This is a genomic window from Streptomyces sp. NPDC090025, from assembly GCF_044748125.1.
Lineage (GTDB): Bacteria > Actinomycetota > Actinomycetes > Streptomycetales > Streptomycetaceae > Streptomyces.
The window spans coordinates 122600-223887 of record NZ_JBIVFL010000014.1 but is presented as its reverse complement, the minus strand read 5'-3'; the positions used below and the strand labels follow the sequence as shown (position 1 = coordinate 223887).

At 72.6% G+C, this 101288-nt stretch carries 88 protein-coding genes and 1 pseudogene (1 of these 89 cut by a window edge); 42 read left to right on the top strand and 47 right to left on the bottom strand.

Features of this window, described 5'->3' with window-relative positions; genetic code table 11:
* Positions 1–178: 178 nt before the first annotated feature.
* The 3 genes from hydA (at position 179) to ACIPXM_RS28210 (ending at position 4459) form a co-directional block, all read left to right on the top strand.
* Entirely contained in the window at positions 179–1582 is a 1404-nt protein-coding gene (gene hydA, locus ACIPXM_RS28220) for a dihydropyrimidinase (protein WP_401660929.1), read from the top strand.
* An 11-nt stretch (positions 1583–1593) separates the two neighbouring features.
* Positions 1594–2610, top strand: coding sequence for a TIGR03842 family LLM class F420-dependent oxidoreductase (locus tag ACIPXM_RS28215; protein ID WP_401660927.1), 1017 nt, complete (start codon positions 1594–1596; stop codon positions 2608–2610).
* 163 nt (positions 2611–2773) lie between these two features.
* The gene (locus ACIPXM_RS28210; RefSeq protein WP_401660925.1) at positions 2774–4459 is read left to right on the top strand and encodes a hypothetical protein; all 1686 of its coding nucleotides are present in this window, start codon (positions 2774–2776) and stop codon (positions 4457–4459) included.
* 26 nt (positions 4460–4485) lie between these two features.
* On the opposite strand, the gene ACIPXM_RS28205 is transcribed toward ACIPXM_RS28210, so the two are convergent.
* Positions 4486–4707 carry a hypothetical protein gene (locus ACIPXM_RS28205; protein ID WP_401660970.1) on the bottom strand — a complete coding sequence of 74 codons (222 nt, stop codon included), beginning with the start codon at positions 4705–4707 and terminating at the stop codon, positions 4486–4488.
* Here ACIPXM_RS28205 and ACIPXM_RS28200 point away from each other — a divergent pair.
* Positions 4648–5034 carry a transposase gene (locus ACIPXM_RS28200; protein WP_401660922.1) on the top strand — a complete coding sequence of 129 codons (387 nt, stop codon included), beginning with the start codon at positions 4648–4650 and terminating at the stop codon, positions 5032–5034. The two genes, ACIPXM_RS28205 and ACIPXM_RS28200, sit on opposite strands and share 60 nt — an antisense overlap.
* A gap of 387 nt (positions 5035–5421) precedes the next feature.
* On the opposite strand, the gene ACIPXM_RS28195 is transcribed toward ACIPXM_RS28200, so the two are convergent.
* From ACIPXM_RS28195 to ACIPXM_RS28160, 8 genes and pseudogenes are all read right to left on the bottom strand, one after another.
* Positions 5422–6114, bottom strand: coding sequence for a hypothetical protein (locus tag ACIPXM_RS28195; protein ID WP_401660919.1), 693 nt, complete (start codon positions 6112–6114; stop codon positions 5422–5424).
* Positions 6111–8195 (bottom strand): hypothetical protein, encoded by a 2085-nt coding sequence (locus ACIPXM_RS28190; RefSeq protein ID WP_401660916.1) that lies wholly within the window; start codon positions 8193–8195, stop codon positions 6111–6113. The genes ACIPXM_RS28195 and ACIPXM_RS28190 overlap by 4 nt, the downstream gene beginning before the upstream one ends.
* 256 nt (positions 8196–8451) lie before the next feature.
* Positions 8452–9237 carry a hypothetical protein gene (locus ACIPXM_RS28185; protein WP_401660913.1) on the bottom strand — a complete coding sequence of 262 codons (786 nt, stop codon included), beginning with the start codon at positions 9235–9237 and terminating at the stop codon, positions 8452–8454.
* A 168-nt stretch (positions 9238–9405) separates the two neighbouring features.
* Positions 9406–10017, bottom strand: coding sequence for a Crp/Fnr family transcriptional regulator (locus ACIPXM_RS28180; RefSeq protein ID WP_401660967.1), 612 nt, complete (start codon positions 10015–10017; stop codon positions 9406–9408).
* 88 nt (positions 10018–10105) lie between these two features.
* On the bottom strand, positions 10106–10549 hold the full coding sequence (locus tag ACIPXM_RS28175) for a hypothetical protein (protein WP_401660910.1): 444 nt from the start codon (positions 10547–10549) through the stop codon (positions 10106–10108).
* Between the two features lie 218 nt (positions 10550–10767).
* Positions 10768–10941, bottom strand: a pseudogene (locus tag ACIPXM_RS28170) (cupin domain-containing protein); the annotation flags it as partial.
* Positions 10942–10954: 13 nt separating this feature from the next.
* Positions 10955–11509, bottom strand: coding sequence for a DUF421 domain-containing protein (locus tag ACIPXM_RS28165; RefSeq protein WP_401660907.1), 555 nt, complete (start codon positions 11507–11509; stop codon positions 10955–10957).
* Between the two features lie 526 nt (positions 11510–12035).
* Positions 12036–13184, bottom strand: coding sequence for a PP2C family protein-serine/threonine phosphatase (locus ACIPXM_RS28160; RefSeq protein WP_401660904.1), 1149 nt, complete (start codon positions 13182–13184; stop codon positions 12036–12038).
* Positions 13185–13349: 165 nt separating this feature from the next.
* On the opposite strand from ACIPXM_RS28160, the gene ACIPXM_RS28155 reads away from it, so the two are divergent.
* On the top strand, positions 13350–14759 hold the full coding sequence (locus ACIPXM_RS28155) for a threonine/serine exporter ThrE family protein (protein WP_401660901.1): 1410 nt from the start codon (positions 13350–13352) through the stop codon (positions 14757–14759).
* Between the two features lie 61 nt (positions 14760–14820).
* On the opposite strand, the gene ACIPXM_RS28150 is transcribed toward ACIPXM_RS28155, so the two are convergent.
* From ACIPXM_RS28150 to ACIPXM_RS28130, 5 genes are all read right to left on the bottom strand, one after another.
* Complete coding sequence (locus ACIPXM_RS28150; RefSeq protein ID WP_401660899.1) at positions 14821–15318, bottom strand: flavin reductase family protein; 498 nt, start codon at positions 15316–15318, stop codon at positions 14821–14823.
* Positions 15315–16772: a catalase gene (locus ACIPXM_RS28145; RefSeq protein ID WP_401660896.1), complete on the bottom strand. Its 1458-nt coding sequence runs from the start codon at positions 16770–16772 to the stop codon at positions 15315–15317. Before ACIPXM_RS28145 ends, ACIPXM_RS28150 begins: the two co-directional genes overlap by 4 nt.
* 268 nt (positions 16773–17040) lie before the next feature.
* On the bottom strand, positions 17041–17577 hold the full coding sequence (locus tag ACIPXM_RS28140; RefSeq protein WP_401660893.1) for a hypothetical protein: 537 nt from the start codon (positions 17575–17577) through the stop codon (positions 17041–17043).
* Positions 17574–19043 carry an ATP-binding protein gene (locus tag ACIPXM_RS28135; protein WP_401660890.1) on the bottom strand — a complete coding sequence of 490 codons (1470 nt, stop codon included), beginning with the start codon at positions 19041–19043 and terminating at the stop codon, positions 17574–17576. Before ACIPXM_RS28135 ends, ACIPXM_RS28140 begins: the two co-directional genes overlap by 4 nt.
* Positions 19044–19186: 143 nt before the next feature.
* A complete protein-coding gene (locus tag ACIPXM_RS28130; RefSeq protein ID WP_401660887.1) occupies positions 19187–19933 on the bottom strand; it encodes a response regulator transcription factor in 747 nt (248 codons plus the stop codon).
* Positions 19934–20067: 134 nt separating this feature from the next.
* Here ACIPXM_RS28130 and ACIPXM_RS28125 point away from each other — a divergent pair, with 134 nt between their 5' ends.
* The 4 genes from ACIPXM_RS28125 to ACIPXM_RS28110 are packed head-to-tail and all read left to right on the top strand — an operon-like array spanning position 20068 to position 23925.
* The gene (locus ACIPXM_RS28125; protein ID WP_401660884.1) at positions 20068–20760 is read left to right on the top strand and encodes a hypothetical protein; all 693 of its coding nucleotides are present in this window, start codon (positions 20068–20070) and stop codon (positions 20758–20760) included.
* Complete coding sequence (locus ACIPXM_RS28120) at positions 20757–21854, top strand: peptidoglycan-binding protein (protein ID WP_401660881.1); 1098 nt, start codon at positions 20757–20759, stop codon at positions 21852–21854. Before ACIPXM_RS28125 ends, ACIPXM_RS28120 begins: the two co-directional genes overlap by 4 nt.
* Positions 21851–22690 (top strand): ABC transporter ATP-binding protein, encoded by an 840-nt coding sequence (locus ACIPXM_RS28115; protein WP_401660878.1) that lies wholly within the window; start codon positions 21851–21853, stop codon positions 22688–22690. The genes ACIPXM_RS28120 and ACIPXM_RS28115 overlap by 4 nt, the downstream gene beginning before the upstream one ends.
* Positions 22687–23925, top strand: a complete 1239-nt coding sequence (locus tag ACIPXM_RS28110; RefSeq protein ID WP_401660876.1) for an ABC transporter permease — start codon at positions 22687–22689, stop codon at positions 23923–23925. The genes ACIPXM_RS28115 and ACIPXM_RS28110 overlap by 4 nt, the downstream gene beginning before the upstream one ends.
* Positions 23926–23978: 53 nt before the next feature.
* Here ACIPXM_RS28110 and ACIPXM_RS28105 read toward each other — a convergent pair whose 3' ends face one another.
* Entirely contained in the window at positions 23979–24596 is a 618-nt protein-coding gene (locus ACIPXM_RS28105) for a TetR/AcrR family transcriptional regulator (protein WP_401660873.1), read from the bottom strand.
* A 192-nt stretch (positions 24597–24788) separates the two neighbouring features.
* On the opposite strand from ACIPXM_RS28105, the gene ACIPXM_RS28100 reads away from it, so the two are divergent.
* Positions 24789–26525: an amidase gene (locus ACIPXM_RS28100; protein ID WP_401660871.1), complete on the top strand. Its 1737-nt coding sequence runs from the start codon at positions 24789–24791 to the stop codon at positions 26523–26525.
* Between the two features lie 50 nt (positions 26526–26575).
* On the opposite strand, the gene alaS is transcribed toward ACIPXM_RS28100, so the two are convergent.
* A complete protein-coding gene (alaS, locus tag ACIPXM_RS28095) occupies positions 26576–29221 on the bottom strand; it encodes an alanine--tRNA ligase (protein WP_401660868.1) in 2646 nt (881 codons plus the stop codon).
* Positions 29222–29288: 67 nt separating this feature from the next.
* Entirely contained in the window at positions 29289–30359 is a 1071-nt protein-coding gene (gene tsaD, locus ACIPXM_RS28090) for a tRNA (adenosine(37)-N6)-threonylcarbamoyltransferase complex transferase subunit TsaD (RefSeq protein ID WP_401660865.1), read from the bottom strand.
* Between the two features lie 265 nt (positions 30360–30624).
* Between tsaD and ACIPXM_RS28085 the strand changes: the two genes are divergently transcribed.
* Together ACIPXM_RS28085 and ACIPXM_RS28080 are read left to right on the top strand one after the other, a co-directional pair.
* Positions 30625–31389 carry a methylmalonyl-CoA mutase family protein gene (locus ACIPXM_RS28085; protein ID WP_401660862.1) on the top strand — a complete coding sequence of 255 codons (765 nt, stop codon included), beginning with the start codon at positions 30625–30627 and terminating at the stop codon, positions 31387–31389.
* Positions 31390–31611: 222 nt separating this feature from the next.
* Positions 31612–32211 carry a class I SAM-dependent methyltransferase gene (locus tag ACIPXM_RS28080; RefSeq protein ID WP_401660860.1) on the top strand — a complete coding sequence of 200 codons (600 nt, stop codon included), beginning with the start codon at positions 31612–31614 and terminating at the stop codon, positions 32209–32211.
* 54 nt (positions 32212–32265) lie between these two features.
* Here the strand turns inward: ACIPXM_RS28080 and ACIPXM_RS28075 are convergent, their stop codons facing one another.
* Complete coding sequence (locus ACIPXM_RS28075) at positions 32266–33321, bottom strand: biotin/lipoate A/B protein ligase family protein (RefSeq protein WP_401660857.1); 1056 nt, start codon at positions 33319–33321, stop codon at positions 32266–32268.
* Between the two features lie 128 nt (positions 33322–33449).
* On the opposite strand from ACIPXM_RS28075, the gene ACIPXM_RS28070 reads away from it, so the two are divergent.
* Together ACIPXM_RS28070 and ACIPXM_RS28065 are read left to right on the top strand one after the other, a co-directional pair.
* Positions 33450–34325 carry an inositol monophosphatase family protein gene (locus ACIPXM_RS28070; protein ID WP_401660854.1) on the top strand — a complete coding sequence of 292 codons (876 nt, stop codon included), beginning with the start codon at positions 33450–33452 and terminating at the stop codon, positions 34323–34325.
* A 118-nt stretch (positions 34326–34443) separates the two neighbouring features.
* Positions 34444–35865 carry a phytoene desaturase family protein gene (locus ACIPXM_RS28065; RefSeq protein WP_401660851.1) on the top strand — a complete coding sequence of 474 codons (1422 nt, stop codon included), beginning with the start codon at positions 34444–34446 and terminating at the stop codon, positions 35863–35865.
* 36 nt (positions 35866–35901) lie between these two features.
* On the opposite strand, the gene ACIPXM_RS28060 is transcribed toward ACIPXM_RS28065, so the two are convergent.
* Entirely contained in the window at positions 35902–37668 is a 1767-nt protein-coding gene (locus tag ACIPXM_RS28060; RefSeq protein WP_401660848.1) for a tetratricopeptide repeat protein, read from the bottom strand.
* 142 nt (positions 37669–37810) lie between these two features.
* Between ACIPXM_RS28060 and ACIPXM_RS28055 the strand changes: the two genes are divergently transcribed.
* From ACIPXM_RS28055 to ACIPXM_RS28045, 3 genes are all read left to right on the top strand, one after another.
* Positions 37811–38383 carry an O-acetyl-ADP-ribose deacetylase gene (locus ACIPXM_RS28055; protein ID WP_401660845.1) on the top strand — a complete coding sequence of 191 codons (573 nt, stop codon included), beginning with the start codon at positions 37811–37813 and terminating at the stop codon, positions 38381–38383.
* A gap of 75 nt (positions 38384–38458) precedes the next feature.
* Complete coding sequence (locus ACIPXM_RS28050; RefSeq protein ID WP_401660842.1) at positions 38459–40009, top strand: AlkA N-terminal domain-containing protein; 1551 nt, start codon at positions 38459–38461, stop codon at positions 40007–40009.
* Between the two features lie 28 nt (positions 40010–40037).
* A complete protein-coding gene (locus tag ACIPXM_RS28045; RefSeq protein WP_401660840.1) occupies positions 40038–40547 on the top strand; it encodes a methylated-DNA--[protein]-cysteine S-methyltransferase in 510 nt (169 codons plus the stop codon).
* Between the two features lie 13 nt (positions 40548–40560).
* Here ACIPXM_RS28045 and ACIPXM_RS28040 read toward each other — a convergent pair whose 3' ends face one another.
* Complete coding sequence (locus tag ACIPXM_RS28040) at positions 40561–41277, bottom strand: SIR2 family NAD-dependent protein deacylase (protein ID WP_401660837.1); 717 nt, start codon at positions 41275–41277, stop codon at positions 40561–40563.
* 64 nt (positions 41278–41341) lie between these two features.
* On the opposite strand from ACIPXM_RS28040, the gene ACIPXM_RS28035 reads away from it, so the two are divergent.
* A complete protein-coding gene (locus ACIPXM_RS28035) occupies positions 41342–41545 on the top strand; it encodes a type II toxin-antitoxin system VapB family antitoxin (RefSeq protein ID WP_401660834.1) in 204 nt (67 codons plus the stop codon).
* 55 nt (positions 41546–41600) lie between these two features.
* On the opposite strand, the gene ACIPXM_RS28030 is transcribed toward ACIPXM_RS28035, so the two are convergent.
* Together ACIPXM_RS28030 and ACIPXM_RS28025 are read right to left on the bottom strand one after the other, a co-directional pair.
* Complete coding sequence (locus ACIPXM_RS28030; RefSeq protein WP_401660831.1) at positions 41601–42098, bottom strand: NUDIX domain-containing protein; 498 nt, start codon at positions 42096–42098, stop codon at positions 41601–41603.
* A gap of 28 nt (positions 42099–42126) precedes the next feature.
* Entirely contained in the window at positions 42127–43875 is a 1749-nt protein-coding gene (locus tag ACIPXM_RS28025; RefSeq protein WP_401660828.1) for a BCCT family transporter, read from the bottom strand.
* A gap of 112 nt (positions 43876–43987) precedes the next feature.
* On the opposite strand from ACIPXM_RS28025, the gene ACIPXM_RS28020 reads away from it, so the two are divergent.
* A complete protein-coding gene (locus ACIPXM_RS28020) occupies positions 43988–45136 on the top strand; it encodes a glycerate kinase (RefSeq protein ID WP_401660826.1) in 1149 nt (382 codons plus the stop codon).
* Positions 45137–45379: 243 nt separating this feature from the next.
* Here ACIPXM_RS28020 and pssA read toward each other — a convergent pair whose 3' ends face one another.
* The 9 genes from pssA to ACIPXM_RS27975 all read right to left on the bottom strand — a co-directional run bounded on the left by pssA (position 45380) and on the right by ACIPXM_RS27975 (position 56464).
* A complete protein-coding gene (pssA, locus tag ACIPXM_RS28015) occupies positions 45380–46258 on the bottom strand; it encodes a CDP-diacylglycerol--serine O-phosphatidyltransferase (protein ID WP_401660964.1) in 879 nt (292 codons plus the stop codon).
* Positions 46251–46907 carry a phosphatidylserine decarboxylase gene (locus tag ACIPXM_RS28010; protein ID WP_401660823.1) on the bottom strand — a complete coding sequence of 219 codons (657 nt, stop codon included), beginning with the start codon at positions 46905–46907 and terminating at the stop codon, positions 46251–46253. The genes pssA and ACIPXM_RS28010 overlap by 8 nt, the downstream gene beginning before the upstream one ends.
* A gap of 169 nt (positions 46908–47076) precedes the next feature.
* Entirely contained in the window at positions 47077–48282 is a 1206-nt protein-coding gene (locus ACIPXM_RS28005) for an acyl-CoA dehydrogenase family protein (protein ID WP_401660820.1), read from the bottom strand.
* Positions 48283–48285: 3 nt separating this feature from the next.
* Positions 48286–48798, bottom strand: a complete 513-nt coding sequence (locus ACIPXM_RS28000; protein WP_401660817.1) for a MaoC family dehydratase — start codon at positions 48796–48798, stop codon at positions 48286–48288.
* Between the two features lie 5 nt (positions 48799–48803).
* Positions 48804–49778 (bottom strand): HpcH/HpaI aldolase/citrate lyase family protein, encoded by a 975-nt coding sequence (locus ACIPXM_RS27995; RefSeq protein WP_401660815.1) that lies wholly within the window; start codon positions 49776–49778, stop codon positions 48804–48806.
* Entirely contained in the window at positions 49775–51847 is a 2073-nt protein-coding gene (locus tag ACIPXM_RS27990) for a protein meaA (RefSeq protein WP_401660812.1), read from the bottom strand. The genes ACIPXM_RS27995 and ACIPXM_RS27990 overlap by 4 nt, the downstream gene beginning before the upstream one ends.
* A gap of 14 nt (positions 51848–51861) precedes the next feature.
* Positions 51862–53199 carry a crotonyl-CoA carboxylase/reductase gene (gene ccrA / locus ACIPXM_RS27985; RefSeq protein ID WP_401660809.1) on the bottom strand — a complete coding sequence of 446 codons (1338 nt, stop codon included), beginning with the start codon at positions 53197–53199 and terminating at the stop codon, positions 51862–51864.
* A 432-nt stretch (positions 53200–53631) separates the two neighbouring features.
* Positions 53632–54537: a TetR family transcriptional regulator gene (locus ACIPXM_RS27980; protein WP_401660806.1), complete on the bottom strand. Its 906-nt coding sequence runs from the start codon at positions 54535–54537 to the stop codon at positions 53632–53634.
* Between the two features lie 145 nt (positions 54538–54682).
* A complete protein-coding gene (locus tag ACIPXM_RS27975; protein WP_401660804.1) occupies positions 54683–56464 on the bottom strand; it encodes a 3-hydroxyacyl-CoA dehydrogenase family protein in 1782 nt (593 codons plus the stop codon).
* A gap of 334 nt (positions 56465–56798) precedes the next feature.
* Between ACIPXM_RS27975 and ACIPXM_RS27970 the strand changes: the two genes are divergently transcribed.
* Positions 56799–57398 (top strand): HEAT repeat domain-containing protein, encoded by a 600-nt coding sequence (locus ACIPXM_RS27970; RefSeq protein WP_401660801.1) that lies wholly within the window; start codon positions 56799–56801, stop codon positions 57396–57398.
* Positions 57399–57434: 36 nt separating this feature from the next.
* Here ACIPXM_RS27970 and ACIPXM_RS27965 read toward each other — a convergent pair whose 3' ends face one another.
* Both ACIPXM_RS27965 and ACIPXM_RS27960 read right to left on the bottom strand, forming a co-directional pair.
* Entirely contained in the window at positions 57435–59090 is a 1656-nt protein-coding gene (locus ACIPXM_RS27965) for an alpha/beta hydrolase (RefSeq protein ID WP_401660798.1), read from the bottom strand.
* 94 nt (positions 59091–59184) lie between these two features.
* A complete protein-coding gene (locus tag ACIPXM_RS27960) occupies positions 59185–60336 on the bottom strand; it encodes an Rv2578c family radical SAM protein (protein WP_401660796.1) in 1152 nt (383 codons plus the stop codon).
* Between the two features lie 159 nt (positions 60337–60495).
* Here ACIPXM_RS27960 and ACIPXM_RS27955 point away from each other — a divergent pair, with 159 nt between their 5' ends.
* Positions 60496–60939 carry an SRPBCC family protein gene (locus tag ACIPXM_RS27955; protein WP_401660794.1) on the top strand — a complete coding sequence of 148 codons (444 nt, stop codon included), beginning with the start codon at positions 60496–60498 and terminating at the stop codon, positions 60937–60939.
* Positions 60940–61255: 316 nt separating this feature from the next.
* Positions 61256–63751 carry an MFS transporter gene (locus tag ACIPXM_RS27950; RefSeq protein ID WP_401660792.1) on the top strand — a complete coding sequence of 832 codons (2496 nt, stop codon included), beginning with the start codon at positions 61256–61258 and terminating at the stop codon, positions 63749–63751.
* Positions 63752–63766: 15 nt separating this feature from the next.
* On the opposite strand, the gene ACIPXM_RS27945 is transcribed toward ACIPXM_RS27950, so the two are convergent.
* The 8 genes from ACIPXM_RS27945 to ACIPXM_RS27910 all read right to left on the bottom strand — a co-directional run bounded on the left by ACIPXM_RS27945 (position 63767) and on the right by ACIPXM_RS27910 (position 71151).
* Complete coding sequence (locus tag ACIPXM_RS27945) at positions 63767–64093, bottom strand: DUF6422 family protein (RefSeq protein WP_401660789.1); 327 nt, start codon at positions 64091–64093, stop codon at positions 63767–63769.
* A gap of 47 nt (positions 64094–64140) precedes the next feature.
* On the bottom strand, positions 64141–64392 hold the full coding sequence (locus tag ACIPXM_RS27940) for a hypothetical protein (protein WP_401660787.1): 252 nt from the start codon (positions 64390–64392) through the stop codon (positions 64141–64143).
* Between the two features lie 138 nt (positions 64393–64530).
* Complete coding sequence (locus ACIPXM_RS27935) at positions 64531–65667, bottom strand: hypothetical protein (protein ID WP_401660785.1); 1137 nt, start codon at positions 65665–65667, stop codon at positions 64531–64533.
* Positions 65668–65873: 206 nt separating this feature from the next.
* Positions 65874–66413, bottom strand: a complete 540-nt coding sequence (locus ACIPXM_RS27930) for a hypothetical protein (RefSeq protein WP_401660783.1) — start codon at positions 66411–66413, stop codon at positions 65874–65876.
* A gap of 181 nt (positions 66414–66594) precedes the next feature.
* Positions 66595–68157 carry a trypsin-like serine protease gene (locus tag ACIPXM_RS27925; protein ID WP_401660780.1) on the bottom strand — a complete coding sequence of 521 codons (1563 nt, stop codon included), beginning with the start codon at positions 68155–68157 and terminating at the stop codon, positions 66595–66597.
* A 127-nt stretch (positions 68158–68284) separates the two neighbouring features.
* Positions 68285–69949 (bottom strand): S1 family peptidase, encoded by a 1665-nt coding sequence (locus ACIPXM_RS27920; RefSeq protein ID WP_401660778.1) that lies wholly within the window; start codon positions 69947–69949, stop codon positions 68285–68287.
* A gap of 41 nt (positions 69950–69990) precedes the next feature.
* Complete coding sequence (locus tag ACIPXM_RS27915) at positions 69991–70482, bottom strand: hypothetical protein (protein WP_401660775.1); 492 nt, start codon at positions 70480–70482, stop codon at positions 69991–69993.
* A gap of 168 nt (positions 70483–70650) precedes the next feature.
* Positions 70651–71151, bottom strand: a complete 501-nt coding sequence (locus ACIPXM_RS27910; RefSeq protein ID WP_401660772.1) for a hypothetical protein — start codon at positions 71149–71151, stop codon at positions 70651–70653.
* Positions 71152–71472: 321 nt separating this feature from the next.
* On the opposite strand from ACIPXM_RS27910, the gene ACIPXM_RS27905 reads away from it, so the two are divergent.
* The 8 genes from ACIPXM_RS27905 (at position 71473) to ACIPXM_RS27870 (ending at position 83882) form a co-directional block, all read left to right on the top strand.
* A complete protein-coding gene (locus ACIPXM_RS27905) occupies positions 71473–75120 on the top strand; it encodes a hypothetical protein (RefSeq protein WP_401660770.1) in 3648 nt (1215 codons plus the stop codon).
* A gap of 97 nt (positions 75121–75217) precedes the next feature.
* A complete protein-coding gene (locus ACIPXM_RS27900; protein WP_401660768.1) occupies positions 75218–75724 on the top strand; it encodes a hypothetical protein in 507 nt (168 codons plus the stop codon).
* Between the two features lie 150 nt (positions 75725–75874).
* On the top strand, positions 75875–76057 hold the full coding sequence (locus tag ACIPXM_RS27895; protein WP_401660766.1) for a hypothetical protein: 183 nt from the start codon (positions 75875–75877) through the stop codon (positions 76055–76057).
* Positions 76058–76582: 525 nt separating this feature from the next.
* Complete coding sequence (locus ACIPXM_RS27890) at positions 76583–77416, top strand: M55 family metallopeptidase (protein WP_401660764.1); 834 nt, start codon at positions 76583–76585, stop codon at positions 77414–77416.
* Positions 77409–78764 carry a M20/M25/M40 family metallo-hydrolase gene (locus ACIPXM_RS27885; protein WP_401660761.1) on the top strand — a complete coding sequence of 452 codons (1356 nt, stop codon included), beginning with the start codon at positions 77409–77411 and terminating at the stop codon, positions 78762–78764. The genes ACIPXM_RS27890 and ACIPXM_RS27885 overlap by 8 nt, the downstream gene beginning before the upstream one ends.
* 52 nt (positions 78765–78816) lie before the next feature.
* Complete coding sequence (locus ACIPXM_RS27880; protein WP_401660759.1) at positions 78817–80823, top strand: prolyl oligopeptidase family serine peptidase; 2007 nt, start codon at positions 78817–78819, stop codon at positions 80821–80823.
* On the top strand, positions 80820–81791 hold the full coding sequence (locus tag ACIPXM_RS27875) for an LD-carboxypeptidase (RefSeq protein ID WP_401660756.1): 972 nt from the start codon (positions 80820–80822) through the stop codon (positions 81789–81791). Before ACIPXM_RS27880 ends, ACIPXM_RS27875 begins: the two co-directional genes overlap by 4 nt.
* A gap of 285 nt (positions 81792–82076) precedes the next feature.
* On the top strand, positions 82077–83882 hold the full coding sequence (locus tag ACIPXM_RS27870; RefSeq protein ID WP_401660754.1) for a CocE/NonD family hydrolase: 1806 nt from the start codon (positions 82077–82079) through the stop codon (positions 83880–83882).
* 9 nt (positions 83883–83891) lie between these two features.
* Here ACIPXM_RS27870 and ACIPXM_RS27865 read toward each other — a convergent pair whose 3' ends face one another.
* On the bottom strand, positions 83892–85022 hold the full coding sequence (locus ACIPXM_RS27865) for an adenosine deaminase (RefSeq protein ID WP_401660751.1): 1131 nt from the start codon (positions 85020–85022) through the stop codon (positions 83892–83894).
* 134 nt (positions 85023–85156) lie between these two features.
* Positions 85157–85972: a GntR family transcriptional regulator gene (locus tag ACIPXM_RS27860; RefSeq protein ID WP_401660748.1), complete on the bottom strand. Its 816-nt coding sequence runs from the start codon at positions 85970–85972 to the stop codon at positions 85157–85159.
* 176 nt (positions 85973–86148) lie between these two features.
* On the opposite strand from ACIPXM_RS27860, the gene ACIPXM_RS27855 reads away from it, so the two are divergent.
* From ACIPXM_RS27855 to ACIPXM_RS27840, 4 genes are all read left to right on the top strand, one after another.
* Positions 86149–86388 (top strand): lipopolysaccharide assembly protein LapA domain-containing protein, encoded by a 240-nt coding sequence (locus ACIPXM_RS27855; protein WP_401660746.1) that lies wholly within the window; start codon positions 86149–86151, stop codon positions 86386–86388.
* The gene (locus ACIPXM_RS27850) at positions 86385–86768 is read left to right on the top strand and encodes a hypothetical protein (protein ID WP_401660744.1); all 384 of its coding nucleotides are present in this window, start codon (positions 86385–86387) and stop codon (positions 86766–86768) included. The genes ACIPXM_RS27855 and ACIPXM_RS27850 overlap by 4 nt, the downstream gene beginning before the upstream one ends.
* 191 nt (positions 86769–86959) lie before the next feature.
* Positions 86960–87364: a VOC family protein gene (locus tag ACIPXM_RS27845; protein WP_401660742.1), complete on the top strand. Its 405-nt coding sequence runs from the start codon at positions 86960–86962 to the stop codon at positions 87362–87364.
* Between the two features lie 36 nt (positions 87365–87400).
* On the top strand, positions 87401–87964 hold the full coding sequence (locus tag ACIPXM_RS27840) for a GNAT family N-acetyltransferase (RefSeq protein WP_401660739.1): 564 nt from the start codon (positions 87401–87403) through the stop codon (positions 87962–87964).
* A 118-nt stretch (positions 87965–88082) separates the two neighbouring features.
* On the opposite strand, the gene ACIPXM_RS27835 is transcribed toward ACIPXM_RS27840, so the two are convergent.
* Entirely contained in the window at positions 88083–88415 is a 333-nt protein-coding gene (locus tag ACIPXM_RS27835; protein ID WP_401660737.1) for a DUF6204 family protein, read from the bottom strand.
* A 329-nt stretch (positions 88416–88744) separates the two neighbouring features.
* Between ACIPXM_RS27835 and ACIPXM_RS27830 the strand changes: the two genes are divergently transcribed.
* Positions 88745–90754: a DUF5107 domain-containing protein gene (locus tag ACIPXM_RS27830; RefSeq protein ID WP_401660734.1), complete on the top strand. Its 2010-nt coding sequence runs from the start codon at positions 88745–88747 to the stop codon at positions 90752–90754.
* Between the two features lie 100 nt (positions 90755–90854).
* Here the strand turns inward: ACIPXM_RS27830 and ACIPXM_RS27825 are convergent, their stop codons facing one another.
* A complete protein-coding gene (locus tag ACIPXM_RS27825) occupies positions 90855–91697 on the bottom strand; it encodes a methyltransferase domain-containing protein (protein WP_401660731.1) in 843 nt (280 codons plus the stop codon).
* Between the two features lie 317 nt (positions 91698–92014).
* On the opposite strand from ACIPXM_RS27825, the gene ACIPXM_RS27820 reads away from it, so the two are divergent.
* From ACIPXM_RS27820 to ACIPXM_RS27805, 4 genes are all read left to right on the top strand, one after another.
* Complete coding sequence (locus tag ACIPXM_RS27820; RefSeq protein ID WP_401660728.1) at positions 92015–93250, top strand: sulfite oxidase; 1236 nt, start codon at positions 92015–92017, stop codon at positions 93248–93250.
* 104 nt (positions 93251–93354) lie between these two features.
* Positions 93355–94602: an aminotransferase class I/II-fold pyridoxal phosphate-dependent enzyme gene (locus tag ACIPXM_RS27815; protein WP_401660726.1), complete on the top strand. Its 1248-nt coding sequence runs from the start codon at positions 93355–93357 to the stop codon at positions 94600–94602.
* A 118-nt stretch (positions 94603–94720) separates the two neighbouring features.
* The gene (locus ACIPXM_RS27810; RefSeq protein ID WP_401660723.1) at positions 94721–95827 is read left to right on the top strand and encodes an MBL fold metallo-hydrolase; all 1107 of its coding nucleotides are present in this window, start codon (positions 94721–94723) and stop codon (positions 95825–95827) included.
* Positions 95828–95931: 104 nt separating this feature from the next.
* Entirely contained in the window at positions 95932–96720 is a 789-nt protein-coding gene (locus tag ACIPXM_RS27805) for a HEAT repeat domain-containing protein (RefSeq protein ID WP_401660721.1), read from the top strand.
* Positions 96721–96745: 25 nt separating this feature from the next.
* Here the strand turns inward: ACIPXM_RS27805 and ACIPXM_RS27800 are convergent, their stop codons facing one another.
* Positions 96746–97360 (bottom strand): DedA family protein, encoded by a 615-nt coding sequence (locus ACIPXM_RS27800; RefSeq protein ID WP_401660962.1) that lies wholly within the window; start codon positions 97358–97360, stop codon positions 96746–96748.
* 73 nt (positions 97361–97433) lie between these two features.
* The gene (locus ACIPXM_RS27795) at positions 97434–98207 is read right to left on the bottom strand and encodes an MBL fold metallo-hydrolase (RefSeq protein ID WP_401660719.1); all 774 of its coding nucleotides are present in this window, start codon (positions 98205–98207) and stop codon (positions 97434–97436) included.
* Between the two features lie 201 nt (positions 98208–98408).
* On the opposite strand from ACIPXM_RS27795, the gene ACIPXM_RS27790 reads away from it, so the two are divergent.
* The 3 genes from ACIPXM_RS27790 to ACIPXM_RS27780 form a co-directional block, all read left to right on the top strand.
* On the top strand, positions 98409–98813 hold the full coding sequence (locus tag ACIPXM_RS27790) for a hypothetical protein (protein ID WP_401660716.1): 405 nt from the start codon (positions 98409–98411) through the stop codon (positions 98811–98813).
* A gap of 141 nt (positions 98814–98954) precedes the next feature.
* A complete protein-coding gene (locus ACIPXM_RS27785; RefSeq protein WP_401660713.1) occupies positions 98955–101210 on the top strand; it encodes a phage holin family protein in 2256 nt (751 codons plus the stop codon).
* A 66-nt stretch (positions 101211–101276) separates the two neighbouring features.
* On the top strand, positions 101277–101288 hold the start of the coding sequence (locus ACIPXM_RS27780) for an amino acid permease (protein ID WP_401660710.1). 1422 nt of this gene lie beyond the right edge of the window; only the first 12 of its 1434 coding nucleotides appear in the window; its start codon is at positions 101277–101279; its stop codon lies off the right edge, out of view.

Genomic DNA, 101288 nt, shown 5'->3' with positions numbered 1-101288 from the left:
GCCACCCGCTACGACAAGACCGCACAGTCCTACGAAGCAGCCGTCACCCTCGCATCACTCCTGATGTGGGCGTGACATTTGACGACAGAACCTAGTCACCTCCCTCAGGTACCTCCTTTGCCCGACCGCCCGTCCCGCTCGACAGTTCGTCCGTCCGCCTTCGCAGGGGAGACCTCCCGTGAGCACCCGAACCCTGATCCGCGGCGGCCTCGTCGTGACCGCCGCCGACGAGGTGCACGCCGACGTCCTGATCGACGAGGGCCGGGTCGTCGCGCTCGCCGCGCACGGCTCCGACATCGCCGCCGGCTGGACCGCCGACCGTGTCATCGACGCCACCGACCGCTATGTCATCCCGGGCGGCGTCGACGCCCACACTCACATGGAGCTGCCGTTCGGCGGCACCTTCGCCTCCGACACCTTCGAGACCGGCACCCGGGCCGCGGCCTGGGGCGGCACCACCACCATCGTGGACTTCGCGGTGCAGAGCGTCGGCCACGGGCTGCGCGAGGGCCTGGACGCCTGGTACGCCAAGGCCGACGGCAACTGCGCGATCGACTACGGCTTCCACATGATCATGTCGGACGTGAACGAGTCGACGCTGAAGGAGATGGACCGGCTCGTCCAGGAAGGGATCACGTCGTTCAAGCTGTTCATGGCGTATCCGGGGGTCTTCTACTCGGACGACGGACAGATCCTGCGGGCGATGCAGCGCGGCGCCGCCGACGGCGGGCTGATCATGATGCACGCGGAGAACGGCCTCGCGATCGACGTGCTCGTCGAGCAGGCCCTGGCCCGGGGCGAGACCGACCCCCGGTACCACGGGGAGGTCCGCAAGGCGCTGCTCGAGGCGGAGGCCACCCACCGGGCGATCCAGTTGGCGCGGGTCGCGGGCGCGCCGCTGTACGTCGTGCATGTGTCGGCGCAGGAGGCGGTGGCGGAGCTGGCGGCGGCCCGGGACATGGGGCTTCCGGTGTTCGGCGAGACCTGTCCGCAGTATCTGTTCCTGTCGACGGACAATCTGGCCGAGCCGGGCTTCGAGGGCGCCAAGTACGTGTGCAGCACCCCGCTGCGGCCGAAGGAGCATCAGGCGGCGTTGTGGCGGGGGTTGCGGACGAACGACCTCCAGGTGGTGTCGACCGACCACTGCCCGTTCTGCTTCGTGGGGCAGAAGGAGCTGGGCCGGGACGACTTCTCGAAGATCCCCAACGGCCTTCCGGGGGTGGAGAACCGCATGGACCTCCTCCACCAGGCCGTCGTCGACGGCCACATCTCGCGCCGCCGCTGGATCGAGATCGCCTGCGCGACCCCGGCCCGGATGTTCGGCCTCTATCCGCAGAAGGGCACCATCGCGCCGGGCGCGGACGCCGACATCGTCGTCTACGACCCGCACGCCACCCAGGTGCTGTCCGCCGAGACCCATCACATGAACGTCGACTACTCGGCGTACGAGGGGAAGACCGTCACCGGTCAGGTGGAGACCGTGCTGTCCCGCGGCGACCTCGTCATCGACCACCGCACGTACGTCGGCCGTGCCGGGCACGGCAGCTTCGTGCCCCGTTCCACCTGCCAGTACCTCAACTAGGAGACGCAGCCTTGGACTTCGGACTCGTCCTGCAGACCGACCCGCCCGCCTCGCAGGTCGTCGGCCTGATGCGCCGGGCGGAGCGCAACGGCTTCCGCTACGGCTGGACCTTCGACTCCGCCGTGCTGTGGCAGGAACCCTTCGTGATCTACAGCCAGATCCTGGCCAACACCACGAAGCTGCACGTCGGCCCGATGGTCACCAACCCGGGCACCCGCACCTGGGAGGTCACCGCCTCCACCTTCGCCACCCTGAACGACATGTACGGCAACCGGACCGTCTGCGGCATCGGCCGCGGCGACTCCGCGATGCGCGTCGCGGGCCGCAGGCCCAACACCCTGGCCCGGCTCGGCGAGGCCATCGACGTCATCCGCGACCTCGCGGAGGGCCGCGAGGCCGAGGTCGACGGCAACCCGATCCGCATCCCCTGGGTGCGCGACGGCAAGCTCCCGGTGTGGATGGCGGCGTACGGGCCGAGGGCCCTCGCGCTCGCCGGGCAGAAGGCCGACGGCTTCATCCTCCAGCTCGCCGACCCCTTCCTCACCGAATGGATGGTCAAGGCGGTCCGCCGGGCCGCCACGGACGCGGGCCGCGACCCCGCCTCGGTCACCATCTGCGTCGCCGCCCCCGCCTACGTCACCGCCGACGACTCGCCCGAGGCCCTGGCCCACGCCCGCGACCAGTGCCGCTGGTTCGGCGGCATGGTCGGCAACCACGTCGCCGACCTGGTCGCCAAGTACGGCGAGCACTCCGCGATGGTCCCGGACGAGCTCACCGCGTACATCAAGGACCGGCAGGGCTACGACTACTCCCACCACGGCCGCGCCGACAACCCGGACACCGTCTTCGTCCCCGACGAGATCGTCGACCGCTTCTGCCTCCTCGGCCCGCCGCAGGCGCACATCGAGAAGCTGCGCCACTTGAAGGCGCTGGGCGTCGACCAGTTCGCGGTCTACGACATGCACGACAACCGGGAGGGCACGATCGACGCGTACGGCTCCGAGATCATCCCCGCGATCAACGCCTGACCCGGGTCCATCGAATCTCCGAACGCCAGGCACGACGTTGTGCCGGTCCACCGATGAGAGAGCAGCGGTCACCACCCTTCCCTATGACGGGCTCGTTCTGCACGGCTGTCAGTGGCAAGTGTCATGCTGCGTGGGAGGGGTCCGCCGTGAAGTGAGGAGTGCTGTGGCGTTCGAGTGGGATCGGATCGGCCAGCCGCATTTTGACCGAGTCGTCGAGGCGTTGGTCCACCGGCTCTACAGCGAGACGGCGGAGGTCCGGGCCGTCAACGGGCGCGGCGGTGACGGCGGCCGCGACATCGACGTGGTGCAAGGCGGCCGCCTGCGGATCTACCAGCTCAAGTACTTCCCCGACGGGCTGCAGGGGCGTGGGCGCAGACCGAGTATCAAGAAGTCGTTCAAGCGGGCTATGGAACACGACCCCTATGAGTGGGTCCTCGTGGTTCCTTGCACGCTTACCCCGGGCGAACGGGCGTTCATCACGGGTCTGGGTGAAGGCCGGGACGTGAAGGTCACCGTGATGGACCGGACCGTCTTGGACGATCGCCTCGCCGCGCACAGTGATATCGAGCGCAGTCTCAGCCGCACCAGTGGCGATGTGGGGCTGCTGGAGTACGCGAAGATCATGAACCGGGAGCAGGACATCCTGGCGGGTGGCGCGGTCGACCTGGGTGCTCGAGTGCAGGCTCTGGGGCGCGTGGTCGACGACCTCGACCCGAACTGGACCGTGGACTTCGCCCGCGAAGGCGACAAGGTCATCCAAACCCTGCGGACGAAGCATCCCAGGGCCCACGAGGTAAGCCCCATCACCATGACCATCGCCGGAACGGCCATGGACGCCGATCTGTCAGCCGCCGTTACGCGCTCCCTGGGATTCGGAGTCGCCGAGGCAGTCGAGCTCCCGCCCGACGTGGTGGAGAGCCTGACGATCAGCGGACCGGAGTGGATCGCGCAGACATTCACCAACACCACAGTTCTGTGGAGGCCGATTTCACCTGTGTCAGGCGCCGATGCCGCAGTCTCCGTAGCCTTCCTCGGCGCGGACGACAGCGTGCAGGCGTCGTACGCGGGTCGACTGAAGGCGCGAGGTTCCGGCTCCCTGGGGAACTCGATCGAGGTGGATCTACCTGGTGCGGTGCTTCGGGTGCTGCGTCCGTTCGATGAATCGGCTCCCGCGAAGCTCGCGTATCAATTCGATCTTGCCGGGCTCAGTCCCGCGGAGGCGCTAAAGGTGCTGCGGCTACGCCGGCGCCTTTCGCTCGGCGGCGACTTCCGGGTGATGATTGACGGCCAACTCGCGGGTGCGGGGCGCCTCCCGAAGAGCGGCACTGCAGATGATCTGCGCCGCTGGGAACAGCTGCAGCTGTTCCTGGAGGACCTCGAAGTGGTCCAGCGACATTGTGAACAGGACTTCCCCATCCCGGCCGACATGTCGATGACCGACCGGATTGCTCTGCGGATGGCTCGCCTCTTGGTGGAGGGCCGCTGCGTAGCGTCACCGTTCAGTCGCGAGCTGACGATCACACTCACCTGGATCGATGACGAGAACACGAGGGAGCTGCTTAGCGGCCGGCCGCAGTCGCTACGCATCACAAGCTCTGAATACGGGATCACGATCGCAGGACACCTTCTCAACCTCGGCTCGGTCTGCATCTTCCACACGGAAGTCACGGCCGACGGCGGGCCCACCGTCCTCGAGTTGCTCCGCAGCGGTCTCGCACCGGAGGCGACCCTCGTGCTGCGCCCTGCGCGAGGCGAGCACTACCGTATGTTTCTGACCGACTCGCCCGACGACGGTATGCCGCTCAGCCCCTGCCCTTTTGGCCTCGACGGCTTTCCCGACCCTCTCTAGTGCGGTATCAGGCAGCACTGCCACGTCTACCAGAGACTGCTCTGGGTGCCGAGGAGCGAGATCGTCGAGCGCCGCGGCGGGACCGTAACGCCGGCCAGGGCCGTGTCAGCAGGCGTGCCGGTCGTGCCGCCCCCGACCTTGTCGAGCTGTAGCACCTGCTCGACGTCGAGGTTCGCACCGTAACGGACGTGCCTGGCGTCGCGGTACGGGGCGCGGGATGCCCGTTCGAAGCGTGGTTCGACGAGCATCACCGTGCTGTGCCGCCGCCACTGACGGATGAGCAGTGGGCCGAGCCGGCCTCATGCCTTCCCCCACCGCGGAAGAAGTCGCGTGTGGTGCCCCCGCGAGTGGCCTTCGAGGCGTCGCTGTACAAAGTGCGCCACGGCATTCAGTGGAAGACTCTCCCCGAGCGGGTGCTGAAAGGGCAACGCGCGCAGAGCGTCCACCAGCGTGCCCTCGGCTACTTTCACCGCGGGCATTGGCAGCGCGCGGTGTGCGTGCTGGGGGACTATCAGGACACCGCGGCGCCGCCGAGGTACGTGTTGCCGGATATCGACATCACGTGCACCCTTTGATCCGGATCTCATGACCGTCTCCGACGACGTGTTGATCGGATGAGGGCTTGCTGTGCAGGGCGCGGCGCAGTGCTCCGCTGCCCTCGCTGGGCACGTAGACGATCAGCGTTGCTGCACCATACGTTCGATCCTTGGGGGGCAACGGCGTCGTCCCGCAAGGATCGTGAGCTCATTTGTCTTCCTCTGCTGGCAGGTCGCTGTCGCATGCGAGTGGGGTCCCGGCATGACCGTGCAGTCGATAGACCATCTCGTCGGGCGCCGACAGCATGCGTGCGCTGCGCCAGGCTGTGTCGAACGGCGTTCCCGGCTGGGCACGTTGCATCTGTCGCGCCCGCCAGCAGGTCACGGGGTCGAGAACGAGGCGCCAAAGTGTCAACTGCACTCCGCTCACCCCGTGCTGCGTAAATGAGCCCGTGCGGACGGCGCGGCCGTGTCGCTAACATCCGCCATCCCGCGGGTGAGGGCCGCGAGTGCGTCGTGCAACACGAGGATCGCCCGGTTCTGCATCTCGACGTCTGTGAAACCGCGACCCACGAGTTCCCATTGCTCGAGCAGCGGGCGCCACCATTCCTCGGATGCGGCGACTGACCGGGCCACGCGCTGCCAGTCGGCGACCTGCTGCGGATCCAGTGAGGCGGGGTGCCGCTCGATACGGTCCAGAAGCAGCAGCGCAGGGTGCTCGTACAGGTTCTCCTTGAGGAAGCGCAGCCGGCGCACGCGCTCCTCGTCGACGCTGCGCTGCGCCAGGACCTTCTGGGAAGCCTCTGTGAGCCGAAGGTCTGCGCGCACGCGCAGGAGGCGGTAGTGCGTCGTGCGGCAACGCTTCGGCTCGCCGAGCATGGCATTCACCGTGTCCTGGGCAGTCTGGAGGGCGGCGGCCGGCAGGCGCAGCAGGACGTTCGCAGCATCGGTGGCGATGCGTTCCCGTACGAGGTCCTCGAGGTTCGGTCTGCGTCGCCACGTTGGACGCCAGGTGATGGTGAAGGTGGCCTCGAAGGGCACCCCTTCGGTGGCACTGGGCAGCTGCCGTGGCGTAGGGCACTGTGTGGTTCGTGTGCCTCGGAGCCAGAACTGGCTCATGCCGGGGCTCCCGTTCCCTCGATAGTGATCAGGGGATGGACCCGCTTGTCCACGAGGTGCTGGTAGAAGTCCGCAGCGGCGTTGTCACCGGTGGCCGTACGAACATCTGTCAGTGCCTGCATCAGGCCCATGGCGGCCTTGAACATGCGTTGTCCCTGCAACACGGGAACGAGTCGGGCGAGCAGCTCGCCGTAGGCACTCTCGTCGGAGGCGCATGCCGCGATCCATACCGTGAGGCGAGAGATGACGTCCGGCGCGGTGCTCATGTCGCCGAGGAGGTCCCGCAGAGCACGGTCCACGTTGATGTCCAGCGCCTCCTCGTCTGTCAGCAGAAGGGGAAGCCTCTCGTGATGGGCCGACATCAGGGACAGGAAGGCAAGGCCGCCGGCGCGGCTGCTCGCCTTCGCGTCCTGCCAGGCCTGCACCTCCTCGGCCAACCGTGTGACACCGCCCGGCTGTGCGGACAGCTCGGTGAATAGTTCCAGCACCGTGTTCTGGGTGTCCTGCGCACTCGATGTGTGAACGACACGGCGCAGTCGAACCATGGCCATCTTCGCCATCGAAGCGCTGGTCTCCGGGTCGCTCAGCACACGGCGGCAGATGGCGACGACCGAGTTGGCGTACTCCTGACTGCCTGCCCACCGGTACAAGGTGCCCCAAGCTCGTCGGCCGACGTGCTCGTCGTGCACGGCCCGGAGCATGACGGCCGGCAGCAGGTCGTTCTTCGCCCCGCGGGCGATGCTGCCGAGCAGGCTGAGATGCTCGGACGACCCGTGGCGGAGAATCAGTGCGGACAGGGCGTCGACGGCATGTTCCGCCACCCCAGAGGTTCCACCGTCCTTGACCAGCCACTGCAGCAGCGGTCGGCGCATGACTTCGTAGTTGTCCCATACGTAGGCGAGGACCGCTTTGCCGTAGCCGGGCCGGTCGAAGGTGACGGCGTCGTGGGAGTCGACGGATCCGCCCACGTCGATGACGCGGCGGCGCAGTCCTCGACCGGCGAATGCGGCTTGGGCGCCGGTGCCGAGAGCGGTCCGCCCGGGATCTGCTGAGCTGATGCTGTCCTGCAGTGAGCGGGCGGTGCGCGCTACGTCCGGGAGGGGCGAGGATTGACGGACGGCGAGAGCAAGCAGCAGACAGCGATCGTCGAAGGTGAGCGACGAGTCCCTCCCTGCGTGGACGTTCGCCGTCTCCCCGAAGAGGTTGTCGAGCTTGTCGCGCCAGTCGGACAGTGCATCCGCCAACCGTTCCGCAAGCTCGCTGTCGGATGACACGGCGTGCGGGTCGGTGACCGGGACGGTCGTGCGGGTGGTGCGCTCATGCTCTTGCCATGCGGTGATGACGGTGTCGGCGGCCCGCACTGACTCGACCGCGTCGAGCCCGTCGAGCGACACCCTCGCCGGATCCAGGACGTCCAGGTAGGGGATCAGTCCCGGACAATTGTGTGCGCGCAGATGGGCCTCGACGACCTGGCGCGCGGGCGGCGGGGTGCGCAGGCGCACGACCTGCACGCCCGATTCAGGCAGAAGGATCCCATGGTCGTAGAGCCCCTCCGCCACAGTGACGACGAGGTAGGAGTCGCGGGACTCAAGGTCCTTGGCGTGCGCTTCGAGAGCGGAGACGAAGTCGGCCGACGGACGGTCGCGGTCGGGGTCCTTGAGATCGAGCTGGTAGGCACGCCGTTCGGAGAGCGGCAGCCTTCCGACCCTCGGGGTCGTCCAGTCCGCATCCAGTTTGAACAGATCAGTGGCGGTGTCGGTGTGGCGTGCCAAGAGCTGGAACGCGAACGTGGTGGAGCCGTACGAGCCCGGTGCGACGATCAGGAGAACTCGCCGAACGGGGCGCGAGGTCTCTGGGTCGATGGCCTTGCCCCAGACGCTGCTCCATTCGTTGTCGCGCACGAACGGCCTTCGGCGGATTTCGTCCCGGTCGAGGACGACACCGTCCAGAACGTCACGCATTCGCTTCTCGATGTGCAGGTTGCCGACGGTGTTCGCTACGACGTCTGCCTGATGGACCGCCACCGACGCGGTCGGAGGCGGCAGCACCAGGTCCGGTGACAGCCGCTCGGACCGCGACACGGTTGTCGGGTCCGGGGGCGGAGGCGGAGGCGGAGGCGTGGTTTCGGCCGGGCTAGAGAGGCCGGCAGAAGAATTCGGCGGCGTACTGTCTCGCCTGAGGAAGCTGGACCACGGGCGGCTTTCGCTGTGAAGCGCCGGGGTCGAGGTATCAGATGTGCCGAGCTCGTCCGGGTCGGGAGCAGAACGCATGGGGGCGTCGGACATACGTGCGGGTCCTTGTCTCTTGAGGGCCTGATCCGGGTACTGACGGGCGAGGTCAGCGGCCCCGCCGGTCGATGCGCAGGACCCGGATGTCCTGTGCGACCGTCGTGTCCCGCATCTCCCCGTTGAACTGGAACACCGGAGCGGGATCGCTGGAGGGCCGAGCCGCGGCGCCCTCCGAGGGAGACGATTGAGAGGAAGCTGGCGTGGAGGCCGTGCCGGGCTCTGCGGCCTGCGCTCCTGCTGGCGAGGCGATGGCGGAGAGGTAGGGCGCCAGCAGCTGCGGCACCAGGCGCGGCACGTACAGGTGGCACGGCTCAGCGAAGTCCGGCTTGCCCACGACAAGAGCGGTGGTCGACAGGAACTGTCCTTCCGCCAGCTCTGGTGTCCGACCGGCCCGCACCGTCCGTCGAAAGACGGGGTCTGACACGGCGGCTGCGAGGAAGCCATCGTGCTCGCGGGCGGCGGACAGGGCGGAGCGCAGGGCAGTGCTGTCCAGCAGACGGCACACCTCGTTGATCGCGGCGCCGCGGTGATCGGGCACGGACAGGGGACCGACGTGGACTGCGACCCGCAACCTCATCGGTGGAGAGGCCGCGAGGCGTTCCCGGTCGTATCTGGTGAGAGCCGAGTGGAGATGGCCCAGCAGCGGGTCGACCAGCCGGGCCACGTTTCCTGCCGGCAGGACGAAGATGGCACCGTCCCCGGTGTCTTTGAAGGCTTGGTCCTCAAGGCAAGGAGGTTCGAGCCCGCTCTGCGCGAGGACGGTGGTGAGCACGAGGTCCAGGTCGGAGCGCACCGAAGCCATCCGGGCTTCCGGGATCTGGCTGTAGCCCTGCATGTCTACCGCCAGCAGCGCGTGCTCCGGCGGGACATCAGACGGTGGAGTGACAGGAGAGAACAAGGGCGGACCTGCCTTTCAGACGGGGGCGTCGATCGGAAGGCCCCATGCTGATCCGGCGATGCTCGTGGCGGTGCCCAGCAGTTGGCACCAGAGCCGTAAGCTCGATCACGTCGTCCGGCGGGCATCCTCTTCGATGGCCTGCATGTCATGGATCAACAGGCCTCCGCCGGACTCCGTTTCCAGCCATCCTCGCTCTCTCCATGGCTTGATGGCCGAGACCACGGCGTTGCGCGACGCACCGATCATTTGGGAGAGCTCCGCCTGCGTGAGCCGGACACTCAGCCCGCCAGGTGACTGCACCCCCGCCCGTACCAACCTGGCGAGGGCGCCGGCGAGACGAAGCGGGACACCAGCGGTGGCGAACTCCAGCCGCACGGCCTCCGATTCCCTCACGCGGGCGATCGCATGGCGTAGTAAGGGGGCGAGTAGACCATGCTGTTCGACGAAGACGAGGAAGTCGGATGCTGGAATGAGGTGAACACGGCAGCCTTCGGCGGCGATCACCGAGGCGGACCGGGGCTTCGCGTCCAGCACAGCCAGCTCACCCAGCAGTTCACCCCGTCCCCGGACCGCGAGCAACGTGCGTTCACCGCCCGCGCCCGTCAGGGTTACGAGAGTCGATCCGGAGTCCAGCAGGATCACGTGGGTGGCTGGATCCCCTTGACGCAGGAGAACACTGCGAGCGGGGCGGAGATGTGAGGGAGCGAGCTCCAGCATCTGCGCCCAGAGCCGTTCTCCGATAAGTGCACGGTGCGGTTGGTACATGTCTCCCCAAGGTGGCATGACTGACAGTCACGCAAAAGTCTCAGAGAGTGAGAGGCGTGATCAATAGAGTCGATCCAGCCACACCATGAGCCGCCATGATGAGACCCACGGCCAGCCTGATCAGCCGGAACTTGCGTCGAGCCAGGCTCCGGAGCATGACCAAACGCTCAGCCTCGGCGTGAAGTTGGTGCAGCTCGTCCAAAGATCGGATCCACTCGAGGACAACAGACGTGGTGTCGATGTCCTCCTCCCTCCGAGCGTATGGGTCACATCGCCAGCCGAGTGCCGGGCGTAGGGCCGTCAGTAGCGCAAGGACCGAGGCCATCAGTAACAGGAACGTGACCCCCAAGGGGGCGAGGAGCGGCCAGCCGGCCCGGTACGCGTTGTTCGACAGTGCGCAGGCCACCGCGGCCGCGAAGAGACCACCGGCCACTCCAAAGAGCGCTGCCGCTTTGGTGTCCGCCCGCTGTACCTCGACGAACATCTCTGCCGAGCGGAGCCTGAGGGTGTCCAGGGAGCCTGCGGGCGCTTGCCCGTGAACGTGCTGACTCGAATGCACAATGCCTCCAGCGACGGACGTAGTGGTGATGCAGTCACTGTCCCGCCACTACCGAGCCGACGGTGCCCAACGCCTGGCCGTGAGCGTGCGTACCGGGTCACACCGGAAGAACCGAAGGCGTAGCAGGGCGGTCGCGACACGCTTCAGCAGCAACGGCTCTGTGGCTTCTTCTCGCGACGGTCCCAACAGCGGTGCCGGACACCGCCGGAGAGCAGCAGCGTGTCCCCGCGCCCCAGCCGGTGACCCTGGCCGTCGGCCTCCACCTCCACCGCGCCGTCCGCCATATGCATGAGCTCGTCGTCGCGGTGTCGGAACGGCGCCGCCGCCCGCTCAGCGCCGCAGCTCCGCGCGGATCTCGCTCAGCTGCCGCCGCAGGGCGACCATGTCCTTCTTGTCCGCTACCTGGTCGCCCGGCTTGAGCCGGACCACGAGCGCCCCGCTGGGTTCGAGGACGATCATCGCCGTCTCGTCGATCCCGTCACCGCCCTGGGTCCGCACGGCGGTGTCCACGTCACCACGCCGCACACCCTCGCGGCGGGCCGCGCGCTCGTCGTACACGCCGTCCTTCGCGAGCACGGTGGGACTGCCCTCGGTCAGCCGGTAGAACCAGTCGAACCGCGCGGCCCACCGCACCAGCACCCAGTCCAGGGACATCAGCACCACGGCGCCGAACAGGGCGCCGCTGACGGAGTTGTCGTCACCGATGATGGCGTTCTGCACCACGTTCGAAAGCAGCAGCATGACGACCAGGTCGAAGGTGTTGAGCTGGGCAAGACCCCGCTTGCCGACGAGCCGCAGCAGGATCAGCAGGGCGACGTACACGAGGATCGTACGGGCCGCCTTCTCGGCGTACGGGACGCCGACCGTCATCATGTCGTGCCACATCGGGCCACCGTAAGCGGCGCACCGACGGGGGGCCGGGACGACGCTCCGGTGCGGGTCAGCCGGAGGACCAGGGCCAGCCGCGCGCCCAGCCACGGCTTCCGGTTCCCTCCGGTGTCCGGGAGGATGCCGTGCCCGTGGTCGCCCCCGTGGTCGTCCGGCCCGGGGCGGGCGCGGGGGAGTCCGTCGGGCCGGGCGACGGGCCCGCGGCGACGGTGCGCCGGAAGTCGTCGCTGTGCGTCGCGCCGGTCACGTCGTCGGTGACGGTGACGGTGACGGTGGACCGGCCGCCGGCGAGCGTCTCACCGGGGCGCGCCGAGGCCGGGACCCGCAGGGTGAAGGCGACCTGCCAGACCGTGGCGTCGGCCGACAGGCCCCGTGCGCCGTCCGGGAGCTCGTCGCCGGGCAGCAGCCCCGGAAGATCATCCTTTGATGGGACACGCTGGCGTTCATCCCGAGGGGCGCGAGCTGACGGGAGGAGCGGGGCGAGGGGGCGACAGGGCGAGGGGCGGTGGGGCGGGCCGACAGGTCAGCATGCCTGTACGGCGAAAATGGTGAGGTCGTCGGTGAGCCGGCCCTGACAGTGGGCGAGCACGCCTCCTTCGACCAAGGGGACCAGACGGTCGGGAGCGACGGCGGCCGGGTCGCGGGTGACGGCGCGGGTGACGAAGTCGCGCAGCGGGAAGAAGTGGAGACTGTCCGGCGGGCGGGCCTCCGTGACGCCGTCGGTGGTGAGGAGCAGCGTGTCACCGGGGGCGAGGCGCACCCTGGTCGCCGGGGGCGGCCCGCCCGCCAGGTCGTTGAGCCCCAGGGGGAGTCCGGGATCGAGGACCTCCGGCTCGCGGACGGTGCCGTCCGGCGACACGATCAGTGGTGCCTCGTGGCCGAGCAGGACGAGATCGGCGTAGCCCGCCGTCCGGTCCGGCGGGAAGTCGACGAGCACGGACGTGGCGAAGCGGTCCGCGTCACCGGTGCCCGCCCGGCTCGCGTACTCGTGGTGGCGGTGCATCCGGGTCTCCAGATGCCGGGCCAGGGTGTCCAGGTCCTTCGTGTGGTAGCCGGTCTCGCGGAAGGTGCCGAGGAGGGAGGCCGCCGTCGCGACCGCGCCGAGCCCCTTGCCCTGGACGTCACCGACCATGACCCGGACGCCACCGTCGGCGGTCGGCTGGAGATCGTAGAAGTCGCCGCCGACCAGACCGTCGACACCGGCGGGAAGATACACGGAGGCGTTGCGCAGGAAGCCCACGACCGGGGGAAGCGGCCGCAGCACGGCGTCGCGGGTGGTCGTGGCGACGGCGCTGACACTGGTCAGCGTCGCCTTCTCGCGCCTGCGGTACCAGGTGATGACGACGGAGCACGCCGCCGCGGCCCCGTAGGCGATCAGCTGGGTGGCGAGGTACTGCCGCCCCGGGCCGTGGAGCAGTCCGTCGAAGGGGGCGAGCGCGAGGACGGCGGCGCCGCCCGTGAGGGCGACGAGGAGCGTCCCCCGCCAGTCGCAGCTCGCGACGGCCAGGGCGGGGGCGATGACCATGGCACCGGTGATCACCACACCGCTGCCGGTGGTGATGTCGAAGAACGTGACCAGCGCGACGGCCAGCAGGGGCAGCCCGGTCCCCCGGAACACCGCGCCGGACCACTCCCGGTACCGGAGGCGGTGGCCGTCCCTGGGCTCAGCCATCGGTCTCGCGAGGGCCCCCGGGGCACGGCACGGATCGGAGAGGTGACATTCGTCCCTGGATTCCATTCGCGAGCGCGATCTACGGTCGATATCTACCGGAATTCAACATTCGTCCCTCAAGGATGCGCTCGGTACGACCCCACACCTCCCGTACAGGACGTCGACATGCCCCGTCACCCCGCCGACCCCCCACGCGAACGGGCCGTGCCCAGCCGCCCCTGGCTGGAGCAGGCGCTCCCGCGGCTGCGGGGCGTGCAGCGCGCCAGTGCCTACGGGCACGCGGGCGAACTGCTCCAGGACGACGGCAGCCAGGGCCCCTGCGCCACCGGTGTGCGGGCGGTGGACCTCGCGCTGCGGCTGGGGGAAGGGCTGCTGGTCCACGGTGCGACGGCCGACGAGGCGGTCGCGGCGATGACGGTCACCGCCGAGGTCTACGGGCTCAGCTACTGCGAGCCCGTCGTCACCGTCGCCGCGATGAGCCTGTCGGGATATCCACCGGGCGAGGTGCGCCCGGTGTGCGCCTCCCGCCTCGTCCGCCGCCAGCTCATCGACTTCCGCAGACTGGAGGAGATCGAGCGCGTCGTCGACCGGATCAGTGCGCGCGAGCTCTCCCTCGAGGAGGCCAGGGAGCGGGCGGCGCGCGTGCTCGACGCACCCGAACCCTCGGACCTCCGGGCCCGCTGGCGCCTCCCCCTGCAGAGCGCGGCGGTGGCCGGGGCGGCCTGCCTCACCTACGGAGGCGGCCTGCTCGCCGTGGTCTGCGCGGCCCTCGCCGGGCTTCTCGGCAGCCACTGGTCCTGCTGGCTCGGCCGGTACGGCGTACCGGTGTTCTACCGGACGGCCGTGGCCGCGGCCCCCGCCGCCGTGGCCGCCCTCGCGGTCAGCCGCATCGCCACGCCGACGACCTGCCAGGCGGTCCTGGTCGCCGGCGTCCTCGGACTGCTGCCCAGTGTCGTCTTCGTCCGGGCCGTGCGCGACGCCCTGACCGGGCACCATCTGACCGCGCTCGGCCGGTTCAGCGAGGCGTTCCTCGGTTTCGCCGCCGTGGTGGCGGGGGTGCTCCTGGTGCTCGGCGCCGGGCGCGCGGCCGGGCTGACGGTCCCGGTGTCGGTGGCGCCCCCGACAGCACACCAGCTGGGCTGGACCGCCGTCGGCGCCGTGGTCTTCGGCCTCGCGGTCTGTGTCCGGGTGCGTGTGCCGTACCGTCATCTGCCGGTCGTGGGGCTGCTCTCGCTCGCGGGTTTCGTCCTCCTCGCCGAGCTGCGGCACCTGGGCGTGTCCACCCTGACGGCCACGGGCCTCGTCGCCGTCGCCATCGGTGCCGCAGCCCAACTGGCCGTGCGGTGGACAGGCGTCGGTGCCAACGCGGTCATCGCGCCCGGCATCGCCCCCTTGCTGCCGGGAGCGGCGCTGTACACCGCTCTCACCGCGCTCGCCGCCGGGCGGACGACCACCGGCATGGCGGGTCTCGCCCAGGCGGCGGCGGTGACGATCGCCCTGGCCGTCGGCACCGGTCTGGCCGCTGAGTGCGCGCGACTGGTCCGGCGACTGGCCGACCAGCGACGGGGCCGGTAGCGCGGCACGGCGGCGACGCGGCCTGCGCCCGGACCGGGTGCCCGGTCCCCCGGCCGGCGCCTCAGGCCGGGTGTCCGGCGTCGAGGTCCCGTACGTCCTCGTAGCGCAGCGGCGGGGGCGCCGGGGAGAGCGGGGGACGGCCCGTCGTCAGCGGGGCGAGCAGGAAGCCCACGTGGTCGCCGCCCTCCACCTGTGCCTCGATCCGGCCGGTGAACCAGGTGGGCAGCTCCGTCAGGACCGGGCTGCCGCCCTCCCCGGCGCGCCAGGCGACCCGGGCGAACTTGTCCACCCGGTCGCCCGTCTCACCGCCGAACAGCTCGGCCGTCGCCCGGTCCCCGCGGCGCAGCAGATGCACGGTGAGGTGTTCGGCCGTGCGGGCGAGGCGGTAGGTGTGGTTGGCGGTCGACAGCCACACCACGAACCGGGGCGGGTCGATCGAGCACTGCGAGGCGAAGCCGACCAGACAGCCCGCCCGCCGCCCGCCTGACGCGGCCGTGACCACGTACATCGGGACGTCGAGCGCGTCGGAGAAGGCGGAGAAGGCGGCGGACTCCGTCATGCCTTCGCCGCGCGGACGCCCTCTGCGATGCGCTCGCCGACACCCTTGTCGATGTTGCTCCAGTAGGCGAAGGCGCGCTCCAGGACCGGGTCGCTCACGCCGTCCAGGAGATGGCCCACCACATTGCCCACCAGCCGGTCGCGGGCCGCGTCGTCGAGAACCTCGCGGACCAGGGTGCCGGGCTGCCCCCAGTCGTCGTCCTGCGGGTGCGAGACGTACGCCGCCCGGGTGATCTCGCCGTCGGCGGTCCAGCTCGGCGGCACCCCGAACCGTTCGGGATCGGCGGCCGGTCCGCCCTTGGAGTTCGGCGCGTACACCGGATCAGCGGTCTTCCGGTACGCCATCGCCCCGTCCTTCGAGTACGTGTGGACGTCGACGACCGGCGCGTTCACCGGCAGCTGCTGGTAGTTGGTGCCGATCCGGGCCCGGTGGGCGTCCGCGTACGAGAACAGCCGGCCGAGCAGCATCCGGTCCGGGCTCGGACCGATGCCGGGGACGAAGTTGTTCGGCTGGAACGCCGCCTGCTCGATCTCGGCGTGGTTGTCGGTGGGGTTGCGGTCCAGCGTCATCCGCCCCACCGGGATGAGCGGGTAGTCGCCGTGCGGCCACACCTTCGTCAGGTCGAACGGATTGAACCGGTATCCGGCCGCCTCCTCGTACGGCATGACCTGCACATGCAGCGTCCAGGAGGGGAAGTCGCCGTCCCGGATGTGTTCGAACAGATCCCGCACGTGGTAGTCGGCATCGGTCCCGGCAAGATGGTCGGCCTCCGCCTGGGTGAGGAATTCGATGCCCTGGTCGGTCTTGAAGTGGTACTTCACCCAGAACCGCGCACCGGAGGCGTTGATCCACATGTACGTGTGCGAGGTGTAGCCGTTCATATGGCGCCAGGTCCTGGGGATGCCCCGGTCGCCCATCAGCCAGGTGACCTGGTGCGCGGACTCGGGGGAGAGGGTCCAGAAATCCCACTGCATGTCGTGGTCGCGCAGATTGCTGTCGGCCCGGCGCTTCTGGGAGCGGATGAAATGCTGGAATTTCATCGGGTCCTTGATGAAGAACACCGGGGTGTTGTTGCCGACCATGTCGTAATTGCCTTCGGACGTGTAGAACTTCACCGCGAAGCCGCGCGGGTCGCGCCAGGTGTCCGGGCTGCCGCGCTCGCCCGCGACGGTCGAGAACCGGGCGACGAGATCCGTCCGGGTCCCCGGCTGGAACAGCGCGGCCCTGGTGTAGGCGCTCACGTCATGGGTGACCTCGAAGCGGCCGAACGCCCCGCTGCCCTTGGCGTGCGGCTGGCGCTCCGGGATGCGCTCCCGGTTGAACTGCGCCATCTGTTCGATCAGATACGCGTCCTGGAGCAGGATCGGGCCGCCGGGCCCCACGGTCAGCGCATGCTCGTCGCTCTCGACCGGGGCGCCGGAGTCGGTCGTCGTCGCGGGTCGGCTCTCGGTCATCACTCCGCCTTTCGTCGTCGGCGCGCTGGGTCGTCATCGCGCGCGGTCATCCCAGCCTCGGCCCGCGCGGCGGAAGCCGCTACCGGAGGACCGGGGAGGGAGGGGAGCGACGGAAGGGAACGACATCCCCGCCCTCGCCCGGCATGCGGGCGGCTACCCCGCTTCGGGGCGGGCACTCGCCCGCATCGTGGGATCGCGGCGGGGGCACCCGCCCACGGGCAGCCTCCGCCGCCTCCACCGCCACGCCGACCGCTCCGGGACCGCCCGGTCAGCCGGTCAGGAACTGCGAGCAGCGGTACGGGCCGAGGCGGCCGTCGTCGCCGTCCAGGGTGACCTGGACGTCGTCGGTGCGGATGCCCCGGTCCTGGTGGAGGAAGGACTGGGCGCGGGCAAGGGTGCAGACCAGCTGGCCGTTGGAGAGCCGGGCGCGGTCGGTGCCGAAGGAGCTGCCCCTGGCGCGCAGCGTGACCCGGGTGCCTTCGCCGGTGACCTCGTACGAGCCGATCTCGACGAGGTTCACCAGGCCCCGGTCCGCCTCCGCCCGGGTGGGTCCCGCGGCGAGCAGTTTCATGGCGCCGGCGGCTTCGGTGATCGGGGTGTCCGGCCGGGAGACGCCCTGCAGCCGGGTTCCGTGGACGTAGTAGACGCGCAGCGCGTCGGTGAGCCCGGTGGCCGGTTCGCCGCCCGTCACCACGCCGGTCGGCCGTACCCCGCAGCCCGCCAGGACCACGGTCAGCGCCGAGGTCACGGCGAGGGCGAGAGCGAGGGCGGGCACGGCGGTCGGCTGGTTCGCGCGTCGGCTCATCGGGGGTTCTCCTCGTCGGAGTCGGAGTCGGAGTCGGAGTCGGAGTCGGAGTCGGGGGCGGGGGCGGGGGCCGAGTCGGAGTCGGAGGCGTGGGGGAGGCGGAGGGTGAAGACGGCGCCGGGGCCTTCGGTCCGGTTGGCCGCCCGCAGGGTGCCGCCGTGCAGCCGGGCGTTCTCCAGGGCGATCGCCATGCCGAGGCCGCTGCCCTCGGACCGGCCGCGGGCCGCGTCCGCCTTGTAGAAGCGGTCGAAGACATGGCGCAGCGCGTCGGCGGTGAGCCCGGGACCGGCGTCCGTGACCTCCACCGTGACGTACGGGTCGGCCGCGTCGCCCGGCGTCAGGGTCACCGTCACCGGCGGCGCGCCGTGTCGCAGTGCGTTGCCGACGAGGTTGGCGACGACCACGTCGATCCGGCGCCGGTCCACCGGCAGCCGTACCCCCGGGGCGAGCCGGACCACCACCCGGTCGGTCCAGCCGCGCAGCGCCAGGCCCGCCCGTACCGTCTCGGCCAGATCGGTCTCGGCGAGCGCGAGCCGGGCCGCACCGGCGTCGAATCGGGACATCTCCATCAGGTCGTCGACGAGCCGGACCAGCCGTGCCGTCTCCGCGCCGACCGTACGGGCCGCCTGGGCCGCGTCGTCCGGCAACGCGTCGGCCTCCTCGTCGAGCACGGTGGTCACCATCGTCATCGCCGCGAGCGGGGTGCGCAGTTCATGCGAGACGTCCGCGACGAACCGCCGGGCCTTCGCCTCCTCCTCGCGCAGCTCCGCGACCGACCGTTCGAGCGCGTCGGCGGTGTCGTTGAAGTCCCGTGCCAGACCGGCGAGTTCGTCGTGGCCGGTGACCGCGACCCGACTGCCGAGATCGCCCTCGGCGAGCCGCCGGGTGGCCCGGCCGAGGTCGCGCACGGGGCGCAGGACGGTACGGGCGGCGAGCAGGGCGAGCACCGCGGCGAGCACGACCACCGGGATGATCCCGTTCCGTACGGCCTGCAACAGGGCGGCGGTGTCGTCCTGTTCGGCGCGCAGCGAGGTCACGGCGTACACCTCCAGGCCGGAGGACCGGCCGTCGGCGAAGGTGACCGGGATGCCGACGGCGAGATACGGCTCACCGCCCTCGGACACCCGCTGGAAGCGGGCGCGCGCCCCGGTCCGTACGGCCGTGCGCAGTTCGGGGGTGATGCGGGGATCGTCGGGGGTCGGCTCGGACGCGGCCTTGAGATCGCGGTAGCGGGTCACGACCAGCGGCCGGCCGCCGAGCCCGGCGGACACCGCGTCGGCGAGCGTCGCGAGGCTCTGCTCGTCCGGCGGCACGTCGACGTCGGGCGCGAGCGCCCCGACCCGGGTGCGCAGATCGGACTCGAAGGCGTCCTGGGCGCGTTTGAGCACCGCCGTGCGCGCCTCCCGGTACGCGAGGGCCGTCGAGGTCACGGCGCTGACCAGGGCCACCAGGACGAAGGTGACCACGAGCCGGGTGCGCAGGCCGCCGCGGTGCGGCAGCGGTCGCGCGCCGGTCCCAGGCCGCCGCGACCCGGATCCAGGCCGCGGCGACCCGGTCCCGGGCTCCGCCGCCCCGGCCCCCGTCGCCCGGCCTCTCTCCGCGCGCCGGGTCACAGCGGCCCGAAGCGGTAGCCGAAGCCGCGCACGGTCTGCACATAGCGCGGCCGGGCGGGCACGTCCTCGATCTTCGCCCGGAGCCGGGCCACCCCGGCGTCGACCAGGCGGGAGTCGCCGAGGAAGTCGTGCTCCCAGACCGACTGGAGCAGTTGCTCGCGGCTGAGCACCCGGCCGGGCGACGCGGACAGCTCCAGGAGCAGCCGCAGTTCGGTCGGCGGCAGGGCGATCGTGACGCCGTGCTTGGTGACGGTGAGCGCGGCCCGGTCGACGAGCAGATCCCCGTACCGGTCCGTGCACGTATCCCCGTACGGGTCCCCGTGCCGGTCCGGGCGCGGGCTCCCGGACCGTCCTTCGGCGGCGCCGGAGGGGTCGGCGCGGCGCAGGGCCGCCTTGATGCGGGCTTCGAGGACGGGCGCGGTGACCGGTTTGACGACGTAGTCGTCGGCCCCCGCCGCCAGGCCCTCGACGATGTCGGAGTCGTCGCCGCGCGCGGTGAGCATGATGACGGGCAGCACGGCGGTCCTGGACCGGATGCGGCGGCAGACCTCGAAGCCGTCGAGGCCGGGCAGCATCAGGTCGAGCACGACGAGTTCGACGGCGGCGCCACCGGGTCCCGCGAGCAGGGCGAGGGCCTCCTCGCCGGTCGCGACCGCGTCCACCCCGTAGCCGTGGCGGCGCAGCACCAGTTCCATTCCGTCGCGTACGGAGTCGTCGTCCTCGATGAGCATCACGTGCGGCATGGCATCGATTATGTGCGGGCGGAGCGGGGTGTCGGTGCACGTCAGGGGGGCTTTTCGGCGGACCGGGCGCATTGTTACGTGCTCATCATGTGGTCATGGACGGACCATCACGTGGCCGGTGGAGCGTGACGGCCATGAGCATCCAGACCCCCTCACGCACCGCTCGCCGCACCGCTCGGCGCACCGCCCGGCGCTTCGCCCGGCCGCGGTTCGCCGCCGTCGTGGCCGTCCCCGTCCTCCTCCTCGTCGCCGCCTGCGGAGGCGGGAGCGACGGCGCGGGCGGCGGCGCGCGGGAGCATGTCGCCTCGGTGCCGGACGCGCCGGACGCGCCGTCGGCGGGCGGCCCGTCGAGCTCGGCCCCCGCCCCCGCCCGGTCCACCGGCTCCGCGGGCAAGAGCGCCTTCTACGACGCCCAGGTGACGTACGTGCGGTGCATGCGGGGCAAGGGCGGGGTCAAGGAGTTCCCCGACCCCAAGCTGAGCGGCTACCTCGACTGGACGAAGATCGACGAACTGTCCGCGCGGTACCCCGAGGTCTCCAAGGGCGGCAAGAACGCGGTCTGCGGCGCGGAGATGTCCGAGGCGATGCGGCAGGAGCCGAAGCGGGACACCCAGGCGCAGTACGAGTCGATGCTCGCGCACGCCACCTGCATGCGGGAGCACGGTGTCTCCCGCTTCCAGAACCCCACCATGTCCGGCGGCCTGGTGCAGCCCGGCGGCGACCCCAACCCGGTGGACCCGTCCTTCGACTCGAAGTCGCCCGCGTACAAGCAGGCCCGTCAGGCGTGCAAGGACAAGCTCCTCGACGGCCTGGACGGTATGCAGTGAGGCGCCGTTCCCTGCTCGTCGCGGGCGGCGCGGTCGTCGTCGCCGCGGCCGTCGGTGCCGGGGTCGTCGCGCTCGGCGGCGACGGCACCGCGGCCGACGGGGGCCGGGACGCCGGCCTGCCGCCCGCCACCGCCGAGATCACCAGGACCGACCTGGTCCGCAGCAAGACCGTCGACGGCCATCTCGACTTCGCCGGGCGCCGTACGGTCAAGTCCGCCGTCGAGGGCACGGTCACCGTCGCCGCGCGGGTGGGCGGCACCGTCACCCAGGGGCAGCTGCTCTACGAGCTGAACGACAAGCCCGTCACCCTGCTCTACGGGCAGGTGCCGATGTTCCGCGAGATGAAGGTCGGCGACCGGGGCTCGGACGTGCTCCAACTGGAGCGCAACCTGCGGGACCTGGGCTTCGGGGCCGGGATGTACGTCGATCCCCGCTTCGACCGGGACACCGAGGCCGCCGTCAAACGCTGGCAGAAGACCCTCAACCGCGAGACGACCGGCCGGGTCGGCAAGGGCGACGTGGTCTTCCAGCCCGGCCGCGTCCGGGTCGTGGCGGCGGACGCCGCGCTCGCCGACCAGGTCGGCCCCGACCGGGCGGTGCTCACCGTCGCCTCCACCGATCCGGTCGTCCGGGCCCAGCTCGACCAGACCGACGCCGCGCTCACCGCGAAGGGCACCAGGGTCCAGGTCGCGCTGCCCAGCGGACGGACCGAGCCCGGCAAGGTCACCGGCACCGTCCGGCCCACCTCGTCCGGCGGCGGGACGGGCGACGGCGGCACCCCGGGCGCGGGCGCCGACAACGGGATCACCGTCGAGGTCACCCTGGACGCGGGCCGTACCGCCGCCCGTGGCGAGGACGGTACGGCGACGGCCAGCGTCACCTTCGTCAGCGAGGCCCGCAAGGGCGTCCTCACCGTCCCGGTCGAGGCGGTCGTCGCGCTGCGCGGCGAGAAGGGCGGCTACGGGCTCCAGTTGGTCCAGGGCGCCACCACCCGGATGGTGCGGATCGACACCGGGATGACCGCCGACGGGAAGATCGAGGTCAGCGGACCCGAGCTGCGCGAGGGCCTGCGGGTGGGGGTGGCGGGCTCATGACCACCATCCGCGAGCCGCTGCGCACCCGGAATCCCGCCCCCGCCCCCGCCCCCGGCCCCGTCGTCGAGCTGATCGGCGCGGGCAAGGTCTACCCCGGTGGCGTACGGGCCCTGCGCGAGGTCGACCTGACCGTCGGCGCGGGTGAACTCCTCGCCATCGTCGGCCCGTCGGGCTCCGGCAAGTCGACCATGCTCAACGTGATCGGCACCCTGGACCGGCCCACCAGCGGCACGGTCCGGGTCGCCGGGCACGACGTCGGCGCGCTCTCCGACGCGCAACTGTCCGCGCTCCGCGCCCGCCACATCGGCTTCGTCTTCCAGCACTTCCATCTTTCCCCCGGCCGGGACGCCGTCGACAACGTGGCCGACGGTCTGCTCTACGCGGGCGTCGGGCGCAAGGAACGCCGGGCCCGGGCGCGCGCCGCCCTGGAGCGGGTGCGGCTCGGGCACCGGCTCGACCACCGGCCGCACGCGCTCTCCGGCGGCGAGAAGCAGCGCGTCGCGATCGCCCGCGCGCTGGTCGGCGAACCGGATCTGCTGCTCGCCGACGAACCCACCGGCGCACTCGACACCGCGTCCGGCGAGATCGTGATGGGCCTGCTCCATGAACTCCACGCCTCCGGCACCACGATCTGTGTCATCACCCACGACAACGAGATCGCGGCCTCACTGCCCCGCCGGGTCCGGTTCCGCGACGGCGCGATCGTCGCCGACTCCGGTTCCGGCTTCGGTTCCGGTTCCGGCTTCTGTTCCGACTCCGGATCCGGTTCCGGTTCCGGTTCCGGCGCGGCCCCCGCGCCAGCCGTGACCCCCGTACCCCCGCAGGTGACGCCATGACCCCGGCCCCCGCCCGCACGACCACCCCCGCCCTCACGACCACCCCCGCCCCGCTCCGCCCGGCCCGCCTCACGCCCCGCGACATCCTCGGCGTCGGCGCGGTCGGCCTGCGCGCCCGCCGCGCCCGGGTGGTGCTCTCGGCGCTCGGCATCGCGATCGGCATCGCCACCATGGTCGCCGTCGTCGGGCTCTCCACCTCCAGCCGCGCCGACCTGATGAGCCGGCTCGACCGGCTCGGCACCAATCTGCTCACCGCCGAGGCGGGCAAGGACAGCCTCGGCCAGGAGGTGAAGCTGCCGAAGAGCGCGGTGGCCATGGTGGAGCGCATCGGGCCGGTCCGGCACGCCACCGCCACCGCGAACGTCGACGCCCGGATCCGCCGCAGCGACGTCGTCCCCGAGGAGCGCACGGCGGGCGTCACCACCCAGGCCGCCCGCCCCGACCTGCTCGCCGCCCTCAACGCCGAAGTGGCGCAGGGGATGTGGCTGGACGGGCCCCGCGAGCGGCTGCCGGTCACGGTGCTCGGCGCCGTCGCCGCCGAACGCCTGGGCATCACCCGCCCCGGCGACAAGATCATGATGAACGACCGGTACGTGGTGGTCGTCGGCATCCTCGAACCGATCGAGCTGGTGCCCACCCTGGACCGGGTGGCGATGGTCGGATTCCCCGCCGCCGAGACGTACTTCGGCTTCGACGGCCATCCCACCACCGTCTTCGAGCGCTCCACCGACGCCTCCGTGGAGGAGGTCCGCGCCGTCCTCGCCCGTACGGTCAATCCGGGCGCGGGGGAGACGGTCAAGGTCTCCCGGCCCTCCGACGCGCTGGCCGCGAAGGCCGCGACCGACGAGGGGCTGACCGCCCTGATGCTCGGGCTCGGCGCCGTCGCGCTGCTCGTCGGCGGGGTCGGGGTCGCCAACACCATGGTCATCTCGGTCCTGGAGCGCCGCCAGGAGATCGGCCTGCGCCGCGCGCTCGGCGCCACCCGGGGCGCCGTCCGGCTGCAGTTCCTCACCGAGTCGCTGCTGCTCTCCGCGCTCGGCGGGCTCGTGGGAGCGGCGCTCGGGGCGGCGGCCACGTACGGCTTCGCGGTCGTCCAGGGCTGGACCCCGGTCGTCCCGCCCTGGTCGCTGGCCGGTGGTCTCGCCGCGACCCTGCTGATCGGGGCGCTCGCCGGTCTCTACCCGGCGGTCCGGGCCGCGCGCCTGGACCCGACCTCCGCCTTGAACACCGCCTGAGCCCCGAACGCCGCTCGGGCCCGGCCCGGTGGCGGCCCGGTCCCGGTGGCGGATCAGGCCCGGCCGGCCGGGCGCAGTTCGCGGGTGAGGGCGGCGAGGGCGAAGGCGTGCGCGGAGGCGTGCTGCCAGCGGGCGCGGCCGAACATCACGTCCTCGGCCAGGCCGCTCAGCATGGCCACCGCCCGGATGGTGAACTCGGGCAGCTCCACGTCCGCGAACTGTCCGAGGTCGCGGCCCTCGCGGAGGATGGCGTCCAGGCGCTCGTCCCAGCCGTCGAGGAGCCCGGTGAGGATGCGCCGCCCCGCCTCGTCGTGGTGCTGCTGGGCCAGGACCTGGGTCCACAGCGCGTAGCGTTCGTCGCCCTGGCCGCTCGGCAGGTAGAAGCGGACGAACACGTCGAGCTTCTCGGCGGGGGAGGCCGCCAGGTCGACGGCCTCCTGGAAACGGGCCCAGAGGTCGGCCTGGCTCCAGGCGAGCACTTCGAGCAGCAGCCGGTCCTTCTTGCCGAAGTGGTAGAGGATGTGCCCGGTGCTCATCCCGGCCCGCTCGGCGATGTCCGACATCCGCAGGCCCGCCGTGCCCTTCTCGGCGATGACGCTGATGGCGGCCCGCATGGCCCGGCCCCGCGCCTCGTCGCCGCTCGGCTGGCGCTTCCGGTCGATGGTCGGCATCGGCTCACTTCCAGGTCCGGAGATCCAGTTCCCCAGTCTAGGTTCCGCGCGCTGCGGGGGGTTCCCAGGATTAGACCTCTACTCTAGACTGAAAATCTAGTTAGGTGATGGGGAGTGTGCCGGCCGGCTGTGCGCGGCCGCCCCGACGGCCAGCGGGCCCGCCTGCCCCACCCACCCACAGGAGGCACCCCCATGACGCGCGCATTCGATGTCGTGGAGACCTGTATCGCCGATCTGCGCGCCGCGCTGGAGAACGGCGGGACGACCGCGGTCGGGCTGCTCGACGCCTACCTCGCCCGGATCGAGGCGTACGACCGGCCCGGCACCGCCACCGCGCTCAACGCGCTGGTCGTGATGAACCCGAAGGCCCGCGCCGAGGCGGCGGCGTCCGACGCCCGCCGGGCCCGCGGCGAGAGCCTCGGACCGCTCGACGGCATCCCGTACACCGCCAAGGACAGCTACCTCGCCGAAGGGCTCACCGCCGCCTCCGGCTCCCCGGCCTTCGAGCACCTCGTCGCCCAGCGCGACGCCTTCGCCATCGAGCGGCTGCGCGCGGCCGGCGCCGTCCTCATCGGCCTCACCAACATGCCGCCGATGGCCAACGGCGGCATGCAGCGCGGGGTGTACGGGCGGGCCGAGAGCCCCTACAACGCCGACTGGCTCACCAGCGCGTACGGCTCGGGCTCCTCCAACGGCTCCGGCACGGCCACCGCCGCCTCCTTCGGCGCGTTCGGCCTCGGCGAGGAGACCTGGTCCTCCGGCCGCGCCCCCGCCTCCAACAACGCGCTGTGCGCCTACACCCCCAGCCGCGGCGTGATCTCGGTGCGCGGCAACTGGCCGCTCGTGCCGACCATGGACGTCGTCGTCCCGCACACCCGCACCATGGCCGACCTGCTCGAACTCCTCGACGTCGTGGTCGCCGACGACCCGGACACCCGCGGCGACCTGTGGCGCGCCCAGCCCTGGCTGGAGCTGCCCGCCGCCTCCCGGGTGCGCCCCGCCTCCTACCCGGCCCTCGCACCCGCCGACGCCGACGCCGCCCGCGCCGCGCTCGCGGGGAAGCGCGTCGGCGTACCCCGGATGTACATCAACGCCGACCCCGAGGCCGGGACGAACCCCGACGGCGGCATCGGCGGCCAGACCGGACAGCGGGTCGACACCCGGCCCTCCGTCATCACCCTGTGGGAGGCCGCGCGCCGCGACCTGGAGGCCGCCGGGGCCGAGGTCGTCGAGGTCGACTTCCCCGTCGTCACCAACTACGAGTCCGACCGGCCCGGCGCGCCCTCGCTCTTCACCCGCGGCCTGGTCGGCCGTGACTTCCTCACCTTCGAGATCGAGGACCTGTCCGCCTGGGCCTGGGACGACTTCCTGCGCGCCAACGGCGACCCGGCGCTCGCGAGCCTCGCCGACGTCGACAGCGGCCGGATCTGGCCCAAGCAGCAGGGCGAGCTGCCCGACCGGTACGAGGGCTTCGACGACACCATCGGCGACTACCCGCGCTTCGTGCGCGAGCGCCCGTACGCCTCCCTCGACGCCATGCCGCTCCTGGAGCAGGGCCTGCGCGGCCTTGAGGAGACCCGCCGGGTCGACCTGGAGCAGTGGATGGACGACCTCGGCCTGGCCGCGGTGGTCTTCCCCGCCGTCGCCGACGTCGGCCCCGCGGACATGGACGTCGACGTGGCCTCCGCCGACCTCGGCTGGCGCAACGGCGTCTGGGTCGCCAACGGCAACCTGGTCCCGCGCCACCTCGGCATCCCGACCGTGACCGTGCCCATGGGCACCATGGCGGACATCGGGATGCCCGTCGGACTGACCTTCGCGGGCCGCGCGTACGACGACAACGCCCTGCTGACCCTCGCGGCCGCCTTCGAGCGCACCGGCGACCGGCGCACCGAGCCGCCGCGCACCCCGCGCCTGCCGCAGGACTGAGCCGACGCGGGTCCTGGGCCGCCGCCCGAACGGGCGGCGGCCCAGGACCGCTAGCGCTCGCCGATCACCCGGGGCAGCTTCGCGAGCGTGCCCTCGACCCGCTCGGCGGCCAGCCCGCCGCCCTGGGCCAGCTCGGCCGAGCCGCCGCCGCGACCGCCGAGCAGCCGCTTGACCAGCGCGGCCGCGTCCAGGCCCACCGCGTGGGCGGCCTTGTTCAGGGCGACGACGACCACACCCGCCGCCGTGCCGACGCCGACCGCGCCGGGCACGCCAGCCGGGAGCCGGTCGCGGACGGCGCCGGCCAGCGCCCGCGCCTCGTCCGCGCCGCCCTCGGCGGTGGCGGTGACGACCTGGACACCGGCCGCGTCGACGGCCCGCCCGGCGAGCTCGGCGGCCCGGGCGGTGGTCGCCCGCTGCCTGAGCCGGGCGTTCTCCCGGTCGGCGGCCTTCAGCCGGTCCAGAAGACCGGTGATCTTCTCGGGGAGTTCGGCGCGCGGCGCGCCGAGCTGCTCGGCGATCCGGGCCACCAGGTCGCGCTCCCGGGCCAGATAGCCGAAGCCCTCGATGCCGACGGCGGCCTCAAGCCGCCGCATCCCGGCGCCGACGGACGACTCCGAGGTCAGGGCCACGGTGCCGATCTGCGAAGCGTGCTCGACATGGGTGCCACCGCACAGCTCGCGCGACCAGGCGCCGCCGATCTCGACGACCCGGACCTTCTCGCCGTACGTCTCGTCGAACAGCGCCAGCGCGCCGAGCTCCTTGGCCTCCGGCAGCGTCATCCAGCGCACCCCGACCGGCAGGTCGCGGCGCAGCGCGCGGTTGGCGGCCTCCTCGACCTCCGAGCGGACCGCCGGGCCGAGCGCGCCGCGCCACGGGAAGTCGAGCCGCAGGTGGCCGGGCCGGTTGTAGGAGCCGGACTGCAGGGCGGTGGGGCCGAGGATCTCGCGGAGCGCGGCGTGCAGGACGTGGGTGCCGGAGTGGGCCTGCCGGGCGCCGAGCCGCCACTCGGCGTCGACGGCCGCGTGGACCGTGTCGTCGGCGGCCAGTTCGCCCGCGGTGATCCGCACCTGGTGGACGACGAGACCGGGCAGCGGCCGCTGCACGTCGATGACCTCGGCCTCCGCCGAGGCGGCGGACAGCAGACCGGCGTCGCTGTCCTGGCCGCCGGACTCGGCGTAGAACGGGGTGCGGTCCAGGACGACGGACACGATGTCGCCGGTCCGCGCCACCGGTACGGGCCCGGCCGCGCCGATCAGGGCGAGGACGCGGGACTCGGTGGTCAGCGTCTCCCAGGCCCGCCAGTCCGTCGGCCCGTGCGCGTCCAGGACGGCGCGCAGCGCGCCGGTGTCGGTGGCACCGCCGGACTTGCGGGCCCTGGCGTCGGTGCGGGCCCGCTCGCGCTGGGCGTTCATCAGCGCGGTGAAGCCGTCCCGGTCGACCTCGACGCCCTGCTCGGCGGCCATCTCCAGGGTGAGGTCGACGGGGAAGCCGTACGTGTCGTGGAGCAGGAACGCCTGCGCGCCCGGCAGCGAACGCCCGCCGTCCGCCTTGACCTTGGCGACGGCCGTGTCGAGGACGGTGGTGCCCTGCTTGAGGGTGGCGCGGAAGGCGTCCTCCTCGCCGTACGCCTGGTCGGAGATCCGGGCGAAGGAGGCGACGACCTCCGGGTAGGACGGGGCCATGCAGTCGCGGGCGGCGGGCAGCAGCTCCGGCAGAGCGCGGTCGTGGAAGCCGAGCTGGCGCATGGCCCGCACCGAGCGGCGCAGGATGCGGCGGAGCACATAGCCGCGGCCCTCGTTGCCGGGGGCGGTGCCGTCGGCGAGGAGCATCAGGGCGGTGCGGACGTGGTCGGCGACGACCCGGAGCCGTACGTCGGCGGTCGCGTCGGCCCCGTACCGTACGCCCGCGAGCTCGGCGGCCCGGTCCAGGACCGGCCGGGTCTCGTCGATCTCGTACAGGTTGTCGACGCCCTGGAGCAGGGTGGCCATCCGCTCCAGACCCATGCCGGTGTCGATGTTGCGGCGGGGCAGCTCGCCGAGGATCGGGTAGCCGGACTTGCCGGTGCCCGCCCCGCGCTCGTACTGCATGAAGACGAGGTTCCAGAACTCCATGTACCGGTCCTCGTCGACGGCGGGACCGCCCTCGCGGCCGAGCGCCGGACCCCGGTCGTAGTACAGCTCCGAGCAGGGGCCGCAGGGTCCTGGCACACCCATGGACCAGAAGTTGTCCTCGTCGCCGCGCTCGACGATCCGGGCGTCGGGCAGCCCGGCGACCTCGCGCCAGATGCCGCGGGCGTCGGTGTCGGAGTGGTGGACGGTCACCCAGATCTTCTCCGGGTCGAGCCCGTAGCCGCCCTCGGCCTGCGGCCTGGTGGACAGGTCCCAGGCGAAGGCGATGGCTTCTTCCTTGAAGTAGTCCCCGAACGAGAAGTTGCCGTTCATCTGGAAGAACGAGCCGTGCCGGGTGGTCCTGCCGACCTCTTCGATGTCCAGGGTCCGCACGCACTTCTGCACGCTGGTCGCCCGCTCCCAGGGCGGTGCGGCCTCGCCGGTGAAGTACGGCTTGAACGGCACCATCCCGGCGTTGACGAACAGCAGCGTCGGGTCGGGGGTGGGCAGCGGCGCGCTGGGGACGACGGTGTGGCCGCGGGCGGCGAAGTGGTCCAGGAAGCGCTGGCGGATCTCGGCGGTACGCAAGGTTCTCAACTCTCCGGTCGGAGGACGCTGGGGGAGACGGGGGCGGATCGGCCCGGTCCTGTGGGCCTCAGGCGGCCCGCACCGGGGGCGCCGCCGCCGGGTTCAGGGAGGCGTACTCCAGCGGCGCGGACGGGTCGATGGAGACGTCGAGCGGCGCGGGCTCGGCCCCGGCGCGTACGAGGAGGTCGCCGACGGCCGCGATCATGGCGCCGTTGTCCGTGCACAGGGTCATCGGCGGCACCCGCAGCTCGACCCCGGCGGCCGCGCACCGCTGCTCGGTCAGGGCGCGGACCCGGGAGTTCGCGGCCACCCCGCCGACCACGATCAGCGTCTTCACGTCGTACGCGGCGCAGGCGGCGAGCGCCTTGCGGCTCAGCACGTCGGCGACGGCCTCCTGGAGCGCGGCGGCGCCGTCCGCCACCGGCACCTCGGCGCCCTGGAGACGGTGCTTCTCGACCCAGCGGGCGGCGGCCGTCTTCAGGCCGGAGAAGGAGAAGGCGTACGGGTCGTCCCCGGGCCGGGTCAGCGGGCGCGGCAGGGCCACGGCGCGCGGGTCGCCGTCCCGGGCCGCCCGGTCGATCGCGGGCCCGCCCGGATAGGGGAGGCCGAGGATCCGGGCGACCTTGTCGAAGCATTCGCCGGCCGCGTCGTCGAGGGTGTCGCCGAGGTGCAGGATCGGCTCGCGCACCAGGTCCCGGACGAGCAGCAGGGAGGTGTGGCCGCCGGAGACGATCAGGACGACGCACGGGGTGGGCAGCGGGCCGTGCTCCAGGGTGTCGGCGGCGACGTGCCCGGCCAGGTGGTGCACCCCGTACAGCGGCACCCCGGCCGCGTACGCGAGGGTCTTCGCCCCGGCCAGCCCGACCTGGAGCGCGCCGGACAGGCCGGGTCCGGTGGTCACGGCGACCGCGTCGATCTGGCCGAGCCGCAGCCCGGCCTGACCGAGTGCCTCGCGGACGACCGGGTTGAAGGACTGGAGGTGCGCGCGGGCGGCGATCTCGGGCACGACGCCGCCGTAGCGTGCGTGCTCGTCCATGCTCGACGCCACGACGTGCGCGAGGCGCTTTCCGTCCCGCACGATCCCCGCGCCGGTCTCGTCGCACGACGACTCGATCCCGAGCACCACTGGTCCGCTCATCGGCCTTCTCTCCTTCTGCGTGCAGACTGCAACTGCAATATATGTGCAATAAGGGGACGGGTGTCGGGGCGGGGAGGGCCGCCGGTCCCGGTTCGCCGGACCTGGTTCGCCGGACCCGGGGCGGGCAGGAATCGGCGAGACCCCGCCCGCCGTCTGGACGCGGCGGGCGAAAAGCCGGATGTTGCTCAGCGGGCAGGTCTCGCGCGCGACCGCGACGACCCGGAGCACCATCGCCAGGGACCGCCAGGGACACACAGGTGATCGGATGAGACCAGTCACGCGGAACACGTGGAGCGGGCGGAGCGCGGGGAGTGCGCGGAGCACGTGGCTCGGGCGGAACGCGCGGGGTGCTCGGGGCGCCGCCGAGCTGTCGGTCGCCTTCGACTGGCCCAGCCGGATGGGCATCGACAGCGATTCCCCGCGGGCGCGCGGTCTGGTGGGGATCGGGGGGACGGCCGTCGACTCCATCGACGACATGCGGATCCTCTTCGGCGGGGTCCCGCTGCGGGGTGTCTCCACCCGGCTGACGATCGACACACCGGGCGTCGCCCTGCTCCTCCTCTACCACCTGGTGCAGGAGGAACAGGGCCGGGCGATCCGGCGGTGCTCGGTGCTGCTGCGGAGCGCGGGACGGGCCGGGGCGGACGAGGACCGGCTGATCGCCCGGGTGGTCCGCTTCGGCGCGGCGGAGGGCATCCGGATCTCGCTCGCCACCCCCGGCTCCGTGCCCGCCCCCGAGTCCTGGCCGCTGGATCTTCCCGCGGCTCCCGAACCCCCGTCACCGGCGGCGCTGCGACAGGCCGAACGGCTGGCGAAGCTGCGGGCCTGGCGCTGCCACGAGCGGGTCGACGCCGCCCTCGGCCTGCTGCGCGGGGCAGCCGAGGCGGACGGGGCCGGTCTGCCCGCGATGCGCGCCGCGCTCGCGACCGGAGCGACGATCGGCGAGGTGTCCACGGTGCTGCGGGCCGCCCGCGCGGCGGCGGCCCGTACCGCGCACCGCTCGGGCGGGCGGGCCGGGCCACCGCCCTGAGCCACCGTCCCTTCACCCGGATTTTCCCCGGCGGATCTTCTCCCGCATCCCTTCGGCTTGAGGCGTCGCCGGTATAGCCTTTCGGGAAGCGCGGCGCGGCGCCCACAGCGGTCTCCGCGTGCCTTCACCGCGGAGAAGCCGTCGTGCGCTCCAGCAGTAACCCGTTTCCACGCGGTGTCGTTTCCCCTTCACGCAACACAACGCAAGAGAAGGCGGTCGTCGATGCCCGGCACGGAATCCTCCGACTACACCCAGCGCCTCGCCCGGCTGGAGACCTCGGGGATCAAGCGCTTCCTGCCCACTCAGGCCCCCTACCGGTGGAATCTGAAGCGGCTCGGGCTCGGCCGGGTGCTGGACGTCGGGTGCGGGCTCGGCCGGAACCTGCTGAACTGCGGACCGGACAGCGTCGGCGTCGACCACAACCCCACCTCGGTGGCCACCTGCCGGGACCGCGGCCTCACCGCCTACACCCCGGACGAGCTGTCCGAGGCCCCGGACTGCGGGCCGGGCTCCTTCGACAGCCTGCTGTGCGCCCACGTCCTGGAGCACATGGACGAGACGCTGGCGCAGTCGGTCCTGGAGGAGTACCTGCCGCTGGTGAAGCCCGGTGGTTCGGTCGTCCTCATCTGTCCGCAGGAGGCCGGGTACAAGACCGACGCCACCCACGTCCGCTTCGTCGACTTCGACGGGATGCGCGTCCAGGCCGAGAAGGCCGGGCTGACGGTCGAGCGCTCCTACTCGTTCCCGTTCGCCCGCTCGGTCGGCAAGGTCTTCCCCTACAACGAGTTCGTCCTCGTCGCCCGCGCCCCGTCGGCGGCCTGACCCCCAGGACCCGGGGCCGTAGGGCCCTTACGGCCCTTACGGCCCTTACGGCCCCTACGGCACCCGCGCCGTCCACTCCGCCGTCGCGAACTTGGTCCCGGCCAGCTCCTCGGCCAGCGCCATCTCCTCCGTCGTGATCCGCCCCTCCGACAGCCCGTAACGGCCGCGGAAGGAGCTGATCATGCGGTCGATGACGGCCTCCCGGGGGAGGCCGGTCTGGCGGCGGAGCGGGTCGACGCGCTTCTTCGCGCTCTTCGTGCCCTTGTCGGAGAGCTTCTCGCGGCCGATGCGGAGCACCTCGGTCATCTTGTCGGCGTCGATGTCGTACGCCATCGTCACGTGGTGCAGCACCGCGCCCGCGCCCGCGACCATCCGCTTCTGCGCCGCCCCGGCGATCTTCCCGGCGTCCGTGGCGATGTCGTTCAGCGGCTGGTACCAGGCTTTCACCCCCATGTCGCCGAGGGCCCCGAGCACCCAGTCGTCGAGATACGCGTAGCTGTCGGTGAACGACAGGCCCTGCACGAGGGCGTCGGGCACCGACAGCGAGTACGTGATGGTGTTGCCCGGCTCGATGAACATGGCGCCGCCGCCGCTGATCCGGCGCACCACCTCGATGCCGTGCCGCTCGGCCGCCGCCGGGTCCACCTCGTTGCGCAGCGACTGGAAGCTGCCGATGACCACGGCGGGGGAGCCCCACTCCCACACCCGCAGCGTCGGCGGCCGCCGTCCGGCGGCCACCTCGGCGGTCAGCACCTCGTCGAGCGCCATGTGCAGCGCGGGCGACTGCGGGGCCTCGTGGATCAGCTGCCAGTCGTAGTCCGTCCAGTCCGTGGCGTGCGCGAGCGCGCGGCGGACCGCGACCCCGATGCCCTCCGTGGTCAGCCCGAACATCTCGGTGCCCGGCGGCAGCGCCTGGTCGATGCGGGCCGCGAGACCGGCGGCGTCCGTGTCGGCGGGGGCACCTTCGAGGGCCCGGTCGATCGCCAGGATCGCCTCGTCGGGTTCGAGGAAGAAGTCGCCCGCGACGCGGACCCGGCGCAGCACGCCGTCCGCCACGTCGAGGTCGACGACGACCAGCTTGCCGCCCGGAACCTTGTACTCGCCGTGCATCGGCGCTCCCTGGATGTTTGCGGGTGAACGTGATCAAAGGGTACGCGTGGCCCCGGGGTCGTCCGCCGGTTATCCACAGGTCGCCGCAGCGCCTCCGCGATGTCAGACGGGTGTGGTGGGATGGACGCATGACCGAACGAACCGTGACCGGACCTAGCCCGAGGGTGACCCCTATCGACGACTTCCTGGCCCATGTCCTCGCCGGAAACACCACCGAGGTCGAGGAGGCGGTCCGCAAGGCCGCCGCGGTCGAGATCATGCCGCGCTTCCGGCAGCTCGACGCCGACCAGATCGTCGAGAAGAACGGGCCGCACGACCTCGTCACCGTCGCCGACCGCGCCGCCGAGGCCCATCTGACCGCCTCCCTCACCGCCCTGCTGCCCGGCTCCGTGGTGGTCGGCGAGGAGGCCGTGCACGCCGACCCGGCGGTGTACGAGGCACTGCGGGGCGACGCCCCGGTGTGGATCGTCGACCCCGTCGACGGCACCCGCCAGTTCGTCCGCGGCGAAGCCGGCTTCTGCACCCTGGTCGCCCTGGCGCTGCGCGGCGAGATCCTCGCCTCCTGGACCTACGCCCCGGTGCTCGACCAGTTCGCCGTCGCCGTCCGCGGCCACGGCGCCACGCTGAACGGTGCGCCGATACGGTCGGGGGCGCCCGCCCCCGGCGCGACCCTCGAGGTCGCCACCTCGCACCCCGACTACACCACCCCCGACCAGAAGCGCGCCCTGCTCGGCCTGCGCACCGAGGGTGTCGCCCCGCGCCCCTGCGGCTCGGCGGGCCTGGAGTACCTGGCGATCGCCCGCGGTGAGCTCGACGCCGTCGCCTTCTCCTGGGAGTACGCCTGGGACCACGCGGCGGGCCTGCTGCTCGTCGCCGAGGCGGGCGGCGCGGACGTGACCGTGGACGGCGAGCCGTTCCGCATCACCGGCGGCAACGCGCTGCCCTTCACCGCGGCCAGGGACGCGGCCACCGCCGCCCGGGTGCGGACGTTGCTCGCGGGCTAGACATGGGCCCGGGGCCCCGGGAGGGGCCCTGGCCGGTCCCGCGTGGGGGCGCTTAAGTCCCGTACGGGGCCGGGAATATGCTGGGACCCTTGGCCGTCGGCTGACGAAGGAGTCCGAGGTGCCGTCGATGCTCGATGCCGTCGTCGTGGGGGCGGGACCCAATGGACTGACCGCCGCCGTGGAGCTCGCCCGGCGCGGATTCTCGGTCGCGGTCTTCGAGGCGAAGTCCACCGTCGGCGGCGGCGCCCGCACGGAGGAGCTCACCCTCCCCGGCTTCCACCACGACCCCTGCTCCGCCGTGCACCCGCTGGGCATCGGCTCGCCCGTCTTCCGGTCGATGCCGCTCGCCCGGCACGGCCTGGAGTGGCTGCACCCCGAGCTGCCCATGGCGCACCCCTGGGACGACGGCACCGCGGCCGTCCTCTCCCGCTCGGTCGCCGAGACCGCCGCCTCGTTCGGACCGCGCGACGCGGGCGCGTACCGGCGGCTCGTCGAGCCCTTCCTCGGCCGCTGGGACAGCCTCGCCCGCGACTTCATGCAGCTGCCGCTGACCGCGCTGCCGCGCGACCCGGTCACCCTCGCCCGGTTCGGCCTCACCGGGCTGCCGCCGTCCACCTGGCTGATGCGCCGCTTCCGCGACGAGAAGGCGCAGGCCCTGTTCGCGGGCCTGGTCGGCCATGTCATCGCCCCGCTCGACGGCTTCGCCACCGGCGCCGTCGGCCTGGTCTTCGCGCTCGCCGCGCACGCCAACGGCTGGCCGCTGCCCCGGGGCGGCTCCCAGTCGATCTCCGACGCCCTCACCGCGTACCTGACGGAACTCGGCGGCACCGTCCACACCGACTTCGAGGTCAAGCGGCTCGACGACCTGCCGCCCGCCCGCGCCTACGTCTTCGACACCTCACCGACCGCCCTCGCCCGGATCGCCGGGCTCGGCGCCGCCTACGACGGCTACCGCTACGGCGCCGCCGCCTTCAAGATCGACTACGCCCTGTCGGGGCCCGTGCCCTGGACCGCGGCGGCCGCCCGCCGGGCCGGTACCGTGCAGATCGGCCCCACCCGAGGCGACATCGCCACCGCCCTCGACCAGGCGTCCTCCGGCACCGCGCCCGCCGCCCCGTTCCTCATCACCGCCCAGCCCAGCCTGGTCGACCCCGGCCGCGCCCCCGAGGGCAAGCACGTCTTCTGGGCCTACGGCCACGTCCCCAACGGCTGGCGCGGCGACCTCACCGACGCCATCGAGCGCCAGATCGAGCGCTTCGCGCCCGGCTTCCGCGACCTCGTCCTCGCCCGCGCCACCGCGGGCCCGCCCGAACTCGCCGAACGCAACGCCAACTACATCGGCGGCGACATCGCCTGCGGCGCCGCCCGCGGTCTGCAACTGCTGCTGCGCCCCAAGCTGTCCCTGCTGCCCTACCACACGCCCCACCCGGCGGTCTTCCTCTGCTCCTCGGCCACCCCGCCGGGACCCGGCGTGCACGGCATGTCCGGCCACAACGCGGCCAAGGCGGTCTGGCGCCGCCTGCGCACCCCCGCGCGGTAGGCCCCGGCCGCCACGTCCAGGCCGCCGCGCCCCGGCTCAGCGCCGCAGCTCGGCGGCCGCCCGCTTCACCTTGCGGGCCTCGGCGCGCCGGCCGTGCTTGCGGTGGTACCAGGCCAGCCAGTCCAGGGACTCCGCGAGGGACCCGACGTCGTCGCTGGGATGGTGCGGGCCACGCATCTCGAACAGCAGGTCCAGGGCCTCCATCGTGGGCGCGAGGACCTCGTCGTCGCGGCCCGTGCGCGCCAGGCGCAGGGCGAGATTGCCGAGCGCGTGGCACATCCCGTACCGGTATCTCCCCGGCGCGTCCGCGCGCAGCCTGCGGTAGACGGCCACGACCTCACGGGCCGCGCGCAGCGCGTCCTCGTGACGGTCCATGTCGGTGAGCCGGATGCCCAGGTTGTTCAACCCCCGGGCGAGACCGTGCAGATGGGTGTCCGGATCCCGATCCACCAGGGCGCGGTAGAGGACGACGGCCTCCTGGGCGGGCGCGAGCGCCTCCGCGTGGCGGCCGAGGGCGGCGAGCCTGCTGCCCAGGCTGTCGAGCACATCGGCCAGCACCGGACGGAGCCGCTCGGGCGCGACACCGAGGTGCCGCCGGTAGAGGCGCGCCGCCTCGTCGACGGCGCCGAACGCCTCCGGGTGCCGGCCGCGCCAGCTCTCCGTCAGACCCAGATTGTGCAGCGTACGGGCCAGGGCAAGGGCCGCCCTCGGGTCGCCCGGGGCGTGCGCCTCGCACAGTCCGACCGCGTCGCGCAGGGTCGCGGCGGCGAGATCGAGACTCCCGGCCGCGACGAGCCCCAGGGCCTGGTCGTTCAGCCGGTGCACCCGCTGGAGCGCGTCCGGGGCGATCGGCTCAGGACGCCGGGCCCCCGCGCCCGCCCCTGTCCCCGCTCCGGCGCCCGCCCCAGGGGCGGTGGCGGTACGGAGCGGCTCGCGCCGGAACCGGCCGTCCGGGGTGACCGAGGTGCCGTGGCTCCGCAGCACCGAGTCCATCGCCCGCAGCACCCCCGGATCCGCCGCCGCCAGCGACTGCCGCAGGGCCTGGGCCTCCGCCACGAACGGGGCGGTCTCCGCCGAGCGCCCGAGCTGGTCGAGCTCCCGGACGAGGGCGAGCAGGGTGGCGTAGTGCTGGCCGGGATCGGCGGACCGGGCAGCCCGCCCGGACCCCGAAGCCCCGGCGATCCCACCCGCCCCACCCACCCCACCGGCCCCGGCCCGGAACAGCTCGACCGCCTCGCGGAGCGTGACGACCGCCTCGTCCTTGCGGTCCATCTCGCCGAGCTTGATGCCCAGATCCGCGAGCGCCGACGCGAGCCCCGCCGCGTCGGCCGACCGGCGGCGGATCGCGACCGCCTCCCTGATCAGCTCCAATGCCTCGGCGTGCTGCCCCAGCTCCGCCAGCTGATTGCCCAGATTGGTCAGCGCGAGCGCCAGGTCCGGCAGCTGCCCGGGGTCGCGCCGGGCCGCCGCCCGCAGCAGCCCCACGGCCTCACGGGCGGGCGGCAGCGCCTCCGCCCGGCGGCCGAGCAGCCCGAGCAGCAGCGCCCGCTGCCCCAGGGCCGCGGCGAGCCCTGGCCCGTGCTCCGCCGGATCGCGGGCGGCGAGCGTACGGAAGTGCTCCACCGCCTCCCCGAGCACCACCGTCGCCTCGGCGTACCGCCCGGGGTCCTCCGTCAGCAGCCCGACGAGCCCGTGCAGGCAGACCAACAGCCGCGGCAGGTACCGCTCCGGGTCGGCGCCCGCCCGTGACCGCAGCTCGTCCGCGTCCCGCCGCACCTCGGCCAGCAGCCGCTCGTCCACCACGCCAAGCCCCCCCGCCCGGCCCCGGCCGCCCCGAGGCCCCGCCTCCTCCCACGCCACCCGCGCCCACCCGGTTCCCGGTCCGCCCCGGGGCGAGCACGCGAAATCGGGAGACGTAACCCGCCGACGACGGGACGATGGAGGCATGAGCAGCCGCCCGGGCGTCCACCGCCCCGAGATCGTCCTCGCCTTCGGCGACATCACCGACCAGGACACCGACGTCATCGTCAACGCCGCCAACTCCTCGCTGCTCGGCGGCGGCGGGGTCGACGGCGCGATCCACCGGGCGGGCGGGCCCGCGATCCTCGCCGAGTGCCGCGCGCTCCGCGCCGGACACTACGGCCGCGGGCTGCCCACCGGCCAGGCCGTCGCGACCACGGCGGGGGAGCTCGCCGCCCGCTGGGTGGTGCACACGGTCGGCCCGGTCCACAGCCGCGACGAGGACCGGACCGCGCTGCTCGCGTCCTGCTACCGCGAGTCGCTGCGGGTCGCCGCCGAGCTGGGGGCCGAGACCGTCGCCTTCCCTGCCGTCTCCACCGGCATCTACGGCTGGCCCATGGACGACGGGGCCCGCGTCGCCCTCCGCACCGTTCTCACGGAGACGGCGGCGCCGGTGCGCGAGGTGCGGTTCGTGCTGTTCGACGAGCACGCGTACACGACCTTCGTCCGCGCCCTGGCGGAGACGCGGGCGGCAGCCGACGGACGCGAGGGCGCGTGACCCGGTCCGAGGCCGAGCGACCTTGATGTCGTTTTTCCGCCAGCCCGAGCCGGGCCCGTCGCCCATCCTTGAGTCATGCACACCGACACCGAGCGCTGTCTGCGGGCCGTGCGGTCGAAGGACGCCCGCTTCGACGGCGTCTTCTTCACCGCCGTCCGCACCACCCGGATCTACTGCCGCCCCAGCTGCCCGGTCGTGCCGCCCAAGCCGGAGAACATGGAGTTCCACCCGACGGCCGCCTCCTGCCAGCGGGCCGGGTTCCGCGCCTGCAAGCGCTGCCGCCCCGACACCAGCCCGGGCTCCTCGCAGTGGAACGCGCGGGCCGACGCCGTCGCCCGGGCCGTCCGGCTGATCCAGGACGGCGTGGTGGACCGCGAGGGCGTGCCCGGCCTCGCCGCCCGGCTCGGCTACTCCAGCCGCCAGATCGAGCGCCAGCTCCTCGCCGAACTCGGCGCGGGACCGCTCGCGCTCGCCCGCGCCCAGCGGGCGCAGACCGCGCGGGTGCTCATCGAGACCACCGGGATGCCGATGGCCGAGATCGCCTTCGCCGCCGGATTCGCCTCGATCCGCACCTTCAACGACACCGTCCGCGAGGTCTTCGCGCTGACCCCCGGCGAACTCCGCGACCGCGCGGACCGGGCCGGGCGCCGGGACCGTACCGGACGCGCCCCCGGCACTCCCGCACCCACGTCCACGCCCCCGTCCGGGTCGGCGTCCCCGTCCGCGGCTCCGTCCGCGCCCGGCGTGATCACCCTGCGGCTGCCGTTCCGGACCCCGCTCAACCCCTCCAACCTCTTCGGCCACCTCGCCGCGACCGCCGTCCCCGGCGTCGAGGAGTGGCGCGACGGCGCCTACCGCCGCACGCTCGCCCTCCCGTACGGGCACGGCATCGTCGCCCTCTCCCCGCGCCCCGACCACATCCACTGCCGGCTCGCGCTCACCGACCCGCGCGACCTCACCCACGCCATCAGCCGCTGCCGCCGCCTGCTCGACCTCGACGCCGACCCGGTCGCCGTCGACGAACAGCTGCGCGCCGACCCGCTGTTCGCGCCGCTGATCGACGCCGGTCCCGGCCGCCGGGTGCCGCGGACCGTCGACGCCGCCGAGTTCGCCGTACGGGCGGTGCTCGGCCAGCAGGTGTCCACGGCCGCCGCCCGCACCCACGCGGCCCGCCTCGTCACCGCGTACGGGCAGCCGGTCGACGACCCCGAGGGCGGCCTCACCCACCTGTTCCCTGGCCCCGAGGCGCTGTCCGGGCTCGACCCCGAGACCCTGGCCATGCCCCGCAGCCGCCGCACCACCCTGCTGAGCCTCGTCACGGCGCTCGCCGACGGCACGCTCGCGCTCGGCCCCGAGAGCGACTGGGACGAAGCCAGGGCCCGGCTGCTCGCGCTGCCCGGCTTCGGGCCCTGGACCACCGAGATCATCGCGATGCGGGCGCTCGGCGACCCCGACGCGTTCCTCCCCGGCGACCTCGGGGTCCGCCGCGCCGCCGAACAGCTCGGCCTGCCCGCCACCCCGGCCGCGCTCACCGCCCGCGCCGCCGCCTGGCGGCCCTGGCGGGCCTACGCGGTCCAGTACCTGTGGGCCACCGACGCCCACCCCATCAACCACCTCCCCGCGTAACGACCTCCCCGCGTAAGGAACTCCGACCATGTCACCCACCGTCCGCCACACGGTCGTGGACAGCCCCTACGAGCCGCTGACCCTGGTCGCCGTCGACGGCGTCCTCAGCCGTGTGCACATGACCGACCAGCGCCACCGCCCCGCCGAGGACACCTTCGGCGAGCCCGACCCGCGCCCCTTCACCGAGACCGTGCGCCAGCTCGACGCCTACTTCGCGGGCGAACTCACCACGTTCGACCTGCCGTTGCACCTCATCGGCACCCCGTTCCAGCTCCGCGTCTGGGACCAGCTCTGCCGCATCCCGTACGGGGAGACCCGGACGTACGGCGAACTCGCCGAGGCCCTCGGCAGCCCCGGCGCCTCCCGCGCGGTCGGCCTCGCCAACGGCAAGAACCCGGTCAGCATCATCGTCCCCTGCCACCGGGTGATCGGCGCGGGCGGCGGCCTCACCGGCTACGGCGGCGGCCTCAGCCGCAAACAGCGCCTGCTGGCCTTCGAGTCGGGCGCACCGGAAGCGGACGCGGGCACACTGTTCTGAGCGAACCGGCCGGTCACCGCAGCCGCTCCAGGAGCGCGGGCAGTGCCGTGCCGATCGGCTCGCGGACGAGTTCGTCGGCGACCGGGTCGTACGGCGTGGGCTCGGCGTTCACGATGATCAGGCGGGCGCCGTGCTCGGCCGCGAGGCCGGCGAGGGAGGCGGCCGGCTGGACCTGGAGGCTGGTGCCGACGGCGATGAAGACGTCCGCCGCCTTCGCGATCGACATCGCGTCACCGAGCACCACCGGGTCGAGCCGCTGCCCGAACATCACCGTCGCCGACTTCAGGATGCCGCCGCACTCCCGGCACGCCGGATCGGCCTCGCCCGCCGTGACCCGCGCCAGGGCCTCGTCCATCGAGGAGCGCGCGTGGCACCCCGTGCACACCACCGACCGCGCGGAGCCGTGCAGTTCGAGCACCTTGCGCTCGGGCACCCCGGCCGCCTGGTGGAGGCCGTCCACGTTCTGGGTGATCACCCGCAGCGCGTTGCCGGTCCGCTCGTACGCGGCGACCGCGTGGTGCGCCGCGTTCGGCTCGGCCCGCAGCACCGGGCCGTCGAGCCGCATCCGCCAGGAGCGGCGGCGGATCTCCGGGTCGGCCATGTAGGGCCCGTAGGTGACGAGCCGCTCCGCGTCGGGGTCGCGGGTCCACACCCCGTTCGGGCCCCGGTAGTCCGGGATGCCCGAGTCCGTGGAGATACCGGCTCCGCTGAGAATCGCCACCATCGTCATACGGCGAGCGTAGGCGGGCCGCACGGCCTCCCGCGAGCGGATTGCCGGGTGCTAGGTTCCCGGCATGGCGAAGGTCAACATCACCCTCGACGCCGAACTCGTGGTCGAGGTCATGGTCCTGTCCGGCATCGGGAGCCCCCAGGACGCGGTCGAGGCGGTGGTCCGCGACTACATCGCGCACGGCCACCGCACCGAGGCCCGGGTCGCCGCCCGCGAGGAACCGCGCGACAAGGACGGACTCAACCCGCCCGCCCCCGAACACGGCTGAGCCACGGGCCCCGGCGCCGCCCCGGACACCGCGCGCCCGGCCGTACCCGTACCCCTCAGCGCGCCGGGCGCCCGTCCTCCAGCTCCACCGGGCCCCGCCCGTCCGCGAGCGCGCCCAGCGCGGCGACCGTCCGCAGACCCAGACTGCCCGGGAGGTACCCGGGCAGCTCGGCGGGCTCGACGAGCCGCCAGGAGAGCAGCTCCTCCTCCTGCAGCCGGATCGCCTTGAGCCGCTCGTCGGACAGCACCCCGCCGTCGTACAGGTACGCCACGATCGGCGGCCGGGCCGTGCTCCGCACCCAGTCGACGGCGAGCAGCGCGCCCAGCTCCACGTCCAGGCCGATCTCCTCGGCCGTCTCGCGCCGCGCCGCCTGCCGCGGCGTCTCGCCGGTGTCCGACTCCACCGTGCCGCCCGGCAGCGCCCAGCCCTCGCGGTAGTTGGGCTCGACGATCAGGACGCGGCCCGCCGCGTCCCGGAAGAGGGCGGCGGCCCCGGCGAGGATCCGGGGCAGGCTCGCGATGTACGTGGCGTAGTCGGGCGTCGGAGTCGTCATCCCGTCACCTTAGGGGGTGTCCCGCCGCTCACTCCTCACCCGAGCCCGAGCCCGACCCGGATCCGGACCCCGACCCCGAGCCCGGCCCGGACCCCGGCCCCGACCCCGGCCCCGAGTCCGCCTCCGTCCGGGACCTCGCCGCCCGGCGCAGCCGGTGGTGGCGGACCGTGCCCTGCTCGGTGATCGCGTCGCCGACCATCGCCCGTACCGCGTCCCGCACACCGTGCAGCGCGTGGTGCCGGGCCGGGCCCGCGCCCGGGTCCTCGCGCAGTTCCTTGAGCAACGCCCAGCACAGCCCCAGCATCACGAGCACGAAGGGCAGGGCCACCAGGATCGTCGCCGTCTGCAGCGAGTTCAGGCCGCCCGCGACGAGCAGCACCGCGGCCACCGCCGCCATCAGCACACCCCAGGTGACCACCAGCCAGGTCGGCGGGTGCAGCGCGCCCCGGCTGGTCAGCGAACCCATCACCAGGGACGCCGAGTCGGCGCTGGTCACGAAGTACGTCATGACGAGCAGCATGGCGATGTACGAGGTGATGGTGCCGATCGGCAGCGCGTCCAGCATCGCGAACAGCGACGCCTCCGCGCCGTCCTTCACCGCGCTCGCCAGGTCCGCCTCGCCCGTCGAGTCCAGCCGGATCGCGGTGCCGCCCATCACGCAGAACCAGATCACCGTCGCGCCCGAGGGCACCAGCAGCACCCCGAAGAGGAACTCGCGCACCGTCCGGCCGCGCGAGATCCGGGCGATGAAGGTGCCGACGAACGGCGCCCAGGACAGCCACCACGCCCAGTAGAAGATCGTCCAGGCGCCCAGCCAGGCCCGGTCCGAGAAGGCCCCGGTGCGGCTCGCCATCGGCAGCAGCTGGTGCAGATAGCCGCCGACCGAGGCCGGGATGGTGTCGAGGATGTAGACGGTCGGGCCGAGCAGGAAGACGAACAGCATCAGACAGGCGGCCAGCACGATGTTCACCGTGGACAGCCACTTCACGCCCTTGTGCAGCCCGGAGAACGCCGAGAGCACGAACGCCCCCGAGAGCACCACGATGATGATCAGCTCGGTGCTGGTGGAGTCCTCGATGCCGGTGGTGATGTTCAGGCCCTCCGCCACCTGGAGCGCGCCGAGCCCGAGGCTGGTCGCGGTGCCGAAGACGGTCGCGAACACGGCCAGCAGGTCGATGGCCTTGCCCGGCCAGGACCGGGCCCGCCGCTCGCCCATCAGCGGCACGAACGCGGCGCTCAGGGTGTTGCCGCGGCCCTTGCGGAAGCCCGCGTACGCGAGCGCGAGGCCCGCCATGCCGTAGATCGCCCACGGGGTCAGCGTCCAGTGGAAGAACGAGTACTCCAGTGCCGTCCGCGCCGCCGCCCCGGTCTGCGGCTCGACGCCGCTGGCCGGCGGCGGGTTCAGATAGTGCTGGAGCGGCTCACCGACCCCGTAGAACATCAGGCCGATGCCCATGCCCGCGCTGAACATCATCGCGATCCACGCGAGGTTGGTGAACTCCGGCTCCGAGTCGTCCGCGCCGAGCCTGATCCGGCCGAAGCGGCTGAGCGCGATCACCACGCACAGCACAAGGAAGATGTCGGCCGCCGTGACGAACAGCCAGGCGAAGTCGGCGAGGACCCAGCGCAGGGCCGCGGAGGAGGCGTCGTCGAAGGAGCTCTTGCCCAGGGCCGCCCAGCCCACCACCGCGACGACGGCCGCCACCCCGATCCCGATGACCTTCGTATCGGGCCGTGGACCTGGGCTGGGGTTCTGATCGATCGGTTCCGTGCTCATGACGCCCCACTATGGTGGGGAATTTCGTGTTATCCGGGGGTGGCACGCCGTCTTCCGCTACGGATAGGGTCGGCCTCGGCGCGACTGCACGTTCGAAAGCAAGGGATGCAAGGTGACGGACGGAGCAGGAGAGGTCGCGACGGTGCTCGTCGCGGCCGACAAGTTCAAGGGCTCGCTCACGGCCGTACAGGTCGCGGAGCGGGTCACGGCCGGGCTGCGACGGGTCGTCCCGGGGCTGGCGGTCGAGACACTGCCGGTCGCCGACGGCGGCGACGGCACGGTGGCCGCGGCCGTCGCGGCCGGGTTCGAACGGCGTGAGGTCACCGTCTCCGGGCCGCTCGGCGAGCCCGTGACCGCGGCGTACGCGCTGCGCGGGAGCACGGCCGTGGTGGAGATGGCGGAGGCGTCCGGCCTCCAGCTGCTCCCGGCGGGCGTCTTCGCGCCGCTGACCGCGACCACGTACGGCTCCGGCGAGCTGCTGCGCGCCGCGCTCGACGCGGGCGCCACCTCGATCGTCTTCGGTGTGGGCGGCAGCGCCACCACCGACGGCGGCGCCGGGATGCTGGCCGCGCTCGGTGCCCGCTTCCTGGACGCCCAAGGGGCCCCGGTCGGCCCCGGCGGCGGCGCCCTCGCCGGGCTCGCCTCGGCCGATCTGTCGGGCGTCGACCCGCGCTTCGCCGAGGTCGAGTTCGTGCTCGCCAGCGACGTGGACAACCCGCTGACCGGCCCCAAGGGCTGCGCGGCCGTGTACGGCCCGCAGAAGGGCGCCACGCCCGATGACGTGGCGACCCTGGACGCGGCGCTCGCGCACTACGCCCAGATCCTGGAGAAGGCGATCGGGCCCAAGGCGGCCGAGCTCGCCGCGTCCCCGGGCGCGGGCGGCGCGGGCGGCATCGGCTACGGCGCGCTGCTGCTCGGCGCGAGCTTCCGGCCCGGCATCGAGCTGATGCTGGACGTGCTCGGCTTCGCGCCCGCGCTCGACCGGGCCACCCTGGTGATCACCGGTGAGGGCTCGCTCGACGAGCAGACCCTGCACGGCAAGGCCCCGGCGGGCGTCGCCGCGGCGGCCCGCGCGGCCGGCAAGCCGGTCGTGGCGGTCTGCGGCCGGCTCGCCCTGTCCGCCGACGCCCTCGCGGGCGCCGGGATCTCCCGGGCGTACCCGCTCACCGCCCTGGAGCCCGACCCGGCGAAGTCGATGCCGAACGCGGGCCCGCTCCTGGAGCGCGTCGCCGAGTCGATCGCCCGCGAGCACCTGGCGTAGCCCGTACCCCGCTCACGGACACCCCCGGAGGCCCGCGCAGGGCCCCTGGGGGCAACCGGGGCGGATCGGGGCGGGTCTCCCGGTCCTCCGGCCTTTCCCGGACGCCGGGAAGGTCCCGAGGCCCCCGCACCCGGACACGAAGGACTCCCGTACACGAGGGACCCCCGTACGCGAAAGGGCCCCGGACGTCCAAGACGTCCGGGGCCCTTCCCGTAACACGTACACGAACCGCCGCCGCGCGGGTCAGCGCAGCTGCGCCGCCTCCGCCTCGCGGGCCTCACGGCTCTCGCGGCGGTTGTCGCGGAAGGTGTTCACTCGCCGGGCGGTCGCGAAGAGGGGGATCACGGCGCCCAGCACCACCTGCAGCGCGCAGCCGGTCTGGAGCAGCAGCTGACCACCGGGGGCGTCGAACGCCCAGGCCGCCAGCATGCCCATCGCCCCGACGATCCAGCTGAGCATCGCCACCGCGAGGACACCCCGCGGCTTGGGGTACTCGACCCGGCTCACCATCAGCCACGCCGTGCCGATGATCGCCAGCAGCGTCGGGATGAACGGCAGCTCCAGCAGGATGATGGAGACCACCGTCAGCGCGCCGAAGGGGCTCGGCATGCCCTGGAACATGCCGTCCTTCATCGTCACGCAGGAGAACCGCGCGAGCCTCAGCACCACCGCAAGCAGCACCACGATCGCGGCCACCGCCGAGACCTTCTGGTGGGCGTCGTCCGCGACCATGCCGTACACGAGCACGAAGTACGCCGGGGCGAGGCCGAAGCTGATCAGGTCCGACAGGTTGTCGAGCTCCGCGCCCATCGGCGAGCTGCGCAGCTTGCGGGCCACGATGCCGTCGAAGAGGTCGAAGATCGCCGCGCCGAGCATCAGGATCACCGCGGTCGCGGCGGAGTGCCGCGCCATGCCGGTCTCCACGCCGCTGCCGGTGAGGTGCGGGATGAGGATGCCGGTGGTGGTGAAGTAGACGGCCATGAAGCCACAGGTGGCGTTACCGAGCGTGAGGGCGTCCGCTATGGACAGCCTCAACGACAGCGGCATCTCCTCGGCTTCCTCGGCGGCGTCGGACTCCGCCTCGGCCGCCCAGTCGGCGGCGCGTGTGTCGGGATCAATCACGGTCAATGCGAGTCACCCCCGCGGTCGTGGGCTGGCCGACCTCGACCGCGACCTCGACGCCCTCCGGGAGGTAGATGTCGACGCGCGAGCCGAAGCGGATCAGCCCGATCCGGTCACCCTGCTCGACCTTCGTCCCCTGCGGGAGGTACGGCACGATCCGCCGGGCGACGGCGCCCGCGATCTGGACCATCTCGATGTCGCCGAGCTCCGTGTCGAAGTGCCAGACAACGCGCTCGTTGTTCTCGCTCTCCTTGTTGAACGCGGGCACGAAGCCACCGGGCACGTGCTCCACCGACGTCACCGTGCCGGCCAGCGGCGCACGGTTGACGTGCACGTTCAGCGGGCTCATGAAGATGGCGACGCGGGTGCGTCCGTCCTTCCACGGCATGATGCTCTGCACCACGCCGTCGGCGGGCGAGATGACCCGGCCCTGAGCGATCTCGCGCTCGGGGTCGCGGAAGAACCACAGCATTCCGGCCGCGAGAGCGGTGACCGGGACGGCGACGGCCTTGGCGCGCGTCGACCTGCGCGAGCGCGCGAGGCTCAGCGCCGCGGTGGCGACGGTCGGCAGAAGCCACGGCGATGCTCCGCGTGCGATGCGTACGCCCTTGAGGCTGTCGCGGTGTGCAGAGGTTTGGCTGTGGGGCATGGATGACCTTCGTAGCGGATGATGCCGCGCTGGCAACGGGGGACGGCGGCTTTCCGGCGATGCTATCGGTTGCGGGCCGCAACTGGGCAAGGCGGAAGCCGAGTCGGCGGCCGGAAGCCGAACACAGGGTGTGATCTTCTTCGCGGCCATACCGGCTCAAAAGCGACAATCAACCCTGGAAGCGGTACTCCTCGAGCAGCCGACGACCAATGATCATTTTCTGGATCTCGGCGGTACCTTCACCGATGAGCAGCATCGGCGCCTCGCGGTAGAGACGCTCGATCTCGTACTCCTTGGAGAACCCGTAGCCACCGTGAATACGGAAGGCATCCTCGACGACCTCCTTGCAGTATTCGGAGGCGAGGTACTTCGCCATCCCGGCCTCAAGGTCGTTTCGTTCCCCGGAGTCCTTTTTGCGTGCTGCATTGACCATCATCGCATGGGCGGCCTCGACCTTGGTAGCCATCTCGGCCAGCTTGAACTGAATGGCCTGGTGCTGGGCGATCGGCTTTCCGAAAGTGTGACGTTGCTGGGCATACTGGACGCCGAGTTCGAAAGCACGCTGAGCGACACCGCAACCACGGGCCGCCACGTTCACGCGGCCGACCTCGACGCCGTCCATCATTTGGTAAAACCCTCGCCCGGTGACCCCGCCGAGGACCCGATTGGCCGGAATGCGCAGTCCGTCCATGATGAGTTCGGTCGTGTCGACGCCCTTGTAACCCATCTTCTCGATCTTGCCGGGAATGGTGAGGCCGGGACGCACCTCACCGAAACCGGGCTCCTTCTCGATCAGGAAGGTCGTCATCGACCGGTGCGGGGCCGTCCCCTCCGGGTGTCCTTCGTCACTTCGGACGAGAACGGCGACCAGCGTTGACGTACCGCCGTTGGTCAGCCACATCTTCTGACCGTTCAGGACGTACTCGTCGCCGTCCCTGACCGCCTTCGAGGTGATCGCCGACACGTCCGAGCCGAGCCCCGGCTCCGACATCGAGAAGGCCCCGCGCACCTCGCCGGCCGCCATCCGCGGCAGGAAGTACTCCTTCTGCTCCGCGGTGCCGTGCTGCTTGAGCATGTACGCCACGATGAAGTGGGTGTTGATGATGCCGGACACCGACATCCAGCCGCGCGCGATCTCCTCCACGCACAGCGCGTAGGTGAGCAGCGACTCACCGAGGCCGCCGTACTCCTCGGGGATCATCAGACCGAAGACGCCGAGCTCCTTCAGCCCGTCCACGATCCGCTGCGGGTACTCGTCACGGTGCTCCAGCTCCGTCGCGACCGGAATGATCTCCTTGTCGACGAAGTCCCGCACGGTGGCCAGGATCTCCTGCTGGACGTCGGTCAGGCCGTGCGTCTGGGCGAGTCGCGCCATGGCTTACTTCCCCTGTTCCTTCAGCTCGGGGCGGCCGGGCTGCTCGCCGCCGCGCGCGTCGATGTACTCGGCCGTCGGGACCATCACCTTGCGGCGGAACACGCACACCAGCGTGCCGTCCTGCTTGTAGCCCTTGGTCTCGACGTGGACGATGCCCCGGTCGCTCTTGGACCGCGAGGGCGTCTTGTCCAGGACCGTGGTCTCGCCGTAGATGGTGTCGCCGTGGAAGGTCGGCGCCACGTGCCGCAGCGACTCGATCTCCAGGTTGGCGATCGCCTTCCCGGAGACGTCCGGCACCGACATGCCGAGCAGCAGCGAGTAGACGTAGTTGCCGACGACCACGTTCCGCTTGAAGTCGGTGGTGTTCTCCGCGTAGTTCGCGTCCAGGTGCAGCGGATGGTGGTTCATCGTCAGCAGACAGAAGAGGTGGTCGTCGTACTCGGTGACCGTCTTCCCGGGCCAGTGCTTGTAGACGGCGCCGATCTCGAACTCTTCGTAGGTGCGGCCGAACTGCATGGGACTCAGGCCTCCGGGATCTCGAACGAGCTGGTACGGGTCATCCCGGCGGCCCGGCCCTTGCCGGAGATCACCAGCGCCATCTTGCGCGACGCCTCGTCGATCATCTCGTCGCCGAGCATCGCCGAACCCTTCTTCCCGCCGGCCTCGGACGTGCAGTAGTCGTACGCGTCGAGGATCAGCTCGGCGTGGTCGAAGTCCTCCTGCGAGGGCGAGAAGATCTCGTTCGCCGCGGCGACCTGGTCCGGGTGCAGCACCCACTTGCCGTCGAAACCGAGGGCGGCGGCCCGCTGGGCGACCGCCCGGTAGCCCTCCTGGTTGCGGATCTGCAGGTACGGGCCGTCGATCGCCTGGAGGTTGTTGGCGCGCGCCGCCATCAGGATGCTCATCAGGATGTGGTGGTACGCGTCCGCCGGGTAGCCGGGCGGCTGCTCGCCCACCACAAGGGACTTCATGTTGATCGAGGCCATGAAGTCGGCCGGGCCGAAGATGATGGTCTCCACCCGCTGCGAGGCCCGCGCGATGGCGTTGACCTCGACCAGGCCCTGGGCGTTCTCGATCTGCGCCTCGATGCCGATCTTCCCGACCTCGAAGCCCATGGTCTTCTCGATCTGGGTGAGCAGCAGGTCGAGGGCCACGATCTGCTCGGCGTTCTGCACCTTCGGCAGCATGATGCAGTCGAGGTTCTGCCCGGCGCCCTCGACCACCGTCACCACGTCACGGTAGGTCCAGTGGGTGGTCCAGTCGTTGACCCGCACGACCCGCGTCTTGCCGGTCCAGTCGCCCTCGTTGAGGAACTTCACGATGGTGTGCCGGGCGTCCGGCTTCGCCAGCGGCGCGCACGCGTCCTCCAGGTCGAGGAAGACCTGGTCGGCGGCGAGGCCCTGGGCCTTCTCCAGGAAGCGCGGGTTGGAGCCGGGGACCGCCAGGCAGGAGCGGCGGGGGCGCAGCCGGTTCACGGGGGAAGCAGGGCTGGTCATGCGGGGACCTCCAGGGGGTCGAGCTGGTTCGCTTTGCGGATCTCGTCGACGATACGGCCGATGATCCCGGTGATGCCGAAGTCCTTGGGGGTGAAGACGGCGGCCACGCCGGCCGCCCTGAGCTCCTCGGCGTCGGCGTTCGGGATGATCCCGCCGACGACGACCGGGATGTCGGCCGCGCCCGCCAGGCGCAGCCGGTCGAGCACGTCCGGCACCAGCTGGGCGTGCGAGCCGGACAGGATGGACAGGCCGACCGCGTGCACGTCCTCCTCGACGGCGGCGTCCACGATCTGTTCGGGGGTCAGCCGGATGCCCTGGTAGACCACCTCGAACCCGGCGTCGCGGGCCCGTACGGCGATCTGCTCGGCGCCGTTGGAGTGCCCGTCCAGGCCCGGCTTGCCGACCAGGAAGCGGAGCTTGCCGACGCCCATGTCCCGGGCGGTCAGCTCGACCTTGCGGCGCACCTCGGCGAGCGGCGAGCCCACCTCGGCGGGCACCGCGACCGGCGCCGACGACACCCCGGTCGGGGCCCGGAACTCGCCGAACACCTCGCGCAGCGCCCCGGCCCACTCACCGGTGGTGACACCGGCCCTGGCGCACTCCAGGGTGGCCTCCATCAGGTTCTCGGTGCCCTTGGCGGCCTCCTTCAGCTGGTCGAGGGCCTGCCGGACGGTGGGGAAGACGAACGGGTCGCCGTTGCCCTGCCGGTCGCTGGACTCCTGCCGCTCGGCGCGCCAGCGGGCCAGCGCGGTGACCACCCGGGCCTCGACGGCCGGGTCGACGGTCTGGATCGCGGTGTCCAGGTCCGAGGTGAGCGGGCTGGGCTCGGTGGTCTCGAAGATGTTGACGCCGATGATCTTCTCCTCGCCGGACTCGATCCGGGCCCGCCGCTCGGCGTGCGAGGAGACCAGCTGCGCCTTCAGGTAGCCGGACTCGACGGCGGCCATCGCGCCGCCCATCTCCTGGATCCGCTCGATCTCGGCCAGGCACTCGTCGACCAGGGCGCCCACCTTGGCCTCGATGACGTGCGAACCGGCGAAGATGTCCTCGTACTCCAGGAGGTCCGACTCGTGCGCGAGGACCTGCTGGATGCGCAGCGACCACTGCTGGTCCCAGGGCCGGGGGAGGCCCAGGGCCTCGTTCCAGGCGGGCAGCTGCACGGCACGCGCGCGTGCGTCCTTGGAGAGGGTGACGGCCAGCATCTCCAGGACGATCCGCTGGACGTTGTTCTCCGGCTGGGCCTCGGTCAGACCGAGCGAGTTGACCTGGACGCCGTACCGGAAGCGGCGCTGCTTGGCGTTCTCGATGCCGTACCGCTCCCGGGTGACGGTGTCCCAGATGCGGCCGAAGGCGCGCATCTTGCACATCTCCTCGATGAACCGGACGCCGGCGTTCACGAAGAACGAGATCCGGGCGACGACCTCGCCGAACCGCTCCGGCGGGACCTGGCCCGAGTCGCGGACGGCGTCGAGGACGGCGATCGCGGTGGACATCGCGTACGCGATCTCCTGCACCGGCGTGGCGCCCGCCTCCTGCAGGTGGTAGCTGCAGATGTTGATCGGGTTCCACTTCGGGATGTTGCTGACGGTGTACGCGATCATGTCGGTGGTCAGCCGGAGCGAGGGTCCCGGCGGGAAGACGTGCGTCCCGCGCGAGAGGTACTCCTTGACGATGTCGTTCTGGGTGGTGCCCTGGAGCTGGGTGATGTCCGCGCCCTGCTCCTCGGCGACCACCTGGTAGAGCGCCAGCAGCCACATCGCGGTGGCGTTGATCGTCATCGAGGTGTTCATCTGCTCCAGCGGGATGTCCTGGAACAGCCGCCGCATGTCACCGAGGTGCGAGACCGGCACGCCGACCCGGCCGACCTCGCCGCGGGCGAGGATGTGGTCGGGGTCGTAGCCGGTCTGGGTGGGCAGGTCGAACGCCACCGAGAGACCGGTCTGGCCCTTGGCGAGGTTGCGCCGGTACAGCTCGTTCGACGCCTCGGCCGTGGAGTGGCCGGCATAGGTCCGCATGAGCCACGGCCGGTCCTTCTCCCGCCGCCCCTGCGGATTCTGACGCTCTGTCATGTCGGCTCCCGGGGTCAGACGTTGCGGAAGCGGTTGATGGCGTCGAGGTGCTGGGCCCGCAGCTCCGGGTTCCGCACGCCGAGGCCCTCCTCGGGGGCGAGCGCGAGGACGCCGACCTTGCCCTGGTGCAGGTTGCGGTGCACGTCGTAGGCGGCCTGGCCGGTCTCCTCCAGGGAGTAGACCTTGGACAGGGTCGGGTGGATCTTGCCCTTGGCGATCAGGCGGTTGGCCTCCCACGCCTCGCGGTAGTTGGCGAAGTGCGAGCCGATGATCCGCTTCAGCGACATCCACAGGTAGCGGTTGTCGTACTGGTGCATGTAGCCCGAGGTCGAGGCGCAGGTGGTGATGGTGCCGCCCTTGCGGGTGACGTACACGGAGGCACCGAAGGTCTCGCGGCCCGGGTGCTCGAAGACGATGTCGATGTCCTCGCCGCCGGTCAGCTCACGGATCTTGGAGCCGAACCGCTTCCACTCGCGCGGGTCCTGGTTCTGCTCGTCCTTCCAGAACTTGTAGCCCTCGGCGTTGCGGTCGATGACCGCCTCGGCGCCCATGGCACGGCAGATGTCGGCCTTCTCGGGGGAGGACACGACACAGACCGGGTTGGCGCCGCCGGCCAGCGCGAACTGCGTGGCGTAGGAGCCGAGTCCGCCGCTGGCGCCCCAGATGAGGACGTTGTCGCCCTGCTTCATCCCGGCGCCGTTGCGGGACACCAGCTGACGGTACGCGGTGGAGTTGACCAGGCCGGGGGCCGCGGCTTCCTCCCAGCTGAGGTGGCCGGGCTTCGGCATCAGCTGGTTGGACTTGACCAGGGCGACCTCGGCGAGGCCGCCGAAGTTGGTCTCGAAGCCCCAGATCCGCTGCTCGGGGTCGAGCATCGTGTCGTTGTGGCCGTCGGAGGACTCCAGCTCGACGCTCAGGCAGTGCGCGACGACCTCGTCGCCGGGCTTCCAGGAGTTGACGCCGGGGCCGGTGCGCAGCACCACGCCCGCGAGGTCGGAGCCGATGACGTGGTACGGCAGGTCGTGGCGCTTGGTGAGCTCGGAGAGGCGCCCGTAGCGCTCCAGGAACCCGAAGGTCGAGACCGGCTCGAAGATCGAGGTCCAGACCGAGTTGTAGTTGACCGAGCTGGCCATGACGGCGACCAGGGCCTCGCCCGGGCCGAGCTCGGGCAGCGCGACCTCGTCCAGGTGGAGCGAGGTGCGGGGGTCCTTGTCGCGGCTCTCGAGCCCGGCGAACATCTCGGCCTCGTCCTTGTGGACGGTGACGGCGCGGTACGACTCGGGGAGCTTGAGGGCGGCGAAGTCGGCCGAGGTGGAATCGGGCGACTGGATCGCGTCCAGGATGTCCTTCACGGGATGCCTCCGGCGGTGCGGCGTCCCTGCGGGGGACGCGCTGAGGGTTTCGTCGGGGTTGCTGCTGTGGAGGTGTGCCGTCGGTTCGGCGCGGTGGTGCGATGGCGGCGCCGGGTGTGGCGCAGGAGGTGCCTGTGACGCAGGCGTCCGGGCGCACGGGCAGGATCGCCTGTGGGGACAGCCGGCGCACGAGGAGATCTCCACCGCGCCGGCCGCTCGGACGACTTCAACGTATGGCACGCCGTGTCACGTGACAAGGCACTGCGTGCCAACAATTTCTCTCAGATGCAATCTGCTGTTCTCGAATGAGCGATGATCGATCGAAAACCCGCCTGAACTGGGCGGATACGACGAGGGCCGCCCCCGGAAAACCGGGGACGGCCCTCGTACGACCCTCCTGCGACCCTCGTCCGAGTCCGCTCGGGCGGCTGCTCAGCCCTTCCCGAGCGCCTTCTGGATGGTCCGCATGACCTCGTCGAGCGGTGCGTCCGTCCGGGCGACGGCGACCACCACGTCACCCGTCGTCGAGGCGACCACCGGCGCGCCCGCGGGAACGCCCGCCGGCGCGCCTGGCGGCGCGGCCATGACCGGCCGGACCTGACCCGCCTCGGCCGCCGCCGAAGCGCCCGCGGAACCACCCGGGGTGCCGCCCGCGGGCACCGGCCGGGCGCCGATGCCCGAACCGAAGGTGTCCCGCACGATCGCGAACGCGTGGTCCAGCTGGCCCTCCACGTCGCCCTGCCCGCCCGCCCGCAGCCACCGCCGCAGCACATGGTTGTGCGCCGTGACCACGGCGGACGCGGCCACCTCGGCGAGCAGCGGGTCGTCGTTGCCGTCGTGGTGGTCCCGCTCGTCGAAGTGGCCGAGCAGATACCGCGTGAACAGCCGCTCGTAGCGGGCCACCGAGGCGATCTCGCGCTCCCGCAGGGTCGGTACCTCGCGGGTGAGCCGGTAGCGCTCCACCGAGACCGCGGGCGACCCCGCGTACATCTTCATGACTTCCTTGATGCCCCGGCACACCGTGTCCAGCGGATGCTCGTGCGGCGGCGCCGCGTTCAGCACCGCCTCGGCCCGCACCAGGGTGTCGTCGTGGTCCGGGAAGATCGCCTCCTCCTTGGACCGGAAGTGCCGGAAGAAGGTGCGCCGGGCCACCCCGGCGGCCGCCGCGATCTCGTCGACCGTCGTCGCCTCGTAGCCCTTGGTGGCGAACAGCTCCATCGCCGCCGCGGCCAGCTCGCGGCGCATTTTCAGCCGCTGGGCGGCGGCACGGGTGCCCGCCGCGCTCTCCTGGGCGTCGGGCGCGGGTGTGGCACGGGGTGTCTTGGCGGCCTTGGACATGCCCCGAACGTACTGCATCGGAGCGGGAGTGTGCCCAGGTGGGGGCGGGGGCCCCGGAGCGGCGCCCAGGGGCCCCCGCACGGGCCCCCGGACGCCCGGCGGGCCGAGCAGCCCGCCCCACCCCTGGTATGTGCCGTGGCCAGGGTCAGCGGCGGGCATATTCGCGGAAGCCGCGCCCGGTCTTGCGGCCCAGGCAGCCCGCGGCCACCAGGTGCTCCAGGAGCGGCGCGGGAGCCAGGCCCGGGTCGCGGAACTCGCGGTGCAGCACCTTCTCGATGGCCAGCGACACGTCGAGACCGACCACGTCGAGCAGTTCGAACGGCCCCATCGGGTAGCCGCCGCCCAGCTTCATCGCCGCGTCGATGTCGTCGAGCGACGCGTAGTGCTCCTGGACCATCTTGATCGCGTTGTTCAGGTACGGGAAGAGCAGCGCGTTCACGATGAAACCGGCCCGGTCGCCGCAGTCCACCCCGTGCTTCCTGATCCGCGCGGTGACCTCGCGGACGGTCGCGTGGACGTCGTCGCCGGTCAGCACGGTCCGGACGATCTCGACCAGCTTCATGGCGGGCGCCGGGTTGAAGAAGTGCATCCCGATGACGTCCTCGGGCCGGGTGGTGGCCCGGGCGCAGGCCACCACCGGCAGCGACGAGGTGGTGGTGGCGAGCACCGCGCCCGGCCGGCAGATCTTGTCCAGGCGGGCGAACAGCTCCTGCTTGACCGCCAGGTCCTCGGCGACCGCCTCCACCGCGAGGTCGACCTCGGCGAACGCGTCCAGCGAACCGGCCGGACGGATCAGGGCGAGCGCCTCGTCCCGCGCCTCGCCGGTCAGCCGCCCCTTGTCGACCGAGCGGGCCAGCGACTTCGCGATCCGCGCCTTGGCGGCGTCGGCCTTCTCCTGGGTACGGGCGGCGAGCACCACCCCGTACCCGGCCTTGGCGAACACCTCGGCGATCCCGGACGCCATCGTGCCCGAACCGGCCACGCCGACCGACCGGACCTCGCGGCCCGCGCCGGTGCCGACCGCCCCCTGCGGGGTGAGCGCGTCACGGACCACGGTCGCCGAGCCCGGCGCCTCGTACGTGTAGAAGCCGCGGCCGGACTTGCGGCCGGTCAGGCCCGCCTCGCTGAGCTGGCCCAGGATCGGCGCGGGCGCGTGCAGCCGGTCGTGGGAGGCCGCGTACATGGCCTCAAGGACGGTACGGGCGGTGTCGACACCGATCAGGTCGAGCAGTTCGAGCGGCCCCATCGGCAGCCCGCAGCCCAGCTTCATCGCCGCGTCGATGTCCTCCCGGGACGCGTACTTGGCCTCGTACATCGCGGCGGCCTGGTTGAGGTAGCCGAACAGCAGCCCGTCGGCGACGAATCCGGGCCGGTCGCCGACCGCGACCGGCTCCTTGCCGAGCTCCTGGGCGAGCCGGGTGACGGCGTCGACCGCGCGCGGGTCGGTGAGCACCGAGGAGACCACCTCGACCAGCTTCATGGCCTGGACGGGGGTGAAGAAGTGCAGGCCGAGGACGCGCTCGGGGCGCGCCGAGTCGGCGGCCAGCCGGGTCACCGAGAGGGCGTTGGTGCCGGTGGCGAGGATGGTGTCGGGGCGGACGATGCCGTCGAGGGCCCGGAAGACCTCGTGCTTGGTCTCGTACGACTCCGGCACCACCTCGATCACCAGGTCGGCGGCGGCCGCCGCCTGGAGGTCGGAGTAGGTGCGGAAGCGGGCCAGGACGTCCTGCCGCTCCTCCTCGGTGATGCGCCCACGGGCCACCGCACGGGCGGTGGACGCCTCCAGGGCGGCCACGGCGTGGGCGGCCGCGGTCTCGTCGATGTCGATGCCGATGACCTCGCGGCCGGCCCGGGCGAGGACATCGGCGATGCCGCTGCCCATGGTGCCGAGACCGACGACGGCGATGGTGGCGAGAGGGGTGTCCATCAGGGGACTCCTGAGAGGAAGAGTGACGACTGAAGGCGGTGCGGCGCGGAACGCCGAGAACTCCGCGGGAGAACGGCGGAGGCGGCGCGGGGCGCGAGGATCCACGAGGGCCCGAAGGGCGCGCGAAAAAGCGGAGAAAGAGGCGACGGACCCTGTCCCGGGGTCACGCCGAAAACTGCCGAACCGAACGAACTGTCCCGACGGCTGCGTCACCAGGCCGTCGGGTGGCTGCGGGGGGTGACCCGCTCACCTGAGATTAACCGCCGGGTAACGAGCGCGCCAGTCCTCAGGAGTTGGGAATGATGTGATCCCGGTCGCGGATAGTCTTCGGAATATGAATTTCGCCGCGGACCCCGAATTCTGCTCGATGATCGATCGTTTGCGGGAAGAGGTGGAAAACACCGCCGACGACGTCCCCGCGGCAATGGCGGCATTCGAAGAACTCGCCGGACCCGCCGGTACGGAGGAACTCCACCGGGTCCTCACCGCACCGGGGCAGCCGCTCTGGGCCCGCGAGATCGCCGCCTTCCGGCTCGGCCTCGAACGCGACCCGCGCGCCTTCGAGGCGCTGGTGCTGCTCCTCAACCACCGTGACCCGGAACGCTGCGTGGCCGCCGCGCACGCCCTGACCCGGCTCGGCGACCCGCGCACCGCCCGCGCCGCCGCGACCCTCGCCACCAACGAACTCCGGGTGGCCTACGCGCTGTTGCCGGTCCGGCTGCTCGCCGCGCTGCGCGCCCCGGAGAGCGTCCCCGCGCTCGTCACCGTCCTCGGCCGACGGCTCGACCCGGCCGACCCGCACTGGCGGGTCGGCCTCGCCTGCGTCGAGGGCCTGGCCGCGCTCGGCGGCCCGGAAGCCCGTACGGCCCTGACCGCGGCGCTGCCCCACCCGAGGCTCGGCGACGCGGCCAGGGCCGCTCTGGCGGGCCTCTGAGGCCCGTGAGGCCCTGCGGGGCCCGGAGGAGTCCGGTCAGCCGTGGCGTACGTGCCCGAGCATCCCGTGCAGCGTGGTGCCCGGGTCCGAGACCGCGGCCACCGGCGTCCCCGCCGCCCGCTCCTCCGTGCCCTTCCCGGCCTTCTCGTTCTTCGCTTCCTTCTCGGCCTTCGCGGGCACCGGCTCCGGCGTCGTCTCGCAGACCGCGTCGGCCTCCGCGCCCGCCGCGCCGCGCGGCAGCTTCCCGGTGCCCAGGTAGGCCGCGAGATGGGCGTCCACGCACGTGTTGCCCATCAGCGACACCCCGTGGTTGCCGCCGCCCTCCTCGACGACCAGCCGGGAGCCCCGCAGCAGGCGGTGCAGCTCGACGCCGCCCTCGTACGGGGTGGCCGCGTCGTCCGTGGCCTGCAGGATGAGCACCGGCGCCACCTGGTCGTTGCTGACGTCCGGCGGGGTCAGCGACTCCACCGGCCAGAACGCGCACGGCGCGTTGTACCAGGCGTTGTTCCAGGTGGAGAACGGCGCCTTGGCGTGGGTCTCCCAGTTGTCCTTGCGCCACACGCTCCAGTCGCGCGGCCAGGACGCGTCCCGGCACTGCACGCTCGTGTAGACCGAGTAGCCGTTCTCCGCCGCCGCGTCGACCGCCCCGTACTCCTCGTACGCCCGCACCAGCGGTCCGCTGTCGTGCTCGTTGACGTACGCCGAGAACGCCGCCGCCAGCTTCGGCCAGTAGCCGTCGTAGTAGCCGCCTGGCAGGAAGGTGTCCTCCAGCTCGCCGGGACCGACCTTGCCGCCCGCCGGGGTGACCGTCAGCTCCTCGCGCATCCGGTACCAGGCCGCCTCGACGGCCGCCGGGTCGGTGCCGAGCCGGTAACTGGCGTCGTTGCGCGCCACCCAGGCGGAGAAGTCCTTGTGCCGGGTGTCGAACGCCTGGTCCTGCGCCAGGTTGTCCTCGTACCAGACGCCCTGCGGGTTGACGACCGAGTCGAGCGCCATCCGCCGCACCCGCTCCGGGTAGAGGCGGGCGTAGACGGCGCCGAGGTACGTGCCGTAGGAGTAGCCGAGGTAGCTGAGGCGCGGCGCGCCGACCGCCTTGCGGATGGCGTCCATGTCGCGGGCCGTGGAGACGGTGTCGATGTACGGCAGGACGTCGGCGTACTTGTCGCCGCACGCCTTGGCGAACGCCTGGGCCCGGTCGAGGCCCGCACGCTCGACGTCCGCGCCGCCGGGCACCGAGTCGGGACGCACCGGATCGAAGTGCCCGGGGCGGCAGTTGAGCGCGGGCTCGCTGCGGCCGACGCCGCGCGGGTCGAAGCCGATCACGTCGTAGCCCGCGGCCACCTTGGGCGGCAGCGCGGCGGCCACGAACCCGGCCAGGGTCCGGCCGCTGCCGCCGGGGCCGCCCGGGTTCACCAGGAGCGGGCCCTGCGAGACCCGCGCGGTGTGCGGGACCCGGGTGAGCGCGAGCGCGATGCTCCGCCCGGCCGGGTCGTCGTGGTCGAGCGGCACCCGGAGGGTGGCGCACTGCAGCCTCGGATACGCCTTGGTCGGGCAGTCGGTCCAGGTGACCGGGGCGATCGGGCGGGCGGACGGCTCGGGTTCGGACGCGGCGGTGGCGGTGGCGGGCAGGACGGTGACCGTCCCGGCGACCAGGGCCCCAGCGGCGATCAGCATTCCTGCGCGGGGTGTCATACGGCGTCGGTGCCCCGTGACGGGTGCGCCGGGACGGTCCGGGGCGAGAGTTGACCCGTTCAGCTCACGTGACACACCGTCAAGGGAGTGGTGTTCACAGCAGGGTGAGCTGTTCCGGCCCGTCGGGCACACGCGCGTGGTGGTCGGGGAGCGGTACCGGCGCCGGCTCCGGGCGGCCGGTGCCGTCGCCCCTGCGGTGCGGTCCGATCCCGAACTCGGCCGCCAGCTCGTGCACCTGACGGGTGATCCGGCGCTGGTACCAGGTCGGCGCGTAGGCCCCGGCCGCGTACATCCGCTCGTACCGCGGCACGAGCCCGGGATGGTGCTGCCGCAGCCAGTCGAAGAACCACTCGCGGGCCCCGGGTCGCAGATGCAGCACCAGCGGGGTGACCGAGGTCGCCCCGGCCTCGGCGATGGCGCGGACGGTGGCCCGCAGCTGCTCCGGCCGGTCGCCGAGGAACGGGATCACCGGGGCCATCAGGACCCCGCAGCCGATGCCGCTCCCGGCGAGCGCCCGCACCACGTCGAGGCGGCGCTCGGGGGCCGGGGTGCCGGGCTCCACGGTGCGCCACAGCTCGGTGTCGGTGAACCCGACGGACACCGACACCCCGACCTCGGTCACCCGGGCCGCCTGCCGCAGCAGCTCCAGGTCGCGCAGGATCAGGGTGCCCTTGGTGAGGATCGAGAACGGGTTGGCGTGGTCCCGCAGCGCCTCCAGGATCCCCGGCATGAGTCTGTACCGGCCTTCGGCCCGCTGGTAACAGTCGACATTGGTGCCCATCGCGATGTGGGCGCCCTGCCAGCGGCGCGACCCGAGCTGGGCGCGCAGCAGCTGCGGCGCGTTGACCTTCACCACGATCTGCGAGTCGAAACCGATGCCGGTGTCGAGGTCCAGATAGCTGTGGGTCTTGCGCGCGAAACAGTAGACACACGCGTGCGTGCAGCCCCGGTAGGGGTTGACCGTCCACTCGAAGGGCATCCGGGAGGCGCCCGGCACCCGGTTCACGATCGACCGGGCGCGGACCTCGTGGAAGGTGATGCCCCGGAACTCGGGGGTGTCGAAGGTGCGGGTGGTGACCGCGTCCGCGTCGAACAGGCCTTCCGCGGTCGCGGTGGATCCGGTCGCGGTGGATCCGGCCGCGGTCGCGGTGGATCCGGCCGGACCGGATCCGGTCGGCGCGGATCCGGCCAGGGTGGCGGGGCCGGTGGCCGTAGCGGCCCGGTCGGCCAGATGGTCCCAGCGCATCGGGCGCCTCCTCGGGGGTCGGGGCGAACCCCAGAATAGAACATCTGTTCCCTTGATCACCGCAACCCGGATTTCGCCCCCCGGCGCCCAGGTGGTTGGCTTGCCCCGTATCCCCCGTGGGCACCACGAGAATCACCGAAATCGAGCTGGAGGAAGTCAATGGCGCAGGTCGAGGCCACGACGGAACGGGTCATCGCCGCCGACGCGGAGACGGTGTTCGACGCTCTCGCCGACTACAGCGGCACGCGCGGGAAGCTGCTCCCCGAGCACTTCAGCGAGTACGAGGTGCGCGAAGGCGGCGACGGCGAGGGCACCCTCGTCCACTGGAAGCTCCAGGCGACCAGCAAGCGGGTCCGCGACTGCCTCCTGGAGGTCAGCGAGCCCACCGACGGCCAGCTCGTCGAGAAGGACCGCAACTCCTCCATGGTGACCACCTGGACTGTCACCCCGGCCGGTGAGGGCAGCGCCAAGGCCGTCGTCTCCACCGTCTGGAACGGCGCGGGCGGCATCGGCGGCTTCTTCGAGAAGACCTTCGCCCCCAAGGGCCTCGGCCGCATCTACGACGCCGTGCTCGCCAACCTCGCCGCCGAGGTCGAGAAGTAGCCTCAAGAGGCAGTATCGAGAACTGGCGTCGAGAACTGGCGTCGAGAAGTAGCCTCGGGAAACCGGAGCCGGGAAGTAACGCCCGGTTTCGTCACCGATTCGAGTGGTTTCCCCGCGACCCCCGCAAGAGCGCCCGGCGCACTCGGGGGTCGCGGACTCTCCGGCAAACGCCCTGATGAGCGCCCCAAGTGCGCCTCCCCGCAGGGATGTTCCGGCGCCGCCGCGCCACCCTCCCACCGCACCGCCCGACTTGCTCCCGCTTCGCGGCCAATGCGAAGAATGGCGCGCGCAGACGCCGTGACGAGGGGAGCAGCACATGGGTGCGAGCACCATGACCAAGGCCGCCGAGGCCGGTGACAGCACAGCCCTGTTCCTCGCGGACGAACCGCCCGCCGAACAGCCGCCGCCACCGCATCCGGCCGCCCCCGAGCCGGCACCGCTCGACCCGCGCCGGGTCCGCCTGGTGTTCTGCGGCCTGATGCTGGCGCTGCTCCTCGCGGCCCTGGAGCAGATGATCGTGGCCACCGCGCTGCCGAAGATCGTCGGCGAACTCCAGGGCCTGGACCGGATGTCCTGGGCGATCACCGCCTACCTGCTGACCGCCACCATCGGCCTGCCCGTCTACGGCAAGCTGGGCGACCTGCTCGGCCGCAAGGGCGTCTTCCTCTTCGCCATCGTCGTGTTCGTCATCGGCTCAGGGCTTGCCGGCTGGTCGCACACCATGGACCAGCTCATCGCCTTCCGCGCCATCCAGGGCGCCGGTGCGGGCGGACTCATGATCGGCGTCCAGGCGATCATCGCCGACATCGTGCCCGCCCGGGAACGCGGCCGCTACATGGGCCTGATCGGCGCGGCCTTCGGACTCGCCTCCGTGGCGGGGCCGCTGCTCGGCGGATTCTTCACCGACCACGTCTCCTGGCGCTGGTGCTTCTACTTCAACGTGCCCTTCGGCCTGCTCACCCTCGCCGTCGTCGCCGCCGTCCTGAAACTGCCCCGGCCCACCGCCCGGGCCCGGTTCGACGTGCTCGGCACCCTGCTGCTCGCCGCCGCCTCCACCTGCCTGGTGCTGCTGACCAGTTGGGGCGGCACCGAGTACGCCTGGGGCTCGCGGACCATCCTCGGCCTCGGCGTCGGAGCCCTGCTGGCCGCGGTGCTCTTCCTCGTCGTCGAACGCTTCGCGCCCGAACCCCTCATCCCGCTGCGGCTGTTCCGCGACCCCGTGTTCGCGGTCACCGGCCTGGTCGGCGCGGTCGTCGGCATCGCCCTGTTCGGCGCCGCCAGCTACCTGCCCACCTTCCTGCAGATGGTCGAGGGCGCCACCGCCACCGAGTCGGGACTGCTGATGCTGCCGCTGATGGGCGGCATCGTCATCGCCTCCGTCGTCTCCGGCCAGCTCATCAGCCGCACCGGCCACTACAAGGTGTATCCGATCGTCGGCGGCGCCGTCTCCACCGTCGGCATGTGGCTGCTCTCCCGTCTCGACGCCGACACCCCGCGCCTCCAGTACAGCCTCTGGCAGGCCGTCCTCGGCCTCGGCATCGGCCTCGTCATGCCGGTCCTGGTGCTCGCCGTGCAGAACTCGGTGCGCCCCGCCGACCTCGGCACCGCCACCAGCGCCCACAACTACTTCCGCCAGATCGGCGGCAGCGTCGGCGCGGCGATCTTCGGCACCCTGTTCGCCGCCCGCCTCGACGACGCCCTCGCCGCCCGGCTGCCGCACGACGGCACCACCGCGCTGCCGCCCGCCGACGCCATCACCCCGCAGGTCGTCCACGCGCTGCCACCGGTCCTGCGCGACGCCTTCGTCCAGGCGTACGCGGACGCCATGCCGCGGATCTTCCTCTACCTCGTGCCGGTGCTCGCGCTCGGCCTCGTCCTCGCCTGCCTGCTCAAGGAGAAACCGCTGGTGTCCCACCACACCCCCGCCACCGAGGCCCCCGCAAGCCCGCTGCCGCACGCCCGGGGCGCCGACGCCGAGCCCGCCCCGTACCCGCCGTACACCCCCCACGACAACGGCTACCCGGGCACCCGGACGGCGACCGTGCCGCTGCTCGCCGGAGTGCCCGTCTGCGGCACCGTCCAGCACCACGACGGCAGTTGCGTGCCGCGCGCCGCGCTCACCCTGATCGATGTGCGGGGCCGCCAGGTCGGCCGCGGCGCGAGCGGCGACGACGGCCGGTACGCGCTGAGCGTGCCGGGACCCGGCGCGTACGTGCTGATCGCCGCGGCCGGCGGCCACCAGCCGCAGGCCGTCTCCGTCACCGTCGGGGAACGCCCGGTCGACCTCGACGTCGTCCTCGGCGGCGCGGGCCGCCTCGCGGGCACCGTCGTTACCGCCGACGGCACCCCGGTCCGGGACGCCGCCGTCACCCTCACCGACGTCCGCGGCGAGGTCGTCGCCTCCACCCGCAGCGGGCGCGAGGGCGGCTATGTCATCGGCGAGCTGGTCGCGGGCGAGTACACCCTCGCCGCCAGCGCCCCGGCCTTCCGCCCGGCGGCGCTCCCGGTCAGCGTGCAGTCCTCCCGGGAGACCCGCCAGGACATCGAGCTGGCGGGCGGCGCGGTGCTGCGCGGCACGGTACGGGCCGGTGGCGGGCGCCCCGTCGAGGACGCCAGGGTCACCCTGCTCGACGCGGCGGGCAACGTCGTCGACACCCTCACCACCGGCCCCGACGGCAGCTTCCGCTTCGTCGACCTGTCGTCCGGCGAGTACACCGTCATCGCCGCCGGCTACCCGCCGGTCGCCACCGTCCTCCAGGTCGCGGGCGGCGGCCGCACCGAGCGCGACCTCCAGCTCGGCCACGAGGACTGAGGGGCCGCCCGGCCGTCAGAACGACTCGTGGGCGTCCCGCGGATGCCCGCAGACCCGGATGATCGCGCCCGCGCCGATGTCGGGCCCGGTGAAGTCGCGGTACTGGCTGTAGCAGAAATCGGAGTCGCCGCGGAACCCCGGACAGCCGCAGGGCTGGACCGGGGGACCCGGCGACTGGACGCCGGTGCAGATCTCCAGGGCGCCGGGGGCCGCGAGGGTCTCGTCGAGGCCCGATCTGGCCAGCACGGCGGCGGCCTCGGTACGGGCCCGGTGGATCAGCCGGGCCGCTTCCTTCAGGGCCCGGACATGGTCCTCGCCCAGGCGGCCGGACGGATAGGACATGGTCGCTCCTGTCCCGGGTCGTGCCGAGTCGTGCCGGGTCGTGCCGGTCACTGCTCGTCGACGCGTTCGCAGACGACGAAGCCGGGCTCGATCTCCGAGCACTCGAAGACGGGCTGGACGAACCCCACGGTGAGGGTCGTCGGGCCGGACGTCTCGTCCCGCCCCGCCGGGTGATAGGCGAGCGAGAAGTGCCGTACCGCGCCCGGATACCGCTCCAGGAGACCGCGGAACTCCGTGACCAGACCCCGGAACTCGTCGGGGACGACGGCACCGCCGCCGTTGCTGCCTTGCTCGGCCATGGCCGCCTCCTTCCCGTCCCAGTCTCGCGCGGTACGGGCCCGGGCGCAGCGCGTACGGCACACGCGCGCGTACGACCGTGCCCCCGGCCCGCACGGGGACCGGGGGCACGGTGCCCGGGGGGCCGGGCCGTACTCGGGTCAGGACTCGGGGGTGGTGGCCTTCCGCAGCGCGCTGATGCAGGCGCCGATCGCGTCCTGGAGCGCCTCCAGGCGCTGGAGCATGTCGTCCTCGACGACGTCCTCCTCCAGGACCTCGTCCAGGGTCAGCTCCTCGAACACCTTCGTCGCCTTCTGCAGGCTGTTGTAGAACTTCGCCCGGCGCTCCTGCACCCGCAGTGCCGGATCCGCCTCGACCGCCTGCGCGACCAGCGTCTTCACCGACTCGTACGCCTCACCGGCCCACTCACCGGCCTCCTCGGCGTCGTCCAGCTCGTCGATCAGCGACAGGTGCCGCTCCGCCTCGGCGCGCAGCTCGGGCGGCGCGGCGACGGTCTGCCCGGCCGGGGTCCTGACCTGGCCGCCCTCCGCGATCTGCCGGACGAACTCGATCCGGTCCGCCGCCTTGGCCTCCTGCGCCACCGCCTTCTTCAGGTCGCCGGTGCGGGCGATCGCCCGGGCCATCTCGGTCTGCAGCGCCGGGTCCTCCTTCATCCGGTCGAGCAGCGCCCCGCGCGCCGCCTCGGCCGTGCCCGGGTCGGCGAGGATCGCGGCCCGCAGCGCCGTCGGGTTCTCGGCGACCTCCAGGGCCTTGGTCGGCTTGATGCCCTCCGCCTCGGCGGCGGCGGTGATCGCGTGCCCGCGCACCGAGGTCGCGCTGTTGCGGGACGAGTAGTACGACAGCCAGACGTCGGCCTCGGGCAGCTCGACGTCCGCGCCCGGGGCGAGCGCCTCGAACTGCGGCACCAGGCCGTCGTCGGCGGCCATGTCCCACGCCTTGTAGTAGCGCATGACCCGCTCGGGGGAGCAGCCCGCCAGCTCCGCGAACGCCTTCGCCGACACCTTCTCCGACCCCTCGGCCGACTGGCCACCGGGCCGCACGCTGCGGGCCACCTTCAGCGCGAAGGCCCAGCCGCCGGTCCGCGCGTACACGCCGAAGTCGCGGGCGTCACGGACCACGGACTCGGCGACGGCCTGCGCGGCGGGCTCGACCCACTCGCCGGAGTCGAGGACGGTGTCGACCGCGGTCCCGGAGGCTTCGGGGGCCTCGACGGCCTCGGCGGCCTCGGGGGCCTCGGCGGGGGTGGGCAGGTCGGTGGGGGCGAGCGAGATGGTCACCGAGGGGTCTCCTGGGGTCGGGGGCAGGGGGCGCGGAGCGGGTTCCGCGCCCGCAAGCCTATACGGACGAGATGAAAGGATTCGCCCGATTCCCGGGTGTCGGCCGGCCGGCCGGATGCTCGCCGGACGGCCGCCCGACGGAGGGCCCGGCGAGGGACATGGGGGCGGTCCAACCACCGCCACCGTCGTCGAGCGCGGGGGCGGGCCTATGGCGCCGAGCTCGTATGCGTAGGCGCTGGTGGTGAGCGTCTGCCAGGCCCGTAGCGCTTCGCCTTCGGGCCGGTGCCGTTCTTCCGGGCGGCCTCCCTCTCGGTCTCGGTCCGCACCGCGACCTGGGCCAGGCAGGCGCCGGACGTCTCGCCTCCGCTCACGCCTGCCCCCAAGGTGGTGCAGCCGAGGTCGAGGTGCCCGAGGCTCGCCAGGCGCTGCACCTGGGCGGTGAACGCCCGGGTGAACAGGCGCGGCGCCGACAGCTCGCCGTACCGGTCGATCTGGTCGAACCCCAGTTGGTCGTCGGCGGCGGCGCGGTTGCGCCAGCCCAGGACCGGCCCGCGCTCGACGTCGGCGAACTCCGGCTCCCGAGCGGGGACGACGGCCGGGCGCGGCGCGGGCAGCGCGCCCGGGGCTACTGGTGCTGCCGGAACGTCGTAGGCCGGCTGCGTGGCCGCGGCCGCCTGGTGCTGAGCGCGGCGGTCGGTCTGCTTCTCCTCGCAGCGCGGGCAGTCCCGGCCGGAGCCGAGCAGCACACGGTCGTGCTCCTCCAGGCGTCGCCCTTTCGCGTCTCGTGCGCGCTGAGGTCGCATCCGGTCATGGCCGGGGCGGCGTCCTCGCGGCACATTCCGAAGGCGTGCGGGCTATGCCCGTGTCTGGTGTGAACTGCCAGTGATCTCGCTCGGAGTCGTCGAGCACCATCCAGAGCGTGATGTGTCAGTTGGCGGTTGCGGTGGAGGAGATGTCCTTGATGCTGCTACTGCGGACGGGAGTGAAGGTGCTCCAGGCGCCGTTGGGGTTGCGGTCGGTGGTCCAGATCTGGGTGTCGCTGCCGATGGCGAAGAGGCGGACCTTGTCGCCGATGGCGGTGGCGGTGACGTCCTTGATTCCGCTGCTGGCGATGGTGGCGAATGGTGTCCAGGTACCGACGGTGTAGTCGCCCAAGGCGGTGTGGATCTTGTCGTCGTTACCGACGGCGAAGAGGTGGAGCTTGTTGCCGATGGCGGTGGCGGCGATGTTCTTGATGCCGCTGCTGGCGATCGGGTTGAACGCGCTCCAGGTCCCGGTCGTCATGTCGCCGTTGGCCGAGTAGATCCGCTTGTCGCCGCCGACGGCGAACAGGCGGACCTTGTCACCCATAGCGACAGCGGCGATGCGCTGGATGGAGCCGTTGCCCGGGACGGCCGTGAACGGGGTCCAGGTGCCGGCGGTGTAGTCGCCGGTGGCGGTGTAGATCTTGCCGTCGCTGCTGAGGGCGAAGAGGCGGACCTTGTCACCCGTGGTGGCGGCGGCGACCTGTGTGATCGCGCTGTTGCCCGGCACCTGGTTGAACGCGGTCCAGGTTCCGGCCGTGTAGTCGTTGTTGGCGCTGCGGATCCTCCCGTCGGTACCGACTGCGAAGAGGCGGAGCTGGGAGCCCATGGTGACGGCGGAGATCTGCTTCATGGCGCTGCTGCCGGGGACGGGGGCGAAGGCGGTCCAGTCTCCGGCGGTGTCGTAGGTGCCGGTGGAAGCGTGGATCTGGTTGTCGCCGCCGATGGCGTAGAGCCGGCTGAGCGGGCGGCTGGCCCTGACATCCTGGAACCAGGGGCTCACGTCGTCGACGCGGGTCTCGAGAGCACTGGTCCGTGTTTCGGCGGGGTTGGTGCCGAGGCATCCTCCCTGCCAGGAGCGCGAGTTGACGGCGACCAGTTCGGGGGCCCCGTCGACGGTGCGCAGGGCCGGGCTGCCGGCGTCGCCCTGACAGACGGTGGCCGTGGCGGAGCCGTCGAGCTCGACGGCGGTGTCGGTGGTGGAGGACACGGTGAACGTGCCGGTGTGGAGCTTGGCGGGCACCCATTCGGTCTTCGTACGGCCGAACCCGGCCTTCGTGAGCTGCTCGCCCGCTGCTGCGGGGGTCGTGGCGAGGCGTACGGGCTTGACGCCGGGGTCCGTGACCGGCTGGGTGAGACGTATGAGGGCCAGGTCCCGGTCGGGGTGCGCGAAGACTTCCTTCGCCTGCTGGACGCTGCCGCCGGGCTGGTTCAGATCGGTACGGCCCACGGTCACGGTCGTCGTGAGTCCCGGAGTTCCGGCGGCGGGTATGCCGGCGGCGGTGAAGCAGCTCTTGGCCGTCAGCACCCAGAGCGGGTCGACGAGCGCGCCGCTGCAGGCGGTCTTCTCCGCGATGTTGATCTTGGCGGTGAAGTTCAGCTCCGCGGCGGGTTGCCCGGTGAGGGCGGTGGCCGACGGCGTCGAGGCCGCCATGGTCAGGGTGACGGTGGCGGCCAGAGGCCACATGAGGTGTGACCGCTTTGCAGGCACAGGTGCTCCTAGGTCAAGACACAGAGTTCAGGGCTGGTGGGGACGTGCGTCGGATACGGCTGCGGGGGTCGGCAGGTGCCGGCCCCCGCAGTTCGGTGATGGGCTAGTTCCAGCTGCCGGTGATGGCGAGGTGGGTGGGGTTGGCGGGGGCACCGGGCGGGGTGTCCGCCGGCTCCCATGTGGCGTTGGTGTGCCGCAGGGTCTGCCTGATCACTCCGCCGGTGATGATCGCGGCGTGGAACTCGTTGTCGACGGAGGCGGCGGCGACGCTGGTGACAGGTCCGCTCCCGAGGATGGGGCTGAGGTTGCCGAAGGCGCTCCAGGTGCCGTTGGCGATCCGGGCCACGTGCTTGACGCCACCGCCCGTCTCGGTGAGGACGGCTTGGAGGTCGTTGCCGGTGCCGGCGAAAGCCATGCCGTTGACCTTGGCGGGGTGCCCGGAGATCTTGGTGATCTCGCCCCACTTGTTCCAGGTGCCGTTGGCGTTGCGGATGGTGTGGAACGCGCGGCCCTCGGTGGTGACGACACCGACGTGCGTGGCGTTGCCGACCTTCGCCGCGGTGATCTCCGCAGGCACGGGGTTGGTGCCGGGCAAGGCTCCGGTGGCTGTGGTGACATCGCCCCACTTGGACCATTTGCCGGCCGCGTCCCGGCTCGCGTGGTAGACGCGGCTGTTGGTGACCGCGACAAGCCCGAGGTTGCTGCCGATCGAGGTGAGCGAGATCTTCCTGATGCCCTTGAGCGCCCCCAGTTCGCCGGTCAGGGCCCTGAACGGGACCCAGGTGCCGTTGGAGTTGCGGGTGGCCTGGTAGACGACGCCGTCGCTGCCGAGCGCGAGGACGTGGTTGGTGCCGGAGACGGCGGCGTCGGCCGCGACCTCGATCTCGCCGATGCTGCCGGCGGCCTTCTCCACGTCTCCGAAGGCGGACCAGTCCCAGTTGCTGTCGCGTATGGAGTGGAACAGGTCCTTGCCGGCGGTGGTGACCATCTGCAGGCGCCACGGCGTCAGCGTGGAAGCGGTGGACTGCCTGATCCACGTGCCGAGGTCGTCCACCCGGGTCGCGGCGGCGCCGGTGCGGGTCTCGGACGCGGGAGTGCCCAGGCAGCCGCCCTGCCATGAGGCCGTAACGACACCGGCGAGCTCGAACCGGCCGTCCTTCTCCCGGATCACGGGAGCGCCGGTGTCGCCCTTGCAGACTGGAGTGCCGTCGACGAGCAGCCCCGTGTCGGTCACCGGGCCCGTGGTGAAGGCCCCGGTGCGCAGCTCGTTGGGGACCCAGGTGTCCTTCGTACGGCCGTAACCGGCGCCCTTGAGGCTCTCGCCCGGGGCCGGGGCGGTGCCGGCGGCGCGCAGCGGCAGGATGCCGCGGACAGGTGTGTCGAGCTTGGCGAGGACCAGGTCGCGGTCAGTACGCGGGACGAGCTCGACGACGCTGCGGACCTGACCGTTCGTCGCATCGAGCTGGGTGCGACCGATCGTCGCGGTCGTCTTCCACTTCGGCGCACCCGCGGCGACCGTGTGGCCGGCGGACGGATCGGCGGCGAGGCAACTGGCCACGGTCAGCAGCCACTGGGCGTTGACCAGCGTGCCGGTGCACGACCGGACGGAGTCTCCCATCACGAGCTTCGCGGTGAACCCGTACGAGGAGTCGGTGGCGGGGTTGCCGTCGACCGCTCGGGCGGACGGTGCCGTGACGAGAAGGCTGGAGGCTGCCATGGTCGCGGCCATGGCGCTGCCGAGGATGCTGCGGGGACGGGGGCGCTTCATGGGGTGTCGGCTCCTGCCGGGGAGGCGTGGGTCGGGGAGAGTCAGGAGAAGTGGGGGCGAAGGTCGCGGGGGCGGTTGAAGTAGGCGATCGCGTTCCTGCGACGGCAGTTGACTCCGATGAGGCCGCCGAGGGCGATGCCGGGGACGGAGAGCCCTCCGCCGGTGAAGAGGTTGATCAGACCGTTGGCGGCGATGAGGCCGCCGATCACGATGGCGCCGATGCGGACGCCGCCACGGCCACTGCGGAAGCGGGCCGCGAGCCCGACGGCCACCGCCGCCTGCACGAGGGTCACGGCGCCGATGAGGATCAGTTCGAGTGCGGCGGTGCCTTCGAGATCCGCTGTGTCGACGCTGCCCGACTGAGCGGCGAGGCCGGCGAAGAGGAGCATCATCGCGGCGAGGGTCTGGAAGCCGCCGATGATGAACAGCAGGACCCGAGCGGTCTTCACCGAGCCGGGCATCACCTGGTCGGATTGTGGGTGCGCCGTGACGGGGGCGAAGGGAGGTGTGTTCGGCTGGGGCGGAGTGGACATGTCCGTGTTCCTCGATGTGATGGCTTCCACCGCGTGCGGTGAGGCTCTGGCCGGCGTGAGACGCTCGGCCCGCGGTCTGCGCGCCCGGCGGGTGTCCGTGACACGGCGACCGGCGCGGGGAGCACGGCGCAGCGGTGATTCCGGCGCCGGGGCGAAGAGAGAAGTCGGTCAGCCGGTGACGCGAAGCTCGACGAGCGTGGCCTTCTGGCCTCCGCCGGGGAGGTCGCCTTCGCCTACGGGCTTGTAGTCGTCCTTGGGCACGTCGACGGTCGTGGTGCCGCTGTCGTTTGCCATCTTCGCCCGCACGGCGTTGCCGTCGGTCTGGATGATGAAGACGTCCTTGAGTTCCAGGCTCAGGAAGCCGCTGTTGCCGGATGCCGCGAAGCAGAACCTGAAGTTGCTGCCGACGTCAGGACTGTTGGACTTGACCTGGATGTTCCAGTTGTCGGTGCACTCGGTGAGCAGGAGCCGGCCGTCGCCTCGGATCAGCTTGATGCCGCGGTCCTTGAGGATCTGATCTGCGTGCGGGTAGCCGAAGTCCTCCACCGCGTTCGGCATGGAATCCGACGCCTGCGCGTCGAGTGCGCGAGGAGCGGGGACGTCGTGCCGAGTCGTGGCATAGGCCGCGCTTCCGGCGCAGACCGAGAGGCCGACGGCCGCGGTGAACACTGCCCTGTAAGCGTGAGAACGCATCTGACTACTCCGAGTAGAGAGCCTCCGGGCCAGGGCAGGATGACCGTAGGAGGTAGGTAAGTAATGCTTTGGTAATGTACAGCACGATTCGCCGCCGCAGACACGTCAGCGTCGGCGGTACTTTGACAGGGCGTCACTGTCCGGGGAGACGGACGCCCTGCTTCACCCACGCACAACGCGCAGCCGTCGCGCCCGCCTCACGGTGATCCTGCCCCCGTCGAGTCGAGCCGCTGCGCGCTCCGCAGGCCTTGAGCTTCTCTCCACGTCGGCCTGCGGCCCATCACAGAGAGGCCGAACGTGAACACGCGTCACCCCCGTCACGGCGGGGCAAGGGCAGGAACATCAGGGTCATGGGCCCGTCGGAGGGCCGGAGCCGTCTCGCTCGCGCTCTCCGCCGCGCTGATCGCGGGACTGTGCTCGGTTCAGACCGCCGCGGCTGCCGACAGTGGCACGGAAGAACCGATCGAGGTCCAGCGCTCCCTCGTCCTGAGCCAGTGGCTCTATGGCGGACCGGGCGCCCGCGCGGCAGCGGAGCAGGCACTGCTCGGCACGGATGACGACATCCGCAAACTGTTGCGGGACGAACTCCCCGGCATCACCGTGCAGGACGAGGCCCTGACCGCGACGCAGATCGCCAGTACCGGCGGGCCGCGTGTACGCGCGGCCGCCGGCAAGGCACTGGCAGGCTCGGCCGCGGACATCAAGGCGTTCGTCGACGGCGGCTGGAAGCAGTATCTCGAGGTCGACCAGCAACTGCTCGCCACCCAGGTCGCGAGCGAGAGCGGCCCCGGGGTGAAGGCCGCGGCGCAGAACGCTCTGAAGGGATCCATCGACGACGTCCAGCACTTCCTGAACGAGATCCAGTACGCCGAACGCGAGAAGGACAACGAGGTACTGGTCGCCCAGATCGCGAGCACGGGCGGGCAGGCCACCAAGGAAGCAGCAGCGCTCGCACTGCGTGGTGGACCGGCGGAGATCCAGGAGTTCCTCGACGTCGGTCAGCACGTGGCGCGCGCCCGCGACCAGGAACATGCCACCGTCGCGGAGCTGGCTCAGCAGGCCACGGACGCCGGTACGCAGGCCGACGCCGCCGCGAAGGCCGCGATCGAGACGTCCGACCAGGCCAAGGAGGCAGCCCGCCTCGCGCAGGAGGCAGCCGAACGGGCGGCCAAGGAGACCGAGGCCGCCCGCAAGGACTCGGTCCGTGCCGCGGCAGCCGCCGGACGCGCGGCCGGTGCGGCCCGCGGTGCCGCCGACGCCGCACAGCAGGCCATCGCCGCGTCCAACGCGGCGATCCGTGCCTCGCGGGTCGCTGCGACGGCCGCCCAGCAGGCCGCCGCAGCGGCGGTCGGCGCGTCCAACGCCGCGGCCAAGGCGGGAATGGCCGCCGCGGACGCCGCCACGGACAAGAACAAGGCGGCCGATTCACGCAAGGCCGCCCAGGAAGCCCGCGATGCCGCGAAGGCCGCCGACACCGCGGTGCTCGCGGCAGAGTCAGCCGCGCGGGCCGCCACCGAGACCGAAAAGGTGTCCACCGCCGCACGGGGCGCCGCCAAGAGCGCCCAGCGCGCCGCCGACGCCGCGACGGAAGCCGACGGCTACGCCGCTGCCGCCGGTGTCGACGCGTCACAGGCCCGGGACGCGGCCGCACAGGCACGCCGTCACGCCAACACGGCCAACCGGGCGGCGGACAGGTCACAGAGCCTGGCCGGGAAGGCCGCCGCAGCGGCCTATGAAGCGCGTGACTTCGCCAAGTCCTCCGCCTCGCACGCCCGTAAGGCGGCCGACGAGGCCGACCACGCCGCCGATCACGCCGGTGACTCCGCCCAGGCAGCCGCCCAGTCCACCAAGCACGCCAAGGCCGCCCAACAGTACGCCGACGTGGCAGCCGCAGCCGTCATCAAGGCCAACGGCATCCACGATCTCACCCGCGACACGGAACAGGCCGAACTCGACACCCGCACAGCCGCAGCCACGGACCGGGCCAAGGACTACGCCAAGGACTCCCAGACCCTCCAGAAGACATTCCAGAAGTCCCTGGACGACATCGCCGCGCTGAACAAGCAGGGCCAGGAGCTCGCCAAGGAAGCCGCCAATCCCGGCGTCGACCCGGCTGAACTCACCACCAAGGGGCGCAAGCTCGCCATCGGTCTCATGCCGACCGGCGGCGCCTGGACCCAGAGCGCTGCCACCGACGCACTCACCGGCACCGACCAGGACGTACGCGACTACCTTCTGACCGGTCGGCAGCAGGCCCTGGACCTGGACGCCCGGGACCGCGTGGAGAAGATCTCCAAGGACGAGGAACGCTCCGAACAAGTCCGTGCCGCGGCCGCGGCCGCGCTCAAGGCGGATGCGAAGGCAATCACCCAGTTCCTGAAGACCGGCCAGTACGCGGCCGACGAGATGGCCCTGAGCCTCAAGGTCACCCAGATCGCCAGCACCGGCGGAGCCACGGTGAAGGCGGCAGCCCGCAAGGCACTGCTCGCCGACACCGGTGAAGCCCTGGCGGCCTTCGTCAACCAGGGCCAGTACGAGGCGCGCGAGGTCGACGAGAACCTGGAGGCGACCCAGCTCGCCGGCCAAGGCGGACCCGAGGTCAAGGCCGCCGCGCAGATCGCCCTGTACGGCGACGCGCAAAGCCTTCACGAGTTCATCACCACCGGCCAGTACTCCGCCCAGCGGCGTGACGACCTCACCTCCACCCACAGCATCCGCGTCAAGGGCATGATCGCCAGTGCCGCCGGCGTCGCCGAGAAGGCCCAGGAACGCGCCTCCCTCGCGGCCAAGGCCGCGGCCGAAGCGAACAAGGCCGCCGAACAGGCCAAGCAGGCCGAGGAACGGGCCAAGGCTTCCGCCGCCAAGGCAGCCCGGTACTCGGCGGACGCCACTGAGTCCGCGAAGCAGGCCCAGACATCGGCCACCAAGGCGGCGCAGTCGGCAAGGACGGCACGAGCCGCTTCCGACCGTGCCCAGAAGGCCGCGGCCGACGCCGACATCTCCGCGGCGATGGCCTCTCGTTCCCACCAGGCCGCGCTCGCCTCGGCCGCCGAGGCCCACGCGTCCGCCGACAGGGCCTATGCCGACGCCATCCAGGCGGGCAAGGACGAGCAGGCGGCGGTCAAGGCACGCGACGAGGCATTCGAGATCACCCTCGAGAAGACGAAGGCGGAGTACGAAGCAGCTCTCAAGGAAGAGAAGCGGGAGCTCGAAGAACAGGCGGCGAAGGAGCGCAGCCAGTTCGAGACCTGCTCCTACATGATGGCCAACAGCGCCGTGAAGACATGCACCTTCGACTCCCAGGCCAAGAAGCGCAATGACGCCATCGCGAAGAGCCTGCTGAACGACCCCGTACAGATGCTGCTCCTCAAGACCTGGGGCGAGGTCTACGGAATCACGGATCTGGGGGACTGCGCAGACAATCCCGAGGTCAAAAAATGCGTCATATCATTTGCCTCGATCTTTCCCGTCGGCAAGTTTTTCAAATCGACCAAATATGCCGGAAAGTTTGACGAATTCATCCGGGCCCTGACATCCAAGGGCGGGAAATTTACCCTCTGTGCCACCACCCGGGCGATCATGCCCAGTTGCCCGGTCGGGTTCACCAAAATCGGTGTCGACAAGTACCGATCACCCACGGGCCTCGTATACAAGCCTGGCACTAAACATGGCCACGCGATTGATCACTTGATGGCCCATACGAAGCCGGACCCCGGAAACAAGATCGCACATACTGTTTTCACTGAGAAGGACAGGGCCAGGCTGCTCGGCCTGGTGGACGAAGCGTACAAGCGCCGCGGCCTGGCGTACGGGGGAGATCCCTCTCGGTACTATGTAAACTTCGGAAAGGTAATCGGAGAGGAAGGGGAGACGTGGATGAGGCTGGCCGTACAGCCGAACGGTAACTTCCTCAGCGCCTACCCCGTTTCTGGGTACGGAAAGTAGCAGTCAATCCGGGGTGCCTGGATATATCTGGGCACCCCGCCCACTCCAGCGAGACTGAATCTTCATGAATTTGCCAGAAAGTAACGAAGAGAAGTTGATGGAACTTCTTCGATCCCTTGACCGAGTTCCGACGGGCGATTTGAAGAGACCTGACGACATCGACTTCCAGGTTGCCCGAGAACGGGCTGCCCGGTTGCAGATCCGGCTGTCCGCAGACCTTGGCGTGCAATGGTCGCTGAACGACAGGGTGCAGGATGCAAGCTACGGCATTGAGCTCTTCACTGAGATCGAGCACCTGAATCTAGGGATTCGGATCAGCAACTACGGAGATCTCGCGGTGGTCACTACTCCGTCACCCTCGAGCCACTCCGACCTAGACCACGCCGTGAACGACGGAATCCTTTCGGCTGAACAGCGCCGACTCGTCGAGACCGCGCTTCACGAACTCGGATACACGCTGGTTCCTTTGCCGCTCCTCCGGCGCCGCTACGACGGAGTCACCGGACTCGCCGAGCTCAATGCGGATGACCATGTCTTCGACAGCCTTCCCTGGGATGCGGAGCACCCCACTTGGTGGACTCGATACTTCGCGATCATCACCTAATCAGGTGCTGAACCGGACGGCTCCGGGGCCGGCTTCTCGCCGCTGGTGGTGGGTTCCGGCGCCTCGGCGATCACAGCCTCTGCCGGCGGCCGACGGTCATCAGCGAGCTGCCGCTCGCCAGCTTCCCCCTCCCGGCGGAATCTCCTCACCGTGACCGCAGCCTCGACCGCCGCCATGACCTGCTCGGTCATCGTGCCGGTCAACGGCGTTGGCCCCGTGGCAGCGTTCTTACGGGGTGGGGGCGACGAGTTCGATCTCGAATCCGTCGCTGGATTCGAGGTAGGCGGCGTGCTGGTGGTCGCCGACGGCGTGCGGGTGGTGGCGAGCTTGTAGCCGCGGCCGTGCTGCCAGCTCTGGTGGAGGGTGTCGGGCTGGGGGCGGGCTGTTCGGTCATGGTGTGCTCCTGTCGGGGGGGGATCTGGGGTGAACTTGTGCCGAATGGTGCTGTTTCCCTCTAGATAGCAGCGGCGGCCTCGGTTGCCGCTGCGCGGCGGCGCCGGGCGGGAGGAGCCGCAGGGAACTCACGACGTTGTGGCCTGCCGCCTTGTCGGCGCCCATGATGAGGCGGGTCTGCTCCATGCGGGCCTTCGTCGCCCCGGCCGTCGACTCCGGGCACACCGTGAGCCGGCCGGAGTCCGGGTCGTACGCGGCGGCCGCGACGTGCCCGGCCAGCCCCGGGGAGATGGTCGCCCACCGGTCCCGCAGGCTCGCACCGGACGCCGGGAAGTGCCGGGCCCACTCGGTGACAAGCGCCCCGAATGCCGCGCCAAGGCGCATCGGCTCGCGCCCTTCGACCACTCCTTCGACACTTATCCACAGGGGTGGTGGGGGCGCCGGTCGGCGCGTACGGTGCCAGGCATGAAGATCCTGATCAGCGCCGACATGGAAGGCGCCACCGGCGTCACCTGGCCCGCCGACGTGCTGCCCGGCACGCCGCAGTGGGAGCGCTGCCGCGCCCTGTTCACCTCGGACGTGAACGCGGCGGTGCTCGGCTTCTTCGACGGCGGCGCCGACGAGGTGCTGATCAACGAGGCGCACTGGACGATGCGCAATCTCCTCCTGGAGCGGCTCGACGAGCGGGCCGAGCTGCTCACCGGGCGCCACAAGTCGCTCTCCATGGTCGAGGGCGTCCAGCACGGGGACGTCGACGGCATCGCCTTCGTCGGCTACCACACCGGAGCGGGCACCGAGGGCGTCCTCGCCCACACCTATCTGGCGAACTCCATCACCGGCGTCTGGCTCGACGGCGAGCGGGCCAGCGAGGGCCTGCTCAACGCGCGCGTGGTCGCCGAGTTCGGCGTCCCCGTCGTGCTCGTCACCGGCGACGACCTCACCTGCGAGGACGCCCTCGGCTACGCGCCGCAGGCCCCCAAGGTCGCCGTCAAGGACTACGTCTCGCGGTACGCGGCGGTGTGCCGCACCCCCGCCAGGACCGCCGCCGACATCCGGGAAGCCGCCCGGCAGGGCGCCGCGCTCGCGGTCCGGCACCCGCCCGCGCACGACGGGCCCTTCACCGTGGAGCTCGAGTTCGACGCCGAGCACCTGGCCGCCGCCGCCACGGTGGTCCCCGGCGCCGAGCGGAGTGGCGAGCGCCGCACCGCGTACACCAGCGCGACGATGTACGAGGCAATTCGCACGTTCAAGGCGGTGACGACGATCGTGTCCGCCGCCGTCGAGGAGCAATATGGCTGACCAGCAGTACGGCCCTGACCCGAGCGGGCACGGCCCCGACGTGAGCGCGTTCGACGAGGTCGTCACCCACACCTCCGCCCTCATCCGGCTCGACACCAGCAACCGCGGCGGCGGCGACTGCCGTGAGCGGCCCGCCGCCGAGTACGTCGCCGAGCGCCTCGCCGACGCCGGGATCGAGCCCACCCTCCTGGAGCGCACCCCGGGCCGCACCAACGTCGTCGCCCGCATCCCCGGCACCGACCCGAGCGCCCCCGCGCTGCTCGTCCACGGCCACCTCGACGTGGTGCCCGCCGAGCCCGCCGACTGGACCGTGCACCCGTTCTCCGGCGAGATCCGCGACGGCGTGGTCTGGGGGCGTGGCGCCGTCGACATGAAGAACATGGACGCCATGGTCCTTTCCGTGGTCCGCGCCTGGGCCCGGCAGGGCGTGCGGCCCCGCCGCGACATCGTCCTCGCCTACACGGCCGACGAGGAGGACAGCGCCGTCGACGGCTCCGACTTCCTCGCCGACCGGCACGCCGCCCTCTTCGACGGCTGCACCGAGGGCATCAGCGAATCCGGCGCCTTCAGCTTCCACCCCGACCCCGGCACCCGGCTCTACCCCATCGGCGCGGGCGAGCGCGGCACCGCCTGGCTCAAGCTGACCGCCCACGGCCGCGCCGGACACGGCTCCAAGGTCAACCACGACAACGCGGTCACCCGGCTCGCCTGCGCCGTCGCCCGCATCGGCGGCCACCGCTGGCCGGTCCGGCTCACCCCCACCGTGCGGGCCGCGCTCGCCGAGCTCACCCGGCTGTACGGCATCGACGTCGACGTCGACGCCCCCGGCTTCGACCCCGATCCGCTGCTCGACAAGCTCGGTCCGGCCGCCGCCCTCGTCGAACCCACCCTGCGCAACAGCGCCAACCCGACGATGCTCGACGCGGGCTACAAGGTGAACGTCATCCCCGGCCAGGCGGTGGCCTACATCGACGGGCGGACCCTGCCCGGCGGGGAGGAGGAGTTCGCCGCCACCATGGACGAGCTCACCGGACCCGACGTCGAGTGGGAGTTCCACCACCGCGAGGTGGCCTTGGAGGCCCCGGTCGACTCACCCACCTTCGCCAAGCTGCGCGCCGCCGTCGAGCGCTTCGACCCCGAGGGACACGTCCTGCCGTTCTCCATGTCCGGCGGCACCGACGCCAAGCAGTTCTCCCGCCTCGGCATCACCGGTTACGGCTTCTCGCCGCTGAAGCTGCCCCCGGGCCTCGACTACGGCGCCATGTTCCACGGCGTCGACGAACGCGTCCCGGTCGAGGCGCTCCACTTCGGCGTCCGCGTCCTCGACCACTATCTGCGCACCGCCTGACACCCGCACCACCGCACCGCACCACGACACCACGGACCTAGGGGGGAACCCGATGGCACCCACGGCCACCTACGGCAGCTGGCCGAGTCCCATCGACGCCGCGCTCGCCGCCGCCCACGACGGGCGGCCGGAGAGCGTCGGCTTCGTCGGCGACGAGGTCTGGTGGACCGCACCACGGCCCACCGAGGGCGGGCGGCGCACCCTGGTGCGCCGCCGCGCCGACGGCACCGAGGAATCGGCGCTGCCCGCCCCGTGGAACGCGCGTACCCGCGTGATCGAGTACGGCGGCCGGCCCTGGACCGGCACCGTGCGTGCCGACGGCACCCCGCTGATCGTCTTCAGCCACTTCCCGGACCAGCGGCTGTACGCCTTCGAGCCGGACGCCACCGGTACCGACGGCAGCACCTACGCGACCGCCGCCGCGCCCCGCCCGCTCACCCCGCTCTCCGCCGTCGGCGGCGGACTGCGCTGGGCCGACCCGGTGCTGCGACCCGAGCTCGGCGAGGTCTGGTGCGTCCTGGAGGAGTACACCGGACCGGCGCCCACCGACGTGCGCCGGGTGCTCGCCGCCGTGCCGTTGGACGGCTCCGCCGCCGAGGACCGCTCCCGGATCAGGGAACTCACCGACGACACCCGCCGCTTCGTCACCGGCCCCCGCCTCTCGCCCGACGGCACCCAGGCGGCCTGGATCGCCTGGGACCACCCCCGGATGCCCTGGGAAGGCACCGAGGTGCTGCTCGCCGACGTCACCGGCGACGGCCGGGTCGGCCCGCCCCGGGTGGTCGCGGGCGGCCCCGACGAGTCCGTGCCGCAGGTCGGCTGGACCGCCGACGGACAACTCCTGCACCTCTCCGACCGCACCGGCTGGTGGAACCTCTACCGCACAGGACCGGACGGCACCACGGCCGCGCTGTGTCCGCGGGCCGAGGAGTTCGGCGGGCCGCTCTGGCAGCTCGGCCTCGCCTGGTTCCAGCCGCTGGCCAACGGGACCATCGCCGTCGTCCACGGCAAGGGCGCCACCGCCCTCGGGATACTGGACCCCGACAGCGGCGAACTCGTCGACGTCGCGGGCCCCTGGACCGCCTGGAGCGCCACCCTCGCCGGACACGGCTCCCGGGTCGTCGGCGTCGCCGCCAGCCCCCGCAGCGGCCACGAGGTCGTCGAACTCGACACCCGCACCGGCCGCGCCCGCGTCATCGGCTCCCCGCACCAGGACCCGGTCGACCCCGCCTACTACCCGGAACCCCAGATCCGCACCTTCACCGGGCCCGACGACCGCGAGATCCACGCCCACGTCTACCCGCCGCACAACCCCGACCGCACCGCCCCGGGCGACGCCCTGCCGCCCTATGTCGTCTGGGCCCACGGCGGCCCCACCGGACACGCCCCCCTCGTCCTCGACCTGGAGATCGCCTACTTCACCTCCCGGGGCATCGGCGTCGCCGAGGTCAACTACGGCGGCTCCACCGGCTACGGCCGGGAGTACCGGGAGCGGCTGCGCGAGCAGTGGGGCGTGGTCGACGTCGAGGACTGCGCGGCCGTCGCCCGGGCCCTCGCCGACGAGGGCACCGCCGACCCCGAGCGGCTCGCCGTCCGCGGCGGCAGCGCGGGCGGCTGGACCGCCGCCGCCTCCCTCGCCCGTACCGACCTCTACGCCTGCGGCACCATCATCTATCCGGTGCTCGACGTCACCGACTTCGCCGCCGAGACCCACGACTTCGAATCGGCCTACACCCACTCGCTGATCGGCCCGCCCGACGAGGTCCCCGCCCGCTACCGGGACCGTTCGCCGCTGCGGCACGCCGAGAAGATCTCCGCGCCCTTCCTGCTGCTCCAGGGCCTCGACGACGTGATCTGCCCGCCCGCGCAAGCCGAGCGGCTGCTCGCCCGGATGGCCGGCCGGGGCGTCCCGCACAGCTATGTCGCCTTCCCGGGGGAGGGCCACGGCTTCCGCCGCGCCGAGACCATGATCCGCGCCCTCGAATCCGAACTCGCCCTGTACGCGAAGGTGTTCGGCGTCCCGCGCGACGACCTGGCCGAACTGGAGCTGCGCTCATGACCGGGGGAGGGGCGCCGGGAACGGCGTCGAAGGCCGTCACCGAGGCGGTCCGGCCGCCCCGGCTGCGGTCCGGCGACCGCGTCGCCGTCGTCGCGCCCAGCGGCCCGATCCCCGAGGAGCGGCTGAAGGCCGGGCTCGACGTGCTGCGCGGCTGGGGCCTCGACCCGGTCGTCGCCCCGCACGTCCTGGCCGCCCACCCCACCCTCGGCCACCTCGCGGGCGCCGACGCGGACCGGGCCCGCGACCTCACCGAGGCGTGGTGCGACCCGACGGTCTCCGCGGTGCTCTGCGCCCGTGGCGGCTACGGCGCCCAGCGGATGGTGGACCTCGTCGACTGGACGGCGATCCGCGCCGCCCGGCCGAAGGTCTTCGTCGGCTACAGCGACGTGACCGCCCTCCACGAGGCGTTCGCCGTCCGGACCGGGCTCGTCACCCTGCACGGCCCGATGGTCGCCGCGGCCGCCTTCCACCAGGACCCGCGCACCCAGGAGTCGCTGCGGGCCACCCTGTTCGACCCCGAGTCGGTCCGCACCCTCGGCCTGCCCGGCGCGGGCCCGCTGGTCCCCGGCCGGGCCCGTGGCGTCACCCTCGGCGGCTGCGCCTCCCTCCTCGCCGCCGACCTCGCCACCCCGCACGCCCGCCGCTCCGCCCGCGGCGGCCTGCTCCTCCTGGAGGACGTCGGCGAGGAGCCGTACCGGCTCGACCGGATCCTCACCCAACTCCTGCGCTCCGGCTGGCTCGACGGCGTCGCGGGCATCGCCCTCGGGTCCTGGGAGGACTGCGGCCCGTACGAGGAGATCCGCGCCCTCCTCGCCGACCGCCTCACCGGCCTCGGCGTCCCGATCGTCGAGAACCTGGGCTTCGGCCACCACCCCAGCGCCCCCACGATCCCCCTGGGCGTTCCCGCCCTGCTGGACGCGGACGTGGGGACCCTCACCCTCGACACCCCGGCCCTGGCGGCCAGCTGACCCATCTGATCGGCGATCGCCTGCGCTGCTGCGTCTGTGGCGGCGACACGGCAGTGCGACGACGCGCCCGGCAGCCCGCGCCATGGAACCCGCCTCGCCCACGGCACCGGCCGCGCCCACAGAGCGATCGCCTGGCCCGAGCGCTCGGGACCTGGCCCGGGCGGTCCCTTCACTGAATCTCCGTCAACAACCTCTGTCCGGCGCGTTGACGGAACTCTGACACGTGTCACACCATGAGCCCGATCCCGTACCTACCGGTAGGTAGGCCGTTCGTGTGTCCTCGGTGTGGAGGTCCTCGTGTCCCGTGCCCATGCTCGTACCCGTGCCCGTACCCGCAAGGCAGTCGTGCTCACCGCCGGGGCCGTGTTCGCCGCGCCGCTCGCGTTCGCCGCTCCCGCGCAGGGGGCCGACCAGGCCGCCGGAACGGGGGCGTACAGCGTGACCCCGCTGCGCTTCAACGTGCGGGCGGGGGAGCGGAGTTGCACGGTCGACGCCGATCTGTACCGGCCCGCCGGGGTCGACGCCGGGCACCCGGCGCCCGCCGTGCTCGCCACCAACGGCTTCGGCGGCAGCAAGAGCGACGGCTCCACCGACGCCATCGGCAAGGCCCTCGCCTCCCGCGGCTACGTCGCACTCGTCTACTCCGGGCTCGGCTTCGGCAAGACCGGCTGCCTGATCTCGCTCGACGACCCGGACATCGACGGTCAGGCCGCCGCCCGCCTCCTCGACTTCCTCGGCGGCACCCAGGCCGCCGACGACGGCACCCGCGCCGACTTCGTCACCCTCGACGCCCCCGGCGACCCGCGCGTCGGCATGATCGGCGGCTCCTACGGCGGCGCCGTCCAGCTCGCCACCGCCGCCACCGACAGCCGCCTCGACGCGCTCGTGCCGCTCATCACCTGGAACGACCTCGCCTACTCGCTCGCCCCCAACAACGCCGACCGCGCCACCCCCGGCGTCTTCAAGTGGCAGTGGGCGAACGGCTTCTACCTGATGGGCGAGGGCCAGCCGCTGCTCGTGCCCTCGCTCGACCCCAGCCGCTTCAACTCCCTTCGCTGCCTGCACTTCGTCACCGACGCCTGCGACACCATCCGGCTGCTCAACTCCGGCAGCTACCCCGAGGCCGCCACCGACCGGATGCTCGCCTACGCCCGCAGCGTCTCCCCGGTCTCCTACCTCGACCGGGTCAAGGCCCCGACCCTGTTCGTACAGGGCCAGTCCGACAGCCTGTTCAACCTCAACGAGGCCCGCCGCAGCTACGACCAGCTCAGCCGCCGGGGCGTCGACACCCGGATGATCTGGCAGTCCTGGGGCCACAGCGGCGGCCAGCGCCCCGGCGAACTCGACCTCGCCCAGGGCAACCTGGAGGAGAGCTACGTCGGCCGCCGGGTGCTCGGCTGGTTCGACCGCTACCTCCGTGACGACCGCGCCGCCGACCTCGGCCCCGCCTTCGCCTACTTCCGCGACTGGCAGACCGGCTACGGCACCGCCGACCAGGTGCCCGCGCTCAGCCAGCGGCTCTACCTCTCCGGCGACGGCAAACTCGTCGACAACCGCGCCAAGGTCGCCCGCGGCTCCCGCTCGTACGCCAACTGGCTCGTCCCCACCAGCCACTCCGAGTCCTCGCTCGCCGGGATGATCGGACTGCCCGACCCCCAGCCGTACGACCTCGCCGGCACCTACCTCGGCTGGCGCAGCGCCCCGCTCACCGCCCCCGCCGACCTGGTCGGCGCGCCCCGGGCGACCCTGAAGGTGGACTCGCCCAGGACCGAGCGCGTCCAGGGCTCGGGCGACGCCGCCGACAAGCTCGTGCTCTTCGCCAAGCTGTACGACGTCGCCCCGGACGGCACCAGGACCCTGGTCAACCGGCTCGTCGCACCGGTCAGGGTGCCGGACGTCAGTCGCCCCTTCACCGTCGAACTCCCCGCCATCGTCCACCGCTACGAGACCGGCCACCGCCTGGAGTTCGTCGTCGCCGCGAGCGACACCGCCTACCTGGGCAACCGCGGGATCAGGCCCGTCACCGTCACCAGCGCCCCCGAATCCACGGGGACGCTGGAACTGCCCCTGGTCCAGGGGCGGGTGGAGTGAACCCTCGTACTACGCGGTGAGCGCCGCGTACCCCGGGCGGACCAGCTCGTCGATCAGCCGCCGCCGCTCCGGCAGCGGCAGGAACGCGGCCTCAAGGGCGGCGACCGTGAACTCCTCGAAGACCTCGGGGCCGTAGCCGAAGGCGTCCACCATGTGCTGGAACTCCTCGCTCATGGTGGTGCCGGAGACCAGCCGGTTGTCGGTGTTCAGGGTGATCCGGAAACCGAGGCGGCGCAGCTCGTCGATCGGGTGCGAGGCGTAGTCCTTCGCGGCGCCCGTCTGGAGGTTGGAGGTCGGGCAGACCTCCAGGGCGATCCGGTTGTCCCGCACGTAGGAGGCGAGATGACCGAGCGTGCCGTCCTCGGCGATGTCGTCGGTGATCCGCACCCCGTGCCCGATCCGCTCCGAGCCGCACACCTGCACGGCCTCGTGGATCGACTCCGCGCCGACGGCCTCGCCCGCGTGGATGGTGAAGTGGCAGTTCTCCCGCTTGAGGTGCTGGAAGGCGGGCAGGTGACGGGCCGGCGGGTTGCCGATCTCGCCGCCCGCGATGTCGAAGCCCGCGACCCCGTTGTCCCGGTGGGCCACGGTCAGCCGGGCGATCTCCAGGGAGCGGTCGGTGTGCCGCATCCCGGTCAGCAGGGTGCGGACGGTGATCCGGCCGCCCGAGCGGCGCTCGCCCTCACGGAAGCCGTCGTTCACGGCCTCGACGACCTCGTCGAGGGTCAGCCCGCCGTCCAGGTGCTGCTCGGGCGCGTACCGGATCTCGGCGTAGACGACCCCGTCGGCGGCCAGGTCCTCGGCGCACTCGGCCGCGATCCGCGTCAGCGCCTCACGCGTCTGCATCACCGCGCAGGTGTGGGCGAACGTCTCCAGGTACCGCTCCAGGGAACCGGAGTCGGCGGCGTCCCGGAACCAGACCGCCAGCTCGGCCGGGTCCTCGGTGGGCAGCCCGGTGTAGCCGGTGGCGCGCGCGAGCTCCACGATCGTGGCCGGGCGCAGCCCGCCGTCCAGGTGGTCGTGCAGAACGGCCTTCGGCGCCCGCCGGATCCACTCGGCGACGGCGGGGGCGACGGCGGGGGCGGCGGTGGGGACAGAAGCGGCGGCAGAGGCGGCGGCAGGGTTGTCAGACAAGTGCATGGCCGGGAAGTGTACGCCACTCGGGCGGGCCCGCCGGTGTGACCTCGGCGACAGCCCCGGACGCGGCCCCGGACGCGGCCCCGGACGCGGCGCCGGGCGGGAGCAGGGGCGTGCGTGCGGGCGCCGGGCGGCGCTCAGTTCGACTGCAGCACCGGGAGCGCGGGCGCGCCCGTCGGCAGCATGTGCTTGGCCGCCAGTACGGGGGTGTCCGCCACCCGCACCACCTGCGTCACGAGCACCGCCGGAGTCTCCGCCGACCGGCCCAACTGCTCGCCGCGGCGCCGCCCGAGCAGCGTCGCCGTCACCGCGCTGTGCGCCGCGAGCGACAGCCCGCGCGACGCCCCGGCGAGCACCGCCAGCATCGACACGGAGGCGGGCGCGGGTGCGGGCGCGGGCGAGGGGGTCGACAGGGCCGGGGCCGGGCCCGCGGGCCCGCCCGCCGCCGTCCGCAGCGCCTCCGCGAACGCCGGATGCACCCGCCCGAGCACCTCCTCGGGTGCCGCCCACTCATGGCTGAGCACCACCGCCCCGGCCGCCCCGACCAGCACGGACTCCCAGAACCGCAGTTCGGCCCCGGCCGGGGCCAGCAGGTGCTGGGTGGTGAAGTCGGTGGGCTCCTCGACACTGCGCAGCAGTGCCCGCACCCGCAGCGGTGCGTCGGTCCCGAGCAGTTCCTCCAGCGGCCGCACCTGCTCGAATCCGCGCCGGGGCGGATGCGCGTTGACCGTACGGCCGACCCCGCGCCGCACCGACAGCAGCCCGTCCTCCTGGAGCAGCAGCAGTGCCTCGCGCAGCGCCGGGCGGCTCACGCCGAGTTCGCCCGCGAGCTTCGGCTCGGAGGGCAGGGTGGAGCCCGGCGGATAGGTGCCGTCGTGGATGGCGTCCGCGATCCGCTCGTAGAGCGCGACGACGGGCCGCCGCTGCTGTCCGCGCTGTCCGTCGGCTGCCACGGCTCGGTCCTCCTGGCGGGGCTCCGGGCGCGGGCGCGCCCGGGATGGGGTCTGTCGGAACCCACCGTAGTCGGCCCACCTTGTCTGACAAGTCACTCGTACGGGCCCGCCACCGCGAGCCGAACCGGGCGGATCGGCCCATCCTGGGGGGACGGACGACGGAGGAGAGGCCGGCGATGAGCCCCAAGGACACATCGAGCACGGGCAAGGGCCGGGCGGGAGCCTTCACCCCGGGCCGGATCGCGATCGTCGCGCTCGCGATCCTCACGCTCGTCTTCATCTTCGAGAACACCCGCGAGGTCCGGATCAGACTGCTGATCCCCGAGGTCTCCATGCCGCTGTACCTGGCGCTGCTCGCGACCGCCATCCTCGGCGCGATCTGCGGGTACTACGCCGCCGCCCGGAGGCGCAAGTGAGGCGGGCCACGCTGCTCGGCGCGGGGGCGGCGCTCGCGCTCGCGGCGGTGGCGGTCAGCTCGACCGAGGCGCAGCCGCGTACGGCCGACGGCCCGGACGCCCGCGCCCTCGGCGCCCCGGACGGGACCATCGCCCGGCCCATGCCGGAGTTCCTCGGCCGCCGTCTGTGGCGGGTCTTCACCGCCCTCGAACCCTTCACCCGGCTCGACGTCCACGACGTCAGCGGCGCCGACCGCCGGGTGCTGTGGCCGCCGAACTGGTGGGTCTGCACCCAGTACCCCGCCCCCGGCGCGCCGAGAGCGGCCCGCGGCCGGGTGGTCCTCGGGGTCGTCCGCAAGGGCGAGGAGTGCCCGCCGAGGGTCACGGCCGCCCGCCGCTGAGCCCGGGGCCGTACCTCTGCGACACCCGGGGCACGGGCCGTACGTCAGCGATGCCCGGGCCGTCCCGCCCCGGGTACGGGCCGGGCCCCGCCCCGTCGAGGCCCGGGCCGTACCGGCGTGACCCGGGCCCCGCCCCGTACCGCCCAGGAAAGCGGTGGTGCCGCCTCCGCCGCTCCGGCAGGATCGCCCGCATGGTCTCCGTGGTGCAGAACGTGGCGATCGAGTGTGCCGACGCCTTCCGGCTCGCGAGTTTCTGGAGCGAGGTGACCGGCGCGCCGCTCGACCCCGACGCCGTGCCCGGCGCGCGGGAGACGGCCGTCATGGTGCCGGACGGCGGCCCGGTCCTGTACTTCAGCCAGGTGGCCGAGCCCAAGGAGTTCACCAACCGCATGCACCTGTGCCTGCGCCCGACGACCACTCGGGAGGCGGAGGTCGAGCGGCTGCTCGGGCTCGGCGCGACCCTGGTGGCGGACCGCCGGGAGCCCGACGGCGCGGGCTGGGCCGTCCTGGCCGACCCGGAGGGGAACAACTTCTGCGTGCTGCGCAGCGCATCCGACCGTGCCGCCATGGCTGCCGCGCCCGCGACCGAGTCCTGAGAGTGATCCACCGGGACCGCCCCGTACCCTGACCCCATGTCTGGCGATCTTGGTCCCTATCTGGCCACCGGCCCCCGGGTCGGGCTGCGGCCGTTCTCCCTCGACGACGCCGAGGAGTTCGCCGCGCGGGCCCGGGAGAGCCGGGAGCTGCACGAGCCCTGGCTCTATCCGCCGCAGACGCCCGAGGCGTACCGGGACTACGCGCGGCCGCTGATCGTCGACCGGACCCGCGCCGGGTTCCTGTTCTGCGAGCGGGACGGCGGCGGCATCGCCGGATTCATCAACATCAACAACATCGTGCGCGGCGCGTTCCTGTCCGGGGCGCTCGGGTACGGCGCGTTCGCGCACGCCGCCGGGCGCGGCCTGACCGGCGAGGCGCTCGATCTGCTGCTCGGCCACGCCTTCGGACCGCTGGAACTGCATCGCCTGGAGGCCAACATCCAGCCGGGCAACGCCGCGAGCCGCGCCCTGGTCCGGCGCGCCGGGTTCCGGCTCGAAGGGTTCTCGCCCGCCATGCTGTTCATCGGCGGCGCCTGGCGGGACCACGAACGCTGGGCGACCACCGCCGACCGCCACCCGGAGCTGGCGAGCCCCCGGTAGTCCGAGCCCCCGGTGGTCCGAGCCCCCGGTGGTCCGAGCCCCTGGTGGTCCGAGCCCCTGGTGGTCCGCGCCCCCGCCTGTCGGGAGCCGCCCCCCCCGTCGGTCAGCGCCCGCCCGCTCAGCGCTTGTAGTTGATCTTCATCGCGTCCATGTCGGTGACCTTGGACTTCAGGCCCGCGAAGCCGTGCCCGAGCGCGCGCAGCGCCCGCTCCACCCGGTCCTCCGCGAGCGCGCCCGCCATCTCGTCGCCGTCCTCCGCGTCCGACAGGACGATCAGCCGGTACGAGAAGTGCTTCAGATTCCGGTCGTAGGCGAGCGAGCCCTCCTCGGTGAAGCGCATCGCGTCCATCCCGTGCGCGTCGACCTCACCGAGCAGCCGCTCCCTGCTCTCCTCCGACAGCCCGTCGAACGTACCCCGCACGATCACCCGGTAGGTGTGCTGCGTGCCCATGCCCGCGACCTCCGCACTCTTCCTCGTCGCATTCCGAATCAACCTCTGACAAAGCAACCAGCCTAAGAGGGTGTCTTGCCGATCGTGCCGGGCTCCCGGCGCCCTGGAGCCCTCTCTCCCGCGTTGTCGTCGGTCGCCATGGCTCCGCCATGTCTCCCTCCTCCGCCTTGGAGCCAGGACCCCAGGACCCCGCTCGCTGATCCGGCCCGACCGACAAGACACCCTCTAGGCCGACCGGTGGAACCCGCAACGGAATTTCCCGGTCAAGCCGCCCCGGGGCGTTGTCCACCCCCTGGCCAGCGGTGGTTCCGCCGTGTTCCATGGTCGACATGACGACCGTACGACGTGCCGTACTGACCCTGCCCGCGGCGCCGTTGGGCCCGGACAACCCGCTGCCGGCGCTGCGCCACCTCGGTGGGCCCGGAACCCCCTCGGTCGACGAACGGGACCGGCCCGGCCTGCCCCGCGACATGGCCCGGCAGCTCGGGCACGCCCCGCTGCGCACCCTGCTGCCCACCCCGGTCCGCGACGGCTACGGGCGCGAGCGCACCCCCACCGCCCTCGACACCGTCGAGATCGAGAACGACCGGCTGCGGGTCACCGTGCTGCCCGGCCTCGGCGGCCGGATCCACTCGATCCTGCACAAGCCCACCGGACGCGAACTGCTCTACACCAACCCGGTGCTGCAGCCCGCCGCCTTCGCGCTCAACGGGGCCTGGTTCTCCGGCGGCATCGAGTGGAACATCGGCGCCCGCGGCCACACCACCCTCTCCTGCGCCCCGCTGCACGCCGCCGTCGTCCCCGCCCCCGACGGCGGCGAGATGCTCCGCCTGTGGGAGTGGGAGCGGCTGCGCGACCTGCCGTTCCAGGTCGACCTGTGGCTCCCGGCGGACGCCGAGCACCTGCGGGTCGGCGTCCGCGTCCGCAACCCGCACGAGCGCGCGGTGCCCTGCTACTGGTGGTCCAACACCGCCGTCCCCGAGGACCGCCGGGTCCTCGCGCCCGCCGACACCGCCTGGCACTTCGGCTACCAGCGCGCCCTGCGCCGGGTGCCGGTCCCGGCCACCGAGGACGGCACCGACCGCACCTACCCGCTGCGCAGCACGCACGCGGGCGACTGGTTCTACGCGCTCCCCGACGGGCAGCGCCGCTGGATCGCCGCCCTCGACGAGACGGGCGCCGGACTCGTCCAGACCTCCACCGACACCCTCGTCGGCCGCAAGCTCTTCGTCTGGGGCACCGGGCGCGGCGGGCGGCGCTGGCAGGAGTGGCTGACCGAGCCCGGCACCCCCGGCTACGCCGAGATCCAGGCCGGACTCGCCCGCACCCAGCTGGAGCACCCGACCCTGGAGGCGGGCGAGGAGGTCTCCTGGCTGGAGGTGTACGGGCCGCTGGCCACCGATCCCCGGGCGACCCACGGCACCGACTGGGCGGCGGCCCGCGCGGACGTCGAACGGGCCCTCGCCGAGGCGCTGCCGCGCGCCGAGGTCGACCGGGCGTACCAGGAGTGGCGCGCCGCCGCCGACACCGAGCCGGGGGAGCGGCTGGCGACCGGCTCGGGCTGGGGCGCGCTCGAAGTGCTGCGCGGGCGGTACGCGTTGCCGGGCACGCCGTTCGACGCCGAGCTGCTCGGCGCGGAGCAGCGGCCGTGGGTCGAGCTGTGGCGTACGGGCGCCCTGCCCGCCCCCGCGCCGGGCGCCGCGCCCTGGCCGACCCTGGTCGCGGACGCCTGGCGGGACATGCTGGAGACCGCCCCGGCCGACCCGGTGACCGAGTACCACCTGGGGGTCGCCCAGTGGGCCGCCGGTGATCTGGCCCAGGCGGTACGGAGCTGGGAGCGCGGCCTGAAGAACGCGGCCGAGCCCTGGCCGCTGCTCCACTGCCTGGCGGTGGCGGAACTGGAGGGCGGGCATCCGGAGCGGGCGGCGGAACGCTTCATCGAGTCCTTCGCCGCGTTCGAGTCCCTGGCGTCCCGGGAGTCCCGTGGGGCCCGTGCGTCCGACTCCCTGGGCCCGGACGGTCCGTCCGGCCGGGTGCTGGTCGTCGGCGCCCTCGGCCGTGAGACGGTGACCGCGCTGCTCGGTGTCGGCCGCACCGCCGACGCCAGGGCCGTGTTCACCCGGCTGCCCGACGAGGTGCGGGCGCGGGGCGCGTTCCGGTACCTGGAGGCGCGGCTGCTGCTCGCGGAGGGCCGGACGGCCGAGGCCCGCGCCGTGTTCGACGCGGGCTTCGAGGTGGCCGACCTGCGGGAGGGCGCCGAGGACCTGGGCGAGCTGTGGGCCCGGATCACCGACGAACCGCTGCCGGACGCCTACGAGTTCCGGATGCGCCCGAGCTGAGGCACCGGCCCGGCGCCACGGGTCCGCCGACCCGTGGCGCCAGGTGTCGCGTGCTCGGCGGATTCGGTGCGTCCGCCGCGTCCGGTGTTCCGTGCGCCGCTCAGACCCGGCACAGCACCTCGCCGTGCGGCACCAGGAACCACGCGTCGTCGTCCTTGCCCCAGTCCCGCCACGCCTCGGCGATCCCGGTCAGCTCCTCGCGCGTCGCGTGACCGCCCTCGGTGGCCAGCTCCGCGTACACCGACGCGACCGTCCGGTCGGCCCACAGGCCGCTCCACCACGCCCGCTCGTCCGGGGACGCGAAGCACCAACTGCCCGCCGTCGCCGTGACGTCGGTGAATCCGGCCCGGTGGGCCCAGGACAGCAGGCGGCGACCCGCGTCCGGCTCGCCGCCGTTGGCGCGGGCCACCCGCCGGTACAGCTCCAGCCAGCGGTCCAGGCCGGGCGCCTCGGGGAACCAGGTGAAGGCCGCGTAGTCGCTGTCCCGGGCCGCCACCACACCGCCGGGGCGGCACACCCGGCGCATCTCGCGCAGCGCCCGCACCGGGTCGCCCACGTGCTGCAGCACCTGGTGGGCGTGGACGACGTCGAACGAGTCGTCGGGGAAGTCAAGCGCGTGGACGTCGGCCACCGCGAACTCCACGTTGTCCAGGCCGCGTTCGGCGGCGACCGCGCGCGCCTTCGTCAGGACGTCCTCGGCGGCGTCGACCGCCGTCACCCGCCCGCCGTCCGGCGCGACCAGGGCCGCCAGGTCGGCCGTGATCGTGCCGGGCCCGCAGCCGACGTCCAGCACCCGCTGCCCTGGGCGCAGTTCGGGGATCAGATAGGCCGCTGAGTTCTCGACGGTCCGCCAACTGTGCGACCGCAGCACGGACTCGTGGTGCCCGTGGGTGTAGGTGGCGGTCTCCTGCGCGGCGGCGGACGGGGGCGCGGAAGAGGACATGGCAAGGCTCCTTCGCCTGGGCATGGAACGCGTGGACGACTTCCCTCACCGTACGCCGCTGACTCGCATAGTGAGACCCTGTGTTTCAGTATCTGGACATCGTGGGGAGTGGCGCCCCATCCGCCCCATCCGTCCCGGAGGTGACGGAGTCTCCGATGACAGCCTTGTGAACAGGCCGTTCCCGCCCGCCTCCGGCACCTAGGGTGACGCCGACCGATCACCGTCCCCGTCCACCCGCCACGGCCATCGCGACCGCCACCGCGACCGCGACTGCGACCGCCACCGTCACCGCCATCGACCGTCGAGGAGAACCCGCCGTGTCCGCCGCCCGCCGCACCGTCCTCAAGGCGCTCGCCGCCGCTCCCGCGCTCTCCGCCGTCGGCCTCCCGGCCGCCGCCGCGACGACCACGGCCACGGCCACGACCACGGCCACCCCCACCCCCACGCCCGCGTCGGATCCGCTGCCCGACCCGGCACCCGGCATCGTCAAGCCGGTGCCGCCGGAGTGGTTCGTGGTGCGCGGCACCAACGCCGAGGCGCGCTTCGAGACCTTCCGCGACACCGGTGCGCGCACCCCGAACGCACGCTTCTTCGTCCGCAACCACACCGTCACGCCGGTCCTCGACGCCACCCACTGGCGGCTCACCGTCCACGGCGACGGACTGCACGGCCGCCGCCCCGTCCGGTTCACCCTCGGCCAGCTCCGCGATCTGCCCTCCGTCACCCGGACGGCCCTGATCGAGTGCGCCGGCAACGGCCGCACCCTCTACACCACCCAGCAGGGCGAGCCGGTCAGCGGCACCGCGTGGACCCTCGGCGCGGTCGGCGCCGCCCGCTGGCGCGGCGCCCGCCTCTCCGACGTGCTGCGACGCGCCGGGATCAGCTCCGACGCCGTGGACGTCCAGCCGCGCGGACTCGACGACGAGTACGTCACCGGCGGCGTCAACCTCGGCCGGGTGCGCCGCCCGCTGCCGGTCGCCAAGGCGATGGACGACGTGATCGTCGCGTACGAGATGAACGGCGAGCCCCTGCCGTACGACCACGGCCACCCGGTGCGGCTCGTCGTGCCGTCCTGGGTCGGGATCGCCTCCACCAAGTGGCTCGGCGACATCGAGGTCTCCCGGAGCCCGCTCGCCTCGCCCTGGTCCACCGACTACTACCGGCTGTTCGGCGCCGCCCACCCGCCCGGCGGCAGCGCGCCGATCACCACGCAGACCCCCAAGAGCGCCTTCGAGCTGCCCTTCGGCGCCACCCTGGAGGCCGGCCTGCGGCACCGGCTCGACGGCAGGGCGTGGTCCGCGCTCGCCCCGGTGCGCACGGTCGAGGTGTCCGCCGACGGCGCCCGCTGGTGGCCCGCCCGGATCCTCGACCGCCCCGCGCGCGGCGGCTGGGTGCGCTGGACCACCACCTGGCGGCCCCGCGCCGCAGGCCCCGCGACCCTGCTCTCGCGGGTCACCGACGCGGCCGGGAACACCCAGCCCGAGCGGGCCGTGCACAACACCCAGGGGTATCTGTTCAACGCCGTCGTCCGGCACCCCGTGACCGTCGTGTGAGCGGCGCGCCCCGCGAAACCTCCGTATAAAGGGCAGAAAAGGGCATAAAGGCCGCCGCGAATCCGGGCGGCCCGACGGCCCCGTCGAGCGAGGAGGTGGGGGACGTGCGGCAGACCGCCCCGGAGAGCCGCGGCCCGGTGCGTTACGGACCGCCCGCGCCCGGACCCGGCCTGCCCGTGCTGCCCGGGCTCGCCGCCCTGCTCGCCGCGGCCGCCGACCGGACCGGACCCGAACCGCCCGGCGGCGGACCCGTGCTCCGTGAGGCCGCCGCCGGGTACTGGTGGCGGCGCGGCCTGCGCACCCACCCCGGCGACGTGGTCGCCGCCCCCGGCGCCCCGCCGCTGCTGCTCGCGCTGATCGCCGCGCACGGCGGCGACCTGCTGCTGCCCCGCCCGTGCCCCGCCTGGTGGGCCCCGCAGGCCCGGCTGCTCGGCCGCCCCGCCTACCACGTGCCCACCCCCGCCGAATGCGGCGGCGTGCCCGACCCGTACGCGCTCCTGGAGACCGTACGCCGGGTCCGCGCCGAGGGCGGCGACCCGCGGCTGCTGCTGCTGTCCGTCGCCGACGACCCCACCGCCACCGTCGCGCCGCCCGAGATCCTGCGCGAGGCGTGCGAGGCGGCCGTGGCCGAGGGCCTGCACATCATCAGCGACGAGACCTGGCGCGACACCGTGCACCAGCCGCAGCGGACGGTGCTCCTCAGCCCCGCCGAGATGTGCCCCGACGACGTCACCGTCCTCGTCGACCTCGCCGGGTCCCTGACCCCGGCGGCCTGGCCCTGCGCCGTCGCCCGCTTCCCGCCCGCCGCCGACCGCGCGGCCGAACTGCGGGCGCGCACCCTCGACATCCTCACCGCGCTCGGCGCCCTCGTGCCGGGGCCGTTCGCCCCGGCCGCCGCGCACGCCCTCGACGAACCCGAGGACGTGACGGTACGGGTCCGGCTCACCGCCCAGCTGCACGGCGCGGTCGCCGCCGCCGCGCACCGCGAGGTGCTCGCGGCCGGAGCGCTCGCCAGGCCGCCGCGGGCCGGCCGCCATCTCTACGCCGACCTCGGGCCGTTGCGCGCCGGGCTCGCCGCGCGCGGGGTCACCGACTCCTTCGAGCTGGAGACCCTGCTCACCGCCCGGCTCGGCACCCCGGTCCCCGGCGGGCACCGCTTCGGCGACGAACTCGGCGCCCTGCGCGCCCGGTTCGACACCGTGGCCTTCCTGGGCGACACGGCGGAGGCGCGCGCCGAGACGCTCGGCTCCGCGCATCCCGAGGAGATCCCGCACGTGGCGGCGGCGTTGAGCGGCTTCGGAGCCGCGCTCCGCGAACTGGCGGCCCCGGCCGCTGACCCCACCGGCCACTGACCCCACCGGCCGCTGACCCGGCCGACCACCGCCCACCGACCCCGCTTTCCCCCCATGGCCGGACCCGAGAGACCGGCCACCCGAAGAACCGAACGACCGGCAGACGGAGGCCGCAGAGATGACGGAACAGACGGCCAGGACCACCGAGGACCGGGCCCCGCACTCCGCCCGCACCCACCCCCGTGACCCGCGGACCGCCCCCCGCCCCGCCCCCGGGCCGCACGGCGGCCCGTACGCAGGCCCGGGCCCCGGCTCCGTGCTCCAGCCGGTCGGCCGGCTGCGCCTCGACTGGCCGCGCAGCTTCGCCGACCGGCTCACCGCGCCGCTGCCCGGCGTCCGCGCGATGGCCCGACTCGCCCGCGAGGGCGCCGTACGGCCGAGCCCCGAGGGCCTGCGGGACATCCCGCGACTGCCGTACGCGCCCGGCCCGCTGCCCGAGGCGGGACCCGACACACTGGCCGTCACCTGGGCGGGGCACGCCAGCTGGGTGGTCCGGATCGGCGGACTCACCGTCCTCACCGACCCCGTCTGGTCCCGCCGCATCTTCGGCACCACGGCCCGGCTGACCCCGGTCGGCGTCCGCTGGGAGGACCTGCCGCCGGTCGACGCCGTCGTCATCAGCCACAACCACTTCGACCACCTCGACGCGCCGACCCTGCGCCGACTCCCGCGCCACACCCCGGTGTTCGTGCCCGCCGGGCTCGGACGCTGGTTCGCCCGGCGCCGGTTCACCCGCGTCACCGAGCTCGACTGGTGGGAAGCGGCCGAACTCCAGGGTGTCCGCTTCGACTTCGTCCCCGCCCACCACTGGTCCAAGCGCACCCTGCTCGACACCTGCCGCTCGCTGTGGGGCGGCTGGGTGCTCACCGACCCCACCGGCCGCAAGCTCTACTTCGCGGGCGACACCGGATACGGCCACTGGTTCGCCGAGATCGCCGCCCGCCACCCCGGCATCTCCCTGGCCCTCCTCCCCATCGGCGCCTACGACCCCCGCTGGTGGCTCAGCGACGTCCACACCGACCCGGAGGAGGCCGTCCGCGCCTTCCAGGACCTCGGCGCCGACCACATGGCCCCCATGCACTGGTCGACCTTCGTGCTCTCCTCCGAACCCGTCCTGGAACCCCTCACCCGGGTCCGCGCCGCCTGGGAACGGGCCGGTCTCGCCCGGGAACGGCTGTGGGACCTGGCCGTCGGGGCCTCACGGGTCCTGGAGGCGGGGGCCTGACATCCCGGCGCGCGGCCCGGCGGCGCGGCGGCCCGGCCCGGCCCGGGGCCGGGCGCCGTAATCGCGTCGCCGCGCCGTCCCCGCCCGCCCTACCCTTCAGGGCCATGGCCCTGTTCGTGCATCTGACCCCCGCCGTCAACGTGCCCCGCATCCGCCGCTCCGGGATCCGCGCCGACCGCTTCGGCGACAGCCGGGGCGTGTACTGCTTCCCGGTGCTGCCCTCGTACACCCTCACCCACCAATGGCTGCGCGAGCTCGCCCGGTTCGGCGGACGCGGCGGCTTCGTCGCCGTGCACGTACGGCTCGACGACGCCGAGCCCGTCCGGGTCGGGCACTACCGGGACCGCACCCGGTCCGGCGGCGCGGACGTCACGGCGGCCGAAGCGGTGGGCCGGATAGCCGAGTTGGCGGATCCACGCGGCTGGGAGGTGTTCGTGCCGCGCGCGATCGGCCCCCGCGAGGTGCACCGGGTGCGGCCCGTGCCGCAGGGCGTGGGCTGGCGCTACCAGCCCGACGCGCACGGGCGTAAACCCTGCGCCTGCCCCGCCTGCCAGGGCCGCGGCGCGTACGGCGCACGCCGGCTGCGCGCCCGCCTCGACTCCGGCGACGGCCCGCCGCTGCCGGTGCCCCTGCTGCTCACCCGGCTCGCCGCCGCCGAGAAGTCCGGTGACACGGCGGCCCTGTGCGACGCCCTGAACGAGTTCTCGCGCCGCCGCCGCGGCCCGCTCCGCGCCCTGGCCCCGTTCGCGGACCACCCCGACCCGGAGGTGCGCGAGTTCCTGGTGTGGACGATCGCCCGCTGGACGACGCCCGGGACCGCGGAACTCCTCGCCCGGCTGGCGGCCGACCCGGACCCGGCCGTCCGCGGGGCCGTCACCGACGCCCGCCCGTAAGGCCCCGAAAGGCCCCGAGTGCGGTCTAGGACGGGTGCCCGCCCCGTACCCGGCGCCACAGCACCGGCACCACGCTGATCAGCACCGTCAGACCCACCGCCGCCACCACGCCCTCCCACGGCTCCGGGAACAGCGAACCGCCCAGGATCCCGATCAGCTGGTACGTCGCCGCCCACGCCAGACACGCGGGCAGGTCGCCGCGGGCGAACCGGCGCAGCGGCATCTCGCCCAGCAGACAGGCCAGCATCACCGGGATCCGCCCGGCCGGGATCAGCCGGGACAGCACCAGGACCGGCACCTGGTGGGTGTCGAGGCGCCGCTGCGCCTCGGCGAGCCGGTCCGGCGCGGCCCGGGAGCGCAGCGCCGCGAGCCAGCGCGAGCCGTTGCGGGACCGGACCCCGCGCTGCCCCAGCCAGTACAGCGCCAGGTCGCCGAGGAACGCCGCGAACGCCGCCACCAGGAACACGAAGAGCAGCGCCAGCGGCGCCGTCTGATGGAAGGCGACCACCGCCGCCGAGCTGACGATCGCGCCCGTCGGCACCACCGGCACCAGCGCGCCGAGCGCCACCAGGAGGAACAGGGAGGGATAGCCGACCGCCTGCTGCGTCGACTCCGGCGGCAGCTCGCGCACCGCCGCCATGACCCGCTCGATCACCGGCGCCGCCCCAGCCGTCGCAGCCGTCCCGGCCGTCCCCGGGCGGGCCGAGGCGCGCTCATCGCGCCACCGCCGGTCTGACCCGCTCGCCGTGCCCGAGCAGATGCACCGCCACCTTCGGCGCGAGCCGCGCCGCGTGCCGGACGAAGTCGTCGCCGGGGGAGTGGAACTCGTGCGGCCGCACCGCGTCCAGGCCGATCGGCCAGTACGTGCCGTAGTGCACCGGCACCGCCGCCGCCGGGGACAGCGCGGCGAGCGCCTCGGCGGCCCGCTCCGCGTTCAGATGCCCCTGGCCCAGGAACGGACCCCAGCCGCCGACCGGCAGCAGGGCCACGTCCACCGGACCGACCTGCTCCGCCAGGCCGTCGAAGAGCCCGGTGTCGCCCGCGAAGTAGGTCCTGGCCTCGCCCGCCACCACATAGCCGAGCGCGGGGGAGCGGTGCGGTCCGTACGGCAGCCGACGGCCGTCGTGCCGCGCGGGCACCGCCCGTACGGTCACGCCCGCCACGGCCACCGAGTCGCCCGCCGCCACCTCGGTGAGCCGCAGCCCCCGCCGGGCGAGCCGGCCGAGCGCCGGGACGGCGGCCCGCGCGCCCGACGGCACGATCAGGCGCGTGCCGGGCGCCAGCCGGGCCAGCGACGGCAGGTGCAGATGGTCGGCGTGCAGATGCGAGACGAGCACCACCTCCGCGCGGGCCGCCTCCGGCGGCGGCGGTGCGCCGCGCCTGCGCCGCAGATGGGCGAGCCTGCGCGCGAAGAGGGGGTCGGTGAGCACCCGGACCCCGGAGTCCTCGACCGTGCACGTGGCATGACCCCACCAGGTGACCTCCACCGGTCCGCCGCCCCTCTGCCGACTCCGCTCGCCGTCGGCCGATTCCGCTCGTCGTCGACACCCGGCCGTCCCCGGCCGACCGTCCCATCCGTATCGAGGGTAAATGTCCGGGCGTCCGGGTGTGGCCGGTCTTCGACGGGCCGTCCCTTCTTGGTATACCGGAGGGTCCCGTACCGGCGCGAGGACCAGTAAGGTCCCTCCATGGACGACGTTCGGGTGGCGGCGATCGCCAGCCTCACCCCGCTCGAAGAACTCGACGACGACCCCTTCCTCGTCGACACCCGCAGCCAGCACGCCATGTGCGACAGCTGGGCCGTTTCCCAGGGGTACGTGGTGACCCGCCGGCTGTCCTGCTACGGCGTCACGCCCGACCACGCGGCCCTCTGGTCCGACGTCGACGACGGCGCCGTCGACCTCTTCGTCGCGCCCAACGAGCGGGTGCTCGCCCGGGCGTTGACCGATGTCGCCGGGTTCGTCGACGAGTGCGCGCGGCGCGGCGTACGTCTGGAGACCGCGGGACTCGACGAACCGGCGTACGACGCGCCGAGGAAGGCCGGGGTGCACCGCAGGCTCTCCATGCCGACCGCGGGGTACGACGGCTCCTGAGCCCCGCACCCGCCACCGAACCCCGGCCACGCCCCGCCCGCCCCGCCGACCCCGCCCGCCCCGCCGGGACGAAATGCCCGCGGACTCCGCCATCCGTTGTGCCACGCTTGAGGCAGGAAACGGGTGAAAGGTGAACGAGGCGTGGGCGAACGGCGAGGGCGCGGATCCGGCCGATGGCGGAGCGCGGGCCGGGCGCTGCTCCGGGTGATCACGGTGTGGGGGGTCTCCACCCTCACGCTGCTCGCGCTCGCCGCGATCCTGCCCGACTTCCAGCTCCAGTCCGCCGACGGCGACAGCGTCACCCGCACCGCGCTCACCGCCGCCTGGGGCGCCGGGGTCTTCGGTCTGCTCAGCGCGCTGGTCTGGCCGCTCGTGGTGCGGGCCCTGCTGCTCGTACCCGCCCTGGTGCTCGGCCTGTTGGCGTTCTTCCTCAACGGCTCGCTGCTCCTGGTCGCGCTCTGGCTGATCCCGGACGGGCGCGGGGTCGCCGGGCCCGAGACCGCCGTCGTGGTCGCCGCCGTGATGTCCGCCGTGGCCTCCGCCACCTCCACCGCGCTCGCCGTCCGCGACGACGACGCCTACCGCCGCCGCCTCTACCGCCTCACCGACCGCAAACGCCCCCGCCCGCCGCAGTCCGGCGGCGGCGGACCCGTCCCCGGCACGGTCTTCCTCCAACTCGACGGGGTCGGGCACCGGGTGCTGACCGACGCGGTCGCCGACGGCCGGATGCCCACGGTCGCCGACTGGCTCACCACCAGCCACACCCTCACCCCCTGGCGCACGGACTGGTCGAGCCAGACCGGCGCGAGCCAGCTCGGCATCCTGCACGGCTCCAACGAGGACGTGCCCGCCTTCCGCTGGTACGAGAAGGACACCGGCCGGCTGATGGTCTCCAACCGGCCCGCCAGTGCCGTGGAACTCCAGCGCCGGGCCGTCGAACGCACCGGTGACGGCGGCCTGCTCACCCTCGACGGCGCCTCGCGAGGCAACCTGTTCAGCGGTGGCGCCGACCAGCTCGCCCTGGTCCTGTCGATGGCCGCCCGGCGCGGCCCCCGCAACCGCTCGCGCTCCGGCTACTTCGCGTACTTCTCCGACCCGGCCAACGCGGTCCGTACCGCCGGGTCGTTCGTCAACGAGGTCGTCCGCGAGATGTTCCAGTCGACCCGCGCCCGGCTGCGCCGCGACACTCCGCGCGTGTCGCGCGGCGGCCTGTACCCCTTCGTCCGCGCCTTCGCCACCGTCGTCGAACGGGACGTGGTGGTCGCCGCCGTGATGGGCGACATGCTCGCCGGACGCACCGCCGTCTACGCCGACCTCGTCGCGTACGACGAGGTCGCCCACCACTCGGGACCGCGCGGCCGGGACACCGACCAGGTCCTCGCCCGGCTCGACCGGTCCCTCGCGCTGATCGCCCGGGTCGCCGAGCACGCGCCCCGCCCGTACCGGATCGTGCTGCTCTCGGACCACGGCCAGAGCCCGGGCCAGACCTTCGAGGACGCGTACGGACTGAGCCTGAAGGAGCTCGTAAGGGCCGGGTGCGGGCTTCCGGTGTCGCGCCGGGTGCGGCGCACCCGCAGCGGTTCGGAGGCCAGGGACGCGGCCCGCGACGCGCTGCGCAGCGCCCTGCACCGGCCGGTCGACGAGGCGGGCGAGGCGGGCCGGGACGGCGCGGAGGCGGCGGCGGTGGCCGCGGCGAAGGCGCCGGAGCCGGTGGTGCTCGCCTCCGGGAATCTGGGCCTGGTCTCGTTCCCCGGCGTCCCGCACCGGATGACCAGGGAGGAGATCGACCGGCTGCACCCGGCGCTCCTGCGCACCCTGGCCCAGCACCCGGGGATCGGCTTCCTGCTCGTGGCGAGCGAGGAGCACGGCTCGGTGGTGCTCGGCCGGGACGGCGCGGAGCTCCCGGTCGCGGAGCTCGCCGAACTGGCGGAGGCCGACCGACTGGACGGACGGGACGGACTGGACGGACTCGACGGTCTGGACGCGCTCGACGGCCGGGACGGCCCGGCCGCGGTGGCGGCGGGGGACCCGCTGGCCGTGTTCGGTCCCGGCGCCGCCGCCGCGGTGCTGCGCACCGACGGCTTCCCGCACGTCGCCGACATCATGGTCAACTCGATGTACGACCCGGCGACCGGCACCGTGCACGCCTTCGAGGAGCAGATCGGCTCGCACGGCGGCCTCGGCGGCGACCAGGCGCACCCCTTCCTGCTCTGGCCGCGCGAGCTCACCCCGCCGCCCGCCCCGCTGGTCGGCGCCGAGCAGGTGCACGAGGTGCTGCGCGGCTGGCTGCGGGAGTGCGAGGGGCCGCAGGTGCCGCTGGAGAATTCGCCGTCACAGCCCCATGCGGAAGCGTTTCTTCCGGCCGATCGCCCGGCCGTGCCGGACAAAAACGGGTGATTTGGAACGCCGTCTCGCCCTGTGGACGATGGATGCCTCTGTACGACGAGAGGCGCACCACCCCCCATGAGCACGGCC

Bases quoted from the DNA above. Each gene is read 5' to 3' on its own strand.
- ACIPXM_RS27875 (WP_401660756.1), top strand. From the start codon at position 80,820: ATGACCGGGGGAGGGGCGCCGGGAACGGCGTCGAAGGCCGTCACCGAG.
- ACIPXM_RS27865 (WP_401660751.1), bottom strand. From the start codon at position 85,022: ATGCACTTGTCTGACAACCCTGCCGCCGCCTCTGCCGCCGCTTCTGTC.
- ACIPXM_RS28050 (WP_401660842.1), top strand. From the start codon at position 38,459: ATGCACACCGACACCGAGCGCTGTCTGCGGGCCGTGCGGTCGAAGGAC.
- ACIPXM_RS27960 (WP_401660796.1), bottom strand. From the start codon at position 60,336: ATGCGCTGGGACCATCTGGCCGACCGGGCCGCTACGGCCACCGGCCCC.
- ACIPXM_RS27925 (WP_401660780.1), bottom strand. From the start codon at position 68,157: ATGTGGCCTCTGGCCGCCACCGTCACCCTGACCATGGCGGCCTCGACG.
- ACIPXM_RS27805 (WP_401660721.1), top strand. From the start codon at position 95,932: ATGGCCCTGTTCGTGCATCTGACCCCCGCCGTCAACGTGCCCCGCATC.
- ACIPXM_RS28195 (WP_401660919.1), bottom strand. From the start codon at position 6,114: ATGAGCCAGTTCTGGCTCCGAGGCACACGAACCACACAGTGCCCTACG.
- ACIPXM_RS28125 (WP_401660884.1), top strand. From the start codon at position 20,068: ATGAGCATCCAGACCCCCTCACGCACCGCTCGCCGCACCGCTCGGCGC.
- ACIPXM_RS28140 (WP_401660893.1), bottom strand. From the start codon at position 17,577: ATGAGCCGACGCGCGAACCAGCCGACCGCCGTGCCCGCCCTCGCTCTC.
- tsaD (WP_401660865.1), bottom strand. From the start codon at position 30,359: ATGAGCGGACCAGTGGTGCTCGGGATCGAGTCGTCGTGCGACGAGACC.
- ACIPXM_RS27835 (WP_401660737.1), bottom strand. From the start codon at position 88,415: ATGGGCACGCAGCACACCTACCGGGTGATCGTGCGGGGTACGTTCGAC.
- ACIPXM_RS28000 (WP_401660817.1), bottom strand. From the start codon at position 48,798: ATGCAGTTCGGCCGCACCTACGAAGAGTTCGAGATCGGCGCCGTCTAC.
- ACIPXM_RS27995 (WP_401660815.1), bottom strand. From the start codon at position 49,778: ATGACCAGCCCTGCTTCCCCCGTGAACCGGCTGCGCCCCCGCCGCTCC.
- ACIPXM_RS27955 (WP_401660794.1), top strand. From the start codon at position 60,496: ATGGCGCAGGTCGAGGCCACGACGGAACGGGTCATCGCCGCCGACGCG.
- ACIPXM_RS27950 (WP_401660792.1), top strand. From the start codon at position 61,256: ATGGGTGCGAGCACCATGACCAAGGCCGCCGAGGCCGGTGACAGCACA.
- ACIPXM_RS28145 (WP_401660896.1), bottom strand. From the start codon at position 16,772: ATGACCGAGAGCCGACCCGCGACGACGACCGACTCCGGCGCCCCGGTC.
- ACIPXM_RS27975 (WP_401660804.1), bottom strand. From the start codon at position 56,464: ATGGACACCCCTCTCGCCACCATCGCCGTCGTCGGTCTCGGCACCATG.
- ACIPXM_RS27915 (WP_401660775.1), bottom strand. From the start codon at position 70,482: ATGTCCACTCCGCCCCAGCCGAACACACCTCCCTTCGCCCCCGTCACG.
- ACIPXM_RS27920 (WP_401660778.1), bottom strand. From the start codon at position 69,949: ATGAAGCGCCCCCGTCCCCGCAGCATCCTCGGCAGCGCCATGGCCGCG.
- ACIPXM_RS28180 (WP_401660967.1), bottom strand. From the start codon at position 10,017: ATGCTGGAGCTCGCTCCCTCACATCTCCGCCCCGCTCGCAGTGTTCTC.
- ACIPXM_RS28185 (WP_401660913.1), bottom strand. From the start codon at position 9,237: ATGCAGGGCTACAGCCAGATCCCGGAAGCCCGGATGGCTTCGGTGCGC.
- ACIPXM_RS28025 (WP_401660828.1), bottom strand. From the start codon at position 43,875: ATGAGCACGGAACCGATCGATCAGAACCCCAGCCCAGGTCCACGGCCC.
- ACIPXM_RS28070 (WP_401660854.1), top strand. From the start codon at position 33,450: ATGACCGAACGAACCGTGACCGGACCTAGCCCGAGGGTGACCCCTATC.
- ACIPXM_RS27980 (WP_401660806.1), bottom strand. From the start codon at position 54,537: ATGTCCAAGGCCGCCAAGACACCCCGTGCCACACCCGCGCCCGACGCC.
- ACIPXM_RS28105 (WP_401660873.1), bottom strand. From the start codon at position 24,596: ATGCCGACCATCGACCGGAAGCGCCAGCCGAGCGGCGACGAGGCGCGG.
- ACIPXM_RS27810 (WP_401660723.1), top strand. From the start codon at position 94,721: ATGACGGAACAGACGGCCAGGACCACCGAGGACCGGGCCCCGCACTCC.
- ACIPXM_RS28030 (WP_401660831.1), bottom strand. From the start codon at position 42,098: ATGACGACTCCGACGCCCGACTACGCCACGTACATCGCGAGCCTGCCC.
- ACIPXM_RS28085 (WP_401660862.1), top strand. From the start codon at position 30,625: ATGAGACCAGTCACGCGGAACACGTGGAGCGGGCGGAGCGCGGGGAGT.
- ACIPXM_RS27890 (WP_401660764.1), top strand. From the start codon at position 76,583: ATGAAGATCCTGATCAGCGCCGACATGGAAGGCGCCACCGGCGTCACC.
- ACIPXM_RS28100 (WP_401660871.1), top strand. From the start codon at position 24,789: ATGACGCGCGCATTCGATGTCGTGGAGACCTGTATCGCCGATCTGCGC.
- ACIPXM_RS28175 (WP_401660910.1), bottom strand. From the start codon at position 10,549: ATGTTCGTCGAGGTACAGCGGGCGGACACCAAAGCGGCAGCGCTCTTT.
- ACIPXM_RS27825 (WP_401660731.1), bottom strand. From the start codon at position 91,697: ATGTCCTCTTCCGCGCCCCCGTCCGCCGCCGCGCAGGAGACCGCCACC.
- ACIPXM_RS28005 (WP_401660820.1), bottom strand. From the start codon at position 48,282: ATGGCGCGACTCGCCCAGACGCACGGCCTGACCGACGTCCAGCAGGAG.
- ACIPXM_RS28055 (WP_401660845.1), top strand. From the start codon at position 37,811: ATGAGCAGCCGCCCGGGCGTCCACCGCCCCGAGATCGTCCTCGCCTTC.
- ACIPXM_RS27790 (WP_401660716.1), top strand. From the start codon at position 98,409: ATGGACGACGTTCGGGTGGCGGCGATCGCCAGCCTCACCCCGCTCGAA.
- ACIPXM_RS28035 (WP_401660834.1), top strand. From the start codon at position 41,342: ATGGCGAAGGTCAACATCACCCTCGACGCCGAACTCGTGGTCGAGGTC.
- ACIPXM_RS27855 (WP_401660746.1), top strand. From the start codon at position 86,149: ATGAGCCCCAAGGACACATCGAGCACGGGCAAGGGCCGGGCGGGAGCC.
- ACIPXM_RS28040 (WP_401660837.1), bottom strand. From the start codon at position 41,277: ATGACGATGGTGGCGATTCTCAGCGGAGCCGGTATCTCCACGGACTCG.
- ACIPXM_RS28165 (WP_401660907.1), bottom strand. From the start codon at position 11,509: ATGTGGCACGACATGATGACGGTCGGCGTCCCGTACGCCGAGAAGGCG.
- ACIPXM_RS27840 (WP_401660739.1), top strand. From the start codon at position 87,401: ATGTCTGGCGATCTTGGTCCCTATCTGGCCACCGGCCCCCGGGTCGGG.
- ACIPXM_RS28155 (WP_401660901.1), top strand. From the start codon at position 13,350: ATGCCCCGTCACCCCGCCGACCCCCCACGCGAACGGGCCGTGCCCAGC.
- ACIPXM_RS27900 (WP_401660768.1), top strand. From the start codon at position 75,218: ATGGAACTTCTTCGATCCCTTGACCGAGTTCCGACGGGCGATTTGAAG.
- ACIPXM_RS28045 (WP_401660840.1), top strand. From the start codon at position 40,038: ATGTCACCCACCGTCCGCCACACGGTCGTGGACAGCCCCTACGAGCCG.
- ACIPXM_RS28010 (WP_401660823.1), bottom strand. From the start codon at position 46,907: ATGCCCCACAGCCAAACCTCTGCACACCGCGACAGCCTCAAGGGCGTA.
- ACIPXM_RS28205 (WP_401660970.1), bottom strand. From the start codon at position 4,707: ATGCTCGTCGAACCACGCTTCGAACGGGCATCCCGCGCCCCGTACCGC.
- ACIPXM_RS27945 (WP_401660789.1), bottom strand. From the start codon at position 64,093: ATGTCCTATCCGTCCGGCCGCCTGGGCGAGGACCATGTCCGGGCCCTG.
- ACIPXM_RS28080 (WP_401660860.1), top strand. From the start codon at position 31,612: ATGCCCGGCACGGAATCCTCCGACTACACCCAGCGCCTCGCCCGGCTG.
- ACIPXM_RS27970 (WP_401660801.1), top strand. From the start codon at position 56,799: ATGAATTTCGCCGCGGACCCCGAATTCTGCTCGATGATCGATCGTTTG.
- ACIPXM_RS27940 (WP_401660787.1), bottom strand. From the start codon at position 64,392: ATGGCCGAGCAAGGCAGCAACGGCGGCGGTGCCGTCGTCCCCGACGAG.
- ACIPXM_RS28115 (WP_401660878.1), top strand. From the start codon at position 21,851: ATGACCACCATCCGCGAGCCGCTGCGCACCCGGAATCCCGCCCCCGCC.
- ACIPXM_RS28075 (WP_401660857.1), bottom strand. From the start codon at position 33,321: ATGCACGGCGAGTACAAGGTTCCGGGCGGCAAGCTGGTCGTCGTCGAC.
- ACIPXM_RS28110 (WP_401660876.1), top strand. From the start codon at position 22,687: ATGACCCCGGCCCCCGCCCGCACGACCACCCCCGCCCTCACGACCACC.
- ACIPXM_RS27845 (WP_401660742.1), top strand. From the start codon at position 86,960: ATGGTCTCCGTGGTGCAGAACGTGGCGATCGAGTGTGCCGACGCCTTC.
- ACIPXM_RS27800 (WP_401660962.1), bottom strand. From the start codon at position 97,360: ATGGCGGCGGTGCGCGAGCTGCCGCCGGAGTCGACGCAGCAGGCGGTC.
- ACIPXM_RS27965 (WP_401660798.1), bottom strand. From the start codon at position 59,090: ATGACACCCCGCGCAGGAATGCTGATCGCCGCTGGGGCCCTGGTCGCC.
- ACIPXM_RS27990 (WP_401660812.1), bottom strand. From the start codon at position 51,847: ATGACAGAGCGTCAGAATCCGCAGGGGCGGCGGGAGAAGGACCGGCCG.
- ACIPXM_RS28150 (WP_401660899.1), bottom strand. From the start codon at position 15,318: ATGACGGAGTCCGCCGCCTTCTCCGCCTTCTCCGACGCGCTCGACGTC.
- ACIPXM_RS27830 (WP_401660734.1), top strand. From the start codon at position 88,745: ATGACGACCGTACGACGTGCCGTACTGACCCTGCCCGCGGCGCCGTTG.
- ACIPXM_RS27880 (WP_401660759.1), top strand. From the start codon at position 78,817: ATGGCACCCACGGCCACCTACGGCAGCTGGCCGAGTCCCATCGACGCC.
- ACIPXM_RS28160 (WP_401660904.1), bottom strand. From the start codon at position 13,184: ATGGCTGAGCCCAGGGACGGCCACCGCCTCCGGTACCGGGAGTGGTCC.
- ACIPXM_RS28130 (WP_401660887.1), bottom strand. From the start codon at position 19,933: ATGCCGCACGTGATGCTCATCGAGGACGACGACTCCGTACGCGACGGA.
- ACIPXM_RS27885 (WP_401660761.1), top strand. From the start codon at position 77,409: ATGGCTGACCAGCAGTACGGCCCTGACCCGAGCGGGCACGGCCCCGAC.